This is a genomic window from Allobosea sp. UC22_33 (assembly GCF_042700715.1).
Classification (GTDB): domain Bacteria; phylum Pseudomonadota; class Alphaproteobacteria; order Rhizobiales; family Beijerinckiaceae; genus Allobosea.
In genome coordinates this window covers 2,081,731-2,194,258 of record NZ_CP170556.1, presented here as the reverse complement: position 1 = coordinate 2,194,258, position 112,528 = coordinate 2,081,731, and the positions used below count along the sequence as shown (strand labels likewise).

Genomic DNA, 112,528 nt, shown 5'->3' with positions numbered 1-112,528 from the left:
AGAGCGATATCGCCAAGCGCAATCTGGTCTATGGCGGTATCTCGGCCGGGGCCGGGGTCGCAACCCTGCTGGTGCCGCTCGGTCTCAAATCCATTCTGCTCGGTTCGCTTGGCACCGCCGCTGCGGGGCCGATGCTGGCGCTCGATCTGCTGCAGCGCCCCTTCATCATGGTCACGTCGTCCCTGCAGGCGATCCGCTTCCCGGAACTGGTGGCCCTGTTCGACCGCAAGGGTGATCCCCAGGCGATTCAGGCCGAACTCGGTCGCTATTACGCGCTTCTGGTCGGTCTCTCCCTGATCGGCGCTGCCGGAATCATCGCCGTGCTCGGCCTCGCGACCGAGCTCGTCATTCCGGCCGGATTGCGGGAGGCGTTCCTGCGGACCGCGCCTTTCGTGATGCTGATGGCGATGCTGCGCGCGCTCATCCAGACCGTCCTCCCGGCAGCGGCCCATCTCCAGCGCCGCCTGCCGATTATCCTGGGGCTTGCGGTTCTCGACTGCGTGCTGACATGCGCCGGCGCTTTCGCCGGAGCCATCCTGTCTTCGGGCGCCGACACGGCCATCGCCGCCGGAGCGGCTGCGGGCGCGGCAGCGGCGACGGCGATCGGCGTGCTCATGCTGCGCTGGAGGTCTTTCGCAATGCCCTGGCAGCCGGTCATGCTGCCCGCGGCGGCGCTTGTGCTCGCTTGGTTGATCTCACGCTGGCTCGCCGGCGATCCGCTGATGGCGGCCGGATTGGCGGCTGCGGTTGCGGCCGGCCTCAGCGCCCGTTCCCTGCTCACCCTCGTCCGCTGGATCGCACGCTGAGGCATCATGAACGATACGCCCAACCCGAAACCAGCCATCATCGTCGTCGCGATCGCCACCAGCGGGCGCCGTGAAGTGCTGCGCGATACGCTGGCGCAGATCGACCGGCAGGAGCGGCGCCCGGACCGCATCCTGATCTGCCCGGTCGCTGCCGATGACGTCGACTGGGACCATGCCGCGAGCCTGACGGTTCCGGCGGAGCGGGTCGACGGCCCACGGGGGTCGAGCGCGCAGCGCAACGCCATCCTCGACCGGGTGGGTGCTCCGGACCTGATCGTGTTCTTCGACGACGATTATCTGCCGGCTGATCGCTTTCTCGCCGAGACGGAGCGGCTCTTCCAACAGAACCCTGATATCATCGCGGCGACCGGCCATCTCCTGGCCGACGGCATTCGCGGCCCGGGAATCGGGCTGCCGGAGGCGCTGGCGCTGCTATCGGCGGACAGGGCGCCGGAGCGACCCGACGTGAAGCCGATCGACAATCTCTATGGCTGCAACATGGTCGCGCGCTTCGCGGCGATGACGCATGCCAGCGCGCGCTTCGACGAGAACCTGCCGCTCTATGGCTGGCACGAGGATATCGATTTTTCCGGCCAGCTTCGCAGCCATGGCCGGATCGTCTTCGCCGAAGCCTTGCGCGGCGTGCATCGCGGCGTGAAGCGCGGCCGCACCTCCGGCGTGCAGTTCGGCTACTCGCAGATCGCAAACACGGTCTATGTCGTGCGCAAGGGCACGATGCGCTGGCCGCGGGGGCTCCGATTTGCGATCGGCAACCCCATCGCGAATGCGTTGGGCTGCCTGCGGCCGCAAGGCATCGTCGACCGGCGCGGCCGCCTGAAGGGCAATTTGCTCGCCCTGTGGGACCTGCTGCGCGGAAAGCTCGATCCGCGGCGCATCCTGTCCCTACGCTGAGCCGCTGTCGCGTTTGGCCATATCGGCGACGACGGCCAGCAAGGCCTGTGCGCTCTTGTCCCAGGAAAAGCGCTCGAGATTGGCCTCGCCCTTCGCGACGAGCGCGGCCCGTTGCTGCGGGTGCTCGACGATCTGCCGCATCGCCTGCATCAGCCCGGCCTGATCGCGCGGATCGAAATACAACGCGGCATCGCTGCAGGCTTCGCGCACCGGGGGAATGTCGGCGGCCAGCACGGGGCAACCCTGGCTCATCGCCTCCAAAGGCGGGATGCCGAACCCTTCATAGAGGCTGGGAAAGACGAAGGCACCGGCATGGCGTTCGAGCGCGGCGATCTGCGCATCGGGGAGGCGCCCTGTGAAAACCAGATCCTCGGCCGCGTCGAGCGCGCCGCCGCGGAAGACCCCGGGCTCGATCCCGCCGACAATCACGAACCTCCAGTCGCTCAGCCCGAGGGCTGCGAAGGCGCGGATCGCGAAGGCGATGTTCTTGTTGGGCTTCAGTGTGCCGACCAGTAGGAAAAATTTCTTGCCACGCAGATTGAATGTGTCGAGCACGGCGTCATCGGGCGCGATCGCGGCGAAATGATCGGTCGCGTTGTGGATCACCGGGATATTCTCCGGCGCGACACCGAAGATCGTGCCGAGTTCGCCGCGTGAGAACCGGGAGACGGTTGCGATGCGCGCGGTGCGCGTCAGCCCGAAGCCGAGGAGCTTGTGGGTGGTGCGATAGGCTCTGCTGAACGCTTCCGGATGGCGGAAGATGGTGACGTCGTGGATCACGACGAGCTGCCGGCGGTGGAGCAGGGGGCCGCTGCCGCCGAAGCCGACGAGGATATCTCCTGCGGCGCGGCGAGCGAGCGCAGTCTGTTCCCAAAGGTGGCCCGAGAAAGGGCCGAAGCGCTCCAGGGCGATATGCCGGAATTCGCTGGTTTCAGGGGTGCCCTGCGGGGCGAGCAGCCGCCAGCGCGCGTCCTTTAGCGCTTCGGGTACGGTTCCTGCGCCGATCCTGCGATCCAACGCTCTGGTCAATTCGAGAGCGAAGCGCTGCACGCCGGTGAGCGGCTGGCCGAGGAAGCGGCCGTTGATCGAGATCACCTGCAAGGCCTGTGTCTGCAACTCTTGGGCACCGCCATCCGGAATTCGTCCGCCGACATTGCCGGACGACGGATGAAGGTCAGGTTACCCGCGCGTCGGCGCGGGGCCGAAGGAGAAAATCATGTCAAGTGGTTGCGTTATAGGAATTTAAGCTTATTGTGTTCCTTGTTCGTTCTTATTCTGCCATGCGGCAGCGAGGCGAGCCGATTCAGACCAACACCGCTACGGAGTTTTCAATGCCTGGCTATCGCATTTTCGATGATCTGGTGATCGCGGACCCCGCCACCCCGGCGCCGTCCGGCTTCACCCCCGGATCGGTCGGAGCCGCCATCGAGGCTGCCCGGAATGCCGCCAAACCCCTCCAGCTTCGCCCCGGCACCTATGACATATCCAATATCGACATTCTGACGACGAACGGCTCCGGCCGTGCCATCGAGGTTTTCTGCGCTGCCGGCGAGGCTGTCCTGAGGCTGACTGGCGGCAATTATGGCCTGCGGGTGTCCGGCCAAGTCGGCATGACCTTCCGAAACCTCGTCTTCGACGGGCAGAACCTGGGTTTGCCGGCCTATTCCGCTCCGAACGTCATCACAGCAGCGGCAGGTCTCGTCATCGCTGACAATGCCTATGACGCCACGTTCTCGCGCTGCACGTTCCGCAACACGGCCAAGACCGGCAGCGAGCCGGCCGGGTCGTACAAGGCCGCGCTCCTGTGCGTGAACGATTCACGACCGCGCATCAGCGACTGCAGCTTCGACAATATCGACGTCGCCGTCTGGTCGTTCAGTTCGGAGACCCTGGTCGAGGGCTGCCGCGTCGTGGGCGCCAGGAACAATGGTGTCGCGATCTACGGGACGCTCGGGAGCGGCGGCAATCTCTCGGTCGTTCGCGACAGCTTCTTCAACTTCGTCGGCAGCGATGCCGGCACGGGCGCCAACGGCAATGCTGTCTCAGCCTATCTGGCCAACGATGTTTCGATCACCGGCAACACGATCTTCAACTGCGCGTTCTCGGCAGTCCGTGTGAATGGCGGCTCGCGTGTCCTCATCCAGGGCAATTCCTGCTGGAACATCCGCGAGGCCTGCCTCTATTACGAAGCGCCGGGCGCGGGGCAGAACGGAACCGGTGCAACCATCGTAAACAACCGCGTCGATACCGCAGGCGACGGCATCAATGTCGGTAATTCCGGTTATTACAACGATGGCGTCGCCCGCCGCTCGGTCGTGGCCGGCAACCAGATCAGCAACCTGACCCCCACTGCGATTCCGGGCTCGGGAGGGGTCGGAAACTACAACACCACTGCCATCGGCATCACCGTGGAACAGGATTCCGTGGTGAGCGGGAACATCGTCGAAGGGGCGGCCGGCGGCATCAAGCTCGGCGTGGCTGAAGGCGCGCGTGATCTGATCTGCGATGGGAATTTGATCCGCAGCTGCGGCGTCGGCATTGCCTTCTCGTCGAACGCCCAGGCTGGCAAGATGGTCCTGAGCAACAATATCATTTCCGACGCGGGCGCAAATGCGATCGTGTCTGCATCGACGGTCGGACTCTTCCCGCCCTTGACGAGCTATAACGCCAATCTCGCTTCCCAGACGGCGGGAAGCTCCGGGCAGATCCTCATCGTCGACAATCGGGCCTCTTGACGGGCAGGCGACACCGCATAAAAAAGCCGGGGCGCGAAGGCGCCCCGGCAAGTCTGTGCCAGCCGGCGCTTATGGCGCCGGCCGATCGCCTCAGTACGAGTAGTACATCGCGAACTCGACCGGGTGCGGCGTCATCTCGAAGCGCGCCACATCCTGCATCTTGAGCTCGATATAGCTCTCGATGAAGTCGTCGGAGAAGACGCCGCCGGCCTTGAGGAAGGCGTTGTCCTTCTTCAGCGCTTCCAGCGCCTCGCGCAGCGAGCCGCAGACGGTCGGGATCTTCTTCAGCTCGCGCGGCGGCAGGTCGTAGAGGTCCTTGTCCATCGCCGGGCCGGGATCGATCTTGTTCACGATGCCGTCGAGGCCGGCCATCATCAGGGCCGAGAAGGCGAGATAGGGGTTCGCCATCGGATCGGGGAAGCGGACCTCGACGCGCTTGGCCTTCGGCGAGGTCGTCCACGGAATACGGCAGGAGGCCGAGCGGTTGCGCGCCGAATAGGCGAGCAGAACCGGGGCCTCATAGCCCGGGACGAGGCGCTTGTAGGAGTTGGTCGAGGGGTTGGTGAAGGCGTTCAGCGCCTTGGCGTGCTTGATGATGCCGCCGATGTACCAGAGGCACTCCTGCGACAGGTCGGCGTATTTGTTGCCGGCGAAGAGCGGCTTGCCGTTCTTCCAGATCGACTGGTGGACATGCATGCCCGAGCCGTTGTCGCCATAGACCGGCTTCGGCATGAAGGTCGCGGTCTTGCCGTAGCTCTGGGCGACGTTGTGGATGCAGTACTTGTAGGTCTGCAGCTGGTCGGCGGTCTTCACCAGCGTGTCGAACTTCATGCCGAGCTCATGCTGGGCCGAGGCGACCTCGTGATGGTGCTTCTCGACGGCGACGCCCATCGAGGCCATGGCCGCGAGCATCTCGCCGCGCATGTCCTGCGCCATGTCCTGCGGCGGGACCGGGAAGTAGCCGCCCTTGGTGGCGATGCGGTGGCCGAGATTGCCGCCCTCGTAATCGGTCATGCCGTTGGTCGGCAGCTCGGCGGCGTCGAGCTTGAAGCCCGTGTTGTACGGGTCGGCGGAGATCTTGACGTCGTCGAAGATGAAGAACTCGGCCTCGGGGCCGACATAGACGGTGTCGCCGATGCCGGTCGACTTGAGATAGGCCTCGGCCTTCTTGGCGATGCCGCGCGGGTCACGGCTATAGGGCTCGCCGGTGGCGGGCTCAAGCACGTCGCAGTTAATGACCATGGTCGGAGCCGAGAAGAACGGGTCCATCACGGCGGTCGTCGGATCCGGCATCAGCAGCATGTCGGAACTCGTTGATCGCCTTCCAGCCGGCGATCGAGGAGCCGTCGAACATCGTGCCCTCGGCGAAGATGTCCTCGTCGATGATGCTGACATCGAAGGTCCAGTGCTGCCACTTGCCGCGCGGGTCGGTGAAGCGGAAGTCGACGTATTTGACGTCGTTGTCCTTGATCGCCTTGAGGACATCCTTGGCGCTTTTCATTTCAGCAATTCCTCTTGCCAGCCATGTTCACATTCACGCTGCCGCACCCGGCTCCAATCCGGCCTGCGGCTCGTTATTCAATGAGGCGGGAGAAGTCCTCAGATCGCGTCCGCGCCGGTCTCGCCGGTGCGGATGCGGATCACCCCCTCGATGGTCGATACAAAAATCTTGCCATCTCCGATGCGGCCGGTCTGGGCGGCCTTCATGATGGCCTCGATGGCACGATCCAGCATGTCGTCGGCGAGCACGATCTCGATCTTCACCTTCGGCAGGAAATCGACGACGTATTCGGCGCCGCGATAGAGCTCGGTATGGCCCTTCTGGCGGCCGAAGCCCTTGGCTTCCAGGACGGTGATTCCCTGCAGCCCGACTTCCTGGAGGGCCTCCTTCACCTCGTCCAGCTTGAAGGGCTTGATGATCGCTTCGATCTTCTTCATGCGCCGACCGGCCTCCTTGCGTGTCGAAGTCCGGCCTGGGCCGGACTGTCGCTGATGGCGCCCCTCGGCGCGGGAAAGAGCCCCGCAGCCTCGGACGCTTGCAACCCTGCTTCTGCTCATAGCATTGGCGCCGACGCCCCGCCATGCGGCAGCGCCTGTTGGGGCGCCTGACGAAAAGGCAATAAACAGCACAAAAAATGAGCATATGCGTATCTGTTGATCATAAGCGGCATTCCGCCGCAACTTGCGGCCTGTCCGGCCCCGCCTGAAGATGCGGCATGGATGACACGAACACCGATCGCGCGGGCAAGGCGGAGCTCGCCTTGCTGACCACGCAGCAGATTGCGATGGCCGATCGCGCCGCGATCGCGGCGGGCACGCCCGGCATCGAACTGATGGAGCGCGCGGGGCGCGCGGTGGCGCATGCCGTGCTCAGGCGGGCAGGGGCCCGCGGCTGCGTCATGGTGCTCTGCGGACCCGGCAACAACGGCGGGGACGGTTTCGTCGCGGCGCGCCTTCTGCGCGAGAATGGGCTGAAAGTCCGCGTGGTGTTGCCGGGCGGTTCGGACGGCTTCAAGGGCGACGCCGCCATCGCGCTCGAGCGCTGGGCCGGCGCGGCCGAGCCGCTGAGCGCGCTCGGTGCAGCGCATAGCGATATCCTCGTCGATGCGCTGTTCGGCGCCGGCCTGACGCGCCCGCTCTCCGGGGCCTTCGCCGAAGCGGTGGCCTTTCTCAACGGGATGGGGTGCCCCGTCGTCGCCGTAGACATCCCGAGCGGCGTGTCCGGCGATACCGGTCGGGCGGAAGGCATTGCTGTCAGGGCGAGCGAGACCGTCACGTTCTTTCGATTGAAACCCGGGCACTTGCTCCAGCCGGGGCGGTCGCTCTGCGGCCCGGTGACGGTCGCCGATATCGGCATTCCGGCTCGCGAAGCGCTGGATGCCGTCGGGTCGTCGGCCTTCCGCAACGATCCCGCGCTCTGGCGGCAGGCCTGGCCGAAACAAGAGGTCGATACGCATAAATTCCGGCGCGGTGCGGTTGCCGTGCTGGCTGGCGGGGTGGCGGGCGTCGGAGCGCCGCGGCTGAGCGCCCGCGCTGCGTTGCGGATCGGTGCCGGGCTTGCGACTCTTCTCTGCGAGCCTGCGGCCTTGCCGATCCATGCAGCGCGGGGGCCGGATGCGCTGATGCAGCGAGCGGTGGCCGATGGGGCCGCCTTGGAGGTATTCCTGGAGGATCGCCGGATCTCCGGCATCCTCGCGGGACCGGCGCTCGGTCTCGACCGACGGGCGCAGGATCTGGTGCGTGCCGTGATCGAAAGCGACCGGCCGGCCGTGCTGGACGCCGATGCGCTGACCGCCTTGGCGGGTTTTTCTGACGGTGGCGCGCGCCTTCTCCGCGGCCGCCATGGTGAGGCGGTGCTGACGCCGCATGAGGGCGAGTTCCAGCGCCTGTTCGGGAGGGAAACCGCGATTGCCGGTGAGCCGTCGAAGCTCGAGCGGACCCGCAAGGCCGCCGCGCTGTCAGGCGCCGTCGTCGTCTACAAGGGAGCCGATACGGTGATCGCGGCTCCGGACGAGCGCGCCGCCATCAACGCAACGGGATCAGCGGCGCTGGCAACGGCAGGGTCGGGCGACGTGCTGGCCGGCATGATCGCCGGCCTGCTGGCCCAGGGCATGCCCGCGTTCGAGGCGAGCTGCGCGGCCGTCTGGCTGCACGGCCTCGCCGGGGAGAGGCTCGGAATGGGGCTGATCGCCGACGATCTGCCGGAGGCGATTCCGTCGCTGATGCGGGACCTTCCCGTGGCTTGACGCAAGCCGGCAGCAAAAGGCCCGCCCCGTTTCCACGGAGCGGGCCTGTTCAGCGGTCTATCCGCTTAGCGCAGCGTCCGTCAGGTGCCGGAATACGTCACGCTCGGCGCGGACTTGAGCTGGTCCTTGGTCATCGTGATCTTGCCGTGATCCGGATACATGGCCGGCGCCTTCGGGGCTGCCGCAGCCGGCGGCGAGGCCATGCCGCCACCCGTACCGCTGGCACCACCAGCCGGAGCGGGCGCCGGCGCCGGCGGCGCGATCGGCTGGTCGCTCCAGGTCACCTGATCGAAGGGCACCGCGACATCCTTCGAGCCGATGCCGAGGAAACCGCCGACGCCGATCGTGACCATCTCGACCTTGCCGGTCTTGTCGACGATCACCTCGGTGACGTCGCCGACCTTCTTGTCGTCGGGGCCGTAGACGTCGACGCCGATCAGCTTGCTGGTGCGCCACTTGCCCTGGCCGGCGAGATTGGTTTCGGCGGCGGTGCTGGCGGTCGACTGTGTTGCGCTTGGCGCGGCGGGCGCCGAGGAGGGCGGCGTCGGCGCGCTGGTCTGAGCCATGGCGGCCGTGGCGAGCATCGCGACACCAACGGTGGACAACATGAGATGATGATGCCTGATCATATCTTCCTCCAGAAAGTTTCCGCTTTGAAGCGGGGTCGAATTGATAACTAGCGAGAGGCGGATTTGTTCGAGCAGCCGTCCATTTAATTTCGATGATCGATCGAAATATACGGTTGGAGAGGCCATATACGTGTTATATGGCATGGTGCCGTCAGGATTGACTTGATCCTGTCGGGCGTTTGCTAGCCGTTCGGAGCTGTGCTCCAATGCCGCATTCGTGCAACGTCGCAGCCGAGCGCGCTGTTCCACCCCGGCTCTACGAGGTGCTCCGATGCCCGCGATCCCGGTTACGCTTCTCGTCGACGAACGCACGCTGGCCATGCTCGACCGTCATATCGACATCCATCGGCAGGGCCGTTCGCGCGCCGATGTCGTCATGGAAATTCTTGTCGCCTGGGCGGCCAGCCCGGAGCATGCCGCGGAGCCCGACGAGGGGCTGCGACCTGAAGACCTTAATGCGAGCAACGATTCCTGAAGTGCCGGACCGGGCCCTTGCGTCAGTCGTCGGCGTCGTCTCGGCGCAATTCGAAGGCGAGCATGGCTTCGGCAAGCGCCTGCAGTTCGCGTTCCTTCTCGTCGCCGTCCGGCATTGCGTTCAGTTCTTTCACGCGCTGCTGGGCGCGATCGTAGTCTTCGTCGGTATGGATCGCGATGGGTAGCTTCACAGGCTTGTTCTCCTAAGGCAGCGGGGCGGGATATCCGCCAGCGGTGAGGGATGCGGCGCGTCCATGGCGGCGAACGGCTCCCGATGTCGATCCGAACCGCTTTCGGGCAGGGCAGGTTCCACCCGCGGCGCAGCGGGGCTTCGATTTAAGCCTTCGGCAAGGGCGTGCCGACATGATGAGCGCTTCCCGGCTGGATGCAAGGTGCCGAAAGGACAGGCGATGCGAGGTTTTCTGATGTCGACCTGCCTGGCGGCGGCGATGATGGCAGCGGCCGGCACGCCGGCATCCGCCTTCTGGCAGCGATCGCAGGTCTCGGCCTGTTCGGATGCCACAACCGATGCGGAGCGTCAGCACCTGCGCTGCTGGGAGCTCAATGCCTATGCCGACCCCGGCTGGCCCGCGCTTGGCGGGGCCGGTGGTGCGTATCTGCTGCCTGCGCCGGCGCTTCGCCCGGGCCACGGACACAAGGGTGGCGGCGTGACCCGGCGGCTTGGGTGAAAGATGTGATGAAGGGAGCTGGTCGCGACCAATCTTCACGGAACGTGTTGACCGGCGTCGCTCGGCTCCGTATTCAGCGGCCCGGTGAGGGCGGGTAGCTCAGTGGTAGAGCACGTGACTTTTAATCATGTGGTCGTGGGTTCGATCCCCACCCCGCTCACCAGCGCCAGCACCCGTCATGCCTGATTTTGTGCCGGCTGCCGATCGGTTCGATCGGGTGCGTTAACCCGTCGGAAACCAAACCGCCCTAGCGTTTCGGCATGGTTATTCGCCGCGGTCTCCGGTCGATCTTCGTGACATTGGCCCTCTATCTCGTGTCGGGGGCGGCAGTGGCCTATTTCATGTTCCACGCCCAGCACGGCGCGCGCGGCCTCGAGGCGCGCGGCGCGATCCGGGAATCGCTGCGCGATATGGAGGGCGAACTCGCGGCCTTGACGACCGAACGCAAGTTCTGGGAGCAGAAGCTCGCCCTGGTGCGCAGCGAGGCCGTCGATCGCGACCTCCTCGAAGAGAATGCCCGCGAGATCCTCGGCCGGACCCACAAGAACGACGTCGTCATCATGGGCCGCTGAGCCGCGGCTGCCGAGGCATCTTCCCAAGCCAGCGTGGCCAGCCTGCTTGCCGTTTCAGCGTCGGCGCGTCCGGCAGGCGAGTTCCATCTTTCGATCCGAAGGTTCCGGAAGCTGCGACGCTTAGTTCCGGACGTATCGATTAACTGAAATCCGGTTCACATAGCCGAATCCTTGTTTTTCAAAGGGTTATCCTATGCTGCATTGCGAGATAGCGTGCTCGCCAAGGTTTTTTCGATCCTCTACAACAATAGTCGGATGACCTTGGAGGACCGCCTATGGCTGTTGCTGCGCGTAAGTCGAAAGCTCCCGCTCAACCCAAAGCCGCTGCAAAGCCGGCAAAGGCCCGCGCGGGCAAGGAAAGCGCCGGCAAGGTCGAGGGGGCCCTCAGCAACACACCGACCTTCAGCAAGGACGAAGATCTCCACGCCTATCGCGAGATGCTGCTGATCCGGCGCTTCGAGGAGAAGGCCGGCCAGATGTACGGCATGGGCCTGATCGGCGGCTTCTGCCATCTCTATATCGGCCAGGAAGCCGTCGTCATCGGCATGCAGATGGCGTCGAAGGATGGCGACCAGGTCATCACCGGCTATCGCGACCACGGCCATATGCTGGCCTGCGGCATGGAATTGCGCGGCGTGATGGCGGAACTGACCGGCCGGCGCGGCGGCTATTCGCGCGGCAAGGGCGGCTCGATGCACATGTTCAGCCGCGAGAAGAACTTCTACGGCGGCCACGGCATCGTCGGCGGGCAGGTCTCGCTCGGGACGGGGCTCGCCTTCGCCGACTGGTATCGCGGCGACAACACGGTCTCGATGACCTATTTCGGCGACGGCGCGGCCAACCAGGGCCAGGTCTACGAGAGCTTCAACATGGCCGAGCTCTGGAAGCTGCCGGTCGTATTCGTGATCGAGAACAACCGCTACGCCATGGGCACCTCGGTCAACCGCGCCTCGGCGCAGACCGATTTCTCCCGTCGCGGCGTCTCCTTCAACATCCCCGGCGAGCAGGTCGATGGCATGGATGTCCGCGCCGTGCGCGAAGCCGGCCTGCGCGCCATCGAGCATGCCCGCTCCGGCAAGGGGCCGTATATCCTGGAGATGCAGACCTATCGCTATCGCGGGCATTCGATGTCCGACCCAGCGAAGTACCGCTCTAAGGACGAAGTTCAGCGCATGCGCGAGGAACACGATCCGATCGAGCAGGTGCGCGCCCGTCTCGTTCGCGACTTCAAGGTCGGCGAGGACGAACTCAAGGCGATCGACGCCAAGGTGCGCGAGATCGTCAACGATGCCGCCGAGTTCGCGACCCATGATCCCGAGCCGGATCCGTCGGAGCTCTACACCGACATTTTGCTGGAAGCCCCGCGGGGCTGATCGCCCCGCATCTCTCCGGCCTTCATCCTTTTCCCCGCGTCTTAGAATCCGGGTGCGTTCATGCCGATCGACATTCTCATGCCTGCGCTTTCTCCCACCATGGAGGAAGGAAAACTGGCCAAGTGGCTGAAGAAAGAGGGCGATCAGGTCAAGGCCGGCGATATCATCGCCGAGATCGAGACCGACAAGGCCACGATGGAGGTCGAGGCGGTCGACGAGGGCATCCTCGCCAAGATCGTGGTGCCGGACGGCAGCGAGAACGTCGCGGTGAACACGCTGATTGGCGTGATCGCCGCCGAGGGCGAGGATGTTGCGGCCGCTGCCAGCGGTGGCGGCAAGGCTGCTGCTCCCGAAGCCAAGGCCGCGCCTGCGTCGGCCCCCGCTGTTGAAGCCGCTCCGGCTGCTGCAGCTTCGGTCGCCAGCGTTCCCGCTCAGGCCAAGGCCTATGATTCCTCGTCGGAATTCCCGGCCGGCGCCGAGATCGTCAGCACCACGGTTCGCGAAGCGCTGCGCGACGCGATGGCCGAGGAGATGCGCCGTGACAAGGACGTCTTCGTCATGGGCGAGGAGGTCGCCGAGTATCAGGGCGCCTACAAGGTCACGCAAGGGCTGCTGCAGGAATTCGGCGCCAAGCGCGTCATCGACACGCCGATCACCGAGCACGGTTTCGCCGGCATCGGCGTCGGCGCGGCGCTCTCCGGCCTGAAGCCGATCGTCGAGTTCATGACCTTCAACTTCGCCATGCAGGCGATCGACCACATCATCAACTCCGCCGCCAAGACGCTCTACATGTCCGGCGGCCAGATGGGCGCGCCGATCGTGTTCCGCGGTCCCAACGGCGCGGCCGCCCGCGTCGGCGCCCAGCACAGCCATGATTATGCGGCGTGGTACTCGAACGTGCCCGGCCTCAAGGTCGTGATGCCCTACAGCGCCTCCGACGCGAAGGGCCTGCTGAAGAGCGCGATCCGCGACCCGAACCCGGTGATCTTCCTCGAGAACGAGATCATGTACGGCAAGTCCTTCGACGTGCCGAAGGGCGACGACTTCCTGATCCCGATCGGCAAGGCGAAGGTGGTGCGTCCCGGCACGGACGTGACGATCGTCTCCTTCGGCATCGGCATGACCTATGCGCTCGGCGCGGCCGAGGCGCTGGCCAAGGAGGGCATCGAGGCCGAGGTCATCGACCTCAGGACGATCCGTCCGATGGATATCGAGACCGTCATCGCCTCGGTGCAGAAGACCAATCGCTGCGTCGCGGTCGAGGAGGGCTTCCCGCAGTCCGGCGTCACCGCCGAGATCGGCATGAAGATCATGGAGGCGGCCTTCGATTATCTCGACGCGCCCGTCGCCCGTGTCACCGGCAAGGACGTGCCGATGCCCTACGCGGCGAACCTCGAGAAGCTCGCGCTTCCGAACATCGGCGAGGTCGTCGCGGCGGCCAAGGCCGTCTGCTATCGGTGAGCAGCCATGGGGCACGAGACTGCACAGATTACCAAGTTAATCTCTATAACAAACGCAGACGGTTGGTGGGCGCGTTACAACTTCGATCCGAGCGCCCCCGAAACTACTGAATATGAGCGGGTAGTTGTTTGGGCCGCTGTCGAAATTAAGTGGAATAACGGTGACAAGCAGCAACGCGTGATTGGCGTTGGGGCCGGCGATCTCTTCTATCTGAATGATTTCGCGAAGGAGAACGACGCAATTGTCGATCTCTTAGGCCGAGATTATTTCCACCAGAATGATTTTGCGGTCATCGGTAAAACCTTGAAGCCGTTCGACGAGATCGGAGCGTCTTAAAATGCCGACGAACATCCTGATGCCCGCGCTCTCTCCCACCATGGAGAAGGGCAATCTCGCCAAGTGGCTGAAGAAGGAAGGCGACACGATCAAGTCCGGCGATATCATCGCCGAGATCGAGACCGACAAGGCCACGATGGAGGTCGAGGCGGTCGACGAGGGCATCCTCGCCAAGATCGTGGTGCCGGAAGGCACGGCCGATGTTGCGGTCAACGAGATCATCGGCGTGATCGCCGGCGAGGGCGAGGACGCCAAGAGCGTCTCCGCGCCGGCTGCCGGTAGCGCCGCGCCCGCCAAGGCCGAGGCTCCGAAGGCTGAGGCTCCGGCCCCCGCTGCGGCTCCCGCTTCGGCTGCGGCCGCTCCCGCGGCGGCTCCGGCTTCCTCCGGCGGCAGCCGCTCCTTCGCCTCGCCGCTTGCCCGCCGGCTCGCGAAGGACGCCGGGCTCGACCTCAATGCGATCAAGGGCTCGGGCCCGCATGGCCGCATCGTCGAGAAGGATGTCGAGGCTGCCAAGGTCGGCGGCGGCGCCAAGGCCGCGCCGGCTGCTGCTGCTACCGTAGCTCCGGCCGCCAAGCCTCCGGCCGCGCCGCTTGCGAGCGGTCCCTCCGACGAGCAGGTCAAGAAGCTGTTCGAGCCGGGCTCCTACGAGGAAGTCCCGCATGACGGCATGCGCAAGACGATCGCGCGCCGCCTGACCGAGGCCAAGCAGACCGTTCCGCATTTTTACGTCACCGTCGATTGCGAACTCGATGCGCTCTTGAAGCTGCGCGGGGAGCTCAACGCCGCGGCGCCGGAGAAGGACGGCAAGCCGGCCTATAAGCTCTCGGTCAACGACATGGTGATCAAGGCGCTGGCGCTGGCGCTCAGGGCCGTGCCGGACGCCAACGTGTCCTGGACCGACAACACCATGCTCAAGCACAAGCATGCCGATGTCGGCGTCGCCGTCTCGATTCCCGGCGGCCTGATCACGCCGATCATCCGCGATGCCTGCCACAAGAGCCTGTCGCAGATCTCCAACGAGATGAAGGACATGGCGGCCCGCGCCAAGGCCCGCAAGCTGAAGCCCGAGGAGTACCAGGGCGGCACGACGGCGGTCTCCAATCTCGGCATGTTCGGGGTCAAGGACTTCGCGGCGATCGTCAATCCGCCGCATGCGACGATCCTGGCGGTCGGCGCCGGCGAGCAGCGCGTCATCGTCAAGGGCGGCCAGCCGGCTGTGGCGACGGTGATGTCGGTGACGCTCTCGACCGATCACCGCGCCGTCGACGGCGCGCTCGGCGCCGAGCTTCTGGCGGCGTTCAAGGGCTATATCGAAAAGCCCATGGCGATGCTGGTCTGAGCGGCGGGGAGAGAGACCATGGCTGACTACGACATCATCGTCATCGGCTCCGGCCCCGGCGGCTATATCGCCGCCATCCGGGCCGCCCAGCTCGGCTTCAGGACCGCAATCGTCGAGCGCGAGCACCTTGCCGGCATCTGCTCGAACTGGGGCTGCATCCCGACCAAGGCGCTGCTGCGCTCGGCCGAGATCCTGCATTACGGCCAGCACGCCAAGGATTACGGGCTGGTTCTGGAGGGCTCCTTTAAGGCAGACTTGGAAGCCATCGTGAAGCGTTCGCGCGGCGTCGCCGCGCGGATGAACAACGGCGTCCAGTTCCTGATGAAGAAGAACAAGGTCGACGTGATCTGGGGCGAGGCCAAGCTGACCAAGGCCGGCACCATTGCGGTCGCGCCGACCAAGAAACCGGCGATGCAGCCCCAGACGCCGCCGCCCAAGAACGCCAAGGGCGAGGGCACCTATACCGCCGACCACATCATCGTCGCGACCGGCGCAAGGCCGCGCGCGCTGCCCGGTCTCGAGCCGGACGGCAAGCTGATCTGGACCTATTTCGAGTCGATGGTGCCGGCCAAGATGCCGAAATCGCTGCTCGTGATGGGCTCCGGCGCCATCGGCATCGAGTTCGCCTCGTTCTACCGGACGATGGGCGTCGAGGTCACGGTGGTCGAGGTGCTGCCGCAGGTCGTTCCGGTGGAGGATGCCGAGATCGGCGCCTTCGCGCGAAAAGCCTTCGAGAAGCAGGGCATGAAGATCCTGACCGGCGCCAAGGTGACCAAGGTCGAAAAGGGCGCGGACTCGGTCACCGCCCATATCGAGGACGAGAAGGGCGGCAAGCAGACGATCACCGCGGACCGGATGATCTCGGCCGTCGGCGTGGTCGGCAATATCGAGAATCTCGGCCTCGAGACGCTCGGCGTGAAGACCGACCGCGGCTGCATCGTCATCGACGATCTCTGCCGGACCAACGTCAAGGGCGTCTATGCGATCGGCGATGTCGCCGGCCCGCCGATGCTGGCGCACAAGGCCGAGCACGAGGCGGTGATCTGCGTCGAGGCGATCAAGGGCCTGCATCCGCACCCGATGGACAAGCTGATGATCCCGGGCTGCACCTATTGCCACCCGCAGATCGCCAGCGTCGGCCTGACCGAGGCGAAGGCCAAGGCCGCCGGCCACGAGATCAAGGTCGGCCGCTTCAACTTCGTCGCCAACGGCAAGGCCGTTGCGCTCGGCGAGGATAGCGGCCTGGCCAAGACGATCTTCGACGCCAAGACCGGCAAGCTGCTCGGCGCCCATCTCGTCGGCCCGGAAGTGACCGAGCTGATCCAGGGCTTCGTCGTCGCCATGAACCTCGAGACGACCGAGGAAGAGCTGATGCACACCATCTTCCCGCATCCGACCCTGTCGGAGGTGATGAAGGAGAGCGTGCTCGACGCCTACGGCAAGGTGCTGAACGCCTGAGGCAAACGACGATAACGGAGAGCCTGCGGAGCTGGCTCTCTGCAGGCGCGGCGGCGGCGGGGGAGCAGCTATGAAGCGCTTGGGTGTGAGAGTTCTCGCCGGTCTTGCGGCTGCCTTGTTCGGCAGCGCCGGAGCCCTGGCCTGCGAAGGCGACAAATGCGCCAACGGCCTGGCCTATGAGGCGTTCGGCGCGGCGCCCGGCGGTGGCGGGCGTCCCGTCCTTGCCGTTTTCGTCCATGGCGATGTCTCGGCCGGTGGGCCTGCCGATTACATGTATGCCTATGCCCGTCAGTTCGCTGCCGGACGCAAGAATGTCGTCGCCGTCGCCCTGCTGCGGCCCGGCTATTACGACCGTACCGGCCATCGCAGCGACGGCTCCGACAACGGCCGGCGCGATACGTTCCACTCCGGCAACAACAGTGCCGTCGCCGGCGCGATCCGCGAGTTGAGGCAGCGTTTCAATGCCCGCAGCGTCGTCGCTCTCGGCCATTCCGGCGGTGCGGGCACGATCGGCGTGGTTGCCGGCAACAATCCGGGCCTGATCAATGGCCTCGTGCTGGTGTCCTGCCCCTGTGACGTCCCGGCCTGGTATGCCAGCCGCGGCCGGCGCCCCGGCTCGGCCCAGTCGCCGGTGGACTATGTGTCCGGCATCCCCGGCGGCACCCCGATCGTCGCGGTCACCGGCCAGGCCGATGACAACACCCGCCCGGAGCTGGCGACGGATTATGTCGCCAAGGCGCAGGCACGCGGCTTGGCGGCGAAGGTGCAGCTTGTCGGGGGCGGGCATGGTTTCAGCGGCGCGCTGGCGGCAAGCTCCGTTTCCGCGTTGGGTGCGATGGCGCGCTAATTCATAGCGATAAAGGGACCGGGACCGGCTTGGCGTCGCCCCACCCGCGCTCCATATTGCGCCGATGCCGCCACGCACCCGCAAATCATCCAAGCCCGACCGCGTCGTCCGCGACGAGGAGATCGAGATCCTGCCGCCGCGCCGGACGCTGCCCCTCGACTGGAGCGTCATCGTGCCGACGGTCGCCTCCGGAACCGTCATCGGCTTCGCCGCAAGCCTCATCGTGGGAGGCGGCGGGGTGATCCGCCACGCGGTCGTCGGCGTGCTCGGGATGCTGATCGGGCAGGGGATCGTGCGCCTGACGGGTTGGCGCCTGAATACCGGCTACAGCTTCCTCGACGATGCCGGCATGGCGGTGATCGGCGCGATCCTCGTCATCCTGCTGGCACGTTTCATCGCGTGAGATAACATCGCGGCTGGAACCGGCTCAGACCGGGACCGTTGATTGCGCGCGCATCCGTGCATGGCTAGGGGAATATCCGCGATGGAAAGCTTTGCCGCCACCATGGCCCAGCCGGGCTATGGCTTCTTCATGACGCTGCTGATCGGCATCATCGCCGGCTGGATTGCCGAGCGCCTGACCTCGTCCGACCACGGGCTCTTCACCAATATGCTGGTCGGCGTCGCCGGTTCGTTCGTCGGCGCCAAGGTCGCCGAACTCCTGGCGATTCCGGTCTTCGGCTTCTGGCGGACGCTGGTCGCGGCGGTGGCCGGCGCCGTTATCGTCATCGTGATCTGGAACGCGGCCCGCGGTCGCCGGTGAAGCTCTGTTGCCGGGGCCGGCAGTTGCGGCGGAGCGCTTTGGGCATTAGCTAGAGGGAGCCGGCTTGGCCGGCTCCCGCTGTTGAAGCCCGGACCCTGTTATGGCGCTTGTTCTCGACCTGCTGAACCGCGATCCGCGGCCCAATGCCGGCAACCCGAAGGCGCAAGCCGCGGAAGTCCGTCATCCCGAAAAGCAGAAGCGCCCGGAGAACCCGGTCCTGCGCAAGCCGGACTGGATTCGCGTCAAGGCGCCGGGCTCGCCGAAATGGGCCGAGACCAAGGCGATCGTGAAGGCCGAGAAGCTGGTCACGGTCTGCGAGGAGGCCGGCTGCCCCAATATCGGTGAGTGCTGGGAAAAGAAGCACGCCACTTTCATGATCATGGGCGACACCTGCACGCGGGCCTGCGCCTTCTGCAACGTGAAGACCGGCGTGCCGCAGCCGCTCGACCTGGAAGAGCCGCGCAAGGTGGCTGACGCCGTCGCCAAGCTCGGACTCGAGCATGTCGTGATCACCTCGGTCGATCGCGACGACCTCAAGGATGGCGGCGCCGAACATTTCGCCAATGTGATCCACGCCATCCGCAAGGCCTCTCCCGGCACCACGATCGAGATCCTGACGCCGGATTTCCTGCGCAAGCCCGGCGCGCTCGAAGTGGTCGTGGCGGCCAAGCCCGACGTCTTCAACCACAATCTCGAAACCGTGCCGGGCAAGTACCTGAAGGTCCGCCCGGGCGCGCGCTATTTCCATTCGCTGCGCCTGCTGCAGCGGGTGAAGGAGCTCGATCCGACCATCTTCACCAAGTCCGGCATCATGGTCGGCCTCGGCGAGGAGCGGAACGAGGTGCTTCAGCTCATGGACGACCTGCGCTCGGCCGAGGTCGATTTCATGACGATCGGCCAGTATCTCGCGCCCTCGCGCAAGCACCATGCGGTGATCCGCTTCGTCACGCCCGACGAGTTCAAGAGCTTCGAGACCATCGCCTATGCCAAGGGCTTCCTGATGGTGTCCTCGACGCCGCTGACCCGCTCCTCGCATCACGCCGGCGAGGATTTCGCCCGTTTGCGGGCCGCGCGCGATGCCCAGATCGGTATCGGCCACAACGGCCGCGGCTGAGAAGGCGCATTCTCGATGCCGATGTTCAACAGCACCCGCCGGGTGAGGCACTCGCCCGGGCAGATGTTCGCGCTCGTCGCGGATGTCGAGACATATCCGCAGTTCCTGCCGCTCTGCGAGGGGCTGACGGTGCGCCGGCGTACGCCGCGCGAGAGCGGCGGCGAGGTGCTGCTCGCCGATATGAGCGTCGGCTACAAGGCGATCCGCGAGACCTTCACCAGCCGCGTCACGCTCGATCCGGCCAATCTCAAGATCCTCGTCGAATATGTCGACGGGCCGTTCCGCTATCTGGAGAACCGCTGGACCTTCAAGCCGCATGAGGCGGGCTGTGAGATCGGCTTCTTCATTTCCTATGAATTCGCCAGCCGGATGCTCGGCCTCTTGATGGGCGCGATGTTCGACAAGGCTTTCCGCAAATTCGCCGAAGCCTTCGAGAAACGGGCCGAGCTGGTCTATGGCCGCGGCGCGGCGCCGGCGATCGGCGCCTGATCAGGGCCCGGTCAGCACCGTCTCGCGTAGCAGGTCGAGCGCCTCCAGCACGCTGAGCCGGCGGACCTCGTCGCGCGACTGCTCGCCGAAGCGGCGCTCGCGATGGCGCGTGCCGGAAGGGCCGGCGCAGGCGAAGTGAACCAGGCCGACCGGCTTCTCCACGCTGCCGCCGCCGGGGCCAGCGACGCCGGTGATCGAGACCGCGAAAGTGGCATTGAGGCGTTGGCGCCCGCCTTCCGCCATCGCACGGGCCACCGGCTCGCTGACGGCGCCGTGCTGCTTGATCAGCGCCATCGGAACGCCGGCAAGCGCGGCCTTGGCCTCGTTGGAGTAAGTGATGAGGCCACCCTGAACCATCGAGGACGATCCGGCGATCGCGGTCAGCGCACCGCCAACGAGGCCGCCGGTGCAGGATTCGACCGTCGCGACCGTGAAGCCGCGCTCCTTGCTCATGTTGAGCAGCTCGGCTGCGAGCAAGCGGATGTCGGGATCGAACATGGCTAGTCCTCCTCGGGCAGGCGGATCGTTGCCGTCCCAAATGCGACGAGGCCCTCGCGCCGGCCGGTGAAGCCCATGCGCTCCGAGGTCGTCGCCTTGATCGCGACCTTGCTTACGGGAATGCCGGCGATCGCCGCGATCTCGGCGCGGATGGCCTCGCGATGCGGACCGATCTTCGGCGCTTCGCAGACGACGGTGAGATCGAGGAAATCGATCCGACCGCCGCGCTCGCGGACACGCGCTGCCGCGAAGGCGAGGAACTGCGCCGAGGCCGCGCCGCGCCATTGCGGATCGCTTGGCGGGAAATGCGTACCGATATCGCCGTCTGCGAGCGCGCCGAGCAGGGCGTCGGTCAGGGCATGCAACGCGACGTCGCCGTCGGAATGGGCGATGACGCCCTGGTCGTGCCCGATCCGGACGCCGCCGAGCCAGACATGGTCGCCGGGGCCGAAGGCATGGACGTCGTAGCCGGTGCCGACCCGCGTCACGAGGGTCTTGCCGGGGTGCGCCGCGGCCCGCGGGAAATCCGCGGCATGGGTCAATTTCACATTGGCCGGGTCGCCCTGGAAGGTCGCGACGGGGTGACCGGCCCATTCCATCAGGGCGGCATCGTCGGTGAAGCCATGGAGGAGCGCCGCTTCCGCGGCTTCATGGGCCTCCAGCAGCGGCCTGAAGCGGAAGGCCTGCGGGGTCTGGACTGTGACGAGCTGGTCGCGCGGCGGGGTTTCGGCGACATGGCCGTCGGCGCTGGTGCGCTTCACCGTATCGGTCACGGGCAGGGCGGGGATCGCGGCGATGCCTCCAGCAGCTAGCCGGTGGATCGCCGCACTGATCTGGGCGCGAGAGACGAAGGGCCGGGCGGCGTCATGGACGAGCACGATGCCGTCGAAGCCCTCGCGGGACAGCGCAAGCAGCCCGCGCCGCACGGAGGCCTGGCGCGTCGCGCCGCCGAGAGTCGGGGCTGCAAGCCGGGTGCTGTCGATGCCGGCCATGGCATTGGCATAGCGCGCCTCGTCGCCTTCGCCGATGACGACGGCGATGCGCTCGATCGACGGCTCCGCCAGGAAGGGCGTCAGCGCATGGGCGAGAACCGGGCGTCCCTCGACGAGGCGATATTGCTTCGGCTCGCCATCGCCGGCCCGCAGGCCGCGGCCAGCCGCGACCAGCAGGGCGGCAACCGGCGGGAGCGCATCGGATTGGCGGAGCACGGCGCGGGATCCTATCTGCAAGCGGGTCATGGGCGCATGCCATAACCAATTCTGCCGCGATCGGGCAGGGGGTGCGACGCTGTTGCATTGCAGCATTCCGCGTAAGCGCTTGCGCTCATGCAGCATTGTCCAATAAATATGCATTGAGAGAAATGCCTTAAAAGCAGGCTGGCCCTTTGGACATCGCAGGTATCCCGATCGCGTCCCGCGCCTTCCTGGCGCCGATGTCCGGCGTGACCGACATCGTCATGCGCCGCCTCGCGGCCCGCAGCCATGCCGGAATCGTGGTGTCGGAGATGGTCGCGTCGGACGAGTTCGTGCGCGGCAGCGAGGAAGCGCGCATCCGCGCCGAGGGCGAGGGCGTTTCGCCGCATGTCGTCCAGCTTGCCGGTTGCGATCCCTACTGGATGGGAGAGGCGGCGCGGCTGTCCGAAGCCAACGGCGCCGATATCGTCGATATCAACATGGGCTGTCCGGCCAAGAAGGTGACGGGCGGCTGGGCCGGCTCCGCCCTGATGCGCGATCTCGATCATGCGATCGCGCTGGTGGAAGCTGCCGTCGCCGCCACGAAGGTGCCGGTGACGGTCAAGATGCGCCTCGGCTGGGACGATGCCTCCCGTAACGCGCCGGAACTCGCCCGCAGGGCAGTCGATGCCGGCGCCCGGATGATCACGGTCCATGGCCGCACGCGCCAGCAATTCTACAAGGGTACGGCCGATTGGGGGGCGATCGCAGCGGTGCGGGCGGCCGGTGATTTCCCATTGGTCGCCAATGGCGACATCCATGATGTCGCGGATGCCAGGGATTGCCTCGATCAGTCCGGCGCCGATTTCGTCATGGTCGGGCGCGCCGCGCTTGGACGGCCCTGGCTGGTCGGCGAGATCGGCGCGGCGCTCGACGGGCGCCCGTTCCGCCGGCCGACGCTGGCCGAGAAGCTGGCCCTGGCGTGCGAACATTACGAGGGCCTGCTGGCCTTGATCGGCGTCGCGCATGGCGTGCGCCATGCCCGCAAGCATCTGGCTGCCTATGCGGATGATGCCGTTGCCGATGGCTGCGAGCCCGATGCGGAGCTGCGCCGCAGCCTCCTGACCTCCGACGAACCCAAGCAGGTCCTGGCGGCGCTGACCGGCCTGTTCTCGACCGACCACAATCGCGAAGCGGCTTGACGCCGCAAGGAGCAGCCGATGACGGCGATGTTTGCCGACAAGGGGCTTGGAAGCCGCAGCGCCTACCTGCTCGATCCGATCGAGGTCCAGGCGCTGAACGTGCTGCCCATGCCGGTGCTGGTGATTGGCGAGAGCCATGCCGTGATCTATGCGAACACGGCGGCCGAGGATTTCTTCCAGTCGAGCGCCGCCCTGCTCAAGCGCCAGCGCATCGACGACCTCATCGCCTTCGGCTCGCCGGTGCTCGGGCTGATCGAGGAGGTGCAGCGCCGCGGCGCCAGCGTCAGCGAATACCGCCTCGATCTCGGCACGCCCCGCCTCGGAACCGATCACATCGTCGATGTCTTTGCCTCTCCCTTGCCCAGCCAGGGCGATGCGGTCGTGCTGATGCTGCAAGAACGGACAATTGCCGAAAAAATGGACAGGCAATTGACGCATCGTGGGGCAGCGCGCTCGATCACGGCGCTGGGCGCCATGCTGGCCCATGAGATCAAGAACCCGCTTTCGGGGATCCGTGGCGCGGCGCAGCTCCTCGAAGGCTCGATCTCCGACGAGGACCGGATGCTGACGCAGCTCATCTGCGACGAGACCGACCGGATCGTGAAACTGGTCGAGCGTGTCGAATTGTTCGGCGACGAGCGGCCGAGCGAGCGCGACGCGGTCAATGTCCATGACGTGCTCGACCATGTGAAGCGCCTGGCCCAATCCGGCTTCGCCCGGCATATCCGCTTCACAGAGGCCTACGATCCGTCGCTCCCGCCGGTTGCCGGCAATCGCGACCAGCTCGTCCAGGTGCTGCTGAACCTCGTCAAGAATGCCGCCGAGGCGATCGGCGAGGGCGCGATCGACGGCGAGATCACGCTGACGACCGCCTATCGCCCGGGCATCCGCCTGCAGGTGCCCGGTTCCTCGGAACGCATCGCGCTGCCGCTCGAAATCGCCGTGCGCGACAACGGGCCGGGCGTGCCGCCCGATCTGGTGCAGCACCTGTTCGATCCCTTCGTCACGACCAAGGCCCAGGGAAGTGGCCTTGGACTTGCACTTGTCGCCAAGGTGATCGGCGATCACGGCGGAATCGTCGAATGCGAGTCCGTTCCGCGCCGGACGCATTTCAGGATCCTCCTGCCCCTGCACCAGCTCAGGTCGGGGCAGGCAACGTAAAGGCCTCAAGCAACACATGCCGACCGGTCACATCCTCGTCGCCGACGACGACGCCGCGATCCGCACCGTCCTGAACCAGGCGCTCGCGCGAGCGGGCTATGAAGTCAGGACCACGGGCCAGGCTGCCACGCTCTGGACCTGGGCGGCCCAGGGACTGGGTGACCTGATCATCACCGACGTGGTCATGCCGGATGGCAACGCCTTCGACCTGCTGCCGCGGATCAAGCGCGTGCGGCCCGAATTGCCGATCATCGTGATGAGCGCGCAGAACACCTTCATGACGGCGATCAAGGCCTCCGAACGGGGGGCCTACGAGTATCTGCCGAAGCCCTTCGACCTGAAGGAGCTTGTCGCGATCGTCGGGCGCGCCATGTCGCGGCCGCGCGGCGAGGCGGTTCGCGGCCATGCGGCCGAGCCCGAGGATATCCCGCTGATCGGCCGCTCGCCGGCCATGCAGGACGTCTACCGCGCGCTCGCCCGCCTGATGCCGATCGACCTGACCGTGATGATCAACGGCGAGTTCTGGCACCGGCAAGGAGCTGGTGGCCCGCGCGCTGCATGATTACGGCAAGCGCAAGAACGGCCCCTTCGTCGCGATCAACATGGCGGCGATCCCGAAGGACCTGATCGAGTCAGAGCTGTTCGGCCATGAGAAGGGCGCCTTCACCGGGGCGCTGACGCGTTCGTCCGGCCGCTTCGAGCAGGCGGAGGGCGGCACGCTCTTCCTCGACGAGATCGGCGACATGCCGATGGAGGCGCAGACCCGCCTGCTGCGCGTGCTGCAGCAGGGCGAGTACACCACGGTCGGCGGGCGCACGCCGATCAAGACCAATGTCCGCATCGTCGCCGCGACCAACAAGGACCTGCGCATCTCGATCGCGCAGGGGCTGTTCCGCGAAGACCTGTTCTTCCGTTTGAACGTCGTGCCGATCCGCCTGCCGCCCTTGCGCGAGCGCATCGAGGATATTCCGGACCTCGTCCGCCATTTCTTCACGCTGGTCGAGAAGGAGGGGCTGCCGCGCAAGCAGGTCGATTCGGAAGCGATGGACGTGATGCGGCAATATCGCTGGCCGGGGAACGTCCGCGAGCTTGAGAATCTGGTCCGGCGCCTGGCGGCGCTCTATCCGCAGGAGACGATCACCGCGCCGATCATCGATGCCGAGCTCCAGCCGGCAGCGGTCGGGCCGGGCTTTATGAGCAGCAGCCCTGCCTCGCCCGAACGTGCGGAGACGCTGTCCGGCTCCGTCGAACGCCATCTCGGCCAGTATTTCGGCGGATTCGGCGACAATATCCCGCCGCCAGGCCTCTATCACCGCATCCTGCGCGAGATCGAGCCGCCCTTGATCGCTGCGGCGCTGGCCGCCACGCGCGGTAACCAGATCCGCGCTGCGGAGCTTCTCGGTCTCAACCGCAACACCCTGCGCAAGAAGATTCGCGAACTGGACATGCAGGTGATGCGCTCGCCACGTTGAAACGAGGCGCTTCTCGCCTTGTGAATGTCATATTTTGACAACACCGTTGCGGCGGCGCATCAGTGGCGCCCGCAGGCGTGATCGGTTCGCGATCCCTGCCCATATCGGAGTTGTCGGGAAACGTGTCCGCTTCTGTGAACGAAGCCAGAATGATGCCGCGCGGCGAGGAGAAATCCCGCCGCGTTTCGGGCTGGGTCGGCGGGATCGTCGTCGCGCTCGCGTTGATCTCGGCGCTGCTCACCTTCCTCGTGCTGTCGGGCGCGACGCCGATCGTGCCCGTGCACGAGGTCGTGGTCGGCGTGTTCGTGCTGAACGCGCTGCTGATCCTGGTGCTGATCGTCATTGTGGCCATCGAGGCTGCGGTGCTGATCCGCGCCCGCAAGGCGGGAGCGGCGGCGGCGGGCTTGCATGTCCGCATCGTCGGCCTGTTCAGCATCATCGCCGCCCTGCCGGCCGTGCTCGTCGCGATCATCGCCACCGTCACGATCGAGCGCGGGCTGGAGCCGTGGTTCTCGGACCGGATGCGCGATGCCGTCTTCAAGTCGGTCGAGGTCGCGGATGCCTATGCGGCCAGCCAATGCCGTTCGCTCGGCCGCGAAATCCGCGTGCTTGCCGACGATCTGAGCCGGGCCAAGCCTGCCTTCGACGTCGACCGCAAATGGTTCGAGAACTTCCTGACGACACGCGCGACGGCGCTCGGCCTGCCCGTCGCCGCGATCATGCAGCCGCCGGACAAGGTGGTCGTGCGCGCCAATATCAACGTGCTGCGCGATCCGCCCGTGCCCGATCAGGCGGCCTTCGACGATGCCAAGGCCGCGCCGGAGCCGATCTGCGTCATCCCACGCACGGGGACCGTCTTCGGCGCCGTGGTGAAGCTGCCCGCCTATGACAACAGCTACCTGCATGTGGCGCGCGAGGTCGATCCGCTCGCCGTCGAGTTCCCTTCGGTCGCGCGCGGCGCTGCCGTCGAGTATCTCTCGATCGACGCCCGCCGGAAGGGCGTGCAGATCGCCTTCGCCTCGATGTACGGGCTGATTGCGCTGATCCTGCTGCTCTCGGCGATCTGGCTGGGCCTGAGCTTCGCCAACGGGCTGGTCGCGCCGATCCGACGGATGATCGACGCGACCGATCAGGTGTCGAGCGGCAATTTCTACGTTCAGGTGCCGATCCGACGATCGGAGGGCGATCTCGCGCATCTCGGCGAGACCTTCAACAAGATGACGGCGGAGCTGCGCCGCCAGCGCGACAGCCTGGTCACGGCGAGCGAGGTCATCGACCGGCGCCGGCGCTTCACCGAGACGGTCCTGTCCGGTGTCTCCTCCGGCGTGCTCAGCCTCGACGGCGACGGGCATGTCACCACGATCAACCGCTCGGCCGAGAACCTGCTCGGCACCGGCGGGCGCCTGCTGGGCAAGCCGATCGGCGAGGTTGCGCCCGAGGTGGCGGGCTTCGTCACGGAAGCCCTGCAGAACCGGCAGCGCCAGAGCTCAGGACAGGTCGCGTTCACGCGCGCCGGCCAGGACCGGATGGTCAATATCCGCGCCGTGCGGGAAGGCGAGGGCACCGGGGCCGGCCTCGTCGTGACGCTCGACGACATCACCGATCTCGTCTCAGCCCAGCGCACCGCCGCCTGGGCCGATGTCGCCCGCCGCATCGCGCATGAGATCAAGAACCCGCTGACGCCGATCCAGCTCTCGGCCGAGCGCATCAAGCGCCGGTTCGGACGCGTCATCACCGAGGGCAAGGATGTCTTCGACCAGTGCACCGACACGATCGTGCGGCAGGTCGAGGACATCCGGCGCATGGTCGACGAATTCTCGTCCTTCGCCCGCATGCCGAAGCCCTCGCTCGCTCGCGAGGACATCGTCGAGACGGTCCGCCAGATCGTCTTCCTCTGGCGGGTGGGCAATCCCGAGACAACGATCGCGGAGTCATTGCCGGCGGAGACCGTTCAGGCGCGCTTCGACCGGCGCCTGATCTCGCAGGCGCTGACCAATGTCATCAAGAATGCGACCGAGGCGATCGAGGCCGTGCCGGCCGACGAACGCGGGCAGGGCCGTATCGACGTCCAGATGGCGCGGCTCGACGACGGCCGGATCGTCATCGACGTCATCGACAACGGCAAGGGCCTGCCGGCCGATCAGCGCCAGAAGCTGCTCGAACCCTATATGACGACACGCGAGGGCGGGACCGGCCTGGGGCTCGCCATCGTCGGCAAGATCCTGGAGGACCATGGCGGCGGCATCGAGCTGCTCGACCGCCCTGATGCCGCCAGCGGGGCACGAGGCGCGCGCATCCGCCTCTGGTTCCCCGAGACGGGCCCGGCGCAGGACAACGAGGGCGGCGATGCGGCCGCCCAGCCGGATAACGGCACGCGCAACACGGATGATTCGAAGAATGGGATACGCCTATGAGCGCTGACATCCTGGTAGTGGACGACGAAGTCGATATCCGCGATCTGGTCGCCGGCCTGCTGGAGGACGAGGGTTATCGGACCCGCAAGGCGGGCTCCGCCGACGAGGCGCTGGCGGCGATCGCATCGCGCCGGCCGAACCTCGTCTTCCTCGACATCTGGCTTCAGGGCAGCCGGCTCGACGGCCTGCAGGTGCTAGAGCTGATCAAGGAGAACCACCCCGATCTGGCGGTGGTGATGATCTCCGGCCACGGCAACATCGAGACAGCCGTCTCGGCGATCAAGAGCGGCGCCTATGACTTCATCGAGAAGCCATTCAAGGCCGACCGGCTGGTGCTGGTCGCGGAGCGCGCGCTCGAGGCGTCGCGGCTGCGCCGCGAGGTCCGCGAGCTCAAGACCCGCTCGGTCCAGGCCGACCGCATCGTCGGCCGCACCACGATCGTCAACCAGCTCCGCCAGACGATCGAGCGCGTCGCGCCGACCAATGCGCGCGTGCTGATCACCGGCGAGCCGGGCTGCGGCAAGGAACTGGCGGCGCGCACGCTGCACGAGGCCTCGACCCGTTCGAGCGGGCCCTTCGTCGTCATCAACGCGGCGACGATCACGCCGGAGACGATGGAGGAGGAGCTGTTCGGCGTCGAAGGCGGCGACGGGCGCTCGCGCCGGATCGGCGCGCTTGAGGAGGCCCATGGCGGCTCGCTCTATATCGACGAGATCGGCGATATGCCGCGCGAGACGCAGAACCGCATCCTGCGGGTGCTGGTCGACCAGAACTTCCAGCGCGTCGGCGGCGCGACCCGCGTCCATGTCGATGTCCGCGTCATCTCGTCGTCGAGCCGCGACCTGGCGCAGCTCATCGCCGACGGGCATTTCCGCGAGGACCTCTACCACCGCCTCAGCGTCGTGCCGATCAAGGTGCCGCCGCTGTCGGAGCGGCGCGAGGACGTGCCCGAGCTGATCGAGTTCTTCATGGAGCAGATCTCGATCGCGAGCGGGCTGCCCAAGCGCCAGATCGGCAGCGACGCCATGGCCGTGCTGCAGTCGCATGAATGGCCGGGCAACATCCGCGAGCTGCGCAACAATGTCGAACGCCTGATGATCCTGACCAAGGGCGATCCGACGGCCGAGGTGACGATCGAGATGCTGCCGGCCGAAGTCGGCGCGATGGTGCCGACGACGCCGTCCGGCTCCGGCGGCGAGCGACTCATGAGCCTGCCGCTGCGCGACGCGCGCGAGATCTTCGAGCGCGAATACCTGATCGCGCAGATCGCGCGCTTCTCCGGCAATATCTCGCGCACGGCCGAGTTCATCGGCATGGAACGCTCGGCGCTGCACCGGAAACTGAAGTCGCTCGGCGTCGGCTGAAGTCGCGCTGACATGCCATAGAACTCGATAGCACCCGCTTTGTCATTCCGGGTCCGGCCCCGGGGGCCGCCCCGGAGTGACAAGCGGTGAAGCTAGAATTTGGGGCGTCAGGCGCTCCACGCATGACCATTTGCACGCCACGCAGGCGGCATGCATCTAAAGTCGGCATTGCTGCACTTGCGCTGCGGGTGAAGACGACGATCTAATGGAGCATCGGTGTTCCGACGCTGGTGGAATGCGCCGCCGGCCTGAAACGGAACGAATTGGATCGCTGGATTTTAATCCGATCGGCGATCCCAACAACAGGGACTACCCATGGCCGCCGAGCGGGCACAGAATCTCCAGGACACTTTCCTTAACCATGTGCGCAAGCAGAAGATCCCGCTGACGATCTTCCTCGTCAACGGCGTGAAGCTGCAGGGCGTCGTCACCTGGTTCGACAATTTCTGCGTGCTGCTGCGCCGTGACGGCCACTCGCAGCTCGTCTACAAGCACGCGATCTCGACCATCATGCCCGGTCATCCGGTGCAGCTGTTCGAGCCCGAGGAAACGGACAAGAACTGATTTGGCTGCAAGCCACAAGGACGACAAGGATCGGGCGGCCACGCGTGTCACAGGCGCGAAGCCGCTCGACGAGATCGAACGCGAGATCGCGGCGAATACGCGCGCCTTCGTCGTGGGACCCTATCAGCAGAAGCGCGGCGTCGCCGTCGATGCCAACCAGCGTTCCTTCGCGGCGCGGCTGGACGAGGCCGTCGGCCTCGCGGCTGCGATCGACCTGACGGTCGTCGAGCCGGTCCAGGTTCTGCTGACCGCCTTGCGGCCAGCGACCTATCTCGGCAAGGGCAAGGTCGAGGAACTGGCCGAGCGCATCAAGATCGAGGAGATCAGTCTCGTCGTGATGGATTGCGCCCTGTCGCCGGTGCAGCAACGCAATCTCGAAAAGGCCTTCGGTTGCAAGGTCATCGACCGCACCGGGCTGATCCTCGAAATCTTCGGCAGGCGGGCGCGCACCAAAGAAGGCGCGCTGCAGGTCGAACTTGCGCATCTCAACTACCAGAAGAGCCGCTTGGTCCGGTCCTGGACCCATCTTGAGCGCCAACGCGGCGGCTTCGGCTTCCTCGGCGGCCCGGGCGAAACCCAGATCGAGGCCGACCGGCGTATCATCCAGGAGCGCATGACCAAGATCGAGCGCGATCTGGAGAGCGTGAAGCGCACGCGCTCGCTGCATCGCGCCAGTCGGAAACGCGTGCCTTATCCGATCGTTGCGCTGGTCGGTTACACCAATGCCGGCAAGTCGACGCTGTTCAACCGGCTGACCTCGGCCGAGGTGCTGGCGCAGGACATGCTCTTTGCCACGCTCGACCCGACGGCGCGCGCGATCAAGCTGCCGCATGGCGCCCGGATCATGCTGTCCGACACGGTCGGCTTCATCTCGGACCTGCCGACCCAGCTCGTCGCCGCCTTCCGCGCCACGCTGGAGGATGCGATCGAGGCCGACGTGCTGCTGCATGTCCGCGACGTCGCCCACGAGGACACGCAGGCCCAGGCCGCCGACGTGCAGGCGATCCTGCGCGATCTCGGCATCAATCCGGACGACGGCCAGCGCGTCATCGAGGTCTGGAACAAGGCCGACCTGCTCGACCCCGCCGAACGCGAGCGCCAGCTCGGCATCGCGACGCTCCGGCCGGACGGATCGCGCCCGGTCCTGGTCTCGGCGCTGACCGGAGAGGGCATCGAGCGCCTGACGCGGTCCATCGAGACCCGCATCGCGCATAGCCGCCCGGTCTATACGCTGGAGCTCCCGCCGGGAGACGGCAAGTCGCTGGCCTGGCTGCATGCCAATGGCGAGATCCTCCAGCGCGAGGACGGCGAAGACGGCGCGCTGAAGCTCGTCGTGCGCCTGCCGCTTGAGCGGGAAGGGGCGTTCACGGCGCGCTTTCCGGAGGCCGTGCGGCAGGGCTAGCCCTGCCGCGGCTAGCCAGCGGCCTTTTCCCGCTTCTTCACCGCCTGCCAGAGCGCTTCCATCTCGTCGAGGCTGGCATCCTTCGCGGTCCGGCCCTCGGTCTCCAGCGCGTCCTCGATCGCCTTGAACCGGCGTTCGAACTTGGTGTTGGCGGCGGCGAGGCAGCCTTCCGGGTCGGCATCGGCATGGCGGGCGAGATTGGCGACGACGAAGAGCAGGTCGCCGATCTCCTCATGGATCGCGGCCTTGTCGCCGCCGGCGAGCGCTTCGTCGATCTCGGCCGTCTCCTCGCGGATCTTGTCGAGTACGAGGCGGGCATCGTTCCAGTCGAAGCCGACGGTGGAAGCGCGCGCTTGCAATTTCCAGGCGCGGGTGAGGGCGGGCAACGTATGCGGCACGCCGGCGAGCACGCCGCGTTCCTCCGTTTGCGGCGGCAGGCCCGCGGCCTCGCGTGCCGCTGCCTTGGCGGCCTTCTCCTCGACCTTGATCCGGTGCCAGAGCACCTTCACCTCGGCCGGCGAGAGATCGCGCGCATCGCCGAAAACATGCGGATGCCGGCGGATCAGCTTGGTGGTGATCGCCTCGACCACGTCGGGGAAGGCGAAGGAGCCTTCCTCCTCGGCCATCCGGGCGTGGAACGCGACCTGCAACAAGAGGTCACCAAGCTCGTCCTTGAGGTCGAGCTTGTCGCCGCGGGCGATCGCATCGGCGACCTCATAGGCCTCCTCGACGGTGTAGGGCGCGACGGAGGCGAAATCCTGCTCCAGATCCCAGGGGCAGCCGGTGCCCGGCGTGCGCAGCGCGGCCATGATCTCGATCAGGCCGGCAATCTCGCGAGAAGGCTTCACCGCTGCAAGTCTCCGTGATGTCAGGCGGAGCATTGCGCGAAAAAGGGGGGAGCCGGTTTTTCGCTGAGGCAATGCGCGAAACTTTGATAATCCTCCTTCCATGATTCAAGCCACCCCGTCCATCGCGATCGACGAGAGCGAGATCGAGGAAAGTTTCGTGCGCGCCTCCGGTCCGGGCGGCCAGCACGTCAACAAGGTCTCGAGCGCGGTACAGATCCGCTTCGACGTGCGTCGTTCGCCGTCGCTGCCCAACGATGTCGCGATCCGCCTGATGAAGCTCGCCGGCAGCAAGCTGACGCAGGACGGCATCATCGTCATCGTCGCGCAGACGCATCGCAGCCAGAAGCGCAATCGCGAGGAGGCGGTGGAGCGCCTGCTTGAGCTGATCCGGGCCGCCGCCGTGCGTCCGCAAGTGAGGCGCGCGACGAAGCCGACAAAGGCCTCGAAGGAACGCCGGCTTGCCTCCAAGGAGAAGCGTTCCGGCGTCAAGGCCGGCCGGCAGAGACCGGCTTCCGACTAGCATGACAGAGGAAGGCGACAGGCGGGGGCAGGGTGCACGCCCCGCCCGCGCACCGCGGCGGCGGATTACGCCGGACTATCTCCAGCGCGCGGCGATGCATTACCTCGAACGCTATTCGGCGCCGGCCGCGCAATTGCGCCGGGTGCTGGCGCGCAAGATCGCCCTGAGCTGCCGCCATTACGGCGAAGATCCTGCAATGCACGCGGCTGCGCTCGATGATGTCGTCTCGCGCTGCATCAGCTCCGGACTGGTCGATGACCGGCGCTTCGCCGAGGCGCGGGCTGCGACGCTCAGGCGCCGTGGCCGCTCGGCGCGGGCCGTCGCCGCCTCGCTCGCCGCGAAGGGCGTGGGCCGCGAACTCGCGCAACAGGCCAGCAGTGCCGGTGACGAGGAGGAACTGGCCGCGGCGCGGAAAGCCGCGCGTCGCAAGCGGCTCGGCCCGTGGTCGCGCGCCGACCGGGCAGCGAGCCGGCAGAGGGATCTCGCAGCCTTGGCGCGGGCCGGATTCACGATCACGGTCGCCCGCGCCGTGATCGACGGCCCGGGCGATGAGGATACGAATGACGGCCCGCTGGCCTGACGGCGTGGCCCCGCGTCGCTTCAGGTCGGGATGCAACGCTGCTTATTAGCGTCCCATACCCCGTCCTGGCAGGGCACGGTCGCGAAGTCGGTGAGGAGGCCGACCGCCACCAGCGCGGCAAAAGCGGCCAACGCGACCGCCAAGCCGATGATGGCGAGCTTCATCATGCCAAGTCTGTCCCGCATCGGGACGCTGGTTCGGGTCTGCCCCGCAAGGGACGAGCGACCCTGGCTGCCCGTGTCACTCCAGCTTGACCTGCGCCTCCTTGACGACGTTGCCCCAGCGCTCGACCTCGGCGGTTACGAACTTGCCGAAGTCTTCGCCGGCCAGGGTCGGCATCGGCGAGCCGCTTTTCTTCCAGACGGCCTCGATCGCCGGCATCTTGAGCGCCTTCTGCACCTCGTCACGCATCCGGGTCACGATCTCGGCAGGCGTGCCCTTCGGTGCCCAGAGCGCATACCAGGTCGAGACTTCGTAGCCGTCGAGGCCGGCCTCCTTGGCCGTGGGCACGTCGGGCACAGCCTCCGAGCGCGTGGCAGCGGCGACGGCCAGCGCCCGCAAGGCTCCGCTCTGGATCTGGGCGGCCGAGGAGCCGAGACCGTCGAACAGCAGATCGACCTGGCCGGCGACCGTGTCCTGCAAGGCAGGGCCGGCGCCACGATAGGGCACATGGGTCAGCTTGGTCTTGGTCGAGATCTGGAAGAGCTCGCCGGCGAGATGATGCGTGGTGCCGTTGCCGGCCGAGGCGTAGTTCAGCTTCTCCGGGTTCTTCCTGGCGAAATCGACCAGCTCCGCCACCGTCTTGGCCTGGACCTTGCCGGGGTGCACGACGATGACCTGCGGCGGCTGGGCGATGACCGCGATCGGGATGAAATCGGTCCGGATGTTGTAGTCGAGCTTTGGATAGAGCGCCGGCGCGATGGCGTGGTGCGCCGCTCCGACGAAGAAGGTGTAGCCGTCCGGCTTGGCCTTGGCGGCAGCCGATGCGCCGACCGTTCCGCCGGCGCCGCCGCGATTCTCGATGATGATGCGCTGGCCAAGCTGCTGGTCGAGCTGGGCGGCAAGAGGTCTGGCGAAGGTGTCGGTGCCACCGCCGGCTGGGAAGGGCACGATGAAGGTGATCGGCCGCTGCGGCCAGGTTTCGGCCCATGCCGGTGCTGCCGCGAGCAACGCGAAGGCGGCGGTCGCGAGGATCAGGTCTCGTTTCGTCGTCATTGTGGATGCTTCTCCCTTGAGGCGGCGCTTATCGGCCCCTGCCTTCGTCGCGGGCAGGGTTCAGGAGCACAGGAAGGGAAGCCGGTCGTGCCGCGGGGCTGGGGGGTGCCGAAAGCGGCCGATGCAACCCGAATGCGTAGTGAGATCCCTCGGCCCATGTCGGGGCCGAGGGCAGTTTCCGAACGGGGCTGAAGACTGACAGCCTCCGCAAGCATGCGGCGATCAGCTGCGGTACCAGCTCGCCAGGTTCCAGGTCGTGACCTCCCAGCCCGAGATGTCGGGCGTCAGGTTGTTGGCGGAAGCGCCGACAACCGTGCGCGACAGGACCGGGAGGATGACGTTGGCCTCGCAGAAGATCTCGTTGACCTTGATCAGGTACGCGGCGCGCTTGACGGGGTCGAGCTCCTTCTGGGCGGCCTTGTAGGCCTCGTCGGCAGCCGGGTCGGACCAGCGCGAGACGTTGCGGCCCAGCCACTTGTTCTCCTTGCTGGCGATCTCCCAGGAGACGAGCTGATTGAGAAAGCGCTCCGGATCGGGCTGCGGCTGCGTCGTGGTATACATCTCCATGTCGCAGTACAGCTTGGTGTAGGTGTCGGGATTGGCGACATCGGACGAGAAATACACCGAGGCCGTCACCGACTTCAGCTCGAGTTCGATGCCGGCGCGCTGGCAGGCCTGCTTGATGATGGCCTGGGTCTTCTGGCGCGGGGCATTGATCGAGGTCTGGAAGACGTATTTGAGCTTCTTGCCGTCCTTCTCGCGGATGCCGTCGGCGCCCTTCTTCCAGCCGGCTTCGTCGAGGATCTTGTTGGCCTTGTCGATGTTGAACTCATATTTGAGCTTGGTCGACTTGAATTGCTTGGGCTCGTTGACGAAGCTTGCGGTGGCGACGCCGCCGCGGCCGTAGATGAACTTCTCGATCGAGTCACGGTCGATCAGCAGGTTCATCGCCTGGCGCACGGCCGGGTCGCTGAGCGAGGGATGCTTGGTCTTGACGCTCGAACGCTCGCCATCGACCTCGGTCCACGGATCGGTCGTGTTCAGGATGATGAACTCGACGTCGCCGCCGTTCACCGCCACGACCTTGCCGCGGCCGCCGGCTTCCATGCGCTTGAGGACTTCGTCTTCGACCTGCAGGTTCCAGGCATAGTCGAATTCGCCGGTCTGGAGCACGGCGCGCGCCGCCGAGACCGCGTCACCGCCGCCCTTGACCTCGAGCGTGTCGAACTGCGGCTTGTTCTTGACGTGGTAGTCCTCGTTGCGCGCGCCGAGCAAGATGTCGCCCGGCTTGAAGTCGACGAACTTGTAGGGGCCGGTGCCGACCGGCTTCAGGTTGGCCGGCGCCTCGCGCGACTTCGCGCCCTTGTACTCGCCGAAATGGTGCTTGGGGATGATCATGCCGGCGACGCCGACGAAGGGATCGGCCCAGAACGGGGTCGCTTCCTTGAAGATCACCTTGATCGTGTGGCTGTCGATCTTCTCGACCTTGATATTGGCATAGGAGCCGGTGGTGTAGGCCGCCGTCGCCGGGTCGGCTGCATATTCCCAGGTGAAGACCGCGTCATCGGCCGTGAACGGCTTGCCGTCATGCCATTTCACGCCCTGCTTCAGCTTCCAGGTCACTTCCTTGCCGTCGGCGGAGAGGCCGCCATTGGCCTTGCTCGGGATTTCCGCGGCGAGCTGCGGGATGAGATTGCCTTCCTTGTCCCAGCCGGCGAGCGGCTCGAAGAAGATCCGCGAGGCGATCTGGTCCTTGGTGCCCGCGGCGAAATGCGGGTTGAGCAGGGTCGGGGCCTGCCAGAGCAGGATCTTGAGCGGCCCGCCGCCGCCGGCCTTGGTCGGCTTGTAGGTGTCGGCTGGCTGGGCCATCGCGACGTCGTTCCAGGCGAGAATCTGCGTCGCCATCGGCGCCGTGATTCCGACGGCCGCCATTCTCTGGATGAAGGATCGTCGCGACAGCGAACCGTCCTTCACACCCGCGACCAAGCCGCGGATTTCCTCTTCCTTCATGGGTTCCCTCCACCTTTTCAGCCATTGGTGCCCCGGCATTCGACGCCGTGTTTTTGTTGGCGCGCCAGCAATGCATGGCCGGGGGCGGGCGTCCAGTCGGCGAATGGGCGGAGCATGCCGGCAATGCCGCCCATGCGTATCGTGGCCGGGACGCGCGGTACCCGACGATGCGCGGCGCAGCGCGTTGCCGCCGCGAAGACACGATCCCACACGGAAAACGGCGGGATGAGCGCAATTTTACGCTCTGGGTTGAATGCAATTTGAGGGGTCTGGCTCGATTGTCTTCCCGCGAGCATGTGGCTGCGGGGTTTTATGTTCACGCGATACGTTACGTTCATCTTCCTGGTTGGCTTGAGCGCGCTTTTCTTCACCAGCGGCCGTTCGGCCCCGATGGGGACATTCCGGAACGCGCCGCCCCACAGCGCAACGGCAGCGGAGCAGGCAACGGCACCGACATGAGCTTCGAGGCGCCGGCTGCAGCCGGCGATTAGAGCTTCCCGGGGCCGCGCTATCGCTTCGTTCGCAGGACGTGGCGGCTGTCGGTCGGCTGCACCAGAACGCGCTCCGGGCGGCACTGTCGATCCGATAGGCATGAGACGCCGCGAGCAATCCGCTGGCAGATCGCGGCGGAGACCCCGCGGGCGTCAACAATCCGGCTAGCGAACGCTAGGCCATGAACCCACGATAGGCGTCGACCATATCGTCCACGGCAGCTGCAAAAAGCCTCTCGCCGTGCTGCGGAGTCGATAGCGTCGGATCAGAACCAATCCGGCCATCAGGGTAGCGCTTGCGATAGTCGAAGCAGTCGAAGAACGATGAGCTGGCCGGTGCGACCTTGGGCGACATCTGGGCGTGCTTGATCGCTTCCGGGTGGTAGAACTGAGCCAGCGAGACCTCAGCCGCGGTCGCGTGCGAGCCGTTCACGCCGGGATAGAGTTCCTCGGCAATGCCGCTTGCCCGTTCGCCGTTGGACCACATCACCATCCGGCAGCGTATCGGTGAAGGTGCGCCATTCGGCTGAAGCGACAGCGATGCGTAGACCTCGTCGAAGGCAGCTGTCACGGTCGCGATATTGCCTCCGTGCCCGTTGATGAAGAAGAACCGCTCGAATCCATTGCGGGCCAGCGAGCGCACGATGTCCCCCACCATTGCGATCATGGTTGATGGACGCAGTGTGACCGACCCGGCGAAGCCCAGATGATGCTGCGACATGCCATAGGCGAGCGTGGGCGCGACCATCGCACCGATCTTGTCGCCGACGCCCTTGGCAATGAATTCGGCGTCGAGATGATCCGTTCCGATCAGGCCGTTGGGCCCGTGCTGCTCTGTGGAGCCGACCGGCACGATGATGCCGCGTGAGGTTTGGAGATATTCCTCGACCTCATGCCAGGTAACGAGCGCAAGCTGCATGACACAATGTCTCCAAACGCGCCCCGCGCAATGCCAGGGCCAGTCCGCCGATGAGTTCGAAGCTTAGGATGCGCGGGTTGGGGGTCAACAGCTCCTATTCGCCGGACGGCTATGCGGAGAGCATGAAGGGAGGCTCGAACGCCGAACCTGGGCGCAGCGTGCCATCTTCCACTTGCAAATCGACGCACCGACCGGCATTGAACGCTCGCCGGAAGGGTGGCCGAGTGGTTTAAGGCAGCGGTCTTGAAAACCGCCGTGGGTGCAAGCCCACCGTGGGTTCGAATCCCACCCCTTCCGCCATTCTTTGCGTTGCGCGATGCCGCCCACCAATCCATCGCGCGGGCTCCGCGTTCGAACTTACGTTCGCACCCTTCCGCCATTTTTTCGCTGCGCGCAGCCGCCGCACCAGCCCCGCGGCGCGAGGAGGCGAGGGCTTCGTCGCCATGCATGGAGCGCCCGGTCGAGCGGGTGCTGAGCATTGTTCGATGTCACCTGAACCGTGTCCTGACGGCCACGCTGCACAGAAAAATGGCTTGGGCGATCGCCCCGGCGTTGACATGCGCCCCATTTCGAACACTCCTGTGGCCGCCCAACGGCGCAGGGATGGCCTGTTCAGTGGTCCGCTTTCCAGCGGATTTTAGCGGCTTAACGATCCCTTAATGGAATTGGCCGAAAACTCGGTTCCGCTGCCTATGGCGGCGAGCCGACAGAATTTTTTTGGCGCAGAAGCGGAATTGGCGGAATGACTCAAGACGCTCGCTTTTCGGCCCGAGAGACCGCTTCCACGATGTCCGGACCGATGCCTGCGTCTTCCTCCATACCGACCGTCGCGCGCATGGGCTGCGTCATCCTTGTCGGGCTGTTCGCCGCCAACTGTGCCGGCAACCAGGTCGCCGGGCGCCGCTCCAAGGAAATCGGCGCGTTCCCGCAATCGAAATACGGCGCCGCCAGCCAGCGCGTCGTGGCCGAGGGCGAAGAGGTGCCCAAGGGCGGCGGACGCCAGCTCGTCGGCAAGGCCTATTCCGTGGCCGGCAAGCGCTATACCCCGTTCGAAAAGCCGGTCGGCTTCACGCAGGTCGGTCTGGCCTCCTGGTATGGCGAGGCCTTTCATGGCCGGCGTACCGCCAATGGCGAGGTCTATGACCGCTACAGCGTCTCCGCCGCGCATCCGACCATGCCGCTGCCGGCCTATGCCCGCGTAACCAATCTGCTGAACAGCCGCTCGATCATCGTGCGCGTCAACGATCGCGGCCCCTTCCATGGCGGCCGCATGATGGACCTCTCGCAGACGACGGCCGACGCGCTGGCCTTCCGCCATCTCGGCACGGCGCGGATCAAGATGGAATATCTCGGCCAGGCCTCGCTGGCCGGCTCCGACGACAAGCTGCTGCTCGCCACCCTGCGCACCGATGGTTCGCCCGCGCCGATTCCGGGCACGAGCGCCCGGACGATGGTCGCCAGCGCCGAGCCGGTCGCCACTACGCGCACGCGCAACGTCGATCTCGACGCCCAGCCGGCCGCCGAGCCGGAGCCCGCTCCCGTCGTAACTCCGGTCGTGCAGGCCTATGCTCCCGCGCAGCCGAGGACGATCACGCCCTCGACCCCGGTCGTCGCGACCCTAGCCTCGACCGTCTCGACGCCTGTCGAAGGGCCGTCGCTGCGCGCGGCTCCGCTGCCACCGAACCGGCCGTTCGATCTCGACACCATTGCCAACGCGGCGAAGCCCGTTTCGGTTCCTGCCACCGCTCTGCGTACGACGTTGCCGCCGATGCGTGCCAGCCTGTTCGCCGCGCCGGATAAGGGCGCGGGCGAGCGCCTCGCCAAGACCCATCCGCTCAGCAAGCTCGCGCCGCAGACCCTGCAGCCGCTCGCGCGGAACTGATCTCCAGCTTGACCTGATGGCTGGCGCTCTGCTTCACATCGAGGCATGAGCGCTTTTTGCCGTTTTTCGGGAATTGCGGTGCCGCTGCTGGCGGCGCGTCGGGTGGTTGCGGGCCTCGTTCTGGGCCTTGCGCTTCTCGCGCCCGGCGCCGCCGCTCAGGCCCAGAACTTCCAGTCGCAGGCCCCTTTCGCCGTCCTGCTCGATTCCGATACCGGGGCGGTGCTCTACGAGAAGGCAGCCGACGAATTGATGGTGCCGGCGAGCATGGCCAAGCTCGCGACCGTGCTCGTCGCCTTCCAGGATATCGCGGCCGGCAAGCTGACGCTCGACAGCGAGATCGGCATTTCCGAGAACGCCTGGCGCAAGGGCGGGGGGCCCTCCGGCGGCTCGGCGATGTTCGCGATCCTCAACAGCCGGATCAAGCTCTCCGATATCCTGCAGGGCATCATCGTCCAGTCCGGAAACGATGCTTCGATCGCGCTGGCCGAGGCCATCGCCGGCGACGAGCCGACCTTCGGGCGGATCATGACGGAGCGGGCGAGGGGGGTCGGCCTGACGAAATCGGTTTTCCGCAACGCGACCGGCATGCCGGACCCGCAGCAGCGGGTGACCGCGCGCGAACTCGCCCTGCTCGCCGACCACATCATCAAGACCTATCCCGAGCTCTACAAGATCTTCGGCCAGCGCGAATTCACCTGGAACAAGATCCGCCAGCAGAACCGCAATCCGCTCCTGACGATGGATATCGGCGCGGACGGGCTGAAGACCGGCAATATCGACGAGTCCGGCTTCGGCCTCGTCGGCTCCGCCGTGCAGAACGGCCAGCGGCTCGTGATGGTCGTGAACGGCCTCAAGACCGCGCGCGACCGGGCGACGGAAGCGCGCAAGCTGCTGGAATGGGGCTTTCGCGCCTTCGAGAAGCGCCAGCTCTTCGCGGCCGGCGAGACGGTGGGCGAGGCCAGCGTCTATGGCGGCGAGAAAGGCCGCGTCGCGCTCAGGAGCAAGGGCACTGTGAGCCTGCTGCTGCCGCGCGGCAGCACCGAGCGCCTCGCGGCCCGGATCGTCTACCGCGGCCCGCTGGCCGTGCCCGTTCAGGAGGGCGCGGAGGTGGCGCGGCTCGTGGTGACGCGCGGCGACATCAAGACGCTGGACATTCCGCTCTATGCGGCCGAGAGCGTGCAGGCCGGGACCTTGCAGAGCCGGGCGCTGGATGCGCTGTTCGAAGCCACGACAAGCTGGGTTCGCAAGGCGCTGAGCCGGAGCTGAACAGGCCGAGATGGGCACGGGACATTTCATCACGCTCGAAGGCGGGGAGGGCGCCGGCAAGTCGACGCTGGCGCGCGCGCTCAGCGAACGACTCGATGCGGCCGGCCTCAGGGCGCGGACGACGCGGGAGCCCGGCGGCTCTCCCAAGGCCGAGGCCATCCGCGAGATGATCCTGGCGGGGCAGGCGCGCGACTACGGCCCCTTCGCCGAGGCGCTGATGTTCTCGGCCGCCCGGATCGACCATATCGACAGCCTGATCCGCCCGGCGCTGGAGCGCGGCGAATGGGTGATCTGCGACCGCTTCATCGATTCGACGCGGGTCTATCAGGGCGTTCTCGGCCAGCTCGACAAGGCCTTGCTGGCCGAACTCGAAGCGGTGACCATCTCGGGCCTGATGCCAAAATTGACGCTGATCCTCGATCTCGATCCCGAGATCGGCCTCGCTCGCGCCGCCAAACGCCGCCGCCCCGGCGAAGCGATCGACCGCTTCGAAGGCGAGACGCTGGCCTTCCATCGCAATCTGCGCCAAGCCTATCGCGATATCGCGAGCGCCGAACCGCAGCGCTGCGCCGTGCTCGACGCGACGCTGCCTCCGGAGGCGCTTGCCGAGGCGGCGTGGCATATCCTGCGCGAGCGCCTGCCCATCGACCCGGATACCTGATGCTAGCGACCAGCGACGAACCCGATCGGCTACCGAATGCGCCGCATCCGCGCGAGACGCTCGCGCTCGTCGGCCATGCGGCGCGGGAGCGCACCTTCCTCGACGCGCTCGCGTCTGGCCGCATGCATCATGCCTGGCTGCTCGGCGGGCCGGAGGGCATCGGCAAGGCGAGCTTCGCCTACCGCGCCGCGCGCTTCCTGCTCGCTGCGGGCGATCCGCAGGAAAGGGCGGCCCGCAGCGCCCATCTCGCCATGCCGGAGAACGATCCGGCGACGCGACGGGTGATGGCGCGATCGCACCCGGACCTGCATGTACTGCGCCGGATTCCGAAGCCGGACGGCAAGAGCTACACCAGCAACATCCCGGTCGATTCCATTCGGCGCGTGATCGATCGCTTCGGATCGAGCGCGGCCGAAGGCGGCTGGCGCGTCTGCATCGTCGACTCGGCGGAGGACATGGAGCGCTCGGCCGCCAACGCCTTGCTCAAGCTGCTCGAGGAGCCGCCGCCGCGGGCTCTGTTCCTGATCGTCGCCCATGCCCCGGGGCGGATGCTGCCGACGATCCGCTCGCGCTGCCGGCTCCTGACCTTCGATTCGCTCGCCGAAGCCGATGTCGCGGAGGCCGGCCGGCTGGCGCTGGAGCGCATGGAGATGCCTTTCGACGCCTCGGCCCTGCGCAGGGCCGCGAGCCTGTCCGAGGGCTCGGTCCGCCGCGCGCTGACCTATGTCGATCCCGAGACGCTGGCGCTCGTCGAGGCGGTGAGGGCGCGGCTCGATGCCCTGCCGCAGGTCGACCTGGCCGCCCTGATGGCGCTGGCCGAGGATGTCGCCGGCAAGGCGGGCGAGCGCGATTTCGCAGTGATGATCGAGACCGTGCAGGGCTGGATCTCCGACCATCTTCACGCGCATGCTGCGGCGCAACCGGCGCGCCTTGCACCGCTGGCGGAGGTATGGGAAAAGCTTGGGCAGCAGGCGCGCGAGGTCGAGACCTATAATCTCGACCGCCGTCCGCTCGTGATGACCCTGTTTCATGATCTGTCGTCTGCGGTGTCCCGCTCGCGCGCAGCGTGAAGCGAAGCTTTCGGACAGACGATGGCCACGGCCCCGAAATTCTATCTGACGACCGCGATCCATTACACCAATGGCCCGCCGCATATCGGCCACGCCTATGAGATGGTGGCGTCGGACGCGATCGCGCGCTTCAAGCGGCTCGACGGCTACGACGTCTTCGCCATGACCGGCACCGACGAGCACGGCCAGAAGGTGCAGCGCACGGCCGCGCAGAACGGCCTCTCGCCAAAGGAGTTCGTCGACAAGATCGCGGCGCGCTTCGAGGAGATGGAGCAGCGCCTCGGCTGTTCCTTCGATCGGTTCATTCGCACCACCGATGCCGACCACAAGATCTCGACCGACGAGCTGTGGCGCCGGATGGAGGCCAATGGCGACATCTATCTCGCCAAGTATTCCGGCTGGTACTCGGTGCGCGACGAAGCCTTCTACGGCGAGGAGGAGACCACCCTCCAGCCCGACGGCACGCGCCTGGGCGGGCAGGGCACTCCGGTCGAGTGGGTCGAGGAGGAGAGCTATTTCTTCCGCCTCAAATCCTATCAGGACCGCCTCCTGAAGCTCTACGAGGACGTGCCGGACTTCATCTCGCCGGAGACGCGCAAGAACGAGGTCGTCTCCTTCGTGAAGGGCGGGCTCGAGGACCTCTCGATCAGCCGCACGACCTTCGACTGGGGCCTGCCCGTGCCGGGCGACCCGAAGCACGTCATGTATGTCTGGGTCGACGCGCTCAACAACTATGTCACCGGGACGGGTTTCCCCGATCCGGCGAACCCGCGCGCGCATTACTGGCCGGCCGATGTCCATATCATCGGCAAGGACATCGTGCGCTTCCACGCGGTCTACTGGCCGGCCTTCCTGATGTCGGCGGGGCTGCCGCTGCCGAAGCGCGTCTTCGGTCACGGCTTCCTGCTGAACAAGGGCACGAAGATGTCGAAGTCGCTCGGCAACGTGGTCGATCCGTTCGGCCTCGCCGAGACCTATGGCGTCGATCAATTGCGCTATTTCTTCCTGCGCGAGGTCTCCTTCGGCCAGGACGGTAATTACAGCCACGACGCCATCGTCGGGCGCATCAATGCCGACCTCGCCAATGATCTCGGCAATCTCGCGCAGCGCTCGCTGTCGATGATCGCCAAGAACTGCGAGGGCAGGGTGCCGCCGCATGGCACGCTGAACGAGGCCGACGAAGCCATGCTCGCCATGGCCGACGCGGCGCTCGCCAAGGCGCGCGAGGCGATGAAGGACTTCGCCCTTCACACCGTTCTAGCCGATCTCTGGGCTCTCATTGCCGAGGCGAACCGCTATTTCGCCAATAACGAGCCCTGGCGCCTGACCAAGACCGATCCGGCCCGCCGTGACACTATTCTCTATGTCACGATCGAGGTTCTGCGCGAGGTCGCGATCCTGGTGCAGCCGGTGATGCCGGTCGCCGCGGGCAAGCTGCTCGACCTGCTCGGCGTCGCGCCCGAGGCCCGAAGCTTCGCGGCGCTCGGCGCGGAACATCGCCTTGTCAGCGGCATCGCTCTGCCGGCGCCGAGCGCGATCTTCCCGCGCTATGTCGAGCCCGAGGACGGCCAGGCGGCGTGATGGTCATCGATACGCATTGCCATCTCGACTTCCCGGATTTCGCCGAGGAGCTGCCGGCCTATGTCGCGCGGGCGGAGGAGGCTGGCGTCGGCCGGATGGTGACGATCTCGACGCGGGTCGCGCGCTTCGCCGACTATGCCGCGCTGGCGGAGCGTTTTCCGTCGGTCTGGTTCTCGGTCGGCACGCATCCGCATCAAGCCCATGAGGAACTCGACGTTACGGCCGAGCGCCTTGCGGAGTTGTCGCGCCATCCGCGCTGCGTCGCCATTGGCGAGGCCGGGCTCGACTATCATTACGATTCGAGCCCGCGTGCGGCGCAGGCCCAGGGGTTGCGCACGCATATTGCCGCGGCGCGGATCACGCAGCTGCCGCTCGTCATCCATTCCCGCGAAGCCGATGACGACATGATTGCGATCCTGCGCGAGGAGATGGGGAAGGGCGCCTTCCCTGCCATCCTGCACTGCTTCACGGCCGGCGAAGCGCTGGCGATGACCGGTGTCGAGCTCGGGCTCTATGTCTCGTTCTCGGGAATCCTGACCTTCAAGGCCTCCGAGAACCTGCGCCGGATCGCCCGGATGGTCCCGCGCGAGCGCCTGCTGGTCGAGACGGATGCGCCCTATCTGGCGCCCGTTCCGTTCCGGGGCAAGCGCAACCAGCCGGCCTATGTCGTTGAAACGGCGAAGGTTCTTGGCGAGACGATCGGCGTGTCCTTCGACGAGATCGCCCGGATCACCACGGAGAACGCGCGGCGCTGCTACTGGAAGATGGACCATGCCGCGCCGGTCGCGCAGGTGGCGTGACCTGACGCCATGACGCTCACCGTCACCATCCTCGGCAGTGGATCCTCCGGCGGCGTGCCGCGGCCGGGCTCCGGCTGGGGTGCTTGCGATCCCGCCGAGCCGAAGAATCGGCGGCGGCGCTGCTCGCTTCTCGTCGAGCGCAGTGGTCCAGGTGGAACGACGCGTGTTCTGGTCGACACCTCGCCAGATTTACGCGAGCAGCTTCTCTCGGCCGAGGTGTCGGCGCTGGACGGCGTGCTGATGACGCATGACCACGCCGACCACACCCATGGCATCGACGACCTGCGCGCGCTTGTCCTGCATATGCGGCAGCGCATTCGAGTCCATGCCGACACGACGACGCAAGCCTCGCTGCGTTCGCGCTTCGGCTATCTCTTCGAGACGCCGCCCGGCAGCTACTATCCGCCGATCATCGATCTCGACGAGATCAGCGCCGGCCGGCCGCAGACCATCGACGGCACTGGGGGGCCGATCACGGCCTTGCCGTTCCGGGGTCGAGCACGGCCCGAACTACGAGGCGCTGGGCTTTCGCTTCGGCGATCTCGCTTATCTGCCGGATGTCAGCCTGATCCCGCCGGCCGCGATGGAGGCCATGGCCGATCTCGACGTGCTGATCCTCGACTGCCTGCGCGAGACGCCGCATCCCAGCCATTTCCATCTGGCACAGTCGCTGGAGGCGATCGCGCATTTGAAGCCGCGCCGCGCGATCCTGACCAATCTCCATGTCGATCTCGATTATGCCAGCCTGAGCAAGCGCTTGGCTGGCATTTCAGAGGTGGCGTTCGACGGCATGACGGTTTCGGTTCCGGCCTGAAACACTGGCGTTCCAGGCCAAGTGTGCATCAGGATAAGTTCCATAATATACCTTATGCGAATCAAGGATGGGCGGATTTCAACCCTCTTCCGACCTTACGGTCGTCGACGGTCGTCGTCTGAACCGAGCTGTTCTCTCTGAACTGTGCCGTCATCCCGGGCTTGTCCCGGGATCGATCGGAGAGCGCAGAGTTCCATGATGGAGACCGGATCGGCGCTCCGACGCGGCTTGTCCGGGATGACGCCCTTTTCGGCAGATGTTGGCTATCTCAGGGCCTGTTCGGGTCGAAGTGCTTGGTCAGCTTGTGGCCATAGCCGCCATAGTCGCGCTGGAGCGAAGCCGAGCCGGCGGCGAAGGCCGTGACCTGCTGCGGGAAACGCGTCTCGAACATGAAGGCCAGCGTGCCCTCGAGCTTGTGGGGCTTCAGTTCGACGTTGCTCGCCTTCTCGAAGGCATCGACGTCCGGCCCGTGCGGCAGCATGCTGTTATGCAGCGAGATGCCTCCCGGCACGAAGCCGCCGCCGGTCTTGGCGTCATAGACGCCGTAGACCAGCCCCATGAACTCGCTCATCACGTTCATATGGTACCAGGGCGGCCGGAAGGTATTTTCGGCCACCAGCCAGCGGTCCGAGAAGATGACGAAGTCGATATTGGCGGTGCCGGGCGTCTCAGATGGCGAGGTCAGCACCGTGAAGATCGACGGATCGGCATGGTCGTAGAGGACAGGCCCGACCGGCGAAAAGCGTCTGAGATCATATTTGTACGGGGCGTAGTTGCCATGCCAGGCGACGACGTCGAGCGGCGAATGCCCGATATCGGCCGCCCAGAGATTGCCGCCCCATTTCACATACATCTTGGAGGGCGCGTCGCGGTCCTCGTAAGCGGCGACGGGCGTCAGGAAGTCGCGTGGATTGGCCAGGCAGTTGGCGCCGATCGGCCCCCGCTCCGGCAAGGTGAAGGCGCCGCCATAGTTCTCGCAGATATAGCCGCGGGCCGGCCCGTCCCTGAGCTCGACGCGGATCTTCACGCCACGCGGGATCACCGCGATCTCGCCGGGCTCGATGTCGATAATGCCGAACTCGGTCCAGAGCCGGAGATCGCCCTGCTGCGGCACGAACAGCATCTCGCCATCGGCATTGTAGAAATACTCGTCCACCATCGAGCGCGTGATCAGGTAGACATGGGCGCCCATGCCGCCCTGGCTGCCGGCGTCGCCGGCTGTGGTCATGCTGTGGATGCCTTCGACGAAGGAGATCGGCTCCGACGGGATCGGGATCGGGCTCCAGCGCAAGGGCGCGATCGGCATGTCGACCTCACGGGCCGGCGCGGTGCGCCAGAACCCGGCATCGACCTTCCGGAATTCATTCCAATGCGCCACCGTCGGGCGGATGCGGTAGAGCCAGGAGCGCTCGTTGGTGGTGCGCGGCGCCGTGAAGGGCGAGCCGGAAAGCTGCTCGGCATAGAGCCCGTAGGCGCATTTCTGCGGCGAGTTGCGCCCGAGCGGCAGGGCGCCGGGCAGTGCCTCGGTCTCGAAGCCGTTGCCGAAGCCGGACATGTAGCCGGCGGCGATGGCGCTTGCGGCCTTGGCGGCACCGACATGGGACGAGTTCTGAACGTTCATGATGGCGCCCTCTCCTCGCGACGGCCTGAGGCCCGCGGCACGCCCTGTGCGGGCTTCGTTCGAGATGGTTGCTCTGGTAACTGTCGATTTTGTAACTAACAAGGCATGTCGAAACTCGCGCTCGAACACTTCCTGCCCTATCGCCTGAACCGCCTGAGCTCGGCGGTCTCCCAGCAGTTCCGGGCGGTCTATGGACCGCATCACGACCTCACCGTGCCGGAATGGCGGGTGCTGGCCACCCTCGCCCAGTTCGGCACGATGACGGCCAAGGCCATCGGCAAGCATTCCTCGATGCACAAGACCAAGGTCAGCCGGGCCGTGCGGGCGCTGGAGGAGCGGCGCTGGCTCGTCCGGCGCGAGAGCGAGCAGGATCGGCGCGAGGAAAGCCTGTCCCTGACCGCCGCGGGCCTGAAGGCCTATGACGAGATCGTGCCGCGCGCGCTGGCTTTCGAGGCCGGCATCCTCGCCGCGCTCGGCTCGCATGCCGAACCCTTGCTCGAGGCGCTCGCTCTGATGGAGGAACGCTTCCCCGCCGACTGAGCGCGCCCCGCGTCCCACGCGCTGGGGACAGAGGCCGGGCAGCGCTTCCGCTTAGGCTCGCCGCCGAACTGACCGAGTCAGAACGGATTGGATGAGCCTATGCAGGGCAGCACTCTCGACGCGCGGGCGAAACAACCGCCCCGCCCCACCTCCTCCGCCGCCGCGCTCGACGCAAGCCATGATCCGGCGCTGCAGAGCTGGGTCGAATCGGCCCGGACCATGCGGAATTCCCGATCCAGAACCTCCCTTTTGGTGTGTTCTCACCCGACGGCGGGCAAGCGCGGGGCGGCGTCGCCATCGGCGACGAAATCCTCGATCTGGCGGCGCTTGCGGCGTCGGGCCTCTGCGCCGACATCAAGGAGATCGTCGCGGCGGCCGCCGCCCCGACCCTGAACGGCTTTCTCGGCCTGGGAACGGCTGCGCGCAAGCAACTCAGGGCTCGGCTTTCGGCCCTGCTGGCGGAAGGCTCGCCTGCGCAAGCAGAGCTTAAGCCGATGCTGCATCCGGCGCGGAACTGCCTACTCGGCCTGCCCGCGCGGGTCGGCGACTACACGGATTTCTATGCCGGCATCCAGCATGCGCTGAATATCGGTTCGCTGCTGCGGCCGGACAATCCGCTCCTGCCGAACTACAAGCATATCCCGATTGGCTATAATGGCCGCGCTTCGTCGGTCAGGCCGTCCGGCGAGCCCTTCCTGCGTCCCAATGGCCAGCGCAAGCGCCCGGACGAGGCGCAGCCCAGCTTCGGTCCTTGCCGCAATCTCGATTACGAGCTGGAGCTGGGCATCTGGATCGGCTCTGGCAATGCGCTGGGTGAGCCCGTACCGATCGACGAAGCCGATGACCGGATCGCCGGCTTCTGCCTGCTCAACGACTGGTCGGCGCGCGATATCCAGGCCTGGGAATACCAGCCGCTCGGCCCCTTCCTGTCCAAGGGCTTCGCCACGACGATCTCGCCCTGGATCGTGACGCCGGAGGCGCTGGCACCCTTCCGGAAGGCGCAGGCGCCGCGTCCGGACGGCGATCCGGCAGCCCTGCCCTATCTCAGCCCTGCCGAGGCAGACGTGCCACATGCGCTCGACGTCACGCTGGAGGTCTTCATCGAGACCGCTTCGATGCGCGCAAGCGGTCTGCCCCCGCACCGGCTCTCGCGTGGGAGCACGCGCGACCTCTACTGGACGCCGGCGCAGTTCGTCGCGCATCACAGCTCGAACGGCTGCAATCTCGAACCGGGCGATCTCTTCGGTTCCGGCACGATCTCCGGCCGCGATCCCGGCTCCTTCGGCAGCCTGATGGAGATCACACGCGGCGGCCGGGAGCCGATCGCGCTGCCCAATGGCGAGAGTCGGACCTATCTCGTCGATGGCGACGCGATCGTCATGAAGGCCAGCGCCCGTCGCGAGGGTTTCGCCTCGATCGGCTTCGGCGAGTGCCGGGCCGAAGTGCTGCCGGCGCGCGGCTGAAACGGCTGCCGCTGTCCCCTGCTCTGGTGACAGCGGACGCGATAAGGCTTCGGCATCATCGGATCGACGCTGCCTTCGGGGATCGCATGCAGAAGCGCTTCACACTCGCCGCTTCGGACCAGCCATCGGGAGATGCCGAGAAGGGCGCGCTCGGCCGGCGCCGCTCCGGCGATGCCTATGAAACCCTGCGCAACGCCATCCTTTCCGGCGAGATCCGTCCGAACGAGCCCTTGATCGAGGCCGATATCGCGGCGGCGCTGGCGGTCAGCCGGACGCCGGTGCGCGAGGCCTTGCAGCGATTGGCCGTCGAGCAGCTGATCGTGCCGCGTCGGCGCGGCTGGGCCGTGCGCGAGATCACCGCCGTCGAGGCGAGCGAGAACTCCGAAGTCCGCGCCGCGCTGGAAGGCTATGCCGCCCGGCTCGCCGCCGAGCGGGCGACCGATGACGAGATCGCGGCCGTCGCGGCCGTGCATGCACGCCGCATCGCCAGCGACCCCGTCGACGACAGGGCCCGCGTCGAGACCAATCGCGAGTTCCACGGCATCATCGTCGCCGCCGCCCGCAACGAGAAGCTGCGCGACGCGATCCTGCGTTCGGGCCGGTTCTATTTCAACGGCTCGGTCGCGCGGATGACCTCGCCGGCCGAGTTCCGGCTCAGCAACGAGGATCACGCGATCATCCTGCAGGCCTTGCGGTCGCGGGACGGCGACCGGGCCGAGCAGGCGATGCGCAAGCACATCATGCGCACCTTTCATATCTTCCGCGAGCTCTCCTACCCCGCCCATGGCGCGCCTTCGCTGGCGCCGCTGCATGGTTCAGAAGGCTAGAGCCGCGATGTCCCAAGCCGCTGTGACAGATGTCCGCCGCCCGCTCGCTATGATCCCCGCAGGATCGGGCCGCCATGAGCCGACGACCTCAACGACACAACAAACCGACGACCATGGAGAGAGACGATGAGCGTGAACAAGACTGCAGCCGGCCTGACGCTGGCCGCCAGCCTGTTGATCGGGGCCGCTGCCGGCGCGCAGGAGCCGGGCATCACCGACAAGGCGATCAAGATCGGCATCTTCGGCCCGCTTTCGGGCCCGAACATGGCCTATGGCTTCGACGTAGTGAACGCGGCCAAGATGTACTACGACAAGATCAACAAGGAAGGCGGCATCCACGGCCGCAAGATCGAGTATGTCGTCGAGGACGATCGCTGCAACGCCAACGACTTGGTCGCTGCGGTGAAGAAGCTGGTCGAGCAGGAAAACGTGTTCATGCTCAATGGCGGCTCGTGCTCGGCCGCCGTCGTCGCCGCCAAGGACTATGTCGTCCGCAACAAGGTGCCCTACCTGATGCTGAACGCATCGGGTGACGGCGCGCTGTTCCCGCCGACCGACTACATCTTCGGCGCCTATTCGATCTCGCAATACGCCGTCGGCGGCGCGATGGTCGAGTTCGCGGCCAAGCAGTTCGGCGCCAAGAATGTCGCCTATATCAACCATGACGACGCCTATGGCGCCTGGAACCTCGAGGGCTCGAAGAAGGACGCCGAGGTCAACGGCGTGAAGCTCTCGGTCGAGTCGATCAATCCCGGCATCAACGACGTCACCGCGCCCTTCCTGAAGGTCCGCGCCGCCAATCCGGACGCGATCCTGCTGGTCACCTATGCCCGCCCTGCGGCGCTCTTGATCAAGAAGGCTGCCGAGATGGGCTTCAACAAGCCGATCATCCTCTCGGTCACCGGCACCGCGAGCCTCAACCAGCTCGCCGAGAATGTCGGCAAGGACGCGCTCAAGAACTTCTACACCCAAGAGGTGATGATCGACTCGCCCGGCGGCGCCAAGCTGAAGCCGATCTACGACATGTACAAGGCGGCCTATCCGGAGCTCGCGGCCAAGCCCGACCACCCGCAGACCTACATGCCCTATGGCATCCCCCCGGCGATGTCGCTGGTCAAGGCGCTGCAGGATGCCGGCCCGAACCCGACCCGCGAGAAGGTGCTCGCCGCGCTGAAGACGCAGGATTTCGACTCGGGCGTCATGGCCGGCCGCATGCAGTTCGGCCCGGAGCAGCGCGCCGCCAACCGCTCGACGATCTTCATCAAGTATGACGGCACCACGATGAGCCCGCTGCCGGGCGTCTTCACCAGCCGCTGGACCTATCAGGCGAAGTGACCACCGCGGGCAGGCCTCTCGGCCTTCCCTCATGAGACCGGGCGGCGGTCTTCGCGCCGCCGCCCTTCCCTGACCTGAGCATCGGGCCGGATATGGACCTGCAACTCGCGCTGATCTTCCTGCAGCAAGGCATCGCCTCGGGCCTCGTCTCGGGCAGCGTCTACGCCCTGCTGGCGCTCGCCATCGTGGTGATCTTCAAGACCTCGGACGTGCCGAACTTCGCCCAGGGCGAGGTCTTCATGGCGGCGGGCTATGTCGCGCTCTATCTCTTCGTCTTCCAGAAGATGCCGATCTGGGTCGTGCTGCCGGCGACGCTGGTCATTGCGTTCCTGGCCATGGCGCTGTTTCGCCGCTTCGTGCTCGACCAGGTCGCGAAATCGGCCAAGGACCTCGTCTATCTGGTCATCGCGACGCTCGGCCTGTCCTATGTGCTGAAGGGCCTCGTGCGCCGCACCGGCTTCGGCGACACGCCGCGCTCCTTCCCGGCGCTGGTCTCGACCGATTCCGTCATGATCGGCCAGGCCTCGGTGACGATGCTCGACCTCGCCATCTTCGGCACGGCTGTCACGGTGATGGCCGCCTTCTTCTGGATGTTCAACTACACCAAGACCGGCCGGGCCATGCGCGCCGTCGGCATGAACCCCAAGGCCGCCCAGCTCGTCGGCGTCGACCTGCGCCGCTGCCATATGCTGATATGGGGCCTGTCGGGCGTGATCTCTGCCATCGCGGCGCTGCTGATCTCGCCGAAGATCCTGATGACTGCCGATATGGGCTCGATCGTCATGCTCGCCTTCGCGGCGGCGATCGTCGGCGGCTTCTCCAGCCTGCCCGGCGCCGTGGTCGGCGGCTTCGTCATCGGCATCGTCGAGAACATGGTCGGGCTGTTCATCTCGTCGCGCGCCATCGTGCTCGCCCCCTTCCTCGCCATCCTGATCGTTCTCGTCCTGCGCCCGCAGGGCCTGTTCGGCGGGAAGCTGACGATCAAGAAGGTCTAAAGCCCGATGTCGTCGACACCCCTCGCCTCTCCCGCGCCGACCCGGCGCGCGCTCTCCGGCCCTGCCCTGATCGGGCTCGTCGCGGCCGCGCTCGTCGCCGTCGCCCTGCCCGTCTTCACCTCGGGCTATGTGGTCTACATCGCCAACCTGCTGCTGGTCTTCGTGGTGCTGTGCCTGGGCCTGCACATCGTCATCGGCGAGACCGGCCAGTTCTCGATGGCCCATGCCGCCTTCTACGGCATCGGCATCTATGCAAGCGCGCTCGCCAACCGCGCGGTCGACCTGCCCTACCCTGTCGCGATGCTGTTCGGCGCTCTCGTCGCCGGTGCGGTCGGGCTGTTCATCGGGGCGCTCGCGCTACGAATGCGCGACATCTATCTCGCGCTCGCCACCTTCGCCTTCGGCGAGGCGATGCAATGGGTCTTCGCCAACTGGGACAGCGTCACCAACGGCCCGAACGGCCTGCGCATCAGCCCGGCCCGCTTCGGCCCGATCGAGATCCTCAGCGACAAGCAGGCCTATCCCTTCGTGCTGTTCTTCTGCCTCGTGATGATCGGCTTCACGGTCATGATCTCGCGCTCACGGCTCGGCCGCTCGTTCCGGGCGGTGCGGGAATCGGAGGTCGCGGCGATGGCGATGGGTATCGACGTGCGCCGCGCCCGCATCGTCTCCTTCGGGCTCTCGGCTGCGATCGCGGGTTTCGCCGGCGGCATGTTCGGCCTGTTCCAGACCTTCATCCATCCGGATAGCTTGGGCTTCCAGACCACGATCCTCGTGCTCACCATGGTCGTCGTCGGCGGGCTCGGCTCGATCGCGGGCGCCATTGGCGGGGCGATCGTGTTCGGGCTGATCTCGGAGGTGCTGCGCCAGGCGCCGCAATACCAGGAGATCATCTACGGGGCGATCCTGATCCTGTTCATGATGTATGCGCCGCGCGGCCTCTTCGCCTTCATCGGCGACCGCATCCGGGAGGCGCGCCATGCCCGCTGAGAATATGGCCGCTCAGAGCGCCGCCCCCTTCTTGAACGTCGAGGGGCTGACGATCCGCTTTGGCGGGCTGACGGCTGTCGGCGGGCTCGACATGGCCGTCGCGAAGGGCTCGATCCATGCCCTGATCGGCCCGAACGGCGCCGGCAAGTCGACGACCTTCAACTGCATCTCGCGCTTCTACACGCCAAGCGCTGGGCGCATCACCTGTGACGGGCGCGACATCACCCGCATGCCGGCCCGCGAGATGGCGGGGCTCGGCATCGCCCGCAGCTTCCAGAACCTCGAACTCTTCGGCGAGCTCTCCGTCTTCGAGAACGTGCTGATCGGCGCCCATGTCCATGCCGGCCGCTCCTGGCGCGACGCGATCAGCGCCCGCCCGCGCGGCATCGTCGAGCATGTCGATGAGTTGTTGGACCGTACAGGCCTGACTTCCTACGCCCAGACCAAGGCGCGCAATCTCGATTTCGGTCACCAGAAGATGGTGGAGATCGCCCGCGCGCTGGCTATCCGCCCAAAACTCCTGCTGCTCGACGAGCCGGCCGCCGGCCTGCGCAACCGCGAGATCGCGGCGCTCGACCGCCTGCTCTGCGAATTGCGCGAGCGCGACGGCCTGACGATCCTCCTGGTCGAGCACGTCATGCAGTTGGTCATGTCGATCTCGGACAAGATCACGGTGCTGAGCTTCGGCACCAAGATCGCCGAGGGCACGGCCGCCGAGGTGCGCGCCCATCCGGCCGTCATCGAAGCCTATCTCGGTCGCGATGCGGCGCATGAGGCCGCCCAAGAGACGCATCATGGCTGATCTGCTCGAAATCGACGGCATCTCCGCCGCCTATGGCCGCATCCAGGCGCTCTCCGAGGTCTCGCTGAAGGTGCCGGAGGGCGCGATCGTCGCCCTGCTCGGCTCGAACGGCGCGGGCAAGAGCACGACGCTGAACACCGTCTCGCGCCTCGTGCCGGTGACGAAGGGGCGCATCCGCTTCGCCGGCGAGGAGATCCAATCCTGGGCCTCGCACAAGGTCGTCTCGGCCGGCGTGCTGCAGGTGCCGGAGGGCCGCGAGGTCTTCCGCGACATGAGCGTGCGCGAGAAATCTCGACATGGGCGCCTATCGCCGCAGCGATGCCGCCGGCATCAGGCGCGATCTCGACCGCGTCTTCGAATATTTCCCCAAGCTGCAGGAGCGCCTGCAGCAGAAGGCCGGCACGCTCTCCGGCGGCGAGCAGCAGATGCTGCTGATCGGCCGGGCGCTGATGGCGGGCCCGCGGCTGCTCCTGCTCGACGAGCCCTCTCTCGGCCTCTCGCCGGTCCTCGTGCAGCAGATCTTCGCGATCATCGAGCGGCTGAACAAGGACGGGCTCACCATCCTGCTCGTCGAGCAGAACGCGGCGATCGCGCTGGGCTGCTCGACCTATGCCTACATCCTCGAGAACGGCGAGATGGCCCTCGAGGGCGCATCCGCAAAACTGCGGAAGGACGACAGCGTCCGCCGCACCTATCTCGGCGGTTGAGCCGGGACGATACGATATGGGAAACGGCTCATGATTACGCCGCAGGATAAACCCATCGCCCTCGTCACGGGCGGCGCCCGCGGGATCGGCCGGGCCATCGTCGAACGGCTCTGCGCCGACGGATTTGCGGTCGGCATCCTCGACCGCGAGGCGGAGATCGCGACCGCGCTGGTGCAGGAGCTGACGGCACAGGGGCACAGCACTTTCTTCGAGCCCGTCGATCTCGCCGACCACGCCGGCCTCTCCGCGCTGGCCGAACGGCTGCCGGTGGCGCAGGCGCTCGTCAACAATGCCGGAATCTTCGAGAACAAGCCGTTCTTCGATCTCGCGGCGAGCGATTTCGGCCGGATGATGGATGTCAACGTCACCGCGCTTTTCCTGCTCTCGCAGGCGGTGGCGCGGCGGATGGACAAGGGCGGGCGCATCGTCAACATCGCCTCCCGGACGTTTCTGGGCGCCCGCAACCACGCCCATTACGTCGCCTCGAAAGCAGCCGTCGTCGGCCTGACGCGGGCGATGGCGATGGAGCTTTTGCCGCGCGGAATCGCCGTCAATGCGGTGGCGCCGGGTGGGGTCGCGACCGAGATGGTGGCGAAGCAGTCGGAAGAGGCCCGCGCCGCCCTGCTCGCCCAGCAGCCGACGGGAGCGCTCGCGGCGCCGGAGGACATCGCCAACGCCGTCGCCTTCCTTGCCTCGCCGCGCACCAATTTCATCTACGGCCAGGTCCTGCTCGTCGACGGCGGCAAGTCGCTCGGCGGCGGCATGGGCGGCTGAGGGCGCGGCGATGAGCGAGACATTCGACGAAATCCGCGACGTCGTCGTGGTCGGCTCGGGCGCCGGCGGCATGGCGGCGGCGATCACTGCCGCCAAGGCCGGGCTCGACGTGCTGCTGATCGAGAAGAGCGAGTATATCGGCGGCAGCACAGCCGTCTCCGGCGGCGCCATGTGGGTGCCGGAGAACCCGCATGCCGCCAAGGCCGGCCATGCCGATACGCGCGAAGCGGCGATGACCTATCTCGAAGCCGTGCTCGGCAACCGCCTGCGGCCGGACCTGATGCGGGCTTTCCTCGATAACGGACCGGAAATGGTCCGGTTCTTCGAGAGCGAGACGGCGCTGAAGTTCGAGGCCCGGGCCTATTCGCCGGACTACCAGCCCGAGCAGCCGGGCGCCTCCAAGGGCGGCCGCACGATCGACCCCGCCCCCTATGACGGCAACGAGCTCGGAGCCGATTTCGCCCTGCTGCGGCCGCCGCTCAAGGAATTCACCGTGCTCGGCGGCATGATGGTCAACCGGAAGGATATCGACGCGCTGGTCGGCCGTTTCCGCAATCTCGCGAACTTCAAGCACAGCGCGAAGTTGCTGATTCAGTACGGCCTCGACCGCCTGCGCCACCCGCGCGGCTCACGCCTGCTGATGGGCAATGCGCTCGCTGGGCGCCTGCTGAAATCGGCACGGCAGGCGGGCATCGACCTGCGCACGCAGACTGCGGCGGGCTCGCTGATCCTCAAGGATGGCACCGTCATCGGCGTTACCCTCAAAGGCCCGCAGGGCGAGCGGCGGATCGGCGCAAGGCGTGGCGTCGTGCTGGCGAGCGGCGGCTTTCCCGCCAATGCCGCGATGCGGGGCGAGCACATGCCGCATGCGGAGGTGCATCGCTCGATGGCGCCGAAGACCGATACCGGCGACGGCATCGCTCTCGGCCTCGCGGCCGGCGGTGCCCTGCGCGACGACAATATCGGCGCCGCCTTCTGGACTCCGGTTTCGGTGCTCAGGAAGTCCGATGGCAGCGAGGTGCAGTTCCCGCACCTGATCCTCGATCGCGCCAAGCCCGGCCTTATCGCGGTCGATGGCCAGGGCCGCCGCTTCGTCAACGAGGCGACCTCGTACCACGGCTTCGTCGAGGCGATGCATGCCAGCGGTGCCGTGCCCGCCTTCCTCGTCTGCGACAGCGCCTTCCTGCGCAAATACGGGCTCGGCCTCGTCCATCCCGGCCTGAAGACGCCGAAGGCCTTCGTTGAAGCCGGCTATCTGTTCGAAGGCGAGAGCGTCGCCGCGCTCGCCGGGCGCATCGGCGTGCCCGCCGCGGCGCTGGCGGAAGCGGCCGCCGGCATGAACGCCGCGGCGCGCTCCGGCGAGGATGCGGCCTTCGGCAAGGGGTCGAGCGAGTACAACCGCTATCTCGGCGACCCCAGCAACAAGCCCAATGCCTGCCTGGGGCCGATCGAGACCGCGCCCTTCTACGCCGTGAAGGTCTGGCCCGGCGATATCGGCACCGCGACCGGCCTGACCTGCGACCCTCAGGCGCGCGTTCTCGGCCGCAACGAGCAGCCCGTAGCCGGGCTCTATGCCTGCGGCAACGACATGAACTCGATCATGGCCGGCGCCTATCCGGGTGCCGGCATCACGCTCGGCCCCGCGCTCACCTTCGGCTTCATCACCGGGCGGGCGCTCGCTTCCGAGCCCGACCGCCTGCCGCGCTGAGAAAGGCATTCCCATGAAGCTCTACCAGTCCGCCACCTCGCCCTTCGTCCTCAAGGTCCGGATCGCCGCCGCCGAACTCGGCCTCACCGACCGGATCGAGATGCTCGACGTCTCGCAGGAGTACAAGTCCGGCGGGCCGCTGGCGCGCGAGCAGAACATCATCAAGACCAACCCGCTCGGCCAAGTCCCGACCCTGCTGCTCGATGACGGCTCGACGATCGCCGACAGCCGCGTGATCTGCGAATATCTCGACGGGCTCGGCGGCGGCTCGCTGTTCCCGGCCGAATCCAAGGCACGCTGGAACGCCCTGACCGAGCAAAGCTCTGGCGACGGCCTGCTCGATGCCGCGCTCGCCGCCCGCTACGAGGGCCTGCTGCGCAGCGAGGAACAGCGCTGGCAGCGCTGGATCGATGGGCAGCTCGCCAAGGTCCATGCCACGCTCGACCTGATCGAGGGCAAGGCTGCCGGCTTCGGCAACCGCGTCGATATCGGCACGATCACCTTCTATTGCGCGCTGTCCTATCTCGACCTGCAATTCGCCGACCTGAACTGGCGCGAAGGCCGGCCGCAGGCCGCCGCCTGGTTTGCTGAGATCGCCGGGCGTCCCGCCTTCGGCGGCCAGAAACTGGGCTGAGGCCGGAACGGCAGGAGGCGGCGATGGGTGCGAATCTCGGGCTTGCCGGCCGGACCGTCCTGATCACCGGCGGCGCCTCCGGCATCGGGCGGGAATGCGCGCTCGCGCTGGCACGGGAAGGCGCAGCCGTCGCCATCGCCGACGCCAACGAGCAGGGCGCCACTGAGACCGTCTGCGAGATCGCGGCGCTCGGCGCCCGTGCCGTCGTGGCCAGCTTCGACGTCCGCAGCCCCACCGCCACGGAAACAGCGGTCGAAGCGATCGAGCGCGATCTCGGCCCGCTCGACGGGCTGATCACCGCGGCCGGCATTTCCCGCCCTGCCCCGGCCACCGAACTCGCTGCTGAGAGCTGGGAGGCGGTGATCGGGGTCAACCTCTCCGGCACCTTCTATTCCTGCCAGGCGGCAGGCCGGCGCATGGTCGCGCGCGGGCGCGGCGCCATCGTCACGATCGGCTCGGTCTCCTCGCTCGGCGGCCAGTCCGGCCGGGCGCATTACTGCGCCTCGAAAGCCGGTGTCGTCGGGTTGACCCGCGACCTCGCCGTCGAATGGGGTTCGCATGGCGTCCGGGTGAACTGCATCGGCCCGAGCGCGACCGATACCCCGATGATCCGCCGCGGCATCCCCGAAAGCTTCGTCGCGGGCGTGATGGAGGATCGCACGCCGCTCGGGCGCCTCGCGCAGCCTTCGGAAGTGGCCTCGGTCTGCCTGTTCCTGCTCTCGGACCTCGCGAGCTACGTCAACGGCGCGCTGATCATGGCCGATGGCGGTGTTTCGGCCGGCTTCTTCACGCGCGGCCATGGCCGCGATTTCTCCTCCAAGGCCCTGCTCGCGCAGGGCGTCTACAGCGAATGAACCGGAGACCGACATGAGCAAGCTCGCCCTCGTCACCGGCGCCGGCCGCGGCATCGGCGCGGCCATCGCCCATAAGCTCGCGGCCGATGGCTGGCGCGTCGCGGTCTGCGACCTGACGAAGGAGCCGGCGGCAGCGGTCGCGAGCGCCCTGCCCGGCTCCGGCCATGGCGGCTGGGCGGTCGACGTCTCCGACGAGGCCTCGGTCGAAGCGCTGTTCGATGCGGTCGAGGCGGCGCATGGTCCGGTGACCGGGCTGGTCTGCAATGCCGGCGTGCTCTTGATGGCTGCCGATGGCGAGCGGCCGACCATCTTCGACATGACGCTGGACGACTGGGAGAAGACGCACGCCGTGAACACGCGCGGTGTCTTCCTGAGTATCCGCGCCTATGCGCGCCGACGCCGGGCGCTGCCGGTCGAGGGCGGGCGCGTCACCACGACAAGTTCGGTCGCGGCAGAGCTCGGAGGCTATCGCGGCTCGGCCAGCTATATCTCGTCGAAATCGGCGATCCTCGGCTTCACCAAGGCTATGGCTCGCGAACTATCATCGCTGGGCATCACCGTGAACTGCGTCGCGCCCGGCGTGATCGACGCGCCGATGCTTACTGCGGCGACGCCGCGCTCGGCAGCGCCGGGCTCGATGGATGCGCTGGCGCAGGCCGTGCCGCTCGGCCGGCTCGGCACGCCCGAGGACATCGCCGGGGCGGTGTCCTTCCTGCTGTCGGAGCAGGCCTCCTACGTCACCGGCGCGACGATCGACGTCAATGGCGGCTACCGGATGGCCTGACAGGGGACACCGACATGATCCTGCACGGCTATTTCCGGTCCTCCGCCGCCTGGCGCACGCGGATCGCCTTCAACCTCAAGGGTGTGACGCCGCAGAGCGTGATCCACAACCTCCGCGACGGCGCCCAGAACGAGCCGGCCTATGCGGCGATCAATCCGCAAAAGCTGATCCCGGCGCTGGAGCTCGACGATGGCACGGTGCTGACGCAGTCGCTTGCGATCATCGGCTGGCTCGACCGCGAGGTGCCGCAGCCGCCGCTCTTCCCGGCGGATAGTACCTTGCGCGCCCGGGTCGAGGCCTTCGCGCTGGTCATCGCCTGCGAGACCCATCCCTTCCAGAATCCGAGGATCCAGAAGCGCCTGCGCAGCAAGGGCTTTTCGGAGGCGGATGTGCAGGACTGGCTTGCAACCGCGATGAGCGAGGGCTTGAGCGCCTGCGAAAAGCTGATCCAGGACCAGCCCGGCCCGTTCTGCTTCGGCGCGGCGCCGACATTGGCCGATATCTGCCTCGTGCCGCAGATCGGCAGCGCGCGGCGCTATGGGATCGACCTTTCGCCCTATCCGAAGCTCGTCGCGATCGACACGCATTGCGCCGCCCTGCCCGCCTTCATGGCGGCAAGGCCCGACCGGCAGCCCGACGCCGCCTGAGCCGGCTCACATCAGGATGCGCATCAACTCGTTCTGCGAGGAGATGCCGAGCCTGGCATAGGCGCGCTTGCGATAGGTCAGCACGGTGTTGATGCCGACGCCGAGTTCGAGCGCGATGCCCTCCGAGGTCAGGCCGGCGGCGACGAGCGCGCAGACATCCCGCTCGCGCTTCGACAGGCCGGGCGCAGCCTTCTCCAGCCGGGCGTGGAAATCCTGTGCGGCGCTACGGCCGCCCGCCGGCTTCGTCACTTCGTAATGGCGCCAGAGCGCCGCCATCAGGAGCGGCGCGCTCTCGACCAGATTATCGATCTCCGCCTCGCTGAAGCTCTCCTTACGGCGGCGGTAGATGCTGAGCCGCAGCGTGCCGGCCTCGCGGCGCTGCAGCAGCGAGAAACGCTCGGACAGCCCGACCGAGAGATAGCATTCGCTGCGATAGGCCGAGCTTTCGATATCGCCGGCCTTCATCCGCACGCCCCAGCAATCGGCCGCGTCGCTGTCATCGAGCGCGATCATGTTGGCCGGATCGGCGCGCCAGTGCCGCGCCACGTAGCGGCGGGCGATCTCGAGCGCCGGCTGCCCGGAATTGTAGTGGTTCTCGGCCAGCAGCGTATGCACCTCGCCGTCGGGTGCGGCGACGAAGGCGGTCACGATCTCGGTGCCGGTGAAGCGGCGGGCGATATCGAACAGGCCGCTGGAAAAATCGGAGCGGCCGACGCTTTCGATCACGCGCGGCATGGTCGCCAGGATACTGCGCGCCGCCAAGGCCTGCTGGATGGCCACAAGCTGCATTCGAACCTCCCGCCGGCCCCTCTTTCGGCCCGGCTTGCAGCCGGCGGCGGAGGCCGTTTCAGGCTTCCAGCGTTAACAGTATCCAACTTCGCATGCAAACTTTCGGATGAGGCGAGACGGCCGTTTCAAAGGACAGCGCCCTGCCCGTAGACGCTTTCACATGGCGGCTTCGAGTCCACGATTGTCATTCCGGGGCGCCCCGAGGGCGAACCCGGAACCCACGACTGGGTGAAACATCGTGTGCCCGGTGAGGAGCGGCTCACCCAGTCGTGGGTTCCGGGTTCTTCGCTGCGCGAAGCCCCGGAATGACAAGGGTGGTTCCAAGCAGGGGCGATCGCGCAGTTATCCATGCGACCGAGACGTCTTCAGCCGACCAGCCCGCGCTCCAGCGCCATGTCGATGCAGCCATGGATATGGCCGTGCAGCAGCCGTTGCGCCCCGGCGGCGTCGCGGTTGAGCGCGCAATCGAGCAAGGCCTTGTGGTCCTGGGTCGAGGTCGGCCCCCAGAAGATGAAGAACACCATCTGGTAGCGCAGGTAGCGGTCATAGATGCCGGCATGGATATCGAGCAGCGCCTTCGAGCCGCAGGCCGAGACCAGCGCCTGATGGAACTCGAAATCGTAGCGCTTCCAGGCTTGCGTGCCGGACTCCTCGCCGGCGAGCAGGCGCTGTTCCATCCGGGCGAGCTTGTGATGGGCGGCGACGACGCGCCCTTCCCACTCGACATCGCCGGCCTCGAAGGATTGCGCCAGCGCATTGCTCTCGATCAGCAGGCGCAGATCGGCGAGCTCCCTGAGGTCCGTCGCCGAACATGGCGCGACCTGGAAGCCGCGCTGCCCTTCCGCGACCACGAGCCCCTGCGGGGCCAATCGGTTGAGGATCTCGCGCAAGGTGCTGATGCCGACGCCGTAGACCGATTTCAGCCGATCGAGCGGCAGGCGCTGCCCGGGCTGGAGCGTGCCGAGCACGATGTCGTGCCGGATGCGCTCATAGGCCTGCTCACCCGTCGACAGCGCCGGGATGTCTTCGCCGCCGAGATCGAATGCCGCGTCTGTCATGATGCTCCCTATCGTCTCCTGCATTCCTGTCAGGCGCTGCGGCCGCCCGCAAGCCCAGTCGACGGCGATCATAGTGATCAGCTGATGATTTATAAAATATCGGTTGATCTTCCTTTCATCCTGTATAACGTCGCCTTCAGGAAATGCGAGCGAGGTCATGAGAACGTCGCCGCGGGAGGTCGTCATGTCGAAGAAGGAAGGGCCTGCCCGCGCCCCATCGGGAGGCGTGGCTGCATCGCGCCGCGTCTATATCCTGAACGGTCCGAACCTGAATCTGCTTGGACAGCGCGAGCCGCATATCTACGGCTCGACCACGCTGGCGGAGATCAAGGAAAGCTGCGAGGCGAAGGCAGGCTCGCTCGGCTTCACGATCGATTTCCGCCAGACCAATTTCGAAGGCGAACTGGTCGAGAGCGTGCATCAGGCACGGCTGGAGGCCTGCGGCATCATCATCAACCCGGCCGGCTATACCTTCACCTCGGTGGCGCTGCTCGATGCGCTCAAGATGTTCGACGGCCCGAAGATCGAGTTGCACATCTCGAACGTGCATGCGCGCGAGAGCATCTATCACAACTCGCTGGTCTCGCGGACCGCTACCGGCATCATCATTGGGATGGGCGCCGCCGGTTACGAGCTCGCCATCCAGGCGATGGCCGGCCTCGTCGCGGCGCGGAGCTGACGGCGATGCCCTCGCCTGCCCGCACCGGCAAGGCCTCAGGCGCGCAGCATGCGCAGCAGCGTATCGATCGCGGCGGCGCGGCGACGGATCAGCGCTTCGGGCGCGCCCATGTCGTGGCCGAAGACCTGGCGGATGCTGGCGCGGTTGGAGACGTTGTAGAAGGCGAGCGCGCTGATCGTCAGGTGGATGTCGAGTGCCTCGATGCCCGGCCGGAACAGCTCCGCCGCCACGCCGCGCTCATAGGCCTCGCGGATCATGTCAATGGCCGAAAGGTTGAGTGTCGCGATCCGGTCGGAGGTCGCGAGATGGCGGGCATGGTGGATATTCTCGACCATGACGAGCCGCACGAAATCCGGGTTCTCGGCATGGTAGTCGAAGGTGAAGCCGGCCAGCAGCGTCATCGCCTCCACCGGCGGCAGGCTGGCGAGATCGAGGCTGCGCTCGAAGCCGCGGATGCGCTCGTACATCTCCTCGAGGACGGCGCGGTAGAGCCCCTCCTTGTCCCCGAAATAATAGTAGATCATCCGCTTGCTGGTCGCGGTGCGCGCCGCGATCTCGTCGACCCGTGCGCCGCTCAGGCCGTTCTCGACGAATTCCTCCTTCGCCACAGCCAGGATATTGCGGCGAACGCCTTCCGGGTCCTGCGTCCAGGACGCGGGCTTGCGGCCTACTCCCTTCGAGGCCGTCGCTGCCTTGCTCATGCTTCACCCGCGAGAGAACCAGCCCGGACACTAGGGCGAACCCATCGAAATGGACAAGGCGGTACATTGCGCTTGACCAAATGAACTAAATGGTACAATTAACGTGTCGTCGGCAAAGCGCAAGCCGGCGAGCCTGAAGGCCAAGGCACCCGATGAGAGGTGCCGCGACTGCGGACGGGAACCGGATCGACCCCTTTTGAGAAGGTCGACTGTCAGGGAGCGCCATGAACTACAAGCTCGATTTCACGCCGGTGATCGATGGGTTGCCCGATCTTCTGATGGGCTGCCTCGGCACCTTCCTGCTCGCCTTGTGCGGCATGGCGTTGGCCATCGTGATCGGCATCGGCGGCGTCATCCTGCGCGACTCGAAGATCGCTCCGGTGCGCTGGCTGGTGAAGGCCTTCGTCGAGCTGATCCGCAACACGCCCTTCCTCGTCCAGATCTTCTTCATCTATTTCGCGCTGCCGCTGATCGGCGTGAAGCTCGATCCGACGCCGACCGCGATCATCGCGCTCGGCATCAATGGCGGCGCCTACGCCATCGAGATCATCCGCGGCGGCGTCCAGTCGATCGGCAAGGGCCAGATCGAGGCGGGGCTCGCGCTCGGCCTGCACAAGGCGCAGGTCTTCCGGCTGATCGTGCTGAAGCCGGCGCTGAGGGCGATCTTCCCCTCGCTGACCAGCCAGTTCGTGCTGCTGACGCTGACGACTTCCATCGCCTCGGCGATCTCGGCCTATGAACTGACATCGGTGGCGCAGCGGATCGAGTCCGACAGCTTCCGCTCCTTCGAGGTCTACGGCACGATCACGCTGTTCTACCTCGTGATCTCCTGGGTGATGATGCGCTTCTTCGACGCGATCTCGGCCCGCTACTTCAGCTATCCGGTGAAGTGAGGGCGCGATGGGAACGAACGAATTCCTCTTCCTGCTCACCGGCCTCAAATGGACCGTGCTGCTCTCGCTCGTCGGCTTCATCGGCGGCGGCGTGTTCGGGCTCGCGATCGCGCTGATGCGGATCTCCGGCCGGCCGCTGATGGAGCGGATCACGTCGGGCTATATCGCGCTGTTCCAGGGCACGCCGCTGCTGATGCAGCTCTTCGTGGTCTACTATGGCCTCGCGCTGGTCGGGCTGAAGCTCGATGCCTGGGTCGCCGTCGCGATCGGTTTTACGCTGCATGCCAGCGCCTATCTCGGCGAGATCTGGCGCGGCTCGATCGAGGCCGTGCCGAAAGGCCAGACCGAGGCGGCCAAGGCGCTGAGCCTGAACTATGTTTCCCGCATGCGGGACGTCGTCCTGCCGCAGGCGATCCGGATCTCACTGCCGGCGACGGTCGGCTTCCTGGTCCAGCTGATCAAGGGAACATCGCTTGCCGCCATCGTCGGCTTCACCGAGCTGACGCGCGCCGGCAACATCGTCTCCAACCAGATCTTCCAGCCGCTCCTCGTCTTCGGGGTCGTCGGCATCCTCTACTTCCTGCTGTGCTGGCCGCTCTCGCTCTACGGCTCGCATCTGGAGCGGCGCATGGCTATTGCCGCGCGCTGACCACCCCGTTCACCGCCTGAACCAACCAAACACGAAGAGGGAGAGAAACATGACAAAGATGAAGACCACCCGCCGCAGCGTCCTCATCGCCGGCGCTGCCGCGCTTGCGATGCCGGCAATCCTCGGCGCCCCTGCTCTTGCGGTCACTCCGGCCGAAATCAAGGCCAAGGGCAAGATCGTCGTCGGCATCCAGGGCGACAACCCGCCGTGGGGTTTCGTCACCAGCGCCGGCAAGCAGGACGGCCTCGACGCCGATATCGCGACGCTCTTCGCCAAGGAACTCGGCGTGCAGGTCGAGTTCGTGCCGCTCGAGGTCAACAACCGCATCCCGGCCCTGACCACCGGCCGTGTCGACGTGCTGTTCGCCACCATGGCGATGCTGCCCGAGCGTGCCAAGGCCGTGCAGTTCTCGAAGCCCTATGTCGCCAACACCATCGTGTTCATCGGTCCGAAGAAGGACAAGATCACCACGAACGAGGATATGGGCCGCTACACGATCGGCGTCGCCAAGGGCGCGGCGCAGGACACGCAGGTGACCAAGAACGCGCCCGCCAGCACCACGATCCGCCGCTATGACGGCGATGCGCCCTCGATCCAGGCGCTGGTCTCCGGCCAGGTCCAGGCGATCGGCGGCAACATCTTCTACATGCAGCGCATCGAGCAGGCCCGCCCCGGCGAGTTCGAGAACAAGCTCGAATTCCAGAACCTCTATAACGGCGCCTGCACCCGCCTTGGCGAGAAGGAGATCAATGCCGCGATCAACACCTTCATCGACAAGATCAAGGCCAATGGCGAGCTGCAGAAGGTCTACGACAAGTGGATGAAGGTGCCGGTGCACAAGTTCCCGGAGAGCCTCGAAGGCATCACCTTCACCGCGAGCTGAGCGCGCGACGAAACGAGGTCAGGACCATGAACCAGCCAGCCGTCCAGAACGCCGCTTCGGCGGATGCCATGATCGCCATGACGCATGTCGAGAAATGGTATGGCGAGTTCAAGGCCCTGACCGACATCAATCTGTCGGTCCGCAAAGGCGAGCGCATCGTGCTTTGCGGGCCGTCGGGCTCGGGCAAGTCGACGCTGATCCGCTGCATCAACCATCTGGAGAACTACCAGAAGGGCGAGATCCGGGTCGGCGGCACCCGGCTGGACGACGATGCGAAGACCATCGACGCGGTGCGCCGCGAGGTCGGCATGGTCTTCCAGCACTTCAACCTTTTCCCGCATATGACCGTGCTGGAGAACTGCATGCTGGCGCCGATGCGCTCGCTCGGGGCCAGCAAGGCGGAGGCCGAGGCCACTGCCCGGCAATTGCTCGGCCGTGTGAAGATCCTGGAACAAGCCGAGAAGTATCCGGCCCAGCTCTCGGGTGGCCAGCAGCAGCGTGTCGCGATCGCGCGGGCGCTCTGCATGAAGCCCAAGGTCATGCTGTTCGACGAGCCGACCTCCGCGCTCGACCCCGAGATGGTCAAGGAAGTCCTCGACACCATGATCGGCCTCGCCGAGGAGGGCATGACCATGATCTGCGTCACCCATGAGATGGGCTTCGCCCGGCAGGTGGCGAACCGCGTCATCTTCATGGCCTCGGGCGCCATCGTCGAGGAGGCGCCGCCGGAAGAGTTCTTCCACAACCCGCGCCACGAGCGCACCCGAAAATTCCTCGGCGAAATCCTCAGCAAGCATTGAAGCCTTTGCGTCCGGCTCGGCCCGGACGCCTCAACGGAATGCGATCGATGTCCCGCCTCGTCTATGTCCTGAACGGCCCGAACCTGAACCTGCTCGGCAAGCGCCAGCCGCACATCTACGGGCACGAGACCCTGGCCGATGTCGAGCGCGACTGCCGCAAGCTCGCCGAGGACCTGAAGCTGGAACTGCGCTTTCACCAGTCCAACCGCGAATACGAACTGATCGACTGGATTCATGAGGCGCGCGAGGACGGCGCCGGCATCGTCATCAACCCGGCCGCCTTCACGCATACCTCGGTCGCGCTGCTTGACGCGCTCAACACCTTCGAGGGGCCGGTGATCGAGTGCCATATCTCGCAGGTGCATAAGCGCGAGGCCTTCCGCCATCACTCCTACGTCTCCATGCGTTCGGACGGCGTCATCGCCGGCTTCGGCACGCAGGGCTATCAGCTTGGCTTGCGACGCATCGCCAAGCTCATCGACGAGAAAGCCGCGTGAGGACCAACCCGATGGCTCCGGTGAAGATCGCGGTGATGGGAGCGGGCCTGATCGGCAAGCGCCACGCCGCCCATGTCCGGGCCGAGCCCGGCGCCGTCCTGTCGGCGATCATCGATCCCGCCCCGGCCGGCAAGGCCTTCGCGGAGGAGATCGGCGCCGCCTGGTATCCGACCTTCGACGCCCTCCCCGCTGGCGAGAAGCCGGACGGCGTCATCGTCGCGACGCCGAACCAGCTCCATGTCGCCAACGGGCTGGAGCTGGTTGCGGCCGGCGTGCCCATGCTCGTCGAGAAGCCGCTTGCCGACAGCGTCGACAGCGCGCGCGAGCTGGTCCAGGCCGCCGAGGCGGCAAATGTGCCGCTGCTCGTCGGCCACCATCGCCGCCACAACCCGATGATCCGGAAGGCGCGCGAGGCGATCGACGCCGGAAGGCTCGGCCGCATCCTGACGCTCAACGGCCAGTTCTGGCTGGTGAAGCCGGACGATTACTTTGACGTCGACTGGCGGCGGCAGGAGGGCGCGGGCCCGGTCCTGATCAACCTGATCCACGATATCGACCTGTTCCGCTATCTCTGCGGCGAGATCGTCGGCGTGCAGGCGCTGAGCTCGAACGCGGTGCGCGGCAACCCGGCCGAGGAGACCGCCGTCGCCATCCTGCGCTTCGCCAATGGCGCGCTCGGGACGGTCAGCGCCTCCGACACCGTCGTCTCGCCCTGGAGCTGGGAGCTGACGACCGGCGAAAACCCCGCCTATCCGCGCCAGGACCAGTCCTGCTACCAGATCGGCGGCACGCATGGTTCGCTGACGATTCCCGCGCTCGAACTCTGGAGCCACACGGACAAGCGCGGCTGGTGGGAGCCGCTCCGGCGCGAGCGCATCCCCTTCGTTCCCGAAGACCCGTTGCAGGCGCAGGTCCGGCATTTCTGCGCGGTGATCCGTGGCGAGGAGGAGCCGCTCGTTTCCGGCCGCGAAGGGCTGGCGACGCTCGCCGTCATCGCGGCGGTGAAGCAGGCGGCGCGCACCGGCGCTCCGGTCGAGGTCGCTCCCGCAATTGCCGCCGCGAGGGCTGGCGCATGATCAGGGGCACGACGCGCTTGATCGGCCATCTCGGTTACCCGACCGAGAGCTTCAAGGCGCCGATGATCTACAACCCCTATTTCCAGCGCGAGAGGATCGATGCCGTCGTCGTGCCGATGGGCTGCCGCAGCGCGGATTATCCCGACTTCCTGAAGCTGTTCTTCCGCTTGTCCAACGCCCATGGCGCGCTGGTGACGATGCCGCACAAGGTCACCACGACCGGCCTCGTCGACGTGCTGTCGCCGACCGCCGCGATCGCCGGCGCCTGCAATGCCGTGCGCCTTGAACCAGATGGCCGGCTCAGCGGCGACATGTTCGACGGCGAGGGGTTTGTTCGCGGCGTCCTGCGCAAAGGGCACAAGCTTGCCGGCGCCCGCGCGCTCGTCGTCGGCGCCGGCGGCGTCGGCTCGGCGATTGCCGCCTCGCTGGCGAAGGCCGGAGTGGCCGAGCTCGGCCTGTTCGACAGGCAGGCATCCGCAGCCGAGGAATTGGGACAGCGCTTGATCGCGCACTACCCTGCCCTTCGCGTCGCCACGGGTTCGAACGACCCCGAGGGCTTCGACATCGTCGTCAACGCGACGCCGCTCGGCATGAAGCCCGGCGATCCGCTGCCGGTCGACATCTCCCGCCTGCGCGCTTCCGCCTTCGTCGGCGAGGTCGTGATGGCGCAGGAGATCACGCCGTTCCTTGCTGCTGCCCGCGCACGCGGCTGCGCCGTGCAGGTCGGCACCGACATGCTGTTCGAGCAGATCCCCGCCTATCTGGAATTCTTCGGCCTGCCCACGACCACGGCCGAGGACCTGCGCGCCGTCGCGAAGCTGGCTTGAGAGGAGGCACACCGTGATTCCATCGATCGCCACCGTCTGCGTTTCCGGCACGCTCCAGGAAAAGCTCGAAGCCATCGCCGCGGCCGGCTTCAAGGCTGTCGAGATCTTCGAGAACGACCTGATCGCCTTTCCGGGCTCGCCTGCGGAGGTTCGGCGCATCTGCGGCGATCTCGGCCTGACCATCGTGACCTGCCAGCCCTTCCGCGATTTCGAGGGCATGCCGGAGGGCCGCCGCCAGCGCGTCTTCGATCGGGCGGAACGCAAGTTCGATCTCTTGCAGGAGCTCGGTACGGACCTGCTCTTCGTCTGCTCCAGCGTCTCGCCCGAAGCGCTTCCGGGCATCGACAGGCTCGCCGCCGATTTTGCCGAGCTCGGCGAGCGCGCCGGTCGGCGCGGATTGCGTGTCGGTTACGAGGCGCTGGCCTGGGGCCGGCATGTCTTCGACTACCGCGATGCCTGGGAGATCGTTCGCCGTGCCAACCGCCCGGAAGTCGGGATCGTGCTCGACTCCTTCCACATCCTGGCGCGTGGGCTCGACCTCTCGGCGATCGGCACGATCCCGCGCGACAAGATCGCGATGGTACAGATGGCCGATGCGCCTCTGCTGCAGATGGACCCGCTGTCCTGGAGCCGGCACTGGCGCTGCCTGCCCGGCCAGGGCGATCTCAACCTCTCCGGCTTCATGCGCGCGCTGGCCGCGACCGGCTATGTCGGCGTGCTCTCGCTGGAAATCTTCAACGACCGATTCCGCGCCGGCTCGGCGCGTTCGGTGGCGCTCGACGGCCATCGCTCGCTGATCTGGCTGCTCGACGAGACCGCGCGGCAGATCGGCAAACCAGTGCCCGGCGCGGTGCCGATGCCGCCGCCGGCCCCGGTCGAGGCGGTCGAGTTCATCGAGTTCACGGTGTCGGAAGCCGACCGGCCGGGCTTCGAGCGTTTGCTGCGCGCGCTCGGCTTCGCGCGTGCCGGTGCGCATCGCTCCAAGGATGTCGACCTCTGGCGCCAGGGCGATATCCGCATCGTGCTGAACAGCGAGGCCGACGGCTTCGCCCACAGCTACCAGATCACGCATGGTACCTCGGTCTGCGCGCTGGCACTGCGCGTGCAGGATGCGCAAGCTGCGATCGCGCGCGCCAAGGCGCTGCTCGACGTGCCCCATGCCGGCGCGATCGGACCGAGCGAGCTCGATATCCCGGCTGTGCGCGGGCTCGGCGGCAGCCTCGTCTATTTCCTCGACCAGGCCTCGGCGCTCGGCCGCTGGGCGGAGGTCGATTTCGAGGCGACCGGCGAGGCTTCGGACGATGCCGGGCTCACCGGCGTCGACCATGTCTCGCAGAGCATGCAATACGAGGAGATGCTGACCTGGCTCCTCTTCTATTCCTCGCTGTTCGAGACGCGGAAGACGCCGAGCCAGGCCGTGCTCGATCCAGGCGGCGTGGTGCAGAGCCAGGTCATCGAGAGCGGGCTCGACGGCAAGAACGGCCACGGCCTCAGGCTCATTCTCAACGGCTCGCAGAGCCACCGCACGCTCTCGGCCCGCTTCATCACCGATTTCTTCGGCTCGGGGGTGCAGCACATCGCCTTCGCGACCGACGACATTACCGCGACCGTCAGGCGGCTGGCTGCCAACGGCGTCGCCATGCTACCCATCCCAGAGAACTATTATGACGACCTCGAAGCCCGCTCCGACCTGACGGGCGAGGAGATCGACGCGATGAAGGCGCTGAACATTCTCTATGACAGCGATGCCGGCGGCCCGTTCCGCCAGGCCTATACGCAGACGCTGGATGGCGGGCTGTTCTTCGAGATCGTCCAGCGCGATGGCTATGCCGGCTACGGTGCCCCCAATGCCGGCATCCGGCTCACTGCGCAATCCAGGCTCGCGCGCCCGATCAGCGTGCCTGCGCCGAGCCATGGCTGAGGAGAGACAAGTCGCATGAGCAGCCTGATCCTTCCCTATTCGGGGCTCGATGCCGGGCAGCCGGCCTCGCTCTCCCCCGACTATCGCTCGACCGTGGCGCGCAGCCCGCGCCAGGCGCCCATAGCGATCCCGCAGACGCTGACTGAGGTGACCGGCCCGGCCGACTGGTCGCGCCTGATGGGGCCGGCGATGGCCGACCTCACCACCCAGCACAAGGCGGAGCCGCAGGGGCAGCGCATCGTCGTGACCGGCCGCGTGCTCGACGAGAATGGGCGCCCGGTGCCGAACACCGTCGTCGAGATCTGGCAGGCCAATGCCGCCGGCCGCTACATCCACGCCAAGGACGATTGGCCGGCGCCGCTCGATCCGAACTTTACCGGCGTCGGCCGCGTGATCACCGACGAGCAGGGCCGCTATCGCTATGTCACGATCCGGCCCGGCGCCTATCCCTGGGGCAACCATAAGAACGCCTGGCGCCCCGCCCATATCCATCTCTCGCTGCTCGGGCCGGCCTTCGCGACGCGGCTGGTCACGCAGATGTATTTCCCCGACGATCCGCTGATCGAGATCGACCCGATCGCGAATGCCGTGCCGATGCCCTATCGGCAGCGCATGGTCTCGCGCTTCGATATCGGCACCACCGAGCCGAACTGGGCGCTGGGCTATGTCTTCGACATCGTGCTCAAGGGCCGCGACCAGACGCCGTTCGAGGACGACCATGACGACGACCACTGATCTGGAAAGCCGCAACGCCGCGCCGCGGCAGGACAGCCAGGATCCGTCGATCTTCGGCCAGACGCCGTGGCAGACGGTCGGCCCCTATTTCCACTATGGCCTGCCCTGGAAGGGCGGCGCCGATCTCGTCGGCGTGTCCGAAATGGGCGCCCGCCCCGACCTGATGCCGCCGGAGCATTTCCTGCTCTCGGGCTCGAACGTCTCCGGCAAGCCCGAGGGCGAGGTCATCGCGCTCGCCGGCTGCGTCTACGATGCCGACGGCAAGCCGATCGAGGACGCGATGATCGAGATCTGGCAGGCAAATGCGAACGGCCGCTATGCCAGCCCGGACGACGATCGCGCCGACGTGGCGCTGGACCAACACTTCGTCGGCTTCGGCCGTGCCTCCACCGACAAGGATGGCGTCTACCGCTTCCGCACGATCCGCCCCGGCCGCGTGCCCGGCCCCGGCAACAGCCTGCAGGCGCCGCATATCGCGCTCTCGGTCTTCGGCCGCGGCCTTCTGACGCGTTTGCCGACCCGGCTCTATTTCGCCGATGGCGAGGGCAACGAGACCGACCCGATCCTCGCGCTCGTGCCGGAGGCGCGTCGCCACACCCTGATCGCCCAGCGCAAGCCGGACGGAAACTGGTGGCTCGACATCAACTTGGCGGGCGAGAACGAGACGGTGTTCTTCGACCTGTAGGGGAATGGCGCTCCCACGGCCGTCATGCTCGGGCTTGCCCCGAGCATCTCAGGACGAGAAGGCGCCCTCTCCTGCCAGAGATTCTCGGGTCTGCGCTTCGCTCCGCCCGAGAATGACGGACTTCAGAAGGCGGCCCCTCAGGCCGCCTTCTTCCGTTCGGCGATGCGCGCGAGGTCGGTCAGCAGCCGGCGCGTCGCCTTGAGTCGCTGCTCGACCGTCTCGAAATCGTCGATGAAGACCACGCGCATGTCGGGGCGCACCTTCGCCAGCGTGCCGATCTTCGCGACATACGAAACCAGCCCTTCCGGATTGGCGAATTCGTTGTTGCGGAAGGCGACGATGATGCCTTTCGGCCCGGCCTCGACCTTCTCGACATTGGCGCGCTTGCAGAGCGCCTTGATCGCGACGATCTCCAGGAGCTGATTGACCTCCTCCGGCAGCGGGCCGAAGCGGTCGACCAGTTCGGCGCCGAAGGATTGCAGCTCCGCATCGTCGTCCATGGTCGAGAGGCGCTTGTAGAGCGTCAGCCTCAGCGTCAGGTCGGCGACATAGTGCTCGGGGATCATGACGGGCGCGCCGACCTGGATCGCCGGCGACCATTGCGTCTCGGTCTCGAACTCGATGCCGGCCTTGAGCGCCGCCACCGCCTCCTCCAGCATCTGCTGGTAGAGCTCGTAGCCGACTTCCTTGATATGGCCGGACTGCTCGTCGCCGAGGAGATTGCCGGCGCCGCGGATGTCGAGATCGTGGCTGGCGAGCTGGAAGCCGGCGCCGAGCGTATCGAGCGATTGCAGCACCTTGAGCCGCTTGTCGGCCTGCTCGGTCAGCTTGCGGTTGGCCGGCACGGTGAACAGCGCATAGGCGCGCGTCTTCGAGCGGCCGACGCGACCGCGCAACTGGTAGAGCTGGGCAAGGCCAAACATGTCGGCGCGGTGGACGATCAGCGTATTGGCGGTCGGGATATCGAGGCCCGACTCGACGATCGTGGTCGAGAGCAGGATGTCGTACTGCCCCTCGTAGAAGGCCGTCATCACGTCTTCCAGCGTCCCGGCCGCCATCTGGCCATGGGCGATGCCGACCTTGCACTCCGGCACCTGCTTGTCGAGGAAGTCCTTGACGTCGGCGATGTCCTCGATGCGCGGCACGACATAGAAGCTGCGCCCGCCCCGATAGCGCTCGCGCAGCAGCGCCTCGCGCACGATCAGCGGGTCGAAGGGCGTGACGAAGGTGCGCACCGCAAGACGGTCGACCGGCGGCGTCGCGATGATCGAGAGCTCGCGCACGCCCGTCATGGCGAGCTGGAGCGTGCGCGGGATCGGCGTCGCGGTCAGCGTCAGCATGTGAACCTCGGCGCGCATCTCCTTCAGCTTCTCCTTATGGGCGACGCCGAAATGCTGCTCCTCGTCGACGATGACGAGGCCGAGATCCTTGAAGTCGACGCCTTTGCCGAGCAGCGCATGCGTGCCGACGACGATGTCCATCGTGCCGTCCTTGGCACCCTGCTTCACCGCCTTGAGATCGGCGGAGCCGACGAAGCGGGAGGCCTGCCCGACATTGACCGGCAAGCCGGCAAAGCGATCGGCGAAGTTGCGATAGTGCTGGCGGGCGAGCAGCGTTGTCGGCACCACGACCGCGACCTGCTTGCCGTTCAATGCCGTGGCGAAGGCGGCGCGCAGCGCGACCTCGGTCTTGCCGAAGCCGACATCGCCGCAGACCAGGCGGTCCATCGGCCGGCCGGCCGCGAGATCATCGAGCACCGCGTCGATCGTATTCTGCTGGTCTTCCGTCTCCTCATAGGGGAAGCGGGCGATGAACTCGTCATAGACGCCGCCCGGCGGCACGAGGCGCGGTGCCTCCTTGAGCGCGCGCGCCGCCGCGATCTGGATGAGCTTGCCGGCCATCTCGCGGATGCGCTGCTTGAGCTTGGCCTTGCGCGCCTGCCAGCCGCCACCACCCAGACGGTCGAGCTGGACCTCCGTGTCCTCCGAGCCGTAGCGGGACAGCAGTTCGATGTTTTCGACCGGCAGGAATAGCTTGGAATCCCCGGCATAATGGATTTCGAGGCAGTCATGCGGTGCGCCGGCGGCCGTGATCGATTGCAGACCGATGAAGCGGCCGATGCCGTGATCGACGTGGACGACGAGATCGCCCGGCGCGAGCGAGGAGAGTTCCGCTATGAAGTCCTGCGGGCGCCTGGTCTTGCGGCGCGGGCGGACGAGGCGATCGCCCAGGATGTCCTGCTCGCCGATGACGGCGAGCCGCCCGGCCTCGAAGCCGGTCTCGAAACCCCAGACCGCGAGCGCGACCGTGCCGGGCTTGAGGTCGAAGGCCGCGCGCAGCGAGCCGGTCATCTGGACGCTCTTCAGGCCGTGGTCTTCGAGCACATGCGCGAGCCGCTCGCGCGAGCCTTCCGACCAGGCGGCGAGGATGACGCGCCTGCCGTCAGCCTCCAGGGCCTTCACATGGGCGACGGCCGCCTCGAAGACGCTGCGGGACTCGCCCGCGCGCTCGGCCGCGAAGCTGCGGCCCTGCTTGCCGCCGAGATCGAGGACGAGCTTGCCTTCGCTGTCGGGCAACTGGAACGGCGTGAGCGTCGCGACGCCCGCGGCATCGACCACGCCGCGCCAGTCGGAGGGCGAGAGATAGAGCGCGTCCGGCAGCAGCGGCTTGTAGGGAATGCCGCCGCCCCCGCCCTGCTCCAGCGCCGCCTTGCGCGCGTCGTAATAGTCCTTGATCAGGCTGATGCGCTCTCCGACCGCATCCTCGGCCTGATGGTCGAGCACCAGGGGCACGTCCGGCAGATAGGTGAAGAGCGTGTCGAGCTTTTCCGCCAGCAGCGGCAGCCAGTGCTCCAGCCCGGCCGGGCGGCGGCCTTCGCTGACGGCCTCATAGAGGGTGTCGTCGCGGCCGGGCGTGCCGAATGTGGAGATATAGGACTGCCGGAAGCGGCGGATGCTCTCGCTCGTCATCTGCGCCTCGGACATCGGCACGAGGTCGAGCCCACGCAACTGCCCGGTGGTGCGCTGCGTCTCCGGATCGAAGGTGCGGATCGATTCGAGGCTGTCGCCGAAGAAATCGAGCCGGATCGGCGCCGGCATGCCCGGCGGGAACAGGTCGACGATGCCACCGCGCACGGCGAATTCGCCGGTCTCGCGCACGGTCGAGGTGCGCAGATAGCCGTTGATGTCGAGCCAGCGCGCCAGCTCCTCGATATCGACCATATTGCCCGGCGCGGCCGAGAAACTCTCGGAGGCGACCTTGCCGAAGGCCGGCACGCGCTGGAGCGCGGCGTTCACGGTGGTCAGCAGCAGGCGCGGCCGCTCGCCCGACTTGGTCTTGGCGAGGCGCGACAGCGTCGTCATCCGGTGCGCGACGATGGCGGGCGCGGGCGAGACGCGGTCATAGGGCTGGCAGTCCCAGGCCGGGAAGCTCATCACCTCAAGGTCGGGGGCGACGAATTGCAGCGCGTTCTCAAGCACCTGCAGGCGCTGACCGTCACGCGCGATGAAGACTAGCAGCGCCGGCCCCTCGGCCTTTTTGGCGCGAGCGCGGGTCAGGTCGGCGAGGACCACGGCGTCGAAACCATCAGGCACGCCGGCAAGCTTCGGCTTGTCGCCACGGTTCAGCGCGTCCAGCAGGCGGTCGAGCTGCGGCTTGGCGATCTGGGACGGGGGAGGAATGCTCATCGGGACGCTTTAGTTCTGACTATCGCTTGTCATTCCGGGGCGCGCCGCAGGCGCGAACCCGGAACCCACGACTGGGTGCTACTGCGGTGTTCGGTTGCAAGCGGCTCACCCGATCGTGGGTTCCGGGTTCTTCGCTGCGCGAAGCCCCGGAATGACACGGTGGGAGCCGGCCGAGCCCTCACACATGAATCGGCTTGTCGTGATGGTGGAAAGCCCGGAGCTTGCGGAACAGGTCCGTGTCGTAATTCGCCGGCACGGGCGCCTCGCCGGTCACCCAGCTCAGCAGGTCCCGGTCCAGCACCTCAATCAGGCGTTCGAACTCGTCCAGCTCGGCATCGCTGAACCCGGCGATCGCGTCGTCGGCGAAGCGGCCCATGATCAGGTCCATCTCGCGCATGCCGCGATGCCAGGCGCGGAACAGGATTTTGCGGCGGCGCGGGTCGAGATCGGCGCTAGAGCGGGTCGAACCGGACATGGGAACCTCGGGCAAAAACCTTGGGGGATTGCGCAATGATCATTGGGCCGGCCCCGTCGCGGAGCCTGCCTGAGCAGGCTATATAGCGAGGCAACCCGGCGAAGTCAGCGGCGAAGCGGCTGTGATCTTCGCGCTCCTGACACTTGCCGAGACGTCTTGCGCCCTTCGATCCTCGATCCGCTCTTCGCCCCCGTCACGACGCTCGCCGGCGTCGGGCCCAAGCTCGGCAAGGTGCTGGACAAATTTCTGGGCGACGAGACGCGGCCCGCGCGCGTCGTCGACCTGCTGTTCCAACTGCCCACCGGCGCCGTCGACCGGCGGCCGAGCCCCTCGATCGCGGATACCCCGGTCGGCGATGTCGCGACCTTCACCGCCCGGGTCAGCGAGCACCGCCCGGCGCCGGCCGGCAAGAAGGCGCCCTATCGCATCATCGTCGAGGACGAGACCGGCGACGTCACGCTCGTCTTCTTCCATGCCGATTCCCGGCATCTGGCGCAGACCCTGCCGATCGGCGCCTATCGCCTGATCTCCGGCAAGCTCGAACTCTGGGAGGGCATGCGCCAGATGGTGCATCCCGAACGCATCCTCGATCCCAAACTCGCCGCGACGCTGCCGGCCTTCGAGCCGGTCTATCCGCTGACCGAGGGCATCGGCCAGCGCATGATGATGCGGACGGTGCAGGCGGCGGCCGAGCGCTGCCCGGAGATGCCGGAATGGCAGGACCCGGCCTTCCTCGCCAAGGCGGACTTCCCCTCCTTCCATGCCGCGATCGAGGCCTTGCATCATCCGGTCGATCGCAAGGCGGCTGAAGGCGACACGGTCGCGCGGCGACGCATCGGCTATGATGAGTTGCTGGCAAGTCAGATCGCCCTCGCGCTTGTTCGCCGCCAGCAGAAGAAGATCGCCGGACGCGCCACCACCGGCGACGGGGGCGTGCGCTTCCGCATCCAGTCCGCCCTGCCCTTCGAACTGACCGAGGGCCAGCGCAAGGCGATCGCCGACATTCATGCCGACATGGCCAAGCCTGAGAAGATGTTGCGGCTGCTGCAAGGCGATGTCGGCTCCGGCAAGACCGTGGTCGCTCTGATGGCGATGGCCGCCGCCGCCGAGGCCGGCCGGCAATCGGTCCTGATGGCGCCGACCGAAATCCTCGCCCGCCAGCATGCCGAGCGATTGGCGCCACTGGCGGAGAAGGCCGGGCTCAAGCTCGCCTTGTTGACCGGCCGCGAGAAAGGAGCCGGCCGCAAGCAGGTGCTTGCCGGGCTGGCCGATGGCTCCATCGACATCGCGGTCGGCACCCATGCGCTGTTCCAGGAGGGCGTTGCCTTCCGCGATCTCGCGCTCGCGGTCGTCGACGAGCAGCACCGCTTCGGCGTGCACCAGCGCCTGCTGCTCGGCTCCAAGGGCGAGGCGGTCGACGTGCTGGTCATGACCGCGACGCCGATCCCAAGGACGCTATCGCTGACCTGGTTCGGCGACATGGATATCTCGATCCTCTCCGAGAAGCCGGCGGGGCGGAAACCGATCGTCACGCGCGCCGTCTCCTCCGAGCGCTATGACGAGGTCGTCGGCGCCATCGGGCGGGCGATCGAAACGGGCGCGCAGGCCTATTGGGTCTGCCCGCTCGTGCAGGAATCCGACACGCTCGACGTCGCCGCCGCGCAGGAGCGCTACGAGGCGCTACGCGACATCTTCGGCGACAAGGTCGGCCTGCTGCACGGCCAGATGCCCGGCCGCGACAAGGACGCCGCGATGGCTGCCTTCGTTGCCGGCGAGACGCGCATCCTCGTCTCGACCACGGTGATCGAGGTCGGTGTCGACGTGCCCAATGCCAGCGTCATGGTGATCGAGCATGCCGAACGTTTCGGCCTCGCCCAGCTCCACCAGTTGCGCGGCCGCATCGGGCGCGGGTCGGCCGCTTCGACCTGCCTGCTGCTCTACAAGGGGCCGCTTGGCCCCGTCGCTGAGGCGCGCCTCACCATCATGCGCGAGACCGAGGACGGCTTCCGCATCGCCGAGGAGGATCTGCGCCTGCGTGGCGAAGGCGAGGTGCTCGGCACCAAGCAATCGGGCTCGCCGGACTGGCGCATCGCCCGGCCGGAGATCGACGGCGACCTGCTGGCGGCGGCGCGCGATGACGCGCGGCTCCTGATCGAGCGCGATCCGCACCTGGAAACGCCGCGCGGCCAGGCGATCCGGGTGCTGCTCTATCTGTTCGAGCGGGACGTCGCGATCCGGCTGCTCAGGGCGGGATAGCCCGGCTCCTGCCACGGCTTCGTTGCCCGGCGCCTAGCAATGGCGCTTTGACGCTGCCAGGAGCAATCCTGATCAAGCGAGCCATCGCTTGCTCGTCCAGTGTCGCGCCACTTCGTGGAGAGAACATGGACCCGGTCAAGGCAGCCATCTGGTGCATCGAAAGCCGCTTTACCGCCGAACTCACGCTCGACGAGATCGCCGAGGTCAGCGGCGTCTCGCGCTTCCATCTCAGCCGGGCCTTCGGCGTGGCGACCGGCCGCTCGGTGATGCGCTATGTGCGGGAGCGCCGGCTGTCGGAGGCGGCACGCCAGCTCGCCGATGGTGCGCCCGACATCCTCACGGTCGCGCTCGACTGGGGCTATGGCTCCCACGAAGCCTTCACCCGCGCCTTTCGCGAGCAGTTCGGCCTCACGCCGGAAGAGCTGCGCGCCCGGCGCGACCTCTCGTCGCTCGCTCTCGTGGAGTCGCTGAACATGCATGACATCACCTCCGCCCCCATCGCCGAGCCGCGCATCGTCACCGGCAAGCCCCTGCTGATCGCCGGCTTCAGCGGCCATTTCTCGATGGACAAGACGCAAGGCATCCCGCTGCTCTGGCAGAAGATCGCCCCGCATTTCGGCCATATCCCGGGCCAGCGCGGCTATGTCGCCTATGGCGCGAGCTATAATTGCGACGATGGCGGCGCCTTCGACTATATCGCCGGGGCCGAAGTCTCATCCTTCGGAGATCTCACCGATGAGTTCGCGCGATTGAGCGTGCCGGAGCAGCTCTGCGCGGTGTTCGAACATACAGGCCATATCACCGGCATCGCCCAGACCTACAAGGCGATCTGGCAGGACTGGTTCCCGAAATCCGGGCGCGAGCCGGCGATGGGCGTCACGCTGGAACGGATGGACGAGCGTTTCGATGGTGCGACCGGCAACGGCGTCGTCGAGATCTGGGTGCCGCTCAAGCGCTGACCGGCGGTTTCCCGTCGAGCTTCGGCTTGCCGTTCTGTTCGCCGGGCTGGATCAGCCCGGCCGACATGATCAGCTTGGCGCCGTCCTCGACCGAAATCGAGAGTTCGACGACCTCGCGCCGCGGCAGGTAGAAGAAAAACCCCGTGGTCGGGTTCGGCGTGCAGGGCAGGAAGACGCCGATCTGTTCCTCACCCTCCGGCAGGCGGCCGGCAATATCGGGCGCCGCCTCCTGCGCGATGAAGACGATCGACCACATCCCCGGCTGCGGGAACTGCACCATGCCGACCTTGCGGAACGAGGTGCCGGATTGCGAGAAGATCGTCTCGAAGACCTGCTTCACGCCCTTGTAGAGGCTGCGCACCACCGGCATGCGGTCGAGGATCGCCTCGCCGGCATTGAGGAGCGAGCGCCCGACGAGATTGGCGGTGAGGAAGCCGAGCAGCGTCAGCCCGACCAGCGCGATGACGAGCCCGAAACCCGGAATCGGATAGGGCAGATAGGAATCGGGCAGGTAGGAATTCGGGATGAGCGGCTTCACCAGCCCGTCGATGAAATTGATGAACCACCAGGTCACCGAGGCCGTGATCGCGAGCGGCGCAGCAATCACCAGCCCGGTCAGGAAATAGCGGCGCAGGCGCGCGCCCCAGGTCGGGCGCAGGATTTCCGTCGGCAGGATCAGGCGCGGATCGGGCGGGCCGGCTGTCATCGTTTCTCCCAAAACACCGGCGCGACGTCCCGCCTGCTTGCAGCAGCCGGCGCTGGCCGCGATATGACACGATAAGCGAGGCGGCGCCATTCGCCAGCCCCCGGGGGCAAACGCAAGCAAGGATGAGGCCGTGACCGAGCCCGATCAGCCGCGACGCCGATGGTCGCGGCCGCTGCTCTTCGCGTTGGGCTGGGTGTGCACGGCGCTCGGGGTCATCGGGCTGATCCTGCCGCTGATGCCCGGCACGATCTTCCTGATCGCCGCGGCCTGGTGCTTCTCGCAATCCTCGCCGCGATTCGAGGGTTGGCTGCTGGGACATCCAAGGCTCGGACCGCATGTCCTGCGCTGGCGCCAGACCGGTGCAATCGCCCGGCGCGCGAAATACCTTGCCTGCGGCTCGATGGCGCTGAGCTTTATCCTGCTGACGCAAACGAGCGCGCCGCCGATCGCTCTCGCGACGGCGGCGCTGTGTCTGGTCGGCGCGGGCCTTTACGTCTCGACCCGGCCGGAGGCCTGAGCCGCCGTCACTCCACGGTGACGGATTTCGCCAGGTTGCGCGGCTGGTCGACGTCCTTGCCCATGAAAACCGCCGTCTGATAGGCGATCATCTGGATCGGCAAGGCGTAGACGATCGGCGCGAAGGTCGGGTCCATGTCCGGCAGGATGATCGTCGCCTCCGGCTCGATGCCGCATTCGGCGGCGCCCTTGGCATCGGTGACGAGGATGATCCGGCCGCCGCGCGCCGCGACCTCCTGCATGTTGGAAGCGGTCTTCTCGAACAGCGCGTCATGGGGCGCGACGACGATGACCGGCATGTCCTCGTCGATCAGCGCGATCGGCCCGTGCTTCAATTCGCCAGCCGGATAACCTTCGGCGTGGATATAGCTGATTTCCTTGAGCTTCAGGGCGCCTTCCAGCGCGAGCGGGAAGCTCGTGCCGCGGCCGAGATAGAGCACGTCCTTGGCTTTCGAGAGCTCGCGCGCAAGCTTTTCGATCTCGGGCTCCAGCTGCAGCGCCCGGGCCATCAGCCCCGGCAGCGAGATCAGATTCTGCACATGAGCGGCCTCGTCCTGCGCCGAGAGCGTGCCGCGGGCACGAGCCGCAGCGAGCGCCAGCGAAGCGAAAACCGCGAGCTGGCAGACGAAGGCCTTGGTCGAGGCGACGCCGATCTCGGGGCCTGCGAGCGTCTGTGCGACGGCATCGCTCTCGCGCGCGATCGTCGAGGTCGGCACGTTGACGACGGAGAGGATGACCTGCCCGTTCTGGCGGGCATAGCGCAGCCCGGCCAGCGTGTCGGCGGTTTCGCCGGACTGGGAGATGAAGAGGGCCAGGCCCTGGTCCGGCAGCGGCGCCTCGCGGTAGCGGAACTCGGAGGCGACATCGATCTCGACCGGCAGGCGCGCCAGCTTCTCGAACCAGTATTTCGCGATGAGGCCGGCATAATAGGAGGTGCCGCAGGCGCTGATCGTCAGGCGCGACAGGCCCTTCCAGTCGATCTGGTCGCCGAAGGGCAACCGCACCTTGCCGTTGGCCATGTCGAGATATTGCGTCAGCGTGTGGCCGACGACCTCGGGCTGCTCGTAGATCTCCTTGGCCATGAAGTGGCGGTGATTGCCCTTCTCGACCAGGAAGGCGCCGGCGGCGACGCGCTGCGCGCGGCGTTCCACCTGCTTGTTGGTCTTGTCGTAGAAGGTCGCGCCGCGACGATGCAGCACGACCCAGTCGCCCTCTTCCAGATAGGCGATGAGATTGGTGAAGGGCGCGAGCGCCAGCGCGTCCGAGCCGAGATACATCTCGCCCTCGCCGACGCCGACCGCCAGAGGCGAGCCCTTGCGGGCGCCGATCAGCAGGTCTTCCTCGCCCTGGAACAGGAAGGCGAGCGCGAAGGCGCCGTGCAGGCGCGGCAGGCTGGCGGCGACCGCATCCTTCGGGGACTTGCCGCGGTCGAGTTCACGGGTGACGAGATGGGCGACGATCTCGGTATCGGTCTCGGTCTCGAAGACGTAGCCGTCGGCCTGAAGCTCGGCGCGCAGGTCGCGGAAATTCTCGATGATGCCGTTATGGACGACCGCAAGTTTCGCGGTCGCATGCGGATGGGCATTGGTCTCGTTGGGCTTGCCATGGGTCGCCCAGCGGGTATGGCCGATGCCGACCAGGCCTTCGAGCGGCTCGTTCGACAGGCGGATCTCGAGGTTCTTGAGCTTGCCCTCGGCGCGGCGCCGGGTGAGCTGGCCGGCTTCCAGCGTCGCGACGCCGGCGGAATCGTAGCCGCGATATTCAAGCCGCCGCAGCGCCTCGACGACCTGCGTCGCGACTGCTTCCTTGCCCAGAATCCCGACGATGCCGCACATGGGCATACCCCTCAAGCCGTTGCTGTCGGCAAAGCGCATAGCCGTGATCGGCGCGCGTGCCCAATCAATCTACATGACGAACTGTGAACGGCGGATGGCTCTGTCCGCCGCGATTCCCGGCTATTCGGCCGCCTTCTTGGCCGCCTTCTTTGCGGCGGCGGCCGCGCGGAAGGTCGGCGCCCAGCCCTCCTTCTCGACCTGCCGGCCGCGCCCGATGGCAAGTGCGTCCGGCGCGACATCGCTGGTGATGACCGAGCCGGAGCCGACATAGGCGCCTGCGCCGATCGTCACCGGTGCGACCAGCGACGAGTTCGAGCCGACGAAGGCATTGGCGCCGATCGTGGTCTTCGCCTTGTTGAAGCCGTCATAGTTGCAGGTGACCGTGCCGGCGCCGATATTCGCGGCCGCGCCGACCGAGGCATCGCCGATATAGGTCAGGTGGCTGACCTTGGCGCCGGGGCCGATATCGGCCGCCTTCACCTCGACGAAATTGCCGACCTTGGCCTTCTCGGCGAGCCTCGCGCCCGGCCGCAGACGGCCATAGGGGCCAACGCTGGCATCAGTGCCGACGGTTGCGCCTTCGAGATGCGAGAAGGCGTGGATCACCGCGCCGTCATCGACGCGCACGCCCGGCCCGAAGACCACATTCGGCTCGATCACGACATCGCGGCCGATCTGCGTATCGTAGCTGAAGAAGACCGTATCGGGCGCGATCAGCGTGGCGCCGCCGAGCATGACGGCAAGCCGCTTGCGCCGCTGGAAATCAGCTTCCACGGCTGCGAGCTGGGCGCGGTCGTTGACGCCCTGGACCTCGCGTTCGGGCGCCCGCAACGCAATGGCGTCGAGCCCGCGCTTGCGCGCCACCTCGACCGCGTCGGTGAGGTAGAACTCCCCTTGGGCGTTGTCGCTGCCGATCGCCTCCAGGATCGAGAGCGCATGCTTGCCGGAGAGCGCCATCAGCCCGGCGTTGCAAAGCGTGATCGCGCGCTGTTCCGGGGTCGTATCCTTGTGCTCGACGATCGCCTCGAGATGCCCGTCCTTTTCGACGAAGCGGCCATAGCCCGTCGGGTCCTTGGCCTCAAAGCCGAGCGCGACGACGGCGGCGCCCTCGCGCAAGCCGCGACGAAGGGCCGCGAAGGTCTCGGGACGCACCAGCGGCGTATCGCCAAAGGCGATGATGACGTCGTCATGGCCGGCCGCGATGGCGGCCCTCGCTGCGAGTGCGGCGTGGGCCGTGCCCCGGCGTTCGTGCTGGATCGCGATCTGCGCATGCGGAAGCTGCTGGCGCGCCGCTTCGCCGACCTCCGGGCGTTCCGAGGAGATCACGACGGCGACGGCATCCGCGCCGGCCTCCGAGACGGCCGCGAGCGCATGCCCGAGCAGCGACCGCCCGGCCACGGCGTGGAGCACCTTCGGCCCGCGCGATTTCATGCGGGTGCCCTCTCCGGCGGCCAGGACGATCGCGAGGCAGGATCGGGCCGGCTGCATTTCCGTCATGTTTCTCGTTTCCCCTGCAGGGCATGGTCGAACCACAGCCCGCACATCACAATCGCATTCACGCATGCTGGCGTTGCAGGCGCCGTGGATAGCCGATCTGCTTGCCTTTTGCCAAAGTTCTATCGCGGCGACAGGCGCCTTTCGCGGATGGCCATGCCGCCGGGTTGACCCCGGTTTGATTTCGAGAGATCGCACCGTCCGAAAGGCGTGCATCTTCCCGGTCGGAAAGGCTTTTCAGGCGAACTGGAAATGCTCTAGAAGCGCGAGGGGCGAGGGCGTCGCCCGCGTAGTTTGGATCCCATGTCGAAACCGTTGAATCGTAGGCAGTTTCTGGAAGGCGCTGCGGGTGGCGCGGCGCTGCTCTCGCTGGCCGGACCGGCCGCGGCGCAGGCCCAGACGGGCGCGGCGGCCTTCAATATCCCCGCCCTCGTGGACGGGCAGCGTTTCGACCCGGCGCTGGTGGTCGAGGCCGCCAGGGCCCTGGCCCAGCGCCCGCTGCTTCCGCTCGCCACCAACGACCTGCCCGAGGGTTACACCACCCTGCCCGCCGACCAGTATGCGGGGATCCGGATGCAGCCGGGCGGCACGGTCTGGGCCGGCGAGAATCGGGGTTTCACGGTCGAGCCACTGCATCGCGGCTTCGTCTTCTCCAATCCGGTCAGCCTGTTCACGATCGAAGACGGCATGATCCGCCGCATCGGCTTCGACCGCAGCAAGTTCGACTATGGCCGCGTCGCGCCGCCGCCGGCCAATGCAGACCTGCAATTCTCCGGCATGCGCATCGCGGCCGGGCTGGAGCGCCCCTTCGAGGTCGCTGTCTTCCAGGGCGGCACCTTCTTCCGAGCGCTGGCGCGCGGCCAGAATTTCGGTGCGATGGCGCGTGCGCTGATTCTGCGCCCCGGCGAGACGCGCGGCGAGGAATTGCCCTTCTTCCGCGCCTTCTGGATCGAGCGGCCGAGCCCGGCCGTCGGTTCGCTGGTGATTCACGGCCTGCTCGATTCGGAGAGCGTCGTCGGCGCCGTACGGATGACGCTGCGGCCGGGTGACGTCACCTTCATCGATGTCGAGATGACGCTGTTCGCGCGGCAGGCACTGGACCATGTCGGCTTCGGCTGCACCAGCGGAACCTTCCTCTCCGGCCCGCAGAGCCGGCGCGTCTTCGACGACATCCGCCCCTCGATCGGCGAGGTCTCCGGCGTCCAGATGCAGTCGGGCGGCGGCGAGTGGATCTACCGGCCCGTCAACAATCCCGCGACCCTGCAGGTCTCCTCCTTCGTCGACGAGAATCCGAAGGGCTTCGGCCTGGTCCAGCGCGAGCGCGATCCGGCGGCCTTCCAGGACGACGACCAGCGCTTCGAACTCCGGCCGAGCGTCTGGATGGAACCGCTCGGCGACTGGGGCGCCGGTTCGGTGCAGCTCATCGAGATTCCCAGCGATTCCGAGCCGAACAAGAACATCATCATGTACTGGCGGCCGAAGCAGCCGCTCGCGGCCGGCAGCGAGACCTCGCTGAGCTACCGCCAGGCCTGGTGCTGGCAGCCGCCGGAGCGCCCGCCGCTGGCGCTGGCCACCCGCTCGCGGCAGGGCAAGGGCTCGCAGGGGCGCCGGCGGCGCTTCATCGTCGACTTCACGGGCGACAGGCTCGCCGACGCCGCGCTGATCGCCTCGACGCGCGCGACGATCACCGCCCAGCCCGGAGCCGTGCATAACGTTCGCCTCTGGCCCTATCCGGAGCGCAAGCTGATGCGTGTCGGTTTCGAGGTCGATCCCGGCAACGAGAATCTGTCCGAGCTCCGGCTCGTCCTGCAATCGGGCGGTCAGCCCGTTTCTGAGACCTGGTTGAATCGATGGACCTGGTAACGGCGACCCGCCGCGACGCCACGGAAGCGGAACAGCGCAGCTACAGCGCGGCCCGCGAGCCGGCGACGCCGCCCGAAGAGCCGCTGGTCATGCCGGTGCAGTCGTTCCGGAGCTGGAAGGCTTCGGATCGCCGCGCGCCGGCCGATCCGCGCAACTGGACGACGCCCTGGCTGAAACGCCTCTTCGTCTTCGGCGGCGGGCTGGCGCTCACCGCCTTCGGCGCCTGGGAAATGTACAATGTCGTGTCGGTCAGCCGCACGACCTCGCTGCAGTACGCCTTGCTCGTGCTGTTCACGATCAACTTCTCGTGGATCGCGCTCGCCTTCACCAGCGCGCTGCTCGGCTTCTTCGGCGTGCTCTTCGGCGCCGGCCGCGCGGACCGGGCGGAGAGCCTGAAGCATCGCACCGTCGTGGTGATGCCGATCTATAACGAGTCGTCCGCGCGCATCTTCGCGGCCGTGGCGGCGATCCGTGAATCGGTCGAGGCGACGGGCTTAGGCGACCATTTCGACTATTTCATCGTCTCCGACACCACCAATCCGGATGTCTGGGTGGCGGAGGAGCGCGCCTTCCTGGCGCTGCGCGAGCGTCTCGGGCCGAACAGCCGCGTCTATTACCGTCACCGGCCGAAGAACCATCATCGCAAGGCCGGCAACATCGCCGATTTCGTCACGCGCTGGGGCGGGCTCTACGAGCACATGGTCGTGCTCGATGCCGACAGCCTGATGACCGGCACCTGCATCGTGCGCCTCGCCGCGGCGATGGAGAACGATCCCGATGCCGGCATCATCCAGTCGCTGCCGCTGATCATCAATCGCAACACCTTCTTCGCGCGGCTGCAGCAATTCGCGGCGCGGGTCTACGGTCCGGTCATCGCCACAGGCCTCGCCATGTGGTCCGGCCGCGACGGCAATTACTGGGGCCATAACGCGATCATCCGCACCAAGGCCTTCGCAGACCATTGCGGCCTGCCGGACCTGAAGGGCAAGCCGCCCTTCGGCGGGCATGTGCTCAGCCATGATTTCGTCGAGGCGGCGCTGATCCGCCGCGCCGGCTGGTCGGTCTACATGCTGCCGGACCTGACGGGCTCCTACGAGGAAAGCCCGCCCTCGCTGATCGACATCTCGGTGCGCGACCGGCGCTGGTGCCAGGGCAATCTCCAGCATTCGCGGATCATGGGCGGCAAGGGCTTCGTCATGCCGACGCGCCAGCATTTCGCCACCGGCATCATGGGCTATCTCGCCTCGCCGCTCTGGCTGATGCAGCTCGTGGTCGGCATCCTGATCGTGCTGCAGGTCAATTACGCGCGGCCCGAGTACTTCACCCAGGAATTCACGCTCTTCCCGGTCTGGCCGCGCTTCGACCCCGAACGCGCCTTGCGCCTGTTCGCGATCACGATGGGGATCCTGCTGGCGCCGAAGCTGTTCGGCCTGCTGCTGACGCTGTTCAACACCAAGCTACGGCAGGCCGGCGGCGGCGCGATCCGCCTGATCGTCTCGGCGCTGATCGAGGTGCTGTTCTCGGCCTTCTTCGCGCCGATCATGATGCTGATCCAGTCCGGTTCGGTCTTCCAGATCCTGCTCGGCCGCGACACCGGCTGGAACCCGCAGCGGCGCGACGACGGCTCGATCCCGTTGAAGGACATCATCCGCCGGCACCGCACCCATACCGTGCTCGGCCTCATCACCGGCCTATCGGCCTTCATGATCGCGACCTCGCTCTTCGCCTGGATGTCGCCGACGATCGTCGGCCTCGTGCTGGCGATCCCGCTGTCATGGGCCTCGGGGCAGCTCGCCATCGGCCTCTGGCTCAAGCGCCACAAGCTCCTGATGACGCCGGAGGAAGGCGCACCGCCCGCGATCGCGACCCGCGCCAACGAGTTGCAGGCCGAGTTCGAGAAGGCCGGCTACGACGATGCCGACGGCATCAAGGCGCTGCATGGCGACGCGGACCTTCGCCACGCCCATGAACTGATGCTGCCCTACGGCCAGTCGCGCCGGCGCGGCGAGATCGAGCCGGACCGCGCCGTGGCGCAGGCCAAGCTCGTCGATGCCGAAACGGTCGACGATGCCGCGATCTGGCTGAAGCCGAAGGAGCGCATGGTCGTGCTGCACGACCGGGCGCTGATCGGCTTGCTCGCCTCGCTGCCGCCGGTCGAGGCCAAGGGCTGAGGCAGGTCGGTTCGGCACGACCTTTGTCATTCCGGGGCTTCGCGAAGCGAAGAACCCGGAACCCACGACGGGGTGGGCCGCTCGCAACCGAACACCTGATGTCTCAGCCGGTCGTGGGTTCCGGGTTCGCGCCTCCGGCGCGCCCCGGAATGACAAAGGTCGTGCCCAAAGGCACGGTCCGGTGAGTGTCTGCGCTGGCTGCGCCGCTCCAGCCCCTCAGCCCTGCTCGAACGCCACCATGCAGCCGAAAGCGTGTTCCGCCGGCACGAAGAGCCGCTCGTCGCCGCGCTGGAACGACACTTCGTTCTCGGTCAGACGCTCAGCCACGGCCTCCAGATCCGGCACCGAGACACAGAAACCGAGGAAGCGGGCCGGCGTCGTATCCGGTTCGACCAGATAGGCACCTCGCGCGGCCTCGGGATCGAGCACGTCGATGCGCCCGCGCGGCAGGGCGAGCACATAGTCCTCGTTGCCCTCCAGCACCTCGGCGCCGCCGCTGAAAGCCGAGAGGAAGGCACGGTGGAAGGCCGGCTCCTCCGCCAGCATCACGACAGCGGAAAGCGCAGTGGCGCCATTCGGATGCTGCTGGAATTCCGGGTTCCAGAAATTCTGAGGTTCCAGTTGCTGGCAGACGAAGAAGCCGCATTCCGGCGCGCGCGAGTCGGCGGCGAAGGCCAGTTCGAAGGCGACGCGGACATCGCTGCCGTCAGGGCGCCTCGCGCGGCGCTCGAAGAAGAAGGGCTCGAAATCGCCGATGCCCTGTGCCTTGAAAGCGACAGCGTCGGCCTTGGCGTCGGTGCTCTCCAGCACCAGCATGGAGAGCCCCTCGCCCTGCCCGGCCAGGGCTTCGCGCACGAAGGCGCCGAAGGAGAAGCGGCGCTCGCCATGGGGTGGGATCGCGGCATCGTCAGCGATCGTCACCAGTTCCAGGAAGGAGCCGGGAAACTGCACGATCCGGTTCTCGGTGCCCCAGGGATGGCGGTTGCGGGCGCCGACGCGGAAGCCAAGCTTCTCGTAGAAATGCCAGGCGGCATCGAGATCGCGGACACCGATGACGAGATGGTCGAGACCGCGGGGCGTTGAGGCGTTTGCAGGCATGGCAGGCTCCGTCGACAGGCGTATCGGAGCCCAAGGCTAGCACAGATCAAGGCGCGGTCATGTCGCGCCGCGATCAGGGCTCGATATAGTGCGGCAGGAAGCGCGAGGTGTTCTTGGTGATCGGCGAGGCATCCTCGCGGACGCAAAGGCCGCAGGCCTGCGAGGCGACGAGCCAGGAGCCGAGCACGGCATATCTGCCCTCTGCCGAGAACAGGTTGGTCGCGGCATCCTGCAGGACATGGCCCTCGGCGCCATAGGGGCCGTCGTCGCTGTCGAGCACGCGGCCGCGCTCCAGCAGCGTGACATTGGCTCCCTCGCGCGAATAGAGCGGCTTGCGGACATGCCGGGCCGAGAGCGTCGCGCAGCGCGGATCGCCCTCGAAGAAGGCCGGCAGCAGATTGGGATGGCCGGGCTCCATCTCCCAGAGGCAGGCGAGCAGGCCCTTGTTGGAGAGAACAGCCTTCCAGGGCGGCTCGACGAACTGGCAGCCGGAACGGCTAAGCGCCTTGCCGTAGTTCTCCCGGAACATCCATTCCCAAGGGTAGAGCTTGAACAGCGTCTCGATCGGCTGGTTGGCGCCGTCGCAGAAGCGCCCGTCGGTAAGGAGGCCGAGCTCCTCGATATAGGTGAAGCGCGCATCGAGCCCGGCCTGCACGGCGCAATCGGTGAGATAATCGACCGTGCCCTTGTCCTCGGGGCTGCCCTGCACGCAGGTCAGGTGCAGACGATAGGGCGACGGCTCTCGCAGGCCCTTGAAGGCCGCGATCAGGCGCTCGTGCAGCGAATTGAACTGGTCGGAGCCTTTCGGGATCGCGCCGCGCGCCATCGCCTGCTCCAGCCAATCCCATTGCACGACGCTCGATTCGAACAGGGCGGTCGGGGTATCGGCATTGTATTCGAGGAGCTTCGCCGGCCCGCGCCCGTCATAGGCGAGGTCGAGCCGACCGTAGAGGTTGCGCTCGCCGCGCTGCCAGCTCTCCCGGATGTAATCCCAGTGCTCGGCGGGAATCGCGAGCTTCGTCAGGATCTCCTCATGGTCGAGCGCCTTCTCGATAAAGGCGAAGCAGAGCTGTTCGATCGCCTCGGTCGGCGCCTCGATATCGCGCTCGATCTCCTCCAGCGTGAAGGCGATGGCCGCGCTCTCGTCCCAATAGCTCTCGCCGTCGATCGTGTGGAAGGCGAAGCCCAGGCGCTCGACCTGCTCCACCCAATCCGGCCGCGGCGGAAGCGTGACGCGGCGCATCTCAGGACGAGGAATGCGAGGAGAAGGAGCGCGCGGTCGAACCGAAGCCGCCCCGCGACGAGACGCTGGTCGTCGAGACGCTGCCGCCGCGCGAGCCGCCGGCAAAGGCCGCCGTGACATTGCTTCCGGAGGTCGTCGAATAGGCACGCGAGCGGCTGCTACTGCCATAGGAGCCGCCGCCGCCGCCCGATGAACCGGAGGACGAGCGCGCCTGCTGGCATTCGGGCTGGGTCGAGCCCGGCGGGCAGGCCGAGGTGGTCGGCGGCATCAGGGGCTGCGCCTGTGCCTGCGCGCCGCCGGACAGGCCGCGCGCCAGCATGAAGCCGGCCAAGGCCGGGATGAAATACTGCGCGCCGCCGATCGTGGCGGAGCTACAGCCATTGGCGCCGTACTGGACCTCGCAGCCGGCCTGGCTCTGGAATTTCGGCGCGTCCTTGAGCCGTGCGGCGGTCGCTTCCGAAAAGGCCGTCTCGCATTGCTGCGCCGTGAGCTGCCCGGCCGCCCGGCAATCGCTCAGGCTGTCATAGACGAGGTTCTCCTGCGGATCCTCTGATGTCATCGACCAGACGGTGGCGACGAGGAGAAGGCCGGCAGCCCCGAGCCCGATCTGCGATGAGCGCTTCATGGCCGCCTCATTCCGTCATGCTGGCCGCGGCCAGCGTTCCAGAGACAACGGCGATCACCGCGAGCATCACGGCGGAGGGCAAGCGATCCTCCTCGATCTTCCGCGACAGCTCCGGGATCAGCAACCGTGCCAGCCCATAGGCCGCGAACTGGATGATCATCGCCGCGACGGCCCAGAGCACGCAGTCGGGAATGCTGCTGGCCTGGGATATCGCCTGCTCCAGCGGCAGCGAGAAGCCGACCGTATTGCCGCCGAGCGCGACCGCCGCCGAGAGATTGCCGCCGCGGATCAGCGCGATCTCGTCATGGGCGGTCATGCGCAGGTAGACCGCAACGAAGGCGGCGATCAGGGCCGCGCCGACGACGAAATAGAGGAGGAATGCGGGCAGGCCCGCCATCGAGATCGTCATGCGGCCTGCCCCCTGCCCCGTGCGATGCGAAGACTTCGGATCAACGATCGCCCATAGTCAAGCTAACGCGAAAACCGCACAAGCCGTCATCTAAAAGGAGGATGCGCCGCATGACGAACCGGGAAGCCCGCTGCGCCTGCGGGCAATTGCGCATCGCCTGTTCGGGCGAACCCGTCAGCGTCTCGCTCTGCCATTGCCGGGATTGTCAGCGGCGGACGGGCAGCGCCTATGGCGTGGCGGCCTTCTTCGCGCGCGGCGACATCGCCGTGACAGGGCAGTTCAGCGATTACGAGCGGCCGGCCGATAGCGGCTATCGCGTGCTTCACCATTTCTGCCCGGCCTGCGGCAGCACGGTGTTCTGGGAGCCGTCGCGCAAGCCGGAGATGGTCGCGGTCGCGATCGGCGCCTTCGCCGACCCGGATTTCCCCGGGCCGAGCAAGGAAGTGTTCGAGCAGCACCGCCTGCCCTGGGCGACGGTGCAGCTCGACGAGGGCTGATCAGACCAGGCGGCTCTGGGCCTTCGCCGCCTCGATGAAGCTGGCGAAGAGCGGATGCGGCTCGAACGGGCGCGACTTCAATTCGGGATGATACTGCACGCCGATGAACCAGGGATGGTCGGGATATTCGACCGTCTCGGGCAGCAGGCCGTCGGGCGAGAGGCCGGCGAAGCGCAGGCCCTTCGCCTCCAGCTTCTCGCGATAGCCCATGTTCACCTCGTAGCGGTGACGATGGCGCTCGGATATCTCGGTCGAGCCGTAGATCGCGGCGATCTTCGAACCGGCCGCCAGCGTCGAGGCATAGGCGCCAAGCCGCATCGTGCCACCGAGATTGCCGCCGGCCGCGCGCTCTTCCAGCTCATTGCCGCGCATCCATTCGGTCATCAGGCCGACGACCGGCTCTTCGGTCGGCCCGAATTCGGTCGAATTGGCGTTCTCGATGCCGGCGAGCGAACGCGCCGCCTCGATCACCGCCATCTGCATGCCGAAGCAGATGCCGAAATACGGCACCTTGCGGTTGCGCGCGAAGGTCGCCGCCTTGATCTTGCCCTCGGCGCCGCGATGGCCGAAGCCGCCGGGCACGAGGATGCCGTGGACATGCTCGAGGAAGGGCGCCGGATCCTCCTTCTCGAAGACCTCCGACTCGATCCAGTCGAGATTGACCTTCACGTTATTGGCGATGCCGCCATGGGTCAGCGCCTCGATGAGGGACTTATAGGCGTCCTTCATCCCAGTGTACTTGCCGACGACGGCGATGGTGACCTCGCCCTCCGGGTTCTTCACCCGGTCGGAGATGCGCTTCCAGCCGGTGACGTCGGGCTCCGGCTTGGCGTCCATGCCGAAGGCGGCGAGCACCTCGGTGTCGAGCCCCTCGGCATGGTAGGAGAGCGGCACGTCATAGATCGAGGCGACGTCGCGGGCCTCGATCACCGCGGTCTCGCGGACATTGCAGAACAGCGCGAGCTTGCGGCGCTCCTCGCGCGGAATCTCGCGGTCGGTGCGGCAGAGCAGGATGTCGGGCTGGATGCCGATCGAGCGCAGTTCGGCGACCGAATGCTGGGTCGGCTTGGTCTTCAACTCGCCGGCGGTCGGGATATAGGGCAGCAGCGTCAGATGCACGAAGATGCACTGGCCGCGCGGGAGCTGCTGGTTGGTCTGGCGGATGGCTTCCAGGAAGGGCAGGCTCTCTATGTCGCCGACCGTGCCGCCGATCTCGACCAGCGTGAAGTCGTAGCCCTCGTTGCCGGTGAGGATGAATTCCTTGATGGCATTGGTGACATGCGGGACGACCTGGATGGTCGCGCCGAGATAGTCGCCACGGCGCTCCTTGGTCAGGATGTCCATGTAGATGCGGCCGGTGGTGATGTTGTCGCCCTTGTTGCAGGGCCGGCCGGTGAAGCGCTCGTAATGGCCGAGGTCGAGATCGGTCTCGGCGCCGTCATCGGTGACGAAGACCTCGCCGTGCTGATACGGGCTCATCGTGCCCGGATCGACGTTCAGGTAGGGGTCGAGCTTGCGCAGGCGAACCGTATGGCCGCGTGCCTGGAGAAGGGCTGCGAGAGCCGCCGCCGCCAGGCCTTTGCCAAGCGAGGACACCACGCCGCCGGTGATGAAAACATACCGCGTCATGGGAGGTCACCTCTATCGCCACGGGTTCGATTCGCTAAGCGCGTTCTGAGCAGTCCCGCCTTGCCCTGCGCGCTTGTCCACAAAAGAGAAGGCCGGTCGCCCGGCCTCTCCCATATCAAAAGAGAAGGGCCGGTTTCCCGGCCCTGCCTTGGTCACTGCTGCGGCGCCGCTGGCGGCGTCGGCGGCTGTGCGCCGCCCTGATTCTGGTTCTGCATCTGGCGCAGCTGGTCGAGCACGCCGCCGGCATTCGGGGCACTCGGACCGGCGGGCGCGCCGGGGGTGGCAGGAGCCGAGGTCGCAGGCGCGCCGTCGATGATCGAGCGCTGGGTGCGGCCGGTATTGGCCATCACCGCGAGCACGATCGAGGTCAGGAAGAAAAGGCCGGCGAGAATCGCGGTCGCGCGGGTCAGGGCATTGGCCTGGCCGCGGCCGGTCATGAAGCCGCCGACGCCGCCTCCGCCGCCCGAACCCATGCCGAGACCGCCGCCTTCGGAGCGCTGCAGCAGCACGACGCCGACGAGTGCGACGACGATGATCAGGTGGATGACGATGAGAACGTTCTGCATGGTCTCACGAAAATGGGCATGGCGCGGGCCGCCGCCAAGGGCCACCCGCTCCTCCTCGAAGATCGAGGCGAATTCGGCGCGGCACATAACATGCGTGGACCGGCAGCGCCACCCCTGCGTGCCGGCCTATTCATGCAGGAGTGGTTCAGCCGGCGCAGGCGCGGGCGATCGCCAGGAATTCCTCGGCCTTGAGGCTGGCGCCGCCGACGAGCGCGCCGTCGACATGGGCGACATTCATCAGTTCGGCGGCGTTCGAGGGTTTGACCGAGCCGCCATAGAGCAGGCGCACGCCGGCCGCTTGCTGCTTGCCGAGCAGGCGCCCGAGCTCGGCGCGGATCGCCTCATGCATCTCGGCGACATCGGCCGCGGTCGGCGTCAGGCCGGTGCCGATCGCCCAGACCGGCTCATAGGCGACGACGAGCGTCGCGGGCGTCGCGCCCTCGGGCACCGAGCCGCGCAACTGCTTCTTGACGACGGCGAGCGCCTTGCCGGCCTCGCGCTCGTCCCTGGTCTCGCCGACGCAGACGATGGGCACCAGCAACGCCTTCTGCGCGGCTTCGGCCTTGGCCTTGACGGTCGCGTTGGTCTCGCCGTGCAGCGTGCGGCGCTCGGAATGGCCGACGATGCAGAAGCTGGCGCCCGCGTCAGTGAGCATCGCGGCGGAAACCTCGCCGGTGAAGGCGCCGGAGCCTTGCGTGCTGCAATCCTGGCCGCCGGTCGCGATGCGCGAGCCGATCAGCGCGGCGGTCGCTGCGAAGAGCAGGCTGGCGGGCGGGCAGATGGCGAGGTCGACGGCCGGCTTCAGCGCGGCGTCGTAGCCTCTGGCCACCTCGGCCGCGATGGCGAGGTCGGCTTTCAGCCCGTTCATCTTCCAGTTGCCCGCCACCAGCGGCTTGATGCTGCGCGTCACGTCGATCCTCCGAAATTCGTTCTTCCGGCTCTAGCAACGCCCGGCCGGCGCCGCAATCGCATGCGAGGCCGCATCGGAAGGCTTACGGCGATTGCGGCTTTCGCCGTCGGTTCCTATAAGCAGCGCCGGCAAATACGCGCGCGGGCCCGTTTCCGCGCTACGAACAGGTTCAGGGAAAGACGGCTTTCATGATGATGCAGGGCATCCGCAAGGCGGGTCAGGGTCTCCTTGGGAAGATCGTGATCGCCATCATGTTCAGCTTCCTCATCATGTCCTTCGCGATCTGGGGCGTGGGCGATATCTTCCGCGGCTACGGCCGCAACGAGGTCGCCAAGGTCGGCAAGTCCGAGATCGGCCTCGAGCAGATGCGGACGGCCTATCAGAACGAGATCCAGAACCTGATCCGCCAGCAGCGCCGGCAGATCTCGCCGGAGATGGCGCGTGCGCTCGGCCTCGACCGGCAGGTGCTGTCGCGCCTGCTGACTGAAGCGACGCTCGACCAGACGGCGCAGGGCATGCGGCTGGCGGTCTCCGACGAGACCATCCGCAACCTGATCTTCGACGATCAGGTCTTCCGCGACGCCTCCGGCCAGTTCTCGGCCGCCCGCTTCAACGAATTGCTGCGCACGAACGGTTATAGCGAGCAGAGCTATGTCGCGCTCCAGCGCTCGATCATCCTGCGCCAGCAGCTCTCGGAAATGGTCGTCGGCGGCCTCTCCGCGCCGCTCGCGCTGCAGGAAATCGGCAACCGCCTGCGCAACGAGAAGCGTGGCATCACCTTTGCCCGGATGCCGGCGAGCGCCGCCGGCGAGATCGCGGCGCCGACCGAGGACCAGCTCAAGAGCTTCTTCAACGACCGCAAGGCCGCGTTCCGCGCGCCTGAATTCCGCACGGCCGCCATCCTCTCGATCACGGCCGAGACGCTGGCCGATCCCGCCAAGGTCACCGACGAGGAGGCCAAGGCCCGCTACGAGGCGACCAAGGCCCAGCGCTTCACGGCCGCCGAGATGCGCACCGTCCAGCAGATCCCGTTCCCGAACGCCGAGGAGGCGCAGGCCGCCAAGGCCAAGATCGACGGCGGCGAGACCTTCGACGAGATCGCGACCGAGCGGAACGTCGCCTTCAACAGCCTGACGCTGGGCACCTTCACCCGCGAGCAGATGATCGACCCTGCTGTGCGCGATGCCGCCTTCGCGCTCGAGGAAGGCGCCGTCAGCGCCCCGGTCACGGGGGCCTTCGGCACGGTGCTGCTGCGCGTGACCAAGGTCGACAGCGCGCATGTGCGCCCGTTCGAGGAGGTCGCGGCCGAGGTGAAGCAGGAGCTGGCGACGAGCCGCGCCGCCAGTCAGGTCACCGAGTTGCACGACAAGATCGAGGACCAGCGCGCCTCGGCCCGTCCGCTCGCCGAGATCGCGAGGGAGCTCAACCTCACGCTGCGCATGGCAGGCCCGATCAATGCCAGCCTCGGCAAGCCGGACGGTTCGCGCGAGGAGGCGCTGCCGGGTGGCGATTCGACGCTGCAGGCGATCTTCCGCTCGGATATCGGCGTCGACAACGAAGCGATCCGCCTGCCCCGCAACACCGGCTATGTCTGGTTCGACGTCACCAAGATCGACCCGGCGCGTGAGCGCAACTTCGACGAGGTCAAGGCCGAGGTCGAGAAGCAGTGGCGCGCCGACGAAACCGCGACGAAGCTTTCCGCCAAGGCGCGCGAGCTGGTCGAGCGTCTCGACAAGGGCGAGAATTTCGACGCTGTCGCGGCCTCCGCCGGCCTGACCATCGAGACCGCGGCCGATCTCGGCCGGCAGGACCAGCGCCCGGAAATCCCCGGCACGGTCGTCGCGCAGGTCTTCGGCACCGCCGCCGGCAAGAGCAACTCGGCTTCCGGCACCGATGGCGGGCGCATCCTGTTCAAGGTCGATTCGGCGACCGTCGCGCCTTACGTCCGCACGACGCAGGAGGCCGGCAATTTCGAGCGCCTGCTGTCGTCCAGCGTCAGCGAGGACATCATGCTGCAATATGTCGCGAAGCGGCAGGCCGAACTCGGCGTCAGCATCAACGAGGCCGCCTTCCGCAATGCGACGGGCGGGGCGCAGAACTGACGATGCAGCCGCTCCAGGAGTTCGAGCATTTCGCGCAGGCCTACGAGACCGGCGCACCACAGCTTCTGCGGCAGGTGCTGGTCGGCGATTGCGAGACGCCGGTCGCCGCGTTTCTGAAGCTGCGCCATGCCACGACCGGCCCGGCCTTCCTGCTCGAATCGGTCGAGGGCGGCGCCGTGCGCGGCCGCTACTCGATGATCGGGCTGGAGCCCGACCTGATCTGGCGCTGCCATCACGGGCAGGCCTCGCTCTGCCGCACCGCGCTGGGCGAGAGCTTCCTCGACGATCCGCGCCCGGCCTTCGAGAGCCTGCGCGCCCTGCTCGAAGAAAGCGCCATCCCGGAGGCCGAGGGGCTGCCGCCGATGGCATCCGGCGTCTTCGGCTATCTCGGCTACGACATGGTGCGCCTGATGGAGCGCCTGCCAGAGCCGAAGGAGACCGGCACCGGGGTGCCCGACGCCATCCTGACGCGGCCGACACTGATGGTGGTGTTCGACGCGGTGCGCGACGAGATCCATGTCGTGACGCCCGTCCGGCACATGCCGGGCGTCAGTGCGCGCCATGCCTATGAGCGGGCACAGGAGCGGCTGGAGGCCGTGGTGCGGGCCCTTGAAGGCGCCCTCCCCGCAGAGGCCGAGATCGACATCGCCAACCTGCCGGTCCCGGCGACCACCTCGAACACCAGCGAGGCCGAATATCTGGAGATGGTCGCCAAGGCGAAGGAGTACATCCGCGCCGGCGACATCTTCCAGGTGGTGCTCTCGCAGCGCTTCGAGGCGCCTTTCGCCCTGCCGCCCTTCGCGCTCTACCGGGCGCTGCGGCGGGTCAATCCGGCGCCGTTCCTCTGCTATCTCGATTTCGCCGACTTCCAGATCGTCTGCTCGAGCCCCGAGATTCTGGTCCGCCTGCGCGACGACACGGTCACGATCCGGCCGATCGCCGGCACGCGGCGGCGCGGCGCCACTCAGGCCGAGGACGATGCCCTGGCCGAGGAGCTGCTGGCCGATCCGAAGGAGCGCGCCGAGCACCTGATGCTGCTTGATCTCGGGCGCAACGATGTCGGCCGCGTCGCCAAGATCGGCACGGTGAAGGTCACCGATTCGTTCTTCATCGAGCGCTACAGCCAGGTGATGCACATCGTCTCGAACGTCGAAGGCAGGATCGACCCGAAGCACGATTCGTTGGGCGCCCTGATCGCCGGCTTCCCGGCCGGGACGGTCTCGGGCGCGCCGAAGGTCCGGGCGATGGAGATCATCGACGAGCTGGAGCGCGACGCGCGTGGCGCCTATGCCGGCTGCATCGGCTATTTCGGCGCCAATGGCGAGATGGATACCTGCATCGTGCTGCGCACGGCCGTGGTCAAGGACGGGCGCATGCATGTCCAGGCCGGCGCCGGCATCGTCTACGATTCGAATCCTGCCTCCGAGCAGGAAGAATGCATCAACAAAGCCAAGGCCCTGTTCCGCGCCGCCGAGGAGGCGATCCGCTTCGCTGCCCGCAGCGGGCGCGGCCAGTAGCCTGCACAGGCAAGTCGCCAAACGAAAAACGCCCCGCCGGATCGGCGGGGCGTTTTTTATTCAGGCGTTCGGGTCAGTGTCCCTTGCCAGGCGTCGACGTCATCTTGTCGACCCAGGCGATGCCGATGGCGGAGAGGATGAAGACGACATGGATCATCGTCTGCAGCAGCACGCCGGATTCGGTGTAGTTCGCCGTCTTGCCGGCGATGCCGATATTGCCGGCCTCGATGAAGGTCCGCAGCAGATGGATCGACGAGATGCCGATGATCGCCATGGCAAGCTTGATCTTCAGCACGCTGGCGTTGACGTGGCTCAGCCATTCCGGCTGGTCGGGATGGCCCTCGAGCCGCAGGCGCGAGACGAAAGTCTCGTAGCCGCCGACGATCACCATGATCAGTAGATTCGAGATCATCACCACGTCGATCAACCCGAGCACGACCAGCATGATCTGCTGCTCGCTGAAATCGAAGGCATGGGTGACGAGGTGCCAGAGCTCCTTGAGGAACAGGAAGACATAGACGCACTGCGCCACGATGAGGCCGATATAGAGCGGCAGCTGCAGCCAGCGCGAGCTGAAGATGATGGCCGGCAGCGGCTTCAAGGGGCCAAGCGCGGCAGGCTGGGCGGACGGGTCGCGCGGTTGCGCCATGGTCGGTCTCGATCCTTCGATCAGGTGCGGTGTGCGGTGCAACGCTAGATGGCGAGGAAATTTCGCCCGCGCAAGCGGTCAGGCGTTGCTTTCGCGGGCAAAAACGACGGGAGCGTGACGGCCCAATTAAGCCTGGATTGACTGCTAGCTTCCCCTGTGGTCACCGGACCGCTACATTCGAATCCAAACGGGGGAACATGCGGAGTTCCGCTCGCCAGGTATCGCAGAGGAGTTTCGACATGATCAGGACGCTCGCCGTCGCTGCCGCCCTTGCCGGCGGTACCTTACTCGCCCTGCCCGCTTCGGCTGCCCCGCTCGCGCCCGCGACTTCCGCTGTCGCTGCGGCGCAGGCCGGAAGCGATCTCGTCCAGACCGTGCAATATCGCCGCTATGGCTATGGCCCGCGCTATTATGGCGGCTATCGCCGCGGCCCGGCCGTGGGCGCCGGCATCGCGGCCGGCATCATCGGCGGTGCGCTTGCCGCCGGTGCATTGGCCGCCCCGCCCCCGCCGGTCTATTATTATCCCGAGCCGGCGCCGGTCTATGTCGAGCCGCCGGTGGTCTATGCCCGGCCGGTGCCGCGCGCCTATGGCTACAGCGTCGAGGATACCGACGCAGTGGCTTACTGCTCGCGCCGCTTCCGCAGCTACAACCCGGAGACCGGGACCTATATCGCCTCTGGCGGCGTCGTCCGCGCCTGCCCCTGACAGCAGGCGACAGATCGATCGCAGACAAGGACTCCCCGCAGCGATGCGGGGAGTTTTTCGTTTCGGCCGGAAACGGCTTGTCATCACGGCGGCCGTCCCGCTTTATCCTGCCGGCAGCCTGAATCGGAGCATCGCGTGCGGATCGCCACCTGGAACGTCAATTCGGTCAGGCAGCGCCTCGGCCATCTCCTCGACTTCCTGAAAGAGGCCGAGCCCGACGCGCTGTGCCTGCAGGAGATCAAATGCGTGGATGCCGATTTCCCCCGCGCCGAGATCGAGGCTGCGGGCTGGCAGGTCGAGACGCACGGGCAGAAGACCTTCAACGGCGTCGCGATCCTGAGCCGCGCGCGGCTGGAGGATGTCCGCCGCGGCCTGCCGGGCGATGATGGCGACGAGCAGGCGCGCTATCTCGAAGGAGTGCTGCCGCTCGGCGACGGCGTGGTGCGCGTGGCCTCGATCTACCTGCCGAACGGCAACCCGCCTAACACCGAGAAATACCCCTACAAGCTCGGCTGGATGCAGCGGCTCACTGCCCATGCCCGGATGCTCATGGAGCATGAGGAGCCGCTGGTGCTGGCCGGCGACTACAATGTCATCCCCGAGCCGCGCGATGCCCGCGACCCGGCGGCCTGGGTCAGCGATGCGCTGTTCCTGCCGCAGACGCGCGCCGCCTTCCGCGGCCTCCTGAACCTCGGCCTGACCGAGGCGCTGCGCAGCACCACCGATGCGCCGGGGCTCTATACGTTCTGGGACTATCAGGCCGGCGCCTGGCAGCGGAACAACGGCATCCGCATCGACCACCTGCTGCTCTCGCCGCAGGCGGCGGATAGGCTCGCGGGCGTGAAGATCGTCAAGCATGTCCGCGGCTGGGAGAAGCCTTCGGACCATGTGCCGGTGATGATCGACTTGCACTGAAGCGGCGGCATCGCCGCCACGCGGAGCTCAAGTCAATCCGCGCTGCCGCGCCGGATTCCGTCCTTGATGAAGACACGGAATGGCGTCGTCCCGGCAGCGTCACTCTCGAGCGAGCGCCATTTGCCGTTCGTGCAGAGCACTCCGCCCTGCGTCGCGACGGCGTCGAAGACGATGCTGTTGCGATAGACGGTGCCATTCGGCTCGATCGCCCGGAACAGGGTTCTGCAGGTTCCGTCTGCGACGACAGGATCGTAGTCGTGAATCATGATCCCGCCGCCACCCGTGCTCGGAAATGGGCTCCGAAGAGGTGCCCAAGTCTCGAATCGCTCCTGAGCGCCTGCTCCGTGGAGCATGATGGAGGACGACAAGGCAGCGAGGCAGAGCATTGTGAAGGGGCGCATGGCGGAACTCCCAGCAGGATCTGCATGGGATACGGCAGCGCCGCCTTTTCAGATGCAGCGCTTCAGTTTTGCGGGGCGGCGGCGTTGCTGCGCGAATTCACCAGATGCTGGCGCTCAATCAGGGCGAGCGCGGCCGAGCGATCATTGGCCGAGGCGGCCGCGAAAGCCACGTCATGCCGCTCGATGATCCAGGCCTCGCGGGCCGGATCGGCGCCCTCGCGGGCCATGGCGAGCCACATCAGGCCCAGCACCGGCTGGCGGGGCACGCCCTCGCCGCCGCGCAGCAGCATCTCGCCGAAGGCGGCGCGGGCCGGCGCATGGCCCTTCTCGGCCGCGAGCTTCATCCAGCGGGCCGCCTGTCGCGCATCGCGGCTGGCGCCCTGCCCGGTCATGTAGAGGCGGGCGAGGTTGTACTGGCCGTCCGGGTCGCCGAAATAGGAGGCGGCGTAGTGGAACATGTCGAAGGCCCGGTCGGGATTGGGCTTCACATAGCTGCCCTTGATGCCGTCCGAGAAATAGTTGCCGAGCGCCACGAAGGCGCTGCCGACGAGCCGGGCGTCGGCCGTGCCGGGCATCGCGTCGGCGTTTTCGTCCGCGATCTTCGAGAAATACTCGAAGGCCTTGAGATCATTGGTCGGGACGCCCTCGCCGCCGGCATACATCCGGCCGAGCTTGTACTGCGCCGTGAGATGGCCTTGCGAGGCCGCGTATTCGAGCGCGCGGACCGCGCCGACCTTGTTGCCTGCGGTCGAGTCGCGCATCCAGGCCTTCAGCGCGTCGCGTGCGCTGGTGAAGGGCACGAGCGGCAGCGCCGTATGAGCGGTCGGCGTATCGGGGCCGGGAGTAACGGTCGCGGCGCCAGCACCCGGGACGGAATCCTCCGGCTCCGGCAGCGCCCCGCCCGGAATGGCGCGCGGCGGCAGCAGCGGCTTCGCGCCTGAAAAGTCCTGCGCCAGGACGACCTGCTGGCCGCCGAGCATCAGGAACAGGCAAGCTATGATCGAGCTAGATATCCGCATAGCAATGGGTTTCGGCCGCCCCTCCTGGGTGGGTGACGGCACCGCCTTTGGCGGAGCCGACGGTCTGCGCGTATTTCCACAGCGCGCCGGAATTGTAGTCGGTCTTGCGTGGTTTCCAGTCCTTACGACGCGCTTCAAGTTCGGCATCAGAAAGGCGGACTGCAAGCTTTCCTGTGATGGCGTCGAGCTCGATGATGTCGCCGTCGCGGATCAGGCCGATCGGGCCGCCGACGGCGGCTTCAGGCCCGACATGGCCGACGCAGAAGCCGCGGGTCGCGCCCGAGAAACGGCCATCGGTGATGAGCGCGACCTTGTCGCCCATGCCCTGTCCGTAGAGCGCGGCGGTGGTCGATAGCATCTCGCGCATGCCGGGGCCGCCCTTGGGACCCTCGTAGCGGATGACGAGCACGTCGCCTTCCTTGTAGGTCCGGTTCTTGACCGCCTCGAAGGCGTCCTCCTCGCGGTCGAAGCAGCGGGCCGGGCCGGTGAAGACGAGCTGGTCCTCGGACATGCCGGCGATCTTCACGATCGCGCCTTCCGGCGCCAGGTTGCCCTGCAGGCCGACGACGCCGCCGGTGACCGTGATCGGCTTGTCGGCGCGGTAGACCACGTCCTGCTGGTCGTTCCACTTCACCGAGGCCATGTTCTCGGCGATGGTGCGCCCGGTGACGGTCATGCAGTCGCCGTGGAGGTAGCCGGCATCGAGCAGGCTCTTCATCACCAGCGGGATGCCGCCGACCTCGAACATATCCTTGGCGACGTATTTTCCGCCCGGCTTCAGATCGGCGATATAGGGCGTCTTCTTGAAGATCTCGGCGACCTCGAACAGGTCGAAATCGATGCCGCATTCATGCGCGATCGCCGGCAGGTGCAGCGCGCCATTGGTCGAGCCGCCGGTGGCGGCGACGACCATCGCGGCATTCTCCAGCGCCTTGCGGGTGACGATGTCGCGCGGGCGGATGTTCCGGGCGATCAGCTCCATCACCATCTCGCCGGCGGTGTAGCAGAAGGTGTCGCGGACGTCGTAGGGGGCCGGCGCGCCGCAGCTATAGGGCAACGCCAGGCCGATCGCCTCGGCGACGGTCGCCATGGTGTTGGCGGTGAACTGGGCGCCGCAGGAACCGGCCGAGGGGCAAGCGACCTCCTCGAGTTCCTTCAGATCCTCGTCCGACATCGCGCCGACCGAATGCTTGCCGACGGCCTCGAACACGTCCTGCACCGTGACCGGGCGGCCCTTGAAATTGCCGGGCAGGATCGAGCCGCCATAGATGAAGATCGAAGGCACGTTGAGGCGCACCATCGCCATCATCATCCCGGGCAGCGACTTGTCGCAGCCGGCGAGGCCGACCAGCGCATCGTAGCAATGGCCGCGCATGGTCAGTTCGACCGAATCGGCGATGACCTCGCGGGAGGCGAGCGACGACTTCATGCCCTGGTGGCCCATGGCGATGCCGTCGGTGACTGTGATGGTGCAGAACTCGCGCGGCGTGCCGGCGGCGGAGGCGACGCCCTTCTTGACGGCCTGGGCCTGGCGCATCAGCGAGATGTTGCAGGGGGCGGCCTCGTTCCAGCAGGAGGCGACGCCGACGAAGGGCTGCGCGATCTGCTTCGCGGTCATGCCCATGGCATAATAATAGGAGCGGTGCGGGGCCTTGGCCGGGCCGACGCTCACATGGCGGCTCGGCAGCCTCGACTTGTCGTACACACGCCCGTCCATCGCCACTCGTCCTGTCCCCCGATCAGCACGGCGCGAAGATGTGCCACGCCATGCCTGTCGGGAGCAATCGCGCCCCTGGAAACCTGAAAAACGTCCGGAACCTCCGACGGCTCCGCGCGTTACCCCCGATTTTGATATATCTCAGGCACTTAACGCAGGGTTTTGCTGGGCTTCGTTTGTGGCGGCTTCGCGGCGATTATGGCGGTGGAGACAGTGCCGGGCACCGTTCCCACCCATGTGTTGCGCCGATGTCACAAAGTTTCGGGCGCAAAGCTGACGCTGCGGCAGATCACAGCACCATCGGCAGCACGAAGAATCCGCCGACGACAACCACGAGCAACGCCAGCGCCACCATCGGCAGGTGCTTCTCGATGAAGATGCGGATGTCGTCGCCGTAGAAGCGCAGCGCCACCGCGATCATCAGGAAGAAGGTCGCGCGCGAGACGACCATGCCGATTGTGAACTTCCACAGGTCGAAATGCAGGAAGCCGGACATGATCGTGACGATCTTGAACGGGATCGGCGTCAGGCCCTTGGTCACGAGCACCCAGAACCAGTAGTCCTGCGAGGTCGCGATCAGGCTGGCGGCCTTGTCCTGCAGGCCGTAGATGCCGATCAGCCAGGCGCCGACCGACTCATAGAGCAACGCGCCGATGGCATAGCCGAGATAGCCGCCGAGCACCGCGCCGAGCGAGCAGATGCCGGCATAGAACCAGGCCCGGTCCGGCCGGGCGATGCACATCGGAATCAGCAGCGGGATCGGCGGCAGCGGGCTGAACGAGCTTTCGATGAAGGTGATGCCGAAGAGCAGCCACGGGGCCGCAGGATGGGAGGCGTAGGAAACGCACCAGTCATAGGCTCGCTTGAGCATGGGTTCTGAACAGCCGGTCCTTGTGCCGCCACGCTTCTGCATGGCGGAATTGCGTCGGGCGCATCTAAGCGGGGTCCGCGAGAGAATGCCAGTCCTCTCTTGGATCAGCGTCAATTTGACGACACGGGCGTGACCGGAATGCGTCGCCTACGCCAGACCTTGGCTTGGTATGCCGGCCCTCGTTTTCAAAAGGGGCCGGTCAACACAGCGCCGTCATTCCGGGCGCAGCGAAGCGGAGACCCGGAATCCATCGTAGAGCGCGGCGCCCTTCGATGGATTCCGGATCGGCGCCGCTTCGCGACTTGTCCGGAATGACGGCGCGGATTGCAGCAGGACAGCTTCTTACGCCAGCCGCGTCAGGGCCTCCGCGACCTTGACCTTGCGGGCCTCCGCCGCGGCCTTGCGCTCGCGATTCTCCTCGACGATCTCCTCCGGCGCGCGGGCCATGAAATCGGGGTTACCGAGCTTCTTCTCGACGACCGCGATGTCCTGGTCGAGCTTGGCCAATTCCTTGGTCAGGCGGGAGCGTTCGGCATCGAGATCGATCAGCCCGGCGAGCGGCAGCGCCGCGACCTCGCCGCGCACGATGATCTGGGCCGACTGGGCCGGCGCCGCCGTCTCGAAACTGATATCGGAGACGCGGGCCAGCCGCTCGATCATCGGGCGCCAGCTCTCGATCGTCGCCCGCGTCGCGGCCGAAGCGTTGACGAGCACGAGCGGGGCCTGCGTGCCGGCCGGGACGTTCACTTCGGAGCGGACCGAGCGGATATCCGAGATCAGGTCGACGACGAAGCCGATTTCGGCCTCGGCGGCGGCATCCTTGAGGCCCGAGAGGTCCTGCCAGCGGGTCAGGCAGACCAGCGAGGCATCGCCAGCGGTGAGCTTGCGCGGCGCGCCGGCCTCGGCCTTCTGCGCCCAGAGCTCCTCCGTGAGGAACGGCATGAACGGGTGCAGGAGCTGGCAGATCAGGTCGATGACGTAAGCCACCGTCGCCTGCGTCTCGGCGCGGGCCGCGGCATCGACGCCCTCGCCCTGCAGCACAGGCTTGGCAAGCTCCAGATACCAGTCGCAGAACTGGTTCCAGACGAAGCGATAGGCCGCGCCCGCCGCCTCGTTGAACCTGAAGCTCGGGATACCCGCCGCGATCTCCTCGGCCGCCTGCGCCGCCTCGCTGAGGATCCAGCGGTTGAGCGGCTGCTTGACGCTGGCCGGATCGAAACCTTCGGCGCGGGCGCAGCCGTTCAGCTCGGCGAAGCGCGCGGCGTTCCAGATCTTGGTCGCGAAGTTGCGATAGCCCTCGACGCGCTGGGTGCTGAGCTTGATGTCGCGGCCTTGCGCCGCCATGGCGGACAGCGTGAAGCGCAGCGCGTCGGCGCCGTATTTGTCGACGAGCGTCAGCGGATCGATGACGTTGCCCTTGGACTTCGACATCTTCGCGCCCTTCTCGTCGCGAACGATGGCGTGGATGTAGACGTCCTTGAACGGCACCTCGTCCATGACGTTGAGGCCCATCATCATCATCCGGGCGACCCAGAAGAAGATGATGTCGAAGGCGGTGACGAGCGTCGCCGTCGGGTAATAATGCTTCAGCTCGGCGGTCTGCTCGGGCCAGCCCAGCGTCGAGAACGGCCAGAGCGCCGAGGAGAACCAGGTATCGAGCACGTCCTCGTCGCGCGTCAGCGCGACGGTGTCGCCGTAATGGCCCATCGCCAGCGTCTGCGCCTCGGCCTCCGACTCGGCGACGAAGACCTCGCCATCCGGCCCGTACCAGGCCGGGATCTGGTGGCCCCACCAGAGCTGGCGCGAGACGCACCAGGGCTCGATATTCTCAAGCCAGTCGTAGAAGACCTTGGTCCAGTTCTCGGGCGTGAACTTGGTGCGCCCGTCCTGAACGGCCTTGATCGAGCGCTGCGCCAGCGGCTTGACGTCGACATACCATTGATCAGTGAGCCAGGGCTCGATCACGACATCCGAACGGTCGCCATGCGGGACGGTATGGGTGTTGGGCTCGACCTTCACGAGCAGGCCGCGCGCGGCCATCATCTCGACGACGCGGCGGCGGGCGACGAAGCGGTCGAGCCCGTCGAGCGCCAGCGTCTCGGCCTCCGGCTTGGCGCCGGCCAGGAAATCCTCGTTGCCGGCGAGCAGGATGCGCGCCTCGCCGTCGAGGATGTTGACGACGTCGAGCTGGTGACGCTTGCCGACCTCGAAATCGTTGAAATCATGGGCAGGCGTGATCTTGACCGCGCCGGTGCCCTTCTCCGGGTCGGCATAGTCGTCGCCGAAGATCGGGATGACGCGGCCGACCAGCGGCAGCACCGCCTTGCGGCCGATCAGATGGCCGATCGTCTCGTTCTCGGGGTGAACCGCGACGCCTGTATCGCCCAGCATCGTCTCAGGCCGCGTCGTCGCGACGGTGATGAAGGTCGAGGCGTCGTCCGCGTCGTAGGTCGCGCCTTCGAGCGGGTAGTTGAAATAGTAGAGATGGCCGTTCGGGTCGCGGCTCAAGGCCTTGTCGAGCTTGGCCGCGTCGAACGCGTCCTCGCCGCCGCGCTGCCATTTGAACGTGCCGGTCTTCTCGACCTGTAGCACCTCGATGTCGGAGATCGCGGTCTGGAACTTGGGGTCCCAGTTCACGAGGCGCTTGGCGCGGTAGATCAGCCCCTGCTTGTGCAGGCTGACGAAGACCTTGAGGACGGCAGCCGACAGCCCCTCGTCCATGGTGAAGCGCTCGCGCGACCAGTCGCAGGAGGCGCCGAGGCGGCGGAGCTGGTTGACGATCGTGCCGCCCGACTCCTCCTTCCACTTCCAGACCTCGGCGAGGAAGGCCTCGCGGCCCATCGTGCGGCGGTCGGTCTTGTTCTCGGCGGCGAGCTTGCGCTCGACGACCATCTGGGTTGCGATGCCGGCATGGTCGGTGCCCGGCTGCCAGAGCACGTCCTTGCCGCGCAGGCGCTCGAAGCGGCAGAGCACGTCCTGCAGCGTGTTGTTGAGCGCGTGGCCCATATGCAACGAGCCGGTGACGTTCGGCGGCGGGATCACGATGCAATAGGGCTCGGCGCCGGGGGCCGCGCCCCTGCCCGCCTTGAAGGCCTGCGCCTCGTCCCAGGCCTTGCTGATCCGGGCCTCGACGGCGGCCGGTTCGAAAGTCTTGTCCATCATCGCATCGCTCGAACGCAGAAAGGCCGGGGAACCTGCCCCGGCCGGAAAAATCACGGGCCAAAAAGGTCTCGGCCCTTAAGAGCCCATGCACGGGCCGCGCGTCAACGTTTTCCATGACATGGCGCGCCCTGCGCAGGCGTCAAGCCAGGTTCGACTGCAGGAACCAGAGCGACTTGTCGAGCATGCGGGAATAGGCGGTCAGGATATCGGCGGTATCGGCATCGCCGGCCTCGTCGCAGGCGTCGATCGCCTCGCGGACCTTGTTGGCGGTATCGGCATAGCGTTCGATCAGCGCGGCGAGGTGGTCCTGAACGGCGACGATCTCCGTCGGATACGGCTTGAGCGACGAGGTCTGGGCCGTCGTCTGCGTCGTGCCGAAGGCGATGCCGCCGAGTTGCGCGATGCGCTCCGCGACGGTGTCGACATGGGTGTCGAGTTCGTCGCGGAAACCGTCGAGCATCAGGTGGATGCCGATGAAGCCTGGCCCCTTCAGGTTCCAATGCGCCTGCTTGGTGACCAGCGAAAGGTCGATGCCGTCGGCGAGGCGTTCGTTCAGCACGCCGATGACCTTGGTCTTGGTGTTCGAGGCAAGGTCGATCCGGCTGGATTTGACCACCTTTGCCGTGGTCGAGCTCTTCGGTGCGCTGCGCGGTGCGGTCTTTGCTGCAGTCTTGGCCATGGCAAAACCTCGGATCGAGAAGGGCTGTGAAAACGGCATCGCCGTCAGCGCCGGACGAACCCGACGCATCCCTCCTGATACGCGCGAGGCCGTACGTGGTTCCGGCCGGACCGCTTGGTCCCGAGACGGAACCAGCCGGCTTTCATCCCGTTGGAACCACATAACCCATGACAGCCAGCGGGAGAGCGACATGTCTCACCACGACGACCAGACACGCGTCTGGGACCTCATCGCTTCCATCAAGTTCGCGATGCTCGTGACCCATGATGGCCAGGGCGACGAGTTGCGCGCCCGGCCGATGCACGCCCATGGCGAGCGCGCGGATGACGCGATCTATTTCCTGACCGATGTTCGCCACCACAAGGACGACGAGATCCAGGTCAACGACAATGTCTGCGTCGCCTTCGCGGACACCGGCGGCCACCGCTATCTCTCGGTGACGGGGACGGCGACCGTGCTCGAAGACCGCCAGCGCGTGCACGACCTCTGGGACGCGAGCAACCGGGCGTTCTGGGATGACGAGAACGACCCGAACATCCGCGTGCTGCGCGTCAGGCCCAGCATGGCGGAGTTCTGGGACAGCCCCGGCAAGATCGTCACCACCGTCAAGATGGCCGCCGCGGCGCTAACCGGCGCCAAACCCGATCTCGGCGAGAACCGCAAGGTTCGCCTCTGAAACCCGCAACGACGAGCAGGATGCGATGATTAAACTTTTGGTTCACGGCCTGGGCGCCTGGTTCGCCGTCGAAGCGGCTTCCGGTCGCTATCCCCGCCCGGTCGCGGTCGGGCTGACCATGCTGGTCTCGCGGCTGGGCGCCCCCGCAACAGCCTTCGCCATGGTCGGCTACGGCTTGCTGCGCTTGCAGGAAGCTGGTGCTTTCGAGCGCAGACGCGCCCCGGCGCGGCGCCGGCGGACGGCCAACCCGGATTAGAGGCGCCTGCTCTTCGGGAAAGGGCCCGTCATTCCGGATATCGCCTGGAATGACGGGTGATGTCGCGGGAATCCCGCTGGCTTCAGAACGCGAGCCGGACCAGAGAACCCGTCTTCGATACGGGATCCTAGCTGCGGCCGCCGCGTGCGACGCGCTCGATCTCGGTGCGCACGAGTCTCTCGACCATGGTCGGGAGATTGTCGTCGAGCCAGGTCTTGAGCATCGGCTTCAACATATCCTTGACCAGGTCTTCCAGCGTCCGCGCGTTGTTGCTTAGCACGGTCGAGGCGAGCTGGCCGAAGGCATTGGTCACGACGGAACTCGCCTGATCCGACAGCAGGCTTGCCATGTCAGGGACAGCCGCGAAAGCGGGTTGCGAGGGCTCGGGCCGGGCCAGGACCGGCGGCGGCTCGGCGGGAGGGGCCGGCGGCTCCGGAGGCAGGGCCGCGGCTGGCTCCTCATCGAGGAAAGCGACATCGGAATCGTCCGCGATCGCGGCCGGCGGAACCGGTGCAGGTTCCGGCGCGGGCGCGGCGATCAGAGCGGCCTCGGCCCCCAGGTCGAGGACGTCGTCATCGATCACGGCAACCGGCGCAGGCTCGGGTTCCGGCGCGACATCGACCTGCGGCGCCGCGGCCTCCTCGGCCGGCTTCGTCTCGTCATCCGAGATGATCCGGCGGATGGAGGCGAGAATCTCCTCCATCGACGGTTCGCTGGGCTTGGCTTGCGCGCTCATATGAGTCTAACCGTTGGACACCGGGCGCGCCGACGGAATCAACGCCGCTCCAAGAGCGCAGTATTCCACGGCAGCGATGTCAGACAAGGCGCCAGCCGGCTCTCCCACAGGAGAAATGCGCCCTGTTGCCCGATGGCATCGCGCCGAAAGCGGCATTCCGTTCTCGGAAACGTCGCTTCGGCGACGGAACGACGCCGCAGCGCGAAGCCGTCCGGGCCGTTTCTCAGCGGCCGTCTGGCGTCTGGGTACCCCAGAGCTTGCCCTGCACCTGCTCGTAATGCTGGCGGGCGTCGTAGATTTCCGCCTTGAGCTTGAGCGACTGGGCCGAGAGCTTGCCGACCGCAGAGAGGACCGCATAGGAGGCGACGACGCGATCGCGCTGCGCGACCACGAGGCTCGAACGGGCGCTCACCAGTTCCTGCTGGGCGTTGAGGACGTCGAGCGTGGTGCGCTGACCGACCTTCGCCTCCTCACGGACGCCGGACAGAGCCGTGGACGCAGCCTCGACCTGGGCCTGGGCGGCGACGATCTGGGCCTTGGCCGCTTCGTACCCGCCCCAGGCGGAGACGACTGCGGCGCGCACGGTGTCGCGCTGGGTGTCGACCTCGATCCGGCGCTGGCCGGCCGTTTCCTTGGCCTGGCGGGTGCGGGCATAGATCTGACCGCCCTCGTAGATCGGGATCGTCAGCGTGCCGACGAGGCTGGCCGAGAAGCGGTTGTCGCCTGAGAACTGGCTGTCATAACGCTGCTGGACCACGCCGCGGACGCCCACGACGGGATAGAGATCGGCCTCGGTGACCTTGACCTGAAGCTCGGCGGCATCGACGCCGTGCAGCGAGGCGATGATCGCCGGGTGGTTCGACAGGGCCTGGTTTAGCGCCGTCGGCAGCGACTTCGGCAGCAGCCCTTCGACCGGACGCCCCGGCGCGAGCGAGCGCGGCTCGGTGCCGACATTCTGGCGGAAGCGCGCAACCGAGGTCTTCAGGTTCGATTCGGCGAGAATCGCCTGGGAGCGGGCCGAGGACAGGCGGGCTTCCGCCTGGGCCACGTCGGTGCGCGTCACCTCGCCGACCTGGAACCGGTCACGAGTCTGGCGCAGCTGCTCTTCCAGAACCTCGACGTTGTTGCGGTTGAGATTGAGGATCGCCGTGTCGCGCAGCACGTTCATGTAGGAGGTGGCGGCGTCGAGCAGCACGTTCTGCTCGGTATTGCGCAAGGTGGCGCGGGCACCGAGCACCTGCGATTCGGACTGGCCGACCGCGCTGCGGGTCTTGCCGGAATCGAAGATGTTCTGGTCGACCTGCACGCCGACGCCGCGCGGCCCGAGCCGGGATACGCTGTTGGTATGGACTGACGAGTTGCTGGCGAAGGCCGGAATGCCCGATTCGGTGATGCTGGCGCCGATATCGGCCGAGGCCGTGATGCGCGGCCGGTAGCCCGCCTTCGCCTGCGGCACGTTCTCGTCGGTCGCGCGCACTGCGGCGCGCTGCGCATTGAGCGTCGGATTGGCAGAATAGGCCCGCGCGAGCGCGGCATCCATGGTCTGGGCCGAAACCGGCCCGACCCAGCCGCCCGCCATCGCCAAGGCGAAGACGGCGGAGAGCCCAAACCCGGAAGTCATCTTGTCGCGTTTATTCACTTGGACGCCTCATGTGCGCAC

Annotated in this window: 104 protein-coding genes, 2 tRNA genes and 4 pseudogenes (1 of these 110 cut by a window edge); 72 read left to right on the top strand and 38 right to left on the bottom strand. The window is 66.7% G+C overall.

Annotation, left to right across the window (positions count from 1 at the left end):
- Together ACFJGT_RS10470 and ACFJGT_RS10465 are read left to right on the top strand one after the other, a co-directional pair.
- Positions 1–806: the 3' portion of a hypothetical protein gene (locus ACFJGT_RS10470; RefSeq protein ID WP_377848453.1), read on the top strand. Its footprint begins 574 nt before the window's first position; the window shows 806 of its 1,380 coding nt (coding positions 575–1,380); the start codon falls outside the window, past its left edge; the stop codon is at positions 804–806.
- A gap of 6 nt (positions 807–812) precedes the next feature.
- Positions 813–1,718, top strand: a complete 906-nt coding sequence (locus ACFJGT_RS10465) for a glycosyltransferase family 2 protein (protein WP_377848452.1) — start codon at positions 813–815, stop codon at positions 1,716–1,718.
- Here ACFJGT_RS10465 and ACFJGT_RS10460 read toward each other — a convergent pair.
- Positions 1,710–2,768 carry a glycosyltransferase family 4 protein gene (locus tag ACFJGT_RS10460; RefSeq protein ID WP_377848451.1) on the bottom strand — a complete coding sequence of 353 codons (1,059 nt, stop codon included), beginning with the start codon at positions 2,766–2,768 and terminating at the stop codon, positions 1,710–1,712. The two genes, ACFJGT_RS10465 and ACFJGT_RS10460, sit on opposite strands and share 9 nt — an antisense overlap.
- Positions 2,769–3,049: 281 nt before the next feature.
- On the opposite strand from ACFJGT_RS10460, the gene ACFJGT_RS10455 reads away from it, so the two are divergent.
- On the top strand, positions 3,050–4,453 hold the full coding sequence (locus tag ACFJGT_RS10455; protein ID WP_377848450.1) for a TIGR03808 family TAT-translocated repetitive protein: 1,404 nt from the start codon (positions 3,050–3,052) through the stop codon (positions 4,451–4,453).
- A gap of 90 nt (positions 4,454–4,543) precedes the next feature.
- Here ACFJGT_RS10455 and glnA read toward each other — a convergent pair.
- Both glnA and ACFJGT_RS10445 read right to left on the bottom strand, forming a co-directional pair.
- A pseudogene (glnA, locus tag ACFJGT_RS10450) lies at positions 4,544–5,954 on the bottom strand (type I glutamate--ammonia ligase).
- Between the two features lie 98 nt (positions 5,955–6,052).
- Entirely contained in the window at positions 6,053–6,391 is a 339-nt protein-coding gene (locus ACFJGT_RS10445; protein WP_265059502.1) for a P-II family nitrogen regulator, read from the bottom strand.
- A gap of 278 nt (positions 6,392–6,669) precedes the next feature.
- Between ACFJGT_RS10445 and ACFJGT_RS10440 the strand changes: the two genes are divergently transcribed.
- Entirely contained in the window at positions 6,670–8,199 is a 1,530-nt protein-coding gene (locus tag ACFJGT_RS10440; RefSeq protein ID WP_377848449.1) for an NAD(P)H-hydrate dehydratase, read from the top strand.
- 80 nt (positions 8,200–8,279) lie between these two features.
- Here ACFJGT_RS10440 and ACFJGT_RS10435 read toward each other — a convergent pair whose 3' ends face one another.
- Entirely contained in the window at positions 8,280–8,807 is a 528-nt protein-coding gene (locus ACFJGT_RS10435) for a PRC-barrel domain-containing protein (protein WP_377848448.1), read from the bottom strand.
- 292 nt (positions 8,808–9,099) lie between these two features.
- On the opposite strand from ACFJGT_RS10435, the gene ACFJGT_RS10430 reads away from it, so the two are divergent.
- Entirely contained in the window at positions 9,100–9,303 is a 204-nt protein-coding gene (locus ACFJGT_RS10430; RefSeq protein ID WP_377848447.1) for a hypothetical protein, read from the top strand.
- Positions 9,304–9,325: 22 nt separating this feature from the next.
- On the opposite strand, the gene ACFJGT_RS10425 is transcribed toward ACFJGT_RS10430, so the two are convergent.
- Positions 9,326–9,493 (bottom strand): hypothetical protein, encoded by a 168-nt coding sequence (locus ACFJGT_RS10425; RefSeq protein ID WP_377848446.1) that lies wholly within the window; start codon positions 9,491–9,493, stop codon positions 9,326–9,328.
- 234 nt (positions 9,494–9,727) lie between these two features.
- On the opposite strand from ACFJGT_RS10425, the gene ACFJGT_RS10420 reads away from it, so the two are divergent.
- The 13 genes from ACFJGT_RS10420 (at position 9,728) to ACFJGT_RS10360 (ending at position 19,743) form a co-directional block, all read left to right on the top strand.
- The gene (locus tag ACFJGT_RS10420; protein WP_377848445.1) at positions 9,728–9,991 is read left to right on the top strand and encodes a hypothetical protein; all 264 of its coding nucleotides are present in this window, start codon (positions 9,728–9,730) and stop codon (positions 9,989–9,991) included.
- An 88-nt stretch (positions 9,992–10,079) separates the two neighbouring features.
- A tRNA-Lys gene (locus tag ACFJGT_RS10415) sits at positions 10,080–10,154 on the top strand.
- 130 nt (positions 10,155–10,284) lie between these two features.
- Positions 10,285–10,563 carry a septum formation initiator family protein gene (locus ACFJGT_RS10410; protein ID WP_377848444.1) on the top strand — a complete coding sequence of 93 codons (279 nt, stop codon included), beginning with the start codon at positions 10,285–10,287 and terminating at the stop codon, positions 10,561–10,563.
- Between the two features lie 275 nt (positions 10,564–10,838).
- Positions 10,839–11,936, top strand: a complete 1,098-nt coding sequence (gene pdhA / locus ACFJGT_RS10405) for a pyruvate dehydrogenase (acetyl-transferring) E1 component subunit alpha (protein ID WP_377848443.1) — start codon at positions 10,839–10,841, stop codon at positions 11,934–11,936.
- 60 nt (positions 11,937–11,996) lie between these two features.
- Positions 11,997–13,397: a pyruvate dehydrogenase complex E1 component subunit beta gene (locus ACFJGT_RS10400; RefSeq protein WP_377848442.1), complete on the top strand. Its 1,401-nt coding sequence runs from the start codon at positions 11,997–11,999 to the stop codon at positions 13,395–13,397.
- A 6-nt stretch (positions 13,398–13,403) separates the two neighbouring features.
- On the top strand, positions 13,404–13,733 hold the full coding sequence (locus ACFJGT_RS10395) for a hypothetical protein (RefSeq protein WP_377848441.1): 330 nt from the start codon (positions 13,404–13,406) through the stop codon (positions 13,731–13,733).
- Position 13,734: 1 nt separating this feature from the next.
- The gene (locus ACFJGT_RS10390; protein ID WP_377848440.1) at positions 13,735–15,072 is read left to right on the top strand and encodes a pyruvate dehydrogenase complex dihydrolipoamide acetyltransferase; all 1,338 of its coding nucleotides are present in this window, start codon (positions 13,735–13,737) and stop codon (positions 15,070–15,072) included.
- A gap of 18 nt (positions 15,073–15,090) precedes the next feature.
- Entirely contained in the window at positions 15,091–16,530 is a 1,440-nt protein-coding gene (lpdA, locus tag ACFJGT_RS10385; protein ID WP_377848439.1) for a dihydrolipoyl dehydrogenase, read from the top strand.
- 70 nt (positions 16,531–16,600) lie between these two features.
- Positions 16,601–17,377: an alpha/beta hydrolase family protein gene (locus tag ACFJGT_RS10380; RefSeq protein WP_377848438.1), complete on the top strand. Its 777-nt coding sequence runs from the start codon at positions 16,601–16,603 to the stop codon at positions 17,375–17,377.
- A 64-nt stretch (positions 17,378–17,441) separates the two neighbouring features.
- Positions 17,442–17,780: a GlsB/YeaQ/YmgE family stress response membrane protein gene (locus tag ACFJGT_RS10375; RefSeq protein WP_377848437.1), complete on the top strand. Its 339-nt coding sequence runs from the start codon at positions 17,442–17,444 to the stop codon at positions 17,778–17,780.
- An 81-nt stretch (positions 17,781–17,861) separates the two neighbouring features.
- Entirely contained in the window at positions 17,862–18,140 is a 279-nt protein-coding gene (locus ACFJGT_RS10370) for a GlsB/YeaQ/YmgE family stress response membrane protein (protein WP_377848436.1), read from the top strand.
- A gap of 100 nt (positions 18,141–18,240) precedes the next feature.
- Complete coding sequence (lipA, locus tag ACFJGT_RS10365) at positions 18,241–19,254, top strand: lipoyl synthase (RefSeq protein ID WP_377848435.1); 1,014 nt, start codon at positions 18,241–18,243, stop codon at positions 19,252–19,254.
- Between the two features lie 15 nt (positions 19,255–19,269).
- Positions 19,270–19,743, top strand: coding sequence for a type II toxin-antitoxin system RatA family toxin (locus tag ACFJGT_RS10360; RefSeq protein ID WP_377848434.1), 474 nt, complete (start codon positions 19,270–19,272; stop codon positions 19,741–19,743).
- On the opposite strand, the gene ACFJGT_RS10355 is transcribed toward ACFJGT_RS10360, so the two are convergent.
- A complete protein-coding gene (locus ACFJGT_RS10355; protein WP_377848433.1) occupies positions 19,744–20,241 on the bottom strand; it encodes a CinA family protein in 498 nt (165 codons plus the stop codon).
- Positions 20,242–20,243: 2 nt separating this feature from the next.
- Entirely contained in the window at positions 20,244–21,449 is a 1,206-nt protein-coding gene (locus ACFJGT_RS10350; protein WP_377848432.1) for a bifunctional 2-C-methyl-D-erythritol 4-phosphate cytidylyltransferase/2-C-methyl-D-erythritol 2,4-cyclodiphosphate synthase, read from the bottom strand.
- A 176-nt stretch (positions 21,450–21,625) separates the two neighbouring features.
- Here ACFJGT_RS10350 and dusB point away from each other — a divergent pair, with 176 nt between their 5' ends.
- The 7 genes and pseudogenes from dusB (at position 21,626) to hflX (ending at position 30,992) form a co-directional block, all read left to right on the top strand.
- Positions 21,626–22,615: a tRNA dihydrouridine synthase DusB gene (gene dusB / locus ACFJGT_RS10345; protein WP_377848431.1), complete on the top strand. Its 990-nt coding sequence runs from the start codon at positions 21,626–21,628 to the stop codon at positions 22,613–22,615.
- Positions 22,616–22,642: 27 nt separating this feature from the next.
- The gene (locus ACFJGT_RS10340) at positions 22,643–23,776 is read left to right on the top strand and encodes a nitrogen regulation protein NR(II) (RefSeq protein ID WP_377848961.1); all 1,134 of its coding nucleotides are present in this window, start codon (positions 22,643–22,645) and stop codon (positions 23,774–23,776) included.
- Positions 23,777–23,792: 16 nt separating this feature from the next.
- Positions 23,793–25,248 (top strand): annotated as a pseudogene (gene ntrC, locus ACFJGT_RS10335) (nitrogen regulation protein NR(I)).
- 149 nt (positions 25,249–25,397) lie between these two features.
- The gene (locus ACFJGT_RS10330; RefSeq protein WP_377848430.1) at positions 25,398–27,662 is read left to right on the top strand and encodes an ATP-binding protein; all 2,265 of its coding nucleotides are present in this window, start codon (positions 25,398–25,400) and stop codon (positions 27,660–27,662) included.
- The gene (locus tag ACFJGT_RS10325) at positions 27,659–29,026 is read left to right on the top strand and encodes a sigma-54-dependent transcriptional regulator (RefSeq protein WP_377848429.1); all 1,368 of its coding nucleotides are present in this window, start codon (positions 27,659–27,661) and stop codon (positions 29,024–29,026) included. Before ACFJGT_RS10330 ends, ACFJGT_RS10325 begins: the two co-directional genes overlap by 4 nt.
- Positions 29,027–29,341: 315 nt before the next feature.
- On the top strand, positions 29,342–29,590 hold the full coding sequence (gene hfq / locus ACFJGT_RS10320; protein ID WP_038365847.1) for an RNA chaperone Hfq: 249 nt from the start codon (positions 29,342–29,344) through the stop codon (positions 29,588–29,590).
- Positions 29,591–29,663: 73 nt separating this feature from the next.
- The gene (hflX, locus tag ACFJGT_RS10315; protein WP_377848960.1) at positions 29,664–30,992 is read left to right on the top strand and encodes a GTPase HflX; all 1,329 of its coding nucleotides are present in this window, start codon (positions 29,664–29,666) and stop codon (positions 30,990–30,992) included.
- A gap of 11 nt (positions 30,993–31,003) precedes the next feature.
- On the opposite strand, the gene mazG is transcribed toward hflX, so the two are convergent.
- Positions 31,004–31,840, bottom strand: coding sequence for a nucleoside triphosphate pyrophosphohydrolase (mazG, locus tag ACFJGT_RS10310; RefSeq protein ID WP_377848428.1), 837 nt, complete (start codon positions 31,838–31,840; stop codon positions 31,004–31,006).
- A 100-nt stretch (positions 31,841–31,940) separates the two neighbouring features.
- Between mazG and arfB the strand changes: the two genes are divergently transcribed.
- On the top strand, positions 31,941–32,360 hold the full coding sequence (gene arfB / locus ACFJGT_RS10305) for an alternative ribosome rescue aminoacyl-tRNA hydrolase ArfB (protein ID WP_377848427.1): 420 nt from the start codon (positions 31,941–31,943) through the stop codon (positions 32,358–32,360).
- 1 nt (position 32,361) lies between these two features.
- Complete coding sequence (locus ACFJGT_RS10300; protein WP_377848426.1) at positions 32,362–32,940, top strand: regulatory protein RecX; 579 nt, start codon at positions 32,362–32,364, stop codon at positions 32,938–32,940.
- Between the two features lie 20 nt (positions 32,941–32,960).
- On the opposite strand, the gene ACFJGT_RS10295 is transcribed toward ACFJGT_RS10300, so the two are convergent.
- From ACFJGT_RS10295 to ACFJGT_RS10275, 5 genes are all read right to left on the bottom strand, one after another.
- Positions 32,961–33,107 carry a hypothetical protein gene (locus ACFJGT_RS10295; RefSeq protein ID WP_377848425.1) on the bottom strand — a complete coding sequence of 49 codons (147 nt, stop codon included), beginning with the start codon at positions 33,105–33,107 and terminating at the stop codon, positions 32,961–32,963.
- A 73-nt stretch (positions 33,108–33,180) separates the two neighbouring features.
- Positions 33,181–34,155, bottom strand: a complete 975-nt coding sequence (locus ACFJGT_RS10290; protein ID WP_377848424.1) for a Bug family tripartite tricarboxylate transporter substrate binding protein — start codon at positions 34,153–34,155, stop codon at positions 33,181–33,183.
- A 222-nt stretch (positions 34,156–34,377) separates the two neighbouring features.
- The gene (locus ACFJGT_RS10285; protein ID WP_377848423.1) at positions 34,378–36,165 is read right to left on the bottom strand and encodes a peptide ABC transporter substrate-binding protein; all 1,788 of its coding nucleotides are present in this window, start codon (positions 36,163–36,165) and stop codon (positions 34,378–34,380) included.
- 17 nt (positions 36,166–36,182) lie between these two features.
- Positions 36,183–36,536 carry a hypothetical protein gene (locus ACFJGT_RS10280; protein WP_377848422.1) on the bottom strand — a complete coding sequence of 118 codons (354 nt, stop codon included), beginning with the start codon at positions 36,534–36,536 and terminating at the stop codon, positions 36,183–36,185.
- A 295-nt stretch (positions 36,537–36,831) separates the two neighbouring features.
- On the bottom strand, positions 36,832–37,575 hold the full coding sequence (locus ACFJGT_RS10275) for a creatininase family protein (RefSeq protein ID WP_377848421.1): 744 nt from the start codon (positions 37,573–37,575) through the stop codon (positions 36,832–36,834).
- Between the two features lie 210 nt (positions 37,576–37,785).
- Between ACFJGT_RS10275 and ACFJGT_RS10270 the strand changes: the two genes are divergently transcribed.
- From ACFJGT_RS10270 to ACFJGT_RS10235, 8 genes and pseudogenes are all read left to right on the top strand, one after another.
- Positions 37,786–37,875: transfer RNA gene (locus tag ACFJGT_RS10270), tRNA-Ser, on the top strand.
- A 499-nt stretch (positions 37,876–38,374) separates the two neighbouring features.
- Positions 38,375–39,457 carry a septal ring lytic transglycosylase RlpA family protein gene (locus ACFJGT_RS10265; RefSeq protein ID WP_377848420.1) on the top strand — a complete coding sequence of 361 codons (1,083 nt, stop codon included), beginning with the start codon at positions 38,375–38,377 and terminating at the stop codon, positions 39,455–39,457.
- A 45-nt stretch (positions 39,458–39,502) separates the two neighbouring features.
- Complete coding sequence (locus ACFJGT_RS10260) at positions 39,503–40,723, top strand: D-alanyl-D-alanine carboxypeptidase family protein (protein WP_377848419.1); 1,221 nt, start codon at positions 39,503–39,505, stop codon at positions 40,721–40,723.
- A gap of 10 nt (positions 40,724–40,733) precedes the next feature.
- Positions 40,734–41,384 (top strand): dTMP kinase, encoded by a 651-nt coding sequence (tmk, locus tag ACFJGT_RS10255; RefSeq protein WP_377848418.1) that lies wholly within the window; start codon positions 40,734–40,736, stop codon positions 41,382–41,384.
- Positions 41,384–42,454, top strand: a complete 1,071-nt coding sequence (locus tag ACFJGT_RS10250; RefSeq protein ID WP_377848417.1) for a DNA polymerase III subunit delta' — start codon at positions 41,384–41,386, stop codon at positions 42,452–42,454. Before tmk ends, ACFJGT_RS10250 begins: the two co-directional genes overlap by 1 nt.
- A 21-nt stretch (positions 42,455–42,475) precedes the next feature.
- Complete coding sequence (metG, locus tag ACFJGT_RS10245; protein ID WP_377848416.1) at positions 42,476–44,035, top strand: methionine--tRNA ligase; 1,560 nt, start codon at positions 42,476–42,478, stop codon at positions 44,033–44,035.
- The gene (locus ACFJGT_RS10240; RefSeq protein WP_377848415.1) at positions 44,035–44,835 is read left to right on the top strand and encodes a TatD family hydrolase; all 801 of its coding nucleotides are present in this window, start codon (positions 44,035–44,037) and stop codon (positions 44,833–44,835) included. Before metG ends, ACFJGT_RS10240 begins: the two co-directional genes overlap by 1 nt.
- A 9-nt stretch (positions 44,836–44,844) precedes the next feature.
- Positions 44,845–45,649: pseudogene (locus ACFJGT_RS10235) on the top strand (MBL fold metallo-hydrolase).
- 268 nt (positions 45,650–45,917) lie between these two features.
- Here ACFJGT_RS10235 and hmgA read toward each other — a convergent pair.
- On the bottom strand, positions 45,918–47,270 hold the full coding sequence (hmgA, locus tag ACFJGT_RS10230; protein ID WP_377848414.1) for a homogentisate 1,2-dioxygenase: 1,353 nt from the start codon (positions 47,268–47,270) through the stop codon (positions 45,918–45,920).
- Positions 47,271–47,375: 105 nt separating this feature from the next.
- On the opposite strand from hmgA, the gene ACFJGT_RS10225 reads away from it, so the two are divergent.
- The 14 genes and pseudogenes from ACFJGT_RS10225 (at position 47,376) to maiA (ending at position 60,330) form a co-directional block, all read left to right on the top strand.
- A complete protein-coding gene (locus tag ACFJGT_RS10225) occupies positions 47,376–47,810 on the top strand; it encodes a MarR family winged helix-turn-helix transcriptional regulator (protein ID WP_377848413.1) in 435 nt (144 codons plus the stop codon).
- 254 nt (positions 47,811–48,064) lie between these two features.
- A complete protein-coding gene (gene fahA / locus ACFJGT_RS10220) occupies positions 48,065–49,273 on the top strand; it encodes a fumarylacetoacetase (protein WP_377848412.1) in 1,209 nt (402 codons plus the stop codon).
- Between the two features lie 86 nt (positions 49,274–49,359).
- Positions 49,360–50,100 carry a GntR family transcriptional regulator gene (locus ACFJGT_RS10215; protein WP_377848411.1) on the top strand — a complete coding sequence of 247 codons (741 nt, stop codon included), beginning with the start codon at positions 49,360–49,362 and terminating at the stop codon, positions 50,098–50,100.
- 126 nt (positions 50,101–50,226) lie between these two features.
- Positions 50,227–51,435 carry an ABC transporter substrate-binding protein gene (locus ACFJGT_RS10210; protein ID WP_377848410.1) on the top strand — a complete coding sequence of 403 codons (1,209 nt, stop codon included), beginning with the start codon at positions 50,227–50,229 and terminating at the stop codon, positions 51,433–51,435.
- Positions 51,436–51,527: 92 nt separating this feature from the next.
- A complete protein-coding gene (locus ACFJGT_RS10205) occupies positions 51,528–52,430 on the top strand; it encodes a branched-chain amino acid ABC transporter permease (protein ID WP_377848409.1) in 903 nt (300 codons plus the stop codon).
- A 6-nt stretch (positions 52,431–52,436) separates the two neighbouring features.
- Positions 52,437–53,420, top strand: a complete 984-nt coding sequence (locus ACFJGT_RS10200) for a branched-chain amino acid ABC transporter permease (protein ID WP_377848408.1) — start codon at positions 52,437–52,439, stop codon at positions 53,418–53,420.
- Positions 53,410–54,222 carry an ABC transporter ATP-binding protein gene (locus ACFJGT_RS10195; protein WP_377848407.1) on the top strand — a complete coding sequence of 271 codons (813 nt, stop codon included), beginning with the start codon at positions 53,410–53,412 and terminating at the stop codon, positions 54,220–54,222. The genes ACFJGT_RS10200 and ACFJGT_RS10195 overlap by 11 nt, the downstream gene beginning before the upstream one ends.
- A gap of 1 nt (position 54,223) precedes the next feature.
- Positions 54,224–54,929, top strand: a pseudogene (locus ACFJGT_RS10190) (ABC transporter ATP-binding protein).
- 30 nt (positions 54,930–54,959) lie between these two features.
- Positions 54,960–55,703 (top strand): SDR family NAD(P)-dependent oxidoreductase, encoded by a 744-nt coding sequence (locus tag ACFJGT_RS10185; RefSeq protein ID WP_377848406.1) that lies wholly within the window; start codon positions 54,960–54,962, stop codon positions 55,701–55,703.
- 10 nt (positions 55,704–55,713) lie between these two features.
- Positions 55,714–57,411, top strand: a complete 1,698-nt coding sequence (locus tag ACFJGT_RS10180) for an FAD-dependent oxidoreductase (RefSeq protein ID WP_377848405.1) — start codon at positions 55,714–55,716, stop codon at positions 57,409–57,411.
- A gap of 13 nt (positions 57,412–57,424) precedes the next feature.
- The gene (locus tag ACFJGT_RS10175; RefSeq protein WP_377848404.1) at positions 57,425–58,045 is read left to right on the top strand and encodes a glutathione S-transferase family protein; all 621 of its coding nucleotides are present in this window, start codon (positions 57,425–57,427) and stop codon (positions 58,043–58,045) included.
- Positions 58,046–58,068: 23 nt separating this feature from the next.
- Positions 58,069–58,899 carry an SDR family NAD(P)-dependent oxidoreductase gene (locus tag ACFJGT_RS10170; protein WP_199092255.1) on the top strand — a complete coding sequence of 277 codons (831 nt, stop codon included), beginning with the start codon at positions 58,069–58,071 and terminating at the stop codon, positions 58,897–58,899.
- A gap of 13 nt (positions 58,900–58,912) precedes the next feature.
- On the top strand, positions 58,913–59,683 hold the full coding sequence (locus ACFJGT_RS10165) for an SDR family NAD(P)-dependent oxidoreductase (RefSeq protein ID WP_377848403.1): 771 nt from the start codon (positions 58,913–58,915) through the stop codon (positions 59,681–59,683).
- Between the two features lie 14 nt (positions 59,684–59,697).
- On the top strand, positions 59,698–60,330 hold the full coding sequence (maiA, locus tag ACFJGT_RS10160; RefSeq protein WP_377848402.1) for a maleylacetoacetate isomerase: 633 nt from the start codon (positions 59,698–59,700) through the stop codon (positions 60,328–60,330).
- Positions 60,331–60,336: 6 nt separating this feature from the next.
- Here maiA and ACFJGT_RS10155 read toward each other — a convergent pair whose 3' ends face one another.
- Positions 60,337–61,119, bottom strand: a complete 783-nt coding sequence (locus tag ACFJGT_RS10155; protein WP_377848401.1) for a LuxR C-terminal-related transcriptional regulator — start codon at positions 61,117–61,119, stop codon at positions 60,337–60,339.
- A gap of 365 nt (positions 61,120–61,484) precedes the next feature.
- Positions 61,485–62,177: a GntR family transcriptional regulator gene (locus tag ACFJGT_RS10150; protein ID WP_377848400.1), complete on the bottom strand. Its 693-nt coding sequence runs from the start codon at positions 62,175–62,177 to the stop codon at positions 61,485–61,487.
- A gap of 184 nt (positions 62,178–62,361) precedes the next feature.
- Between ACFJGT_RS10150 and ACFJGT_RS10145 the strand changes: the two genes are divergently transcribed.
- A complete protein-coding gene (locus ACFJGT_RS10145; protein ID WP_377848399.1) occupies positions 62,362–62,856 on the top strand; it encodes a type II 3-dehydroquinate dehydratase in 495 nt (164 codons plus the stop codon).
- A 35-nt stretch (positions 62,857–62,891) separates the two neighbouring features.
- Here ACFJGT_RS10145 and ACFJGT_RS10140 read toward each other — a convergent pair whose 3' ends face one another.
- Positions 62,892–63,557 carry a TetR/AcrR family transcriptional regulator gene (locus tag ACFJGT_RS10140; RefSeq protein ID WP_377848398.1) on the bottom strand — a complete coding sequence of 222 codons (666 nt, stop codon included), beginning with the start codon at positions 63,555–63,557 and terminating at the stop codon, positions 62,892–62,894.
- 224 nt (positions 63,558–63,781) lie between these two features.
- Here ACFJGT_RS10140 and ACFJGT_RS10135 point away from each other — a divergent pair, with 224 nt between their 5' ends.
- The 10 genes from ACFJGT_RS10135 to pcaG all read left to right on the top strand — a co-directional run bounded on the left by ACFJGT_RS10135 (position 63,782) and on the right by pcaG (position 72,523).
- Complete coding sequence (locus ACFJGT_RS10135; RefSeq protein ID WP_377848397.1) at positions 63,782–64,450, top strand: amino acid ABC transporter permease; 669 nt, start codon at positions 63,782–63,784, stop codon at positions 64,448–64,450.
- Positions 64,451–64,457: 7 nt separating this feature from the next.
- On the top strand, positions 64,458–65,099 hold the full coding sequence (locus tag ACFJGT_RS10130; protein ID WP_377848396.1) for an amino acid ABC transporter permease: 642 nt from the start codon (positions 64,458–64,460) through the stop codon (positions 65,097–65,099).
- A gap of 49 nt (positions 65,100–65,148) precedes the next feature.
- Positions 65,149–65,982 carry a transporter substrate-binding domain-containing protein gene (locus ACFJGT_RS10125; protein WP_377848395.1) on the top strand — a complete coding sequence of 278 codons (834 nt, stop codon included), beginning with the start codon at positions 65,149–65,151 and terminating at the stop codon, positions 65,980–65,982.
- A 68-nt stretch (positions 65,983–66,050) separates the two neighbouring features.
- Positions 66,051–66,782, top strand: coding sequence for an amino acid ABC transporter ATP-binding protein (locus ACFJGT_RS10120; RefSeq protein WP_377848959.1), 732 nt, complete (start codon positions 66,051–66,053; stop codon positions 66,780–66,782).
- Between the two features lie 47 nt (positions 66,783–66,829).
- Positions 66,830–67,279, top strand: coding sequence for a type II 3-dehydroquinate dehydratase (gene aroQ, locus ACFJGT_RS10115; RefSeq protein WP_377848394.1), 450 nt, complete (start codon positions 66,830–66,832; stop codon positions 67,277–67,279).
- Between the two features lie 11 nt (positions 67,280–67,290).
- Positions 67,291–68,355, top strand: coding sequence for a Gfo/Idh/MocA family protein (locus tag ACFJGT_RS10110; RefSeq protein ID WP_377848393.1), 1,065 nt, complete (start codon positions 67,291–67,293; stop codon positions 68,353–68,355).
- Positions 68,352–69,182: a shikimate dehydrogenase family protein gene (locus ACFJGT_RS10105; protein WP_377848392.1), complete on the top strand. Its 831-nt coding sequence runs from the start codon at positions 68,352–68,354 to the stop codon at positions 69,180–69,182. The genes ACFJGT_RS10110 and ACFJGT_RS10105 overlap by 4 nt, the downstream gene beginning before the upstream one ends.
- A 13-nt stretch (positions 69,183–69,195) precedes the next feature.
- A complete protein-coding gene (locus ACFJGT_RS10100) occupies positions 69,196–71,103 on the top strand; it encodes a bifunctional sugar phosphate isomerase/epimerase/4-hydroxyphenylpyruvate dioxygenase family protein (RefSeq protein WP_377848391.1) in 1,908 nt (635 codons plus the stop codon).
- Positions 71,104–71,118: 15 nt separating this feature from the next.
- Complete coding sequence (gene pcaH / locus ACFJGT_RS10095) at positions 71,119–71,838, top strand: protocatechuate 3,4-dioxygenase subunit beta (RefSeq protein WP_377848390.1); 720 nt, start codon at positions 71,119–71,121, stop codon at positions 71,836–71,838.
- Positions 71,822–72,523, top strand: a complete 702-nt coding sequence (pcaG, locus tag ACFJGT_RS10090) for a protocatechuate 3,4-dioxygenase subunit alpha (protein ID WP_377848389.1) — start codon at positions 71,822–71,824, stop codon at positions 72,521–72,523. Before pcaH ends, pcaG begins: the two co-directional genes overlap by 17 nt.
- A 137-nt stretch (positions 72,524–72,660) precedes the next feature.
- Here pcaG and mfd read toward each other — a convergent pair whose 3' ends face one another.
- Both mfd and ACFJGT_RS10080 read right to left on the bottom strand, forming a co-directional pair.
- Positions 72,661–76,209 (bottom strand): transcription-repair coupling factor, encoded by a 3,549-nt coding sequence (gene mfd, locus ACFJGT_RS10085; RefSeq protein ID WP_377848388.1) that lies wholly within the window; start codon positions 76,207–76,209, stop codon positions 72,661–72,663.
- A 178-nt stretch (positions 76,210–76,387) separates the two neighbouring features.
- Positions 76,388–76,684, bottom strand: coding sequence for a succinate dehydrogenase assembly factor 2 (locus ACFJGT_RS10080; RefSeq protein WP_377848387.1), 297 nt, complete (start codon positions 76,682–76,684; stop codon positions 76,388–76,390).
- A 156-nt stretch (positions 76,685–76,840) separates the two neighbouring features.
- Between ACFJGT_RS10080 and recG the strand changes: the two genes are divergently transcribed.
- Both recG and ACFJGT_RS10070 read left to right on the top strand, forming a co-directional pair.
- The gene (gene recG, locus ACFJGT_RS10075; RefSeq protein ID WP_377848386.1) at positions 76,841–78,940 is read left to right on the top strand and encodes an ATP-dependent DNA helicase RecG; all 2,100 of its coding nucleotides are present in this window, start codon (positions 76,841–76,843) and stop codon (positions 78,938–78,940) included.
- 125 nt (positions 78,941–79,065) lie between these two features.
- On the top strand, positions 79,066–79,899 hold the full coding sequence (locus ACFJGT_RS10070; protein ID WP_377848385.1) for a GyrI-like domain-containing protein: 834 nt from the start codon (positions 79,066–79,068) through the stop codon (positions 79,897–79,899).
- On the opposite strand, the gene ACFJGT_RS10065 is transcribed toward ACFJGT_RS10070, so the two are convergent.
- Positions 79,889–80,605 (bottom strand): DUF502 domain-containing protein, encoded by a 717-nt coding sequence (locus ACFJGT_RS10065; protein WP_377848384.1) that lies wholly within the window; start codon positions 80,603–80,605, stop codon positions 79,889–79,891. The two genes, ACFJGT_RS10070 and ACFJGT_RS10065, sit on opposite strands and share 11 nt — an antisense overlap.
- Before the next feature lie 130 nt (positions 80,606–80,735).
- Between ACFJGT_RS10065 and ACFJGT_RS10060 the strand changes: the two genes are divergently transcribed.
- Positions 80,736–81,122 carry a YbaN family protein gene (locus ACFJGT_RS10060; RefSeq protein ID WP_377848383.1) on the top strand — a complete coding sequence of 129 codons (387 nt, stop codon included), beginning with the start codon at positions 80,736–80,738 and terminating at the stop codon, positions 81,120–81,122.
- 7 nt (positions 81,123–81,129) lie between these two features.
- Here the strand turns inward: ACFJGT_RS10060 and glmS are convergent, their stop codons facing one another.
- Both glmS and glmU read right to left on the bottom strand, forming a co-directional pair.
- Entirely contained in the window at positions 81,130–82,956 is a 1,827-nt protein-coding gene (gene glmS / locus ACFJGT_RS10055; RefSeq protein ID WP_377848382.1) for a glutamine--fructose-6-phosphate transaminase (isomerizing), read from the bottom strand.
- Positions 82,957–83,076: 120 nt separating this feature from the next.
- On the bottom strand, positions 83,077–84,444 hold the full coding sequence (glmU, locus tag ACFJGT_RS10050; protein WP_377848958.1) for a bifunctional UDP-N-acetylglucosamine diphosphorylase/glucosamine-1-phosphate N-acetyltransferase GlmU: 1,368 nt from the start codon (positions 84,442–84,444) through the stop codon (positions 83,077–83,079).
- 321 nt (positions 84,445–84,765) lie between these two features.
- Between glmU and ACFJGT_RS10045 the strand changes: the two genes are divergently transcribed.
- Both ACFJGT_RS10045 and mdoH read left to right on the top strand, forming a co-directional pair.
- Positions 84,766–86,313, top strand: a complete 1,548-nt coding sequence (locus ACFJGT_RS10045; protein WP_377848381.1) for a glucan biosynthesis protein — start codon at positions 84,766–84,768, stop codon at positions 86,311–86,313.
- Complete coding sequence (gene mdoH, locus ACFJGT_RS10040) at positions 86,301–88,484, top strand: glucans biosynthesis glucosyltransferase MdoH (protein WP_377848380.1); 2,184 nt, start codon at positions 86,301–86,303, stop codon at positions 88,482–88,484. Before ACFJGT_RS10045 ends, mdoH begins: the two co-directional genes overlap by 13 nt.
- A 216-nt stretch (positions 88,485–88,700) precedes the next feature.
- Here the strand turns inward: mdoH and ACFJGT_RS10035 are convergent, their stop codons facing one another.
- The 4 genes from ACFJGT_RS10035 to ACFJGT_RS10020 all read right to left on the bottom strand — a co-directional run bounded on the left by ACFJGT_RS10035 (position 88,701) and on the right by ACFJGT_RS10020 (position 91,859).
- Positions 88,701–89,582 carry a VOC family protein gene (locus ACFJGT_RS10035; RefSeq protein WP_377848379.1) on the bottom strand — a complete coding sequence of 294 codons (882 nt, stop codon included), beginning with the start codon at positions 89,580–89,582 and terminating at the stop codon, positions 88,701–88,703.
- 73 nt (positions 89,583–89,655) lie between these two features.
- Entirely contained in the window at positions 89,656–90,825 is a 1,170-nt protein-coding gene (locus tag ACFJGT_RS10030) for a glutathionylspermidine synthase family protein (protein WP_377848378.1), read from the bottom strand.
- Position 90,826: 1 nt separating this feature from the next.
- The gene (locus tag ACFJGT_RS10025; RefSeq protein WP_377848377.1) at positions 90,827–91,450 is read right to left on the bottom strand and encodes a DUF1190 domain-containing protein; all 624 of its coding nucleotides are present in this window, start codon (positions 91,448–91,450) and stop codon (positions 90,827–90,829) included.
- Between the two features lie 7 nt (positions 91,451–91,457).
- Positions 91,458–91,859, bottom strand: a complete 402-nt coding sequence (locus ACFJGT_RS10020; RefSeq protein WP_336814875.1) for a DUF350 domain-containing protein — start codon at positions 91,857–91,859, stop codon at positions 91,458–91,460.
- 110 nt (positions 91,860–91,969) lie between these two features.
- Here ACFJGT_RS10020 and ACFJGT_RS10015 point away from each other — a divergent pair, with 110 nt between their 5' ends.
- Positions 91,970–92,356: a GFA family protein gene (locus tag ACFJGT_RS10015; protein ID WP_377848376.1), complete on the top strand. Its 387-nt coding sequence runs from the start codon at positions 91,970–91,972 to the stop codon at positions 92,354–92,356.
- On the opposite strand, the gene ACFJGT_RS10010 is transcribed toward ACFJGT_RS10015, so the two are convergent.
- The 3 genes from ACFJGT_RS10010 to tpiA form a co-directional block, all read right to left on the bottom strand.
- Positions 92,357–93,985: a CTP synthase gene (locus ACFJGT_RS10010; protein WP_199086261.1), complete on the bottom strand. Its 1,629-nt coding sequence runs from the start codon at positions 93,983–93,985 to the stop codon at positions 92,357–92,359.
- Between the two features lie 152 nt (positions 93,986–94,137).
- Positions 94,138–94,551 carry a preprotein translocase subunit SecG gene (gene secG, locus ACFJGT_RS10005; RefSeq protein WP_257733041.1) on the bottom strand — a complete coding sequence of 138 codons (414 nt, stop codon included), beginning with the start codon at positions 94,549–94,551 and terminating at the stop codon, positions 94,138–94,140.
- 145 nt (positions 94,552–94,696) lie between these two features.
- Entirely contained in the window at positions 94,697–95,461 is a 765-nt protein-coding gene (gene tpiA / locus ACFJGT_RS10000) for a triose-phosphate isomerase (RefSeq protein WP_377848375.1), read from the bottom strand.
- Between the two features lie 188 nt (positions 95,462–95,649).
- Here tpiA and ACFJGT_RS09995 point away from each other — a divergent pair, with 188 nt between their 5' ends.
- Complete coding sequence (locus ACFJGT_RS09995; RefSeq protein WP_377848374.1) at positions 95,650–97,563, top strand: SurA N-terminal domain-containing protein; 1,914 nt, start codon at positions 95,650–95,652, stop codon at positions 97,561–97,563.
- A 2-nt stretch (positions 97,564–97,565) separates the two neighbouring features.
- Complete coding sequence (gene trpE / locus ACFJGT_RS09990) at positions 97,566–99,080, top strand: anthranilate synthase component I (protein WP_377848373.1); 1,515 nt, start codon at positions 97,566–97,568, stop codon at positions 99,078–99,080.
- A 73-nt stretch (positions 99,081–99,153) separates the two neighbouring features.
- Here the strand turns inward: trpE and ACFJGT_RS09985 are convergent, their stop codons facing one another.
- Positions 99,154–99,729, bottom strand: coding sequence for a TIGR00645 family protein (locus ACFJGT_RS09985; RefSeq protein WP_377848372.1), 576 nt, complete (start codon positions 99,727–99,729; stop codon positions 99,154–99,156).
- Between the two features lie 239 nt (positions 99,730–99,968).
- Here ACFJGT_RS09985 and ACFJGT_RS09980 point away from each other — a divergent pair, with 239 nt between their 5' ends.
- On the top strand, positions 99,969–100,436 hold the full coding sequence (locus ACFJGT_RS09980; RefSeq protein WP_377848371.1) for a BA14K family protein: 468 nt from the start codon (positions 99,969–99,971) through the stop codon (positions 100,434–100,436).
- 135 nt (positions 100,437–100,571) lie between these two features.
- Entirely contained in the window at positions 100,572–101,351 is a 780-nt protein-coding gene (gene xth / locus ACFJGT_RS09975; RefSeq protein ID WP_377848370.1) for an exodeoxyribonuclease III, read from the top strand.
- Positions 101,352–101,383: 32 nt separating this feature from the next.
- Here xth and ACFJGT_RS09970 read toward each other — a convergent pair whose 3' ends face one another.
- The 6 genes from ACFJGT_RS09970 to dps form a co-directional block, all read right to left on the bottom strand.
- Positions 101,384–101,617 (bottom strand): hypothetical protein, encoded by a 234-nt coding sequence (locus ACFJGT_RS09970; RefSeq protein WP_377848369.1) that lies wholly within the window; start codon positions 101,615–101,617, stop codon positions 101,384–101,386.
- Between the two features lie 197 nt (positions 101,618–101,814).
- On the bottom strand, positions 101,815–102,771 hold the full coding sequence (locus tag ACFJGT_RS09965; RefSeq protein WP_377848368.1) for a tetratricopeptide repeat protein: 957 nt from the start codon (positions 102,769–102,771) through the stop codon (positions 101,815–101,817).
- Positions 102,758–104,488, bottom strand: coding sequence for a dihydroxy-acid dehydratase (ilvD, locus tag ACFJGT_RS09960; RefSeq protein ID WP_377848367.1), 1,731 nt, complete (start codon positions 104,486–104,488; stop codon positions 102,758–102,760). The genes ACFJGT_RS09965 and ilvD overlap by 14 nt, the downstream gene beginning before the upstream one ends.
- Positions 104,489–104,777: 289 nt before the next feature.
- Positions 104,778–105,359, bottom strand: coding sequence for a YqaA family protein (locus tag ACFJGT_RS09955; protein ID WP_199086245.1), 582 nt, complete (start codon positions 105,357–105,359; stop codon positions 104,778–104,780).
- Positions 105,360–105,701: 342 nt separating this feature from the next.
- Positions 105,702–108,521 (bottom strand): valine--tRNA ligase, encoded by a 2,820-nt coding sequence (locus ACFJGT_RS09950; RefSeq protein ID WP_377848366.1) that lies wholly within the window; start codon positions 108,519–108,521, stop codon positions 105,702–105,704.
- A 139-nt stretch (positions 108,522–108,660) separates the two neighbouring features.
- Positions 108,661–109,200, bottom strand: a complete 540-nt coding sequence (dps, locus tag ACFJGT_RS09945; RefSeq protein ID WP_377848365.1) for a DNA starvation/stationary phase protection protein Dps — start codon at positions 109,198–109,200, stop codon at positions 108,661–108,663.
- A 190-nt stretch (positions 109,201–109,390) separates the two neighbouring features.
- On the opposite strand from dps, the gene ACFJGT_RS09940 reads away from it, so the two are divergent.
- Positions 109,391–109,876, top strand: coding sequence for a pyridoxamine 5'-phosphate oxidase family protein (locus ACFJGT_RS09940; RefSeq protein ID WP_377848364.1), 486 nt, complete (start codon positions 109,391–109,393; stop codon positions 109,874–109,876).
- 25 nt (positions 109,877–109,901) lie between these two features.
- Positions 109,902–110,132 (top strand): hypothetical protein, encoded by a 231-nt coding sequence (locus ACFJGT_RS09935; RefSeq protein WP_377848363.1) that lies wholly within the window; start codon positions 109,902–109,904, stop codon positions 110,130–110,132.
- Positions 110,133–110,259: 127 nt separating this feature from the next.
- On the opposite strand, the gene ACFJGT_RS09930 is transcribed toward ACFJGT_RS09935, so the two are convergent.
- A complete protein-coding gene (locus ACFJGT_RS09930) occupies positions 110,260–110,868 on the bottom strand; it encodes a PopZ family protein (protein WP_377848362.1) in 609 nt (202 codons plus the stop codon).
- Between the two features lie 223 nt (positions 110,869–111,091).
- The gene (locus ACFJGT_RS09925; RefSeq protein ID WP_377848361.1) at positions 111,092–112,507 is read right to left on the bottom strand and encodes a TolC family outer membrane protein; all 1,416 of its coding nucleotides are present in this window, start codon (positions 112,505–112,507) and stop codon (positions 111,092–111,094) included.
- Positions 112,508–112,528: the final 21 nt, after the last annotated feature.

Coding starts and splice junctions, on each gene's coding strand:
- glmS (WP_377848382.1), bottom strand. CDS start 82,956: ATGTGCGGCATCGTCGGGATTCTGGGCAAGGAAGCAGTCGCGACGCAG.
- ACFJGT_RS10165 (WP_377848403.1), top strand. CDS start 58,913: ATGAGCAAGCTCGCCCTCGTCACCGGCGCCGGCCGCGGCATCGGCGCG.
- ACFJGT_RS09965 (WP_377848368.1), bottom strand. CDS start 102,771: ATGCGGATATCTAGCTCGATCATAGCTTGCCTGTTCCTGATGCTCGGC.
- ACFJGT_RS10180 (WP_377848405.1), top strand. CDS start 55,714: ATGAGCGAGACATTCGACGAAATCCGCGACGTCGTCGTGGTCGGCTCG.
- ACFJGT_RS10175 (WP_377848404.1), top strand. CDS start 57,425: ATGAAGCTCTACCAGTCCGCCACCTCGCCCTTCGTCCTCAAGGTCCGG.
- lpdA (WP_377848439.1), top strand. CDS start 15,091: ATGGCTGACTACGACATCATCGTCATCGGCTCCGGCCCCGGCGGCTAT.
- ACFJGT_RS10195 (WP_377848407.1), top strand. CDS start 53,410: ATGCCCGCTGAGAATATGGCCGCTCAGAGCGCCGCCCCCTTCTTGAAC.
- ACFJGT_RS10150 (WP_377848400.1), bottom strand. CDS start 62,177: ATGACAGACGCGGCATTCGATCTCGGCGGCGAAGACATCCCGGCGCTG.
- ACFJGT_RS10400 (WP_377848442.1), top strand. CDS start 11,997: ATGCCGATCGACATTCTCATGCCTGCGCTTTCTCCCACCATGGAGGAA.
- aroQ (WP_377848394.1), top strand. CDS start 66,830: ATGTCCCGCCTCGTCTATGTCCTGAACGGCCCGAACCTGAACCTGCTC.
- ACFJGT_RS10295 (WP_377848425.1), bottom strand. CDS start 33,107: ATGATGAAGCTCGCCATCATCGGCTTGGCGGTCGCGTTGGCCGCTTTT.
- arfB (WP_377848427.1), top strand. CDS start 31,941: ATGATTCAAGCCACCCCGTCCATCGCGATCGACGAGAGCGAGATCGAG.
- ACFJGT_RS10185 (WP_377848406.1), top strand. CDS start 54,960: ATGATTACGCCGCAGGATAAACCCATCGCCCTCGTCACGGGCGGCGCC.
- ACFJGT_RS10035 (WP_377848379.1), bottom strand. CDS start 89,582: ATGCCTGCAAACGCCTCAACGCCCCGCGGTCTCGACCATCTCGTCATC.
- ACFJGT_RS10420 (WP_377848445.1), top strand. CDS start 9,728: ATGTCGACCTGCCTGGCGGCGGCGATGATGGCAGCGGCCGGCACGCCG.
- ACFJGT_RS10325 (WP_377848429.1), top strand. CDS start 27,659: ATGAGCGCTGACATCCTGGTAGTGGACGACGAAGTCGATATCCGCGAT.
- ACFJGT_RS10140 (WP_377848398.1), bottom strand. CDS start 63,557: ATGAGCAAGGCAGCGACGGCCTCGAAGGGAGTAGGCCGCAAGCCCGCG.
- ACFJGT_RS10145 (WP_377848399.1), top strand. CDS start 62,362: ATGTCGAAGAAGGAAGGGCCTGCCCGCGCCCCATCGGGAGGCGTGGCT.
- ACFJGT_RS10155 (WP_377848401.1), bottom strand. CDS start 61,119: ATGCAGCTTGTGGCCATCCAGCAGGCCTTGGCGGCGCGCAGTATCCTG.
- ACFJGT_RS09985 (WP_377848372.1), bottom strand. CDS start 99,729: ATGGCGCAACCGCGCGACCCGTCCGCCCAGCCTGCCGCGCTTGGCCCC.
- ACFJGT_RS09930 (WP_377848362.1), bottom strand. CDS start 110,868: ATGAGCGCGCAAGCCAAGCCCAGCGAACCGTCGATGGAGGAGATTCTC.
- ACFJGT_RS10065 (WP_377848384.1), bottom strand. CDS start 80,605: ATGACAGCCGGCCCGCCCGATCCGCGCCTGATCCTGCCGACGGAAATC.
- ACFJGT_RS09995 (WP_377848374.1), top strand. CDS start 95,650: ATGATGATGCAGGGCATCCGCAAGGCGGGTCAGGGTCTCCTTGGGAAG.
- hfq (WP_038365847.1), top strand. CDS start 29,342: ATGGCCGCCGAGCGGGCACAGAATCTCCAGGACACTTTCCTTAACCAT.
- ACFJGT_RS10170 (WP_199092255.1), top strand. CDS start 58,069: ATGGGTGCGAATCTCGGGCTTGCCGGCCGGACCGTCCTGATCACCGGC.
- ACFJGT_RS10015 (WP_377848376.1), top strand. CDS start 91,970: ATGACGAACCGGGAAGCCCGCTGCGCCTGCGGGCAATTGCGCATCGCC.
- ACFJGT_RS10010 (WP_199086261.1), bottom strand. CDS start 93,985: ATGACGCGGTATGTTTTCATCACCGGCGGCGTGGTGTCCTCGCTTGGC.
- ACFJGT_RS10435 (WP_377848448.1), bottom strand. CDS start 8,807: ATGTTGTCCACCGTTGGTGTCGCGATGCTCGCCACGGCCGCCATGGCT.
- ACFJGT_RS10130 (WP_377848396.1), top strand. CDS start 64,458: ATGGGAACGAACGAATTCCTCTTCCTGCTCACCGGCCTCAAATGGACC.
- ACFJGT_RS10070 (WP_377848385.1), top strand. CDS start 79,066: ATGGACCCGGTCAAGGCAGCCATCTGGTGCATCGAAAGCCGCTTTACC.
- ACFJGT_RS09950 (WP_377848366.1), bottom strand. CDS start 108,521: ATGATGGACAAGACTTTCGAACCGGCCGCCGTCGAGGCCCGGATCAGC.
- ACFJGT_RS10360 (WP_377848434.1), top strand. CDS start 19,270: ATGCCGATGTTCAACAGCACCCGCCGGGTGAGGCACTCGCCCGGGCAG.
- ACFJGT_RS09980 (WP_377848371.1), top strand. CDS start 99,969: ATGATCAGGACGCTCGCCGTCGCTGCCGCCCTTGCCGGCGGTACCTTA.
- secG (WP_257733041.1), bottom strand. CDS start 94,551: ATGCAGAACGTTCTCATCGTCATCCACCTGATCATCGTCGTCGCACTC.
- maiA (WP_377848402.1), top strand. CDS start 59,698: ATGATCCTGCACGGCTATTTCCGGTCCTCCGCCGCCTGGCGCACGCGG.
- ACFJGT_RS10025 (WP_377848377.1), bottom strand. CDS start 91,450: ATGAAGCGCTCATCGCAGATCGGGCTCGGGGCTGCCGGCCTTCTCCTC.
- ACFJGT_RS10210 (WP_377848410.1), top strand. CDS start 50,227: ATGAGCGTGAACAAGACTGCAGCCGGCCTGACGCTGGCCGCCAGCCTG.
- ACFJGT_RS10340 (WP_377848961.1), top strand. CDS start 22,643: ATGTTTGCCGACAAGGGGCTTGGAAGCCGCAGCGCCTACCTGCTCGAT.
- ACFJGT_RS10110 (WP_377848393.1), top strand. CDS start 67,291: ATGGCTCCGGTGAAGATCGCGGTGATGGGAGCGGGCCTGATCGGCAAG.
- mdoH (WP_377848380.1), top strand. CDS start 86,301: ATGGACCTGGTAACGGCGACCCGCCGCGACGCCACGGAAGCGGAACAG.
- ACFJGT_RS10135 (WP_377848397.1), top strand. CDS start 63,782: ATGAACTACAAGCTCGATTTCACGCCGGTGATCGATGGGTTGCCCGAT.
- glmU (WP_377848958.1), bottom strand. CDS start 84,444: ATGCAGCCGGCCCGATCCTGCCTCGCGATCGTCCTGGCCGCCGGAGAG.
- ACFJGT_RS09970 (WP_377848369.1), bottom strand. CDS start 101,617: ATGATTCACGACTACGATCCTGTCGTCGCAGACGGAACCTGCAGAACC.
- ACFJGT_RS10225 (WP_377848413.1), top strand. CDS start 47,376: ATGTCGAAACTCGCGCTCGAACACTTCCTGCCCTATCGCCTGAACCGC.
- ACFJGT_RS09940 (WP_377848364.1), top strand. CDS start 109,391: ATGTCTCACCACGACGACCAGACACGCGTCTGGGACCTCATCGCTTCC.
- ACFJGT_RS10445 (WP_265059502.1), bottom strand. CDS start 6,391: ATGAAGAAGATCGAAGCGATCATCAAGCCCTTCAAGCTGGACGAGGTG.
- ACFJGT_RS10300 (WP_377848426.1), top strand. CDS start 32,362: ATGACAGAGGAAGGCGACAGGCGGGGGCAGGGTGCACGCCCCGCCCGC.
- ACFJGT_RS10030 (WP_377848378.1), bottom strand. CDS start 90,825: ATGCGCCGCGTCACGCTTCCGCCGCGGCCGGATTGGGTGGAGCAGGTC.
- ACFJGT_RS10390 (WP_377848440.1), top strand. CDS start 13,735: ATGCCGACGAACATCCTGATGCCCGCGCTCTCTCCCACCATGGAGAAG.
- ACFJGT_RS10215 (WP_377848411.1), top strand. CDS start 49,360: ATGCAGAAGCGCTTCACACTCGCCGCTTCGGACCAGCCATCGGGAGAT.
- ACFJGT_RS10395 (WP_377848441.1), top strand. CDS start 13,404: ATGGGGCACGAGACTGCACAGATTACCAAGTTAATCTCTATAACAAAC.
- pcaH (WP_377848390.1), top strand. CDS start 71,119: ATGAGCAGCCTGATCCTTCCCTATTCGGGGCTCGATGCCGGGCAGCCG.
- ACFJGT_RS10355 (WP_377848433.1), bottom strand. CDS start 20,241: ATGTTCGATCCCGACATCCGCTTGCTCGCAGCCGAGCTGCTCAACATG.
- ACFJGT_RS10260 (WP_377848419.1), top strand. CDS start 39,503: ATGAGCGCTTTTTGCCGTTTTTCGGGAATTGCGGTGCCGCTGCTGGCG.
- tmk (WP_377848418.1), top strand. CDS start 40,734: ATGGGCACGGGACATTTCATCACGCTCGAAGGCGGGGAGGGCGCCGGC.
- ACFJGT_RS10370 (WP_377848436.1), top strand. CDS start 17,862: ATGGAAAGCTTTGCCGCCACCATGGCCCAGCCGGGCTATGGCTTCTTC.
- ACFJGT_RS10285 (WP_377848423.1), bottom strand. CDS start 36,165: ATGAAGGAAGAGGAAATCCGCGGCTTGGTCGCGGGTGTGAAGGACGGT.
- ACFJGT_RS10200 (WP_377848408.1), top strand. CDS start 52,437: ATGTCGTCGACACCCCTCGCCTCTCCCGCGCCGACCCGGCGCGCGCTC.
- metG (WP_377848416.1), top strand. CDS start 42,476: ATGGCCACGGCCCCGAAATTCTATCTGACGACCGCGATCCATTACACC.
- ACFJGT_RS10465 (WP_377848452.1), top strand. CDS start 813: ATGAACGATACGCCCAACCCGAAACCAGCCATCATCGTCGTCGCGATC.
- trpE (WP_377848373.1), top strand. CDS start 97,566: ATGCAGCCGCTCCAGGAGTTCGAGCATTTCGCGCAGGCCTACGAGACC.
- mfd (WP_377848388.1), bottom strand. CDS start 76,209: ATGAGCATTCCTCCCCCGTCCCAGATCGCCAAGCCGCAGCTCGACCGC.
- ACFJGT_RS10125 (WP_377848395.1), top strand. CDS start 65,149: ATGACAAAGATGAAGACCACCCGCCGCAGCGTCCTCATCGCCGGCGCT.
- ACFJGT_RS10440 (WP_377848449.1), top strand. CDS start 6,670: ATGGATGACACGAACACCGATCGCGCGGGCAAGGCGGAGCTCGCCTTG.
- ACFJGT_RS10290 (WP_377848424.1), bottom strand. CDS start 34,155: ATGACGACGAAACGAGACCTGATCCTCGCGACCGCCGCCTTCGCGTTG.
- ACFJGT_RS10375 (WP_377848437.1), top strand. CDS start 17,442: ATGCCGCCACGCACCCGCAAATCATCCAAGCCCGACCGCGTCGTCCGC.
- lipA (WP_377848435.1), top strand. CDS start 18,241: ATGGCGCTTGTTCTCGACCTGCTGAACCGCGATCCGCGGCCCAATGCC.
- ACFJGT_RS09955 (WP_199086245.1), bottom strand. CDS start 105,359: ATGCTCAAGCGAGCCTATGACTGGTGCGTTTCCTACGCCTCCCATCCT.
- ilvD (WP_377848367.1), bottom strand. CDS start 104,488: ATGGACGGGCGTGTGTACGACAAGTCGAGGCTGCCGAGCCGCCATGTG.
- ACFJGT_RS10455 (WP_377848450.1), top strand. CDS start 3,050: ATGCCTGGCTATCGCATTTTCGATGATCTGGTGATCGCGGACCCCGCC.
- ACFJGT_RS10330 (WP_377848430.1), top strand. CDS start 25,398: ATGATGCCGCGCGGCGAGGAGAAATCCCGCCGCGTTTCGGGCTGGGTC.
- ACFJGT_RS10275 (WP_377848421.1), bottom strand. CDS start 37,575: ATGCAGCTTGCGCTCGTTACCTGGCATGAGGTCGAGGAATATCTCCAA.
- ACFJGT_RS10120 (WP_377848959.1), top strand. CDS start 66,051: ATGATCGCCATGACGCATGTCGAGAAATGGTATGGCGAGTTCAAGGCC.
- dps (WP_377848365.1), bottom strand. CDS start 109,200: ATGGCCAAGACTGCAGCAAAGACCGCACCGCGCAGCGCACCGAAGAGC.
- ACFJGT_RS10250 (WP_377848417.1), top strand. CDS start 41,384: ATGCTAGCGACCAGCGACGAACCCGATCGGCTACCGAATGCGCCGCAT.
- ACFJGT_RS10105 (WP_377848392.1), top strand. CDS start 68,352: ATGATCAGGGGCACGACGCGCTTGATCGGCCATCTCGGTTACCCGACC.
- ACFJGT_RS09935 (WP_377848363.1), top strand. CDS start 109,902: ATGATTAAACTTTTGGTTCACGGCCTGGGCGCCTGGTTCGCCGTCGAA.
- ACFJGT_RS10240 (WP_377848415.1), top strand. CDS start 44,035: ATGGTCATCGATACGCATTGCCATCTCGACTTCCCGGATTTCGCCGAG.
- ACFJGT_RS10265 (WP_377848420.1), top strand. CDS start 38,375: ATGCCTGCGTCTTCCTCCATACCGACCGTCGCGCGCATGGGCTGCGTC.
- ACFJGT_RS10205 (WP_377848409.1), top strand. CDS start 51,528: ATGGACCTGCAACTCGCGCTGATCTTCCTGCAGCAAGGCATCGCCTCG.
- pcaG (WP_377848389.1), top strand. CDS start 71,822: ATGACGACGACCACTGATCTGGAAAGCCGCAACGCCGCGCCGCGGCAG.
- hmgA (WP_377848414.1), bottom strand. CDS start 47,270: ATGAACGTTCAGAACTCGTCCCATGTCGGTGCCGCCAAGGCCGCAAGC.
- ACFJGT_RS10380 (WP_377848438.1), top strand. CDS start 16,601: ATGAAGCGCTTGGGTGTGAGAGTTCTCGCCGGTCTTGCGGCTGCCTTG.
- ACFJGT_RS10020 (WP_336814875.1), bottom strand. CDS start 91,859: ATGACGATCTCGATGGCGGGCCTGCCCGCATTCCTCCTCTATTTCGTC.
- ACFJGT_RS10080 (WP_377848387.1), bottom strand. CDS start 76,684: ATGTCCGGTTCGACCCGCTCTAGCGCCGATCTCGACCCGCGCCGCCGC.
- pdhA (WP_377848443.1), top strand. CDS start 10,839: ATGGCTGTTGCTGCGCGTAAGTCGAAAGCTCCCGCTCAACCCAAAGCC.
- ACFJGT_RS10430 (WP_377848447.1), top strand. CDS start 9,100: ATGCCCGCGATCCCGGTTACGCTTCTCGTCGACGAACGCACGCTGGCC.